This is a genomic window from Acinetobacter sp. 2JN-4 (genome assembly GCF_003687745.1).
GTDB lineage: Bacteria > Pseudomonadota > Gammaproteobacteria > Pseudomonadales > Moraxellaceae > Acinetobacter > Acinetobacter halotolerans.
The window spans coordinates 1-115,343 of sequence record NZ_RDNY01000003.1 but is presented as its reverse complement, the minus strand read 5'-3'; the positions used below and the strand labels follow the sequence as shown (position 1 = coordinate 115,343).

At 38.9% G+C, this 115,343-nt stretch carries 104 protein-coding genes, 3 tRNA genes and 1 CRISPR repeat array (1 of these 108 running past the window's edge); of the genes, 46 read left to right on the top strand and 61 right to left on the bottom strand.

The annotated features are described in order from the left end of the window. The 5 genes from EAH57_RS05760 to EAH57_RS05740 form a co-directional block, all read right to left on the bottom strand. Positions 1 to 301, bottom strand: partial view of a hypothetical protein gene (locus tag EAH57_RS05760; protein ID WP_121929220.1) — the 5' portion only. Its footprint begins 278 nt before the window's first position; the window shows 301 of its 579 coding nt (coding positions 1–301); its start codon is at positions 299 to 301; its stop codon lies off the left edge, out of view. A gap of 76 nt (positions 302 to 377) precedes the next feature. Continuing rightward, the gene (locus tag EAH57_RS05755; RefSeq protein WP_004670777.1) at positions 378 to 590 is read right to left on the bottom strand and encodes a cold-shock protein; all 213 of its coding nucleotides are present in this window, start codon (positions 588 to 590) and stop codon (positions 378 to 380) included. A gap of 524 nt (positions 591 to 1,114) precedes the next feature. Further along, the gene (locus tag EAH57_RS05750; RefSeq protein ID WP_004670776.1) at positions 1,115 to 1,324 is read right to left on the bottom strand and encodes a cold-shock protein; all 210 of its coding nucleotides are present in this window, start codon (positions 1,322 to 1,324) and stop codon (positions 1,115 to 1,117) included. Between the two features lie 116 nt (positions 1,325 to 1,440). Then, a complete protein-coding gene (locus EAH57_RS05745; RefSeq protein ID WP_005196681.1) occupies positions 1,441 to 1,659 on the bottom strand; it encodes a hypothetical protein in 219 nt (72 codons plus the stop codon). A gap of 185 nt (positions 1,660 to 1,844) precedes the next feature. After that, positions 1,845 to 1,921, bottom strand: a tRNA-Met gene (locus EAH57_RS05740). 298 nt (positions 1,922 to 2,219) lie between these two features. Between EAH57_RS05740 and ruvC the strand changes: the two genes are divergently transcribed. Then, positions 2,220 to 2,765: a crossover junction endodeoxyribonuclease RuvC gene (gene ruvC / locus EAH57_RS05735; protein WP_121929219.1), complete on the top strand. Its 546-nt coding sequence runs from the start codon at positions 2,220 to 2,222 to the stop codon at positions 2,763 to 2,765. On the opposite strand, the gene EAH57_RS05730 is transcribed toward ruvC, so the two are convergent. Then, positions 2,762 to 4,249: an NAD(P)H-hydrate dehydratase gene (locus tag EAH57_RS05730; protein WP_121929218.1), complete on the bottom strand. Its 1,488-nt coding sequence runs from the start codon at positions 4,247 to 4,249 to the stop codon at positions 2,762 to 2,764. The genes ruvC and EAH57_RS05730 overlap by 4 nt on opposite strands. A gap of 23 nt (positions 4,250 to 4,272) precedes the next feature. Between EAH57_RS05730 and queG the strand changes: the two genes are divergently transcribed. Together queG and bioB are read left to right on the top strand one after the other, a co-directional pair. Then, positions 4,273 to 5,397: a tRNA epoxyqueuosine(34) reductase QueG gene (queG, locus tag EAH57_RS05725; protein WP_121929217.1), complete on the top strand. Its 1,125-nt coding sequence runs from the start codon at positions 4,273 to 4,275 to the stop codon at positions 5,395 to 5,397. 79 nt (positions 5,398 to 5,476) lie between these two features. Further along, positions 5,477 to 6,466 carry a biotin synthase BioB gene (gene bioB / locus EAH57_RS05720; RefSeq protein WP_004670766.1) on the top strand — a complete coding sequence of 330 codons (990 nt, stop codon included), beginning with the start codon at positions 5,477 to 5,479 and terminating at the stop codon, positions 6,464 to 6,466. Positions 6,467 to 6,518: 52 nt separating this feature from the next. Here the strand turns inward: bioB and EAH57_RS05715 are convergent, their stop codons facing one another. Further along, positions 6,519 to 6,731: a hypothetical protein gene (locus EAH57_RS05715; RefSeq protein ID WP_121929425.1), complete on the bottom strand. Its 213-nt coding sequence runs from the start codon at positions 6,729 to 6,731 to the stop codon at positions 6,519 to 6,521. Between the two features lie 137 nt (positions 6,732 to 6,868). Continuing rightward, positions 6,869 to 7,219, bottom strand: a complete 351-nt coding sequence (locus tag EAH57_RS05710) for a hypothetical protein (RefSeq protein ID WP_121929216.1) — start codon at positions 7,217 to 7,219, stop codon at positions 6,869 to 6,871. A gap of 473 nt (positions 7,220 to 7,692) precedes the next feature. Here EAH57_RS05710 and EAH57_RS05705 point away from each other — a divergent pair, with 473 nt between their 5' ends. From EAH57_RS05705 to EAH57_RS05680, 6 genes are all read left to right on the top strand, one after another. Next, positions 7,693 to 8,226 carry a fimbrial protein gene (locus EAH57_RS05705; protein ID WP_005053481.1) on the top strand — a complete coding sequence of 178 codons (534 nt, stop codon included), beginning with the start codon at positions 7,693 to 7,695 and terminating at the stop codon, positions 8,224 to 8,226. Positions 8,227 to 8,311: 85 nt separating this feature from the next. Next, positions 8,312 to 9,046 carry a molecular chaperone gene (locus EAH57_RS05700; protein ID WP_121929215.1) on the top strand — a complete coding sequence of 245 codons (735 nt, stop codon included), beginning with the start codon at positions 8,312 to 8,314 and terminating at the stop codon, positions 9,044 to 9,046. A 62-nt stretch (positions 9,047 to 9,108) separates the two neighbouring features. After that, positions 9,109 to 11,679 carry a fimbria/pilus outer membrane usher protein gene (locus EAH57_RS05695; RefSeq protein WP_121929214.1) on the top strand — a complete coding sequence of 857 codons (2,571 nt, stop codon included), beginning with the start codon at positions 9,109 to 9,111 and terminating at the stop codon, positions 11,677 to 11,679. Then, positions 11,676 to 12,692 carry a fimbrial protein gene (locus EAH57_RS05690; RefSeq protein ID WP_121929213.1) on the top strand — a complete coding sequence of 339 codons (1,017 nt, stop codon included), beginning with the start codon at positions 11,676 to 11,678 and terminating at the stop codon, positions 12,690 to 12,692. The genes EAH57_RS05695 and EAH57_RS05690 overlap by 4 nt, the downstream gene beginning before the upstream one ends. 201 nt (positions 12,693 to 12,893) lie before the next feature. Beyond that, on the top strand, positions 12,894 to 13,838 hold the full coding sequence (locus tag EAH57_RS05685) for a DUF4882 family protein (protein ID WP_416240487.1): 945 nt from the start codon (positions 12,894 to 12,896) through the stop codon (positions 13,836 to 13,838). A gap of 300 nt (positions 13,839 to 14,138) precedes the next feature. Further along, positions 14,139 to 14,432, top strand: coding sequence for a type 1 fimbrial protein (locus EAH57_RS05680; RefSeq protein ID WP_121929212.1), 294 nt, complete (start codon positions 14,139 to 14,141; stop codon positions 14,430 to 14,432). Between the two features lie 204 nt (positions 14,433 to 14,636). Here the strand turns inward: EAH57_RS05680 and EAH57_RS05675 are convergent, their stop codons facing one another. After that, complete coding sequence (locus EAH57_RS05675) at positions 14,637 to 14,957, bottom strand: hypothetical protein (protein ID WP_121929211.1); 321 nt, start codon at positions 14,955 to 14,957, stop codon at positions 14,637 to 14,639. 322 nt (positions 14,958 to 15,279) lie between these two features. On the opposite strand from EAH57_RS05675, the gene EAH57_RS05670 reads away from it, so the two are divergent. From EAH57_RS05670 to EAH57_RS05660, 3 genes are all read left to right on the top strand, one after another. Further along, positions 15,280 to 15,356: transfer RNA gene (locus EAH57_RS05670), tRNA-Ile, on the top strand. A gap of 167 nt (positions 15,357 to 15,523) precedes the next feature. Continuing rightward, on the top strand, positions 15,524 to 16,069 hold the full coding sequence (locus EAH57_RS05665; protein ID WP_121929210.1) for a 1-acyl-sn-glycerol-3-phosphate acyltransferase: 546 nt from the start codon (positions 15,524 to 15,526) through the stop codon (positions 16,067 to 16,069). 141 nt (positions 16,070 to 16,210) lie between these two features. Further along, a complete protein-coding gene (locus EAH57_RS05660; RefSeq protein WP_121929209.1) occupies positions 16,211 to 16,960 on the top strand; it encodes a YebC/PmpR family DNA-binding transcriptional regulator in 750 nt (249 codons plus the stop codon). A gap of 40 nt (positions 16,961 to 17,000) precedes the next feature. On the opposite strand, the gene EAH57_RS05655 is transcribed toward EAH57_RS05660, so the two are convergent. From EAH57_RS05655 to EAH57_RS05635, 5 genes are all read right to left on the bottom strand, one after another. Continuing rightward, entirely contained in the window at positions 17,001 to 17,471 is a 471-nt protein-coding gene (locus tag EAH57_RS05655) for an Lrp/AsnC family transcriptional regulator (RefSeq protein WP_004670748.1), read from the bottom strand. A gap of 346 nt (positions 17,472 to 17,817) precedes the next feature. Continuing rightward, the gene (locus EAH57_RS05650) at positions 17,818 to 20,067 is read right to left on the bottom strand and encodes a bifunctional prephenate dehydrogenase/3-phosphoshikimate 1-carboxyvinyltransferase (RefSeq protein ID WP_121929208.1); all 2,250 of its coding nucleotides are present in this window, start codon (positions 20,065 to 20,067) and stop codon (positions 17,818 to 17,820) included. A 74-nt stretch (positions 20,068 to 20,141) separates the two neighbouring features. After that, positions 20,142 to 21,251 (bottom strand): prephenate dehydratase, encoded by a 1,110-nt coding sequence (gene pheA / locus EAH57_RS05645; RefSeq protein WP_004670744.1) that lies wholly within the window; start codon positions 21,249 to 21,251, stop codon positions 20,142 to 20,144. A 215-nt stretch (positions 21,252 to 21,466) separates the two neighbouring features. Then, positions 21,467 to 22,036, bottom strand: coding sequence for a GNAT family N-acetyltransferase (locus tag EAH57_RS05640; protein WP_228200037.1), 570 nt, complete (start codon positions 22,034 to 22,036; stop codon positions 21,467 to 21,469). A gap of 112 nt (positions 22,037 to 22,148) precedes the next feature. After that, entirely contained in the window at positions 22,149 to 23,294 is a 1,146-nt protein-coding gene (locus EAH57_RS05635) for an acyl-CoA dehydrogenase family protein (protein ID WP_121929206.1), read from the bottom strand. Positions 23,295 to 23,541: 247 nt separating this feature from the next. On the opposite strand from EAH57_RS05635, the gene EAH57_RS05630 reads away from it, so the two are divergent. After that, complete coding sequence (locus EAH57_RS05630) at positions 23,542 to 24,540, top strand: glycosyl transferase family protein (RefSeq protein WP_121929424.1); 999 nt, start codon at positions 23,542 to 23,544, stop codon at positions 24,538 to 24,540. Here the strand turns inward: EAH57_RS05630 and EAH57_RS05625 are convergent. The 6 genes from EAH57_RS05625 to EAH57_RS05600 all read right to left on the bottom strand — a co-directional run bounded on the left by EAH57_RS05625 (position 24,537) and on the right by EAH57_RS05600 (position 32,246). Then, positions 24,537 to 25,133: a hypothetical protein gene (locus EAH57_RS05625; protein WP_121929205.1), complete on the bottom strand. Its 597-nt coding sequence runs from the start codon at positions 25,131 to 25,133 to the stop codon at positions 24,537 to 24,539. The genes EAH57_RS05630 and EAH57_RS05625 overlap by 4 nt on opposite strands. A 121-nt stretch (positions 25,134 to 25,254) precedes the next feature. After that, entirely contained in the window at positions 25,255 to 26,400 is a 1,146-nt protein-coding gene (locus EAH57_RS05620) for an Imm72 family immunity protein (RefSeq protein WP_121929204.1), read from the bottom strand. 3 nt (positions 26,401 to 26,403) lie between these two features. Beyond that, positions 26,404 to 27,990, bottom strand: a complete 1,587-nt coding sequence (locus tag EAH57_RS05615; protein ID WP_121929203.1) for a hypothetical protein — start codon at positions 27,988 to 27,990, stop codon at positions 26,404 to 26,406. Next, a complete protein-coding gene (locus EAH57_RS05610) occupies positions 27,987 to 30,824 on the bottom strand; it encodes a type VI secretion system Vgr family protein (protein ID WP_121929202.1) in 2,838 nt (945 codons plus the stop codon). Before EAH57_RS05610 ends, EAH57_RS05615 begins: the two co-directional genes overlap by 4 nt. Before the next feature lie 244 nt (positions 30,825 to 31,068). After that, complete coding sequence (locus EAH57_RS05605; RefSeq protein WP_004911635.1) at positions 31,069 to 31,341, bottom strand: YeaC family protein; 273 nt, start codon at positions 31,339 to 31,341, stop codon at positions 31,069 to 31,071. Next, a complete protein-coding gene (locus EAH57_RS05600; protein WP_171407389.1) occupies positions 31,338 to 32,246 on the bottom strand; it encodes an NAD(+) kinase in 909 nt (302 codons plus the stop codon). Before EAH57_RS05600 ends, EAH57_RS05605 begins: the two co-directional genes overlap by 4 nt. A 232-nt stretch (positions 32,247 to 32,478) precedes the next feature. Between EAH57_RS05600 and mrcB the strand changes: the two genes are divergently transcribed. Beyond that, positions 32,479 to 34,878 carry a penicillin-binding protein 1B gene (mrcB, locus tag EAH57_RS05595; protein WP_121929200.1) on the top strand — a complete coding sequence of 800 codons (2,400 nt, stop codon included), beginning with the start codon at positions 32,479 to 32,481 and terminating at the stop codon, positions 34,876 to 34,878. Positions 34,879 to 34,897: 19 nt separating this feature from the next. Then, a complete protein-coding gene (locus EAH57_RS05590) occupies positions 34,898 to 35,458 on the top strand; it encodes a tetratricopeptide repeat protein (protein WP_121929199.1) in 561 nt (186 codons plus the stop codon). A gap of 8 nt (positions 35,459 to 35,466) precedes the next feature. On the opposite strand, the gene EAH57_RS05585 is transcribed toward EAH57_RS05590, so the two are convergent. After that, a complete protein-coding gene (locus EAH57_RS05585; protein WP_121929198.1) occupies positions 35,467 to 36,378 on the bottom strand; it encodes an NUDIX domain-containing protein in 912 nt (303 codons plus the stop codon). Between the two features lie 177 nt (positions 36,379 to 36,555). On the opposite strand from EAH57_RS05585, the gene hemP reads away from it, so the two are divergent. Next, a complete protein-coding gene (gene hemP, locus EAH57_RS05580) occupies positions 36,556 to 36,726 on the top strand; it encodes a hemin uptake protein HemP (RefSeq protein WP_004670732.1) in 171 nt (56 codons plus the stop codon). 84 nt (positions 36,727 to 36,810) lie between these two features. On the opposite strand, the gene EAH57_RS05575 is transcribed toward hemP, so the two are convergent. Together EAH57_RS05575 and tsaA are read right to left on the bottom strand one after the other, a co-directional pair. Next, positions 36,811 to 38,589 (bottom strand): GspE/PulE family protein, encoded by a 1,779-nt coding sequence (locus tag EAH57_RS05575; RefSeq protein ID WP_121929423.1) that lies wholly within the window; start codon positions 38,587 to 38,589, stop codon positions 36,811 to 36,813. A 43-nt stretch (positions 38,590 to 38,632) separates the two neighbouring features. Next, the gene (tsaA, locus tag EAH57_RS05570) at positions 38,633 to 39,373 is read right to left on the bottom strand and encodes a tRNA (N6-threonylcarbamoyladenosine(37)-N6)-methyltransferase TrmO (protein ID WP_213071142.1); all 741 of its coding nucleotides are present in this window, start codon (positions 39,371 to 39,373) and stop codon (positions 38,633 to 38,635) included. A gap of 100 nt (positions 39,374 to 39,473) precedes the next feature. Between tsaA and EAH57_RS05565 the strand changes: the two genes are divergently transcribed. After that, on the top strand, positions 39,474 to 40,253 hold the full coding sequence (locus EAH57_RS05565; protein WP_121929196.1) for a ferredoxin--NADP reductase: 780 nt from the start codon (positions 39,474 to 39,476) through the stop codon (positions 40,251 to 40,253). Between the two features lie 98 nt (positions 40,254 to 40,351). Here the strand turns inward: EAH57_RS05565 and EAH57_RS05560 are convergent, their stop codons facing one another. Continuing rightward, entirely contained in the window at positions 40,352 to 40,912 is a 561-nt protein-coding gene (locus EAH57_RS05560; protein ID WP_121929195.1) for a TetR/AcrR family transcriptional regulator, read from the bottom strand. Positions 40,913 to 41,363: 451 nt separating this feature from the next. Between EAH57_RS05560 and EAH57_RS05555 the strand changes: the two genes are divergently transcribed. Further along, positions 41,364 to 42,224 (top strand): hypothetical protein, encoded by an 861-nt coding sequence (locus EAH57_RS05555; RefSeq protein ID WP_121929194.1) that lies wholly within the window; start codon positions 41,364 to 41,366, stop codon positions 42,222 to 42,224. Between the two features lie 61 nt (positions 42,225 to 42,285). On the opposite strand, the gene EAH57_RS05550 is transcribed toward EAH57_RS05555, so the two are convergent. Then, on the bottom strand, positions 42,286 to 43,164 hold the full coding sequence (locus EAH57_RS05550) for an NAD(P)/FAD-dependent oxidoreductase (RefSeq protein WP_121929193.1): 879 nt from the start codon (positions 43,162 to 43,164) through the stop codon (positions 42,286 to 42,288). A gap of 106 nt (positions 43,165 to 43,270) precedes the next feature. On the opposite strand from EAH57_RS05550, the gene EAH57_RS05545 reads away from it, so the two are divergent. Further along, positions 43,271 to 43,726 (top strand): Rrf2 family transcriptional regulator, encoded by a 456-nt coding sequence (locus EAH57_RS05545; protein WP_121929192.1) that lies wholly within the window; start codon positions 43,271 to 43,273, stop codon positions 43,724 to 43,726. A 116-nt stretch (positions 43,727 to 43,842) separates the two neighbouring features. After that, on the top strand, positions 43,843 to 44,298 hold the full coding sequence (locus EAH57_RS05540) for a DUF441 domain-containing protein (protein WP_121929191.1): 456 nt from the start codon (positions 43,843 to 43,845) through the stop codon (positions 44,296 to 44,298). A gap of 97 nt (positions 44,299 to 44,395) precedes the next feature. Here the strand turns inward: EAH57_RS05540 and EAH57_RS05535 are convergent, their stop codons facing one another. Beyond that, entirely contained in the window at positions 44,396 to 45,316 is a 921-nt protein-coding gene (locus EAH57_RS05535; RefSeq protein ID WP_171407388.1) for a LysR family transcriptional regulator, read from the bottom strand. 286 nt (positions 45,317 to 45,602) lie between these two features. Here EAH57_RS05535 and EAH57_RS05530 point away from each other — a divergent pair, with 286 nt between their 5' ends. Next, positions 45,603 to 46,277: an epoxyqueuosine reductase QueH gene (locus EAH57_RS05530; protein WP_121929189.1), complete on the top strand. Its 675-nt coding sequence runs from the start codon at positions 45,603 to 45,605 to the stop codon at positions 46,275 to 46,277. Positions 46,278 to 46,349: 72 nt separating this feature from the next. On the opposite strand, the gene EAH57_RS05525 is transcribed toward EAH57_RS05530, so the two are convergent. After that, a complete protein-coding gene (locus tag EAH57_RS05525) occupies positions 46,350 to 47,141 on the bottom strand; it encodes a DUF4198 domain-containing protein (protein ID WP_213071145.1) in 792 nt (263 codons plus the stop codon). A 230-nt stretch (positions 47,142 to 47,371) separates the two neighbouring features. On the opposite strand from EAH57_RS05525, the gene EAH57_RS05520 reads away from it, so the two are divergent. Continuing rightward, complete coding sequence (locus tag EAH57_RS05520; RefSeq protein ID WP_121929187.1) at positions 47,372 to 48,592, top strand: MFS transporter; 1,221 nt, start codon at positions 47,372 to 47,374, stop codon at positions 48,590 to 48,592. A gap of 44 nt (positions 48,593 to 48,636) precedes the next feature. On the opposite strand, the gene EAH57_RS05515 is transcribed toward EAH57_RS05520, so the two are convergent. From EAH57_RS05515 to EAH57_RS05490, 6 genes are all read right to left on the bottom strand, one after another. Next, positions 48,637 to 49,587: a siderophore ABC transporter substrate-binding protein gene (locus tag EAH57_RS05515; RefSeq protein ID WP_121929186.1), complete on the bottom strand. Its 951-nt coding sequence runs from the start codon at positions 49,585 to 49,587 to the stop codon at positions 48,637 to 48,639. Positions 49,588 to 49,596: 9 nt separating this feature from the next. Beyond that, complete coding sequence (locus tag EAH57_RS05510) at positions 49,597 to 50,361, bottom strand: ABC transporter ATP-binding protein (protein ID WP_005197414.1); 765 nt, start codon at positions 50,359 to 50,361, stop codon at positions 49,597 to 49,599. Then, positions 50,352 to 51,308, bottom strand: a complete 957-nt coding sequence (locus tag EAH57_RS05505; protein WP_121929185.1) for an iron chelate uptake ABC transporter family permease subunit — start codon at positions 51,306 to 51,308, stop codon at positions 50,352 to 50,354. The genes EAH57_RS05510 and EAH57_RS05505 overlap by 10 nt, the downstream gene beginning before the upstream one ends. Next, complete coding sequence (locus EAH57_RS05500; protein WP_121929184.1) at positions 51,301 to 52,254, bottom strand: ABC transporter permease; 954 nt, start codon at positions 52,252 to 52,254, stop codon at positions 51,301 to 51,303. The genes EAH57_RS05505 and EAH57_RS05500 overlap by 8 nt, the downstream gene beginning before the upstream one ends. A 318-nt stretch (positions 52,255 to 52,572) precedes the next feature. Beyond that, a complete protein-coding gene (locus tag EAH57_RS05495) occupies positions 52,573 to 53,190 on the bottom strand; it encodes a LysE family translocator (RefSeq protein WP_121929183.1) in 618 nt (205 codons plus the stop codon). 90 nt (positions 53,191 to 53,280) lie between these two features. Next, positions 53,281 to 54,270 (bottom strand): ion transporter, encoded by a 990-nt coding sequence (locus EAH57_RS05490; protein WP_121929182.1) that lies wholly within the window; start codon positions 54,268 to 54,270, stop codon positions 53,281 to 53,283. Between the two features lie 315 nt (positions 54,271 to 54,585). Here EAH57_RS05490 and EAH57_RS05485 point away from each other — a divergent pair, with 315 nt between their 5' ends. Beyond that, positions 54,586 to 56,043: a DASS family sodium-coupled anion symporter gene (locus tag EAH57_RS05485; RefSeq protein WP_121929181.1), complete on the top strand. Its 1,458-nt coding sequence runs from the start codon at positions 54,586 to 54,588 to the stop codon at positions 56,041 to 56,043. A 91-nt stretch (positions 56,044 to 56,134) separates the two neighbouring features. On the opposite strand, the gene EAH57_RS05480 is transcribed toward EAH57_RS05485, so the two are convergent. The 5 genes from EAH57_RS05480 to EAH57_RS05460 all read right to left on the bottom strand — a co-directional run bounded on the left by EAH57_RS05480 (position 56,135) and on the right by EAH57_RS05460 (position 68,062). After that, positions 56,135 to 57,109 (bottom strand): DUF4062 domain-containing protein, encoded by a 975-nt coding sequence (locus EAH57_RS05480; RefSeq protein ID WP_121929180.1) that lies wholly within the window; start codon positions 57,107 to 57,109, stop codon positions 56,135 to 56,137. Between the two features lie 143 nt (positions 57,110 to 57,252). After that, a complete protein-coding gene (locus EAH57_RS05475; protein WP_121929179.1) occupies positions 57,253 to 59,892 on the bottom strand; it encodes a bifunctional aconitate hydratase 2/2-methylisocitrate dehydratase in 2,640 nt (879 codons plus the stop codon). A gap of 253 nt (positions 59,893 to 60,145) precedes the next feature. Further along, on the bottom strand, positions 60,146 to 60,505 hold the full coding sequence (locus EAH57_RS05470) for a hypothetical protein (RefSeq protein ID WP_121929422.1): 360 nt from the start codon (positions 60,503 to 60,505) through the stop codon (positions 60,146 to 60,148). A 300-nt stretch (positions 60,506 to 60,805) separates the two neighbouring features. Continuing rightward, positions 60,806 to 65,311 carry a translocation/assembly module TamB domain-containing protein gene (locus EAH57_RS05465; protein ID WP_121929178.1) on the bottom strand — a complete coding sequence of 1,502 codons (4,506 nt, stop codon included), beginning with the start codon at positions 65,309 to 65,311 and terminating at the stop codon, positions 60,806 to 60,808. Positions 65,312 to 65,356: 45 nt separating this feature from the next. Continuing rightward, the gene (locus tag EAH57_RS05460) at positions 65,357 to 68,062 is read right to left on the bottom strand and encodes an autotransporter assembly complex protein TamA (RefSeq protein ID WP_121929177.1); all 2,706 of its coding nucleotides are present in this window, start codon (positions 68,060 to 68,062) and stop codon (positions 65,357 to 65,359) included. Between the two features lie 163 nt (positions 68,063 to 68,225). Here EAH57_RS05460 and EAH57_RS05455 point away from each other — a divergent pair, with 163 nt between their 5' ends. After that, positions 68,226 to 69,548, top strand: a complete 1,323-nt coding sequence (locus EAH57_RS05455) for an MFS transporter (protein WP_121929176.1) — start codon at positions 68,226 to 68,228, stop codon at positions 69,546 to 69,548. A gap of 3 nt (positions 69,549 to 69,551) precedes the next feature. Then, on the top strand, positions 69,552 to 70,187 hold the full coding sequence (coq7, locus tag EAH57_RS05450; protein ID WP_121929175.1) for a 2-polyprenyl-3-methyl-6-methoxy-1,4-benzoquinone monooxygenase: 636 nt from the start codon (positions 69,552 to 69,554) through the stop codon (positions 70,185 to 70,187). Positions 70,188 to 70,244: 57 nt separating this feature from the next. Here coq7 and EAH57_RS05445 read toward each other — a convergent pair whose 3' ends face one another. From EAH57_RS05445 to EAH57_RS05410, 8 genes are all read right to left on the bottom strand, one after another. Continuing rightward, positions 70,245 to 70,700: a hypothetical protein gene (locus EAH57_RS05445; protein ID WP_121929174.1), complete on the bottom strand. Its 456-nt coding sequence runs from the start codon at positions 70,698 to 70,700 to the stop codon at positions 70,245 to 70,247. Positions 70,701 to 70,829: 129 nt separating this feature from the next. Then, on the bottom strand, positions 70,830 to 71,381 hold the full coding sequence (locus EAH57_RS05440; protein ID WP_121929173.1) for a DUF2799 domain-containing protein: 552 nt from the start codon (positions 71,379 to 71,381) through the stop codon (positions 70,830 to 70,832). 37 nt (positions 71,382 to 71,418) lie between these two features. After that, positions 71,419 to 71,853: a 2-amino-4-hydroxy-6-hydroxymethyldihydropteridine diphosphokinase gene (locus EAH57_RS05435; RefSeq protein ID WP_121929172.1), complete on the bottom strand. Its 435-nt coding sequence runs from the start codon at positions 71,851 to 71,853 to the stop codon at positions 71,419 to 71,421. Continuing rightward, entirely contained in the window at positions 71,810 to 72,190 is a 381-nt protein-coding gene (gene folB, locus EAH57_RS05430; RefSeq protein WP_121929171.1) for a dihydroneopterin aldolase, read from the bottom strand. Before folB ends, EAH57_RS05435 begins: the two co-directional genes overlap by 44 nt. 29 nt (positions 72,191 to 72,219) lie before the next feature. Next, entirely contained in the window at positions 72,220 to 73,518 is a 1,299-nt protein-coding gene (locus EAH57_RS05425; protein ID WP_004670699.1) for an ABC1 kinase family protein, read from the bottom strand. A 57-nt stretch (positions 73,519 to 73,575) separates the two neighbouring features. Continuing rightward, positions 73,576 to 74,304 carry a HesA/MoeB/ThiF family protein gene (locus tag EAH57_RS05420; protein WP_416240486.1) on the bottom strand — a complete coding sequence of 243 codons (729 nt, stop codon included), beginning with the start codon at positions 74,302 to 74,304 and terminating at the stop codon, positions 73,576 to 73,578. Positions 74,305 to 74,596: 292 nt separating this feature from the next. Then, a CRISPR array of direct repeats spans positions 74,597 to 75,224; the repeat unit is 28 nt; unit sequence GTTCACTGCCGCATAGGCAGCTTAGAAA. Position 75,225: 1 nt separating this feature from the next. Beyond that, positions 75,226 to 76,260: a lipase secretion chaperone gene (locus EAH57_RS05415; RefSeq protein WP_121929169.1), complete on the bottom strand. Its 1,035-nt coding sequence runs from the start codon at positions 76,258 to 76,260 to the stop codon at positions 75,226 to 75,228. A gap of 82 nt (positions 76,261 to 76,342) precedes the next feature. After that, positions 76,343 to 77,362, bottom strand: coding sequence for a lipase family alpha/beta hydrolase (locus EAH57_RS05410; protein ID WP_121929421.1), 1,020 nt, complete (start codon positions 77,360 to 77,362; stop codon positions 76,343 to 76,345). Between the two features lie 280 nt (positions 77,363 to 77,642). On the opposite strand from EAH57_RS05410, the gene EAH57_RS05405 reads away from it, so the two are divergent. Then, the gene (locus EAH57_RS05405; protein ID WP_121929168.1) at positions 77,643 to 78,659 is read left to right on the top strand and encodes a helix-turn-helix domain-containing protein; all 1,017 of its coding nucleotides are present in this window, start codon (positions 77,643 to 77,645) and stop codon (positions 78,657 to 78,659) included. Positions 78,660 to 78,836: 177 nt separating this feature from the next. Here EAH57_RS05405 and EAH57_RS05400 read toward each other — a convergent pair whose 3' ends face one another. Both EAH57_RS05400 and EAH57_RS05395 read right to left on the bottom strand, forming a co-directional pair. Further along, complete coding sequence (locus tag EAH57_RS05400) at positions 78,837 to 79,520, bottom strand: superoxide dismutase (protein ID WP_121929167.1); 684 nt, start codon at positions 79,518 to 79,520, stop codon at positions 78,837 to 78,839. Between the two features lie 153 nt (positions 79,521 to 79,673). Further along, entirely contained in the window at positions 79,674 to 80,444 is a 771-nt protein-coding gene (locus tag EAH57_RS05395; protein WP_121929166.1) for a 3-hydroxyacyl-CoA dehydrogenase, read from the bottom strand. A gap of 144 nt (positions 80,445 to 80,588) precedes the next feature. Here EAH57_RS05395 and EAH57_RS05390 point away from each other — a divergent pair, with 144 nt between their 5' ends. Further along, the gene (locus tag EAH57_RS05390) at positions 80,589 to 81,647 is read left to right on the top strand and encodes an AraC family transcriptional regulator (protein ID WP_121929165.1); all 1,059 of its coding nucleotides are present in this window, start codon (positions 80,589 to 80,591) and stop codon (positions 81,645 to 81,647) included. Between the two features lie 16 nt (positions 81,648 to 81,663). Next, a complete protein-coding gene (locus tag EAH57_RS05385) occupies positions 81,664 to 82,296 on the top strand; it encodes an FMN-binding negative transcriptional regulator (protein WP_121929164.1) in 633 nt (210 codons plus the stop codon). On the opposite strand, the gene prmC is transcribed toward EAH57_RS05385, so the two are convergent. Both prmC and prfA read right to left on the bottom strand, forming a co-directional pair. Then, on the bottom strand, positions 82,293 to 83,111 hold the full coding sequence (gene prmC / locus EAH57_RS05380) for a peptide chain release factor N(5)-glutamine methyltransferase (protein ID WP_121929163.1): 819 nt from the start codon (positions 83,109 to 83,111) through the stop codon (positions 82,293 to 82,295). The two genes, EAH57_RS05385 and prmC, sit on opposite strands and share 4 nt — an antisense overlap. Further along, positions 83,111 to 84,199, bottom strand: a complete 1,089-nt coding sequence (gene prfA, locus EAH57_RS05375) for a peptide chain release factor 1 (protein ID WP_004670689.1) — start codon at positions 84,197 to 84,199, stop codon at positions 83,111 to 83,113. The genes prmC and prfA overlap by 1 nt, the downstream gene beginning before the upstream one ends. 251 nt (positions 84,200 to 84,450) lie before the next feature. On the opposite strand from prfA, the gene yiaA reads away from it, so the two are divergent. Then, a complete protein-coding gene (yiaA, locus tag EAH57_RS05370) occupies positions 84,451 to 84,918 on the top strand; it encodes an inner membrane protein YiaA (protein WP_121929162.1) in 468 nt (155 codons plus the stop codon). 258 nt (positions 84,919 to 85,176) lie between these two features. Next, positions 85,177 to 85,608 carry a glycine zipper domain-containing protein gene (locus EAH57_RS05365; RefSeq protein ID WP_121929161.1) on the top strand — a complete coding sequence of 144 codons (432 nt, stop codon included), beginning with the start codon at positions 85,177 to 85,179 and terminating at the stop codon, positions 85,606 to 85,608. 154 nt (positions 85,609 to 85,762) lie between these two features. Here the strand turns inward: EAH57_RS05365 and glyA are convergent, their stop codons facing one another. Both glyA and EAH57_RS05355 read right to left on the bottom strand, forming a co-directional pair. After that, positions 85,763 to 87,019 (bottom strand): serine hydroxymethyltransferase, encoded by a 1,257-nt coding sequence (glyA, locus tag EAH57_RS05360; protein ID WP_004670686.1) that lies wholly within the window; start codon positions 87,017 to 87,019, stop codon positions 85,763 to 85,765. 293 nt (positions 87,020 to 87,312) lie between these two features. Further along, the gene (locus EAH57_RS05355; RefSeq protein WP_121929160.1) at positions 87,313 to 88,551 is read right to left on the bottom strand and encodes an alpha/beta hydrolase; all 1,239 of its coding nucleotides are present in this window, start codon (positions 88,549 to 88,551) and stop codon (positions 87,313 to 87,315) included. A 256-nt stretch (positions 88,552 to 88,807) separates the two neighbouring features. Between EAH57_RS05355 and EAH57_RS05350 the strand changes: the two genes are divergently transcribed. The 3 genes from EAH57_RS05350 (at position 88,808) to EAH57_RS05340 (ending at position 90,374) form a co-directional block, all read left to right on the top strand. Continuing rightward, positions 88,808 to 89,500 carry a 3'-5' exonuclease gene (locus EAH57_RS05350; protein WP_121929159.1) on the top strand — a complete coding sequence of 231 codons (693 nt, stop codon included), beginning with the start codon at positions 88,808 to 88,810 and terminating at the stop codon, positions 89,498 to 89,500. Between the two features lie 100 nt (positions 89,501 to 89,600). Beyond that, positions 89,601 to 90,176 carry a hypothetical protein gene (locus tag EAH57_RS05345; RefSeq protein WP_121929158.1) on the top strand — a complete coding sequence of 192 codons (576 nt, stop codon included), beginning with the start codon at positions 89,601 to 89,603 and terminating at the stop codon, positions 90,174 to 90,176. Positions 90,177 to 90,298: 122 nt separating this feature from the next. Next, a tRNA-Arg gene (locus tag EAH57_RS05340) sits at positions 90,299 to 90,374 on the top strand. Between the two features lie 213 nt (positions 90,375 to 90,587). Here the strand turns inward: EAH57_RS05340 and EAH57_RS05335 are convergent. Then, positions 90,588 to 91,004: a hypothetical protein gene (locus tag EAH57_RS05335; protein WP_121929157.1), complete on the bottom strand. Its 417-nt coding sequence runs from the start codon at positions 91,002 to 91,004 to the stop codon at positions 90,588 to 90,590. A gap of 401 nt (positions 91,005 to 91,405) precedes the next feature. On the opposite strand from EAH57_RS05335, the gene EAH57_RS05330 reads away from it, so the two are divergent. The 8 genes from EAH57_RS05330 (at position 91,406) to EAH57_RS05295 (ending at position 98,519) form a co-directional block, all read left to right on the top strand. Continuing rightward, entirely contained in the window at positions 91,406 to 92,341 is a 936-nt protein-coding gene (locus EAH57_RS05330) for an ABC transporter ATP-binding protein (RefSeq protein WP_004670680.1), read from the top strand. Next, the gene (locus EAH57_RS05325; protein ID WP_121929156.1) at positions 92,338 to 93,111 is read left to right on the top strand and encodes an ABC transporter permease; all 774 of its coding nucleotides are present in this window, start codon (positions 92,338 to 92,340) and stop codon (positions 93,109 to 93,111) included. The genes EAH57_RS05330 and EAH57_RS05325 overlap by 4 nt, the downstream gene beginning before the upstream one ends. Further along, positions 93,108 to 93,923: an NADPH-dependent 7-cyano-7-deazaguanine reductase QueF gene (queF, locus tag EAH57_RS05320; protein ID WP_121929155.1), complete on the top strand. Its 816-nt coding sequence runs from the start codon at positions 93,108 to 93,110 to the stop codon at positions 93,921 to 93,923. The genes EAH57_RS05325 and queF overlap by 4 nt, the downstream gene beginning before the upstream one ends. Positions 93,924 to 93,956: 33 nt before the next feature. Then, on the top strand, positions 93,957 to 94,616 hold the full coding sequence (locus EAH57_RS05315; RefSeq protein WP_004670677.1) for a hypothetical protein: 660 nt from the start codon (positions 93,957 to 93,959) through the stop codon (positions 94,614 to 94,616). A gap of 183 nt (positions 94,617 to 94,799) precedes the next feature. After that, positions 94,800 to 95,942 (top strand): rod shape-determining protein RodA, encoded by a 1,143-nt coding sequence (rodA, locus tag EAH57_RS05310; RefSeq protein ID WP_121929154.1) that lies wholly within the window; start codon positions 94,800 to 94,802, stop codon positions 95,940 to 95,942. A 19-nt stretch (positions 95,943 to 95,961) separates the two neighbouring features. Continuing rightward, positions 95,962 to 96,963 carry a lytic murein transglycosylase B gene (gene mltB / locus EAH57_RS05305; RefSeq protein ID WP_121929153.1) on the top strand — a complete coding sequence of 334 codons (1,002 nt, stop codon included), beginning with the start codon at positions 95,962 to 95,964 and terminating at the stop codon, positions 96,961 to 96,963. A 332-nt stretch (positions 96,964 to 97,295) separates the two neighbouring features. Next, a complete protein-coding gene (locus tag EAH57_RS05300) occupies positions 97,296 to 97,907 on the top strand; it encodes a septal ring lytic transglycosylase RlpA family protein (RefSeq protein WP_121929152.1) in 612 nt (203 codons plus the stop codon). Positions 97,908 to 98,066: 159 nt separating this feature from the next. Next, positions 98,067 to 98,519 (top strand): DUF962 domain-containing protein, encoded by a 453-nt coding sequence (locus EAH57_RS05295; protein WP_004670673.1) that lies wholly within the window; start codon positions 98,067 to 98,069, stop codon positions 98,517 to 98,519. A 40-nt stretch (positions 98,520 to 98,559) separates the two neighbouring features. Here EAH57_RS05295 and EAH57_RS05290 read toward each other — a convergent pair whose 3' ends face one another. Both EAH57_RS05290 and sthA read right to left on the bottom strand, forming a co-directional pair. Further along, on the bottom strand, positions 98,560 to 99,027 hold the full coding sequence (locus EAH57_RS05290) for a DUF3465 domain-containing protein (RefSeq protein ID WP_121929151.1): 468 nt from the start codon (positions 99,025 to 99,027) through the stop codon (positions 98,560 to 98,562). A gap of 80 nt (positions 99,028 to 99,107) precedes the next feature. After that, entirely contained in the window at positions 99,108 to 100,523 is a 1,416-nt protein-coding gene (gene sthA, locus EAH57_RS05285; RefSeq protein WP_121929150.1) for a Si-specific NAD(P)(+) transhydrogenase, read from the bottom strand. Positions 100,524 to 100,979: 456 nt separating this feature from the next. Between sthA and lipA the strand changes: the two genes are divergently transcribed. Both lipA and EAH57_RS05275 read left to right on the top strand, forming a co-directional pair. Continuing rightward, a complete protein-coding gene (lipA, locus tag EAH57_RS05280) occupies positions 100,980 to 101,993 on the top strand; it encodes a lipoyl synthase (protein ID WP_121929149.1) in 1,014 nt (337 codons plus the stop codon). A 364-nt stretch (positions 101,994 to 102,357) separates the two neighbouring features. Beyond that, a complete protein-coding gene (locus tag EAH57_RS05275) occupies positions 102,358 to 104,064 on the top strand; it encodes a DUF4394 domain-containing protein (protein WP_121929148.1) in 1,707 nt (568 codons plus the stop codon). A gap of 68 nt (positions 104,065 to 104,132) precedes the next feature. Here the strand turns inward: EAH57_RS05275 and EAH57_RS05270 are convergent, their stop codons facing one another. The 3 genes from EAH57_RS05270 to EAH57_RS05260 all read right to left on the bottom strand — a co-directional run bounded on the left by EAH57_RS05270 (position 104,133) and on the right by EAH57_RS05260 (position 110,434). Further along, positions 104,133 to 105,239, bottom strand: a complete 1,107-nt coding sequence (locus EAH57_RS05270; protein ID WP_121929147.1) for a beta-ketoacyl-ACP synthase III — start codon at positions 105,237 to 105,239, stop codon at positions 104,133 to 104,135. Positions 105,240 to 105,285: 46 nt separating this feature from the next. Next, positions 105,286 to 109,161, bottom strand: coding sequence for an ATP-dependent RNA helicase HrpA (gene hrpA, locus EAH57_RS05265; RefSeq protein WP_121929146.1), 3,876 nt, complete (start codon positions 109,159 to 109,161; stop codon positions 105,286 to 105,288). A gap of 112 nt (positions 109,162 to 109,273) precedes the next feature. Then, positions 109,274 to 110,434 (bottom strand): sterol desaturase family protein, encoded by a 1,161-nt coding sequence (locus EAH57_RS05260; RefSeq protein WP_121929145.1) that lies wholly within the window; start codon positions 110,432 to 110,434, stop codon positions 109,274 to 109,276. 346 nt (positions 110,435 to 110,780) lie between these two features. Here EAH57_RS05260 and ahpC point away from each other — a divergent pair, with 346 nt between their 5' ends. Both ahpC and EAH57_RS05250 read left to right on the top strand, forming a co-directional pair. Continuing rightward, complete coding sequence (gene ahpC / locus EAH57_RS05255) at positions 110,781 to 111,344, top strand: alkyl hydroperoxide reductase subunit C (protein ID WP_004670665.1); 564 nt, start codon at positions 110,781 to 110,783, stop codon at positions 111,342 to 111,344. 251 nt (positions 111,345 to 111,595) lie between these two features. Continuing rightward, positions 111,596 to 111,811, top strand: coding sequence for a KTSC domain-containing protein (locus EAH57_RS05250; RefSeq protein ID WP_004670664.1), 216 nt, complete (start codon positions 111,596 to 111,598; stop codon positions 111,809 to 111,811). A 60-nt stretch (positions 111,812 to 111,871) separates the two neighbouring features. Here the strand turns inward: EAH57_RS05250 and EAH57_RS05245 are convergent, their stop codons facing one another. Then, positions 111,872 to 113,065, bottom strand: a complete 1,194-nt coding sequence (locus EAH57_RS05245) for an alkane 1-monooxygenase (RefSeq protein WP_121929144.1) — start codon at positions 113,063 to 113,065, stop codon at positions 111,872 to 111,874. Between the two features lie 119 nt (positions 113,066 to 113,184). Here EAH57_RS05245 and EAH57_RS05240 point away from each other — a divergent pair, with 119 nt between their 5' ends. Further along, positions 113,185 to 114,234 (top strand): helix-turn-helix domain-containing protein, encoded by a 1,050-nt coding sequence (locus EAH57_RS05240; protein ID WP_121929143.1) that lies wholly within the window; start codon positions 113,185 to 113,187, stop codon positions 114,232 to 114,234. Here the strand turns inward: EAH57_RS05240 and EAH57_RS05235 are convergent. Next, a complete protein-coding gene (locus EAH57_RS05235; protein ID WP_121929142.1) occupies positions 114,211 to 114,798 on the bottom strand; it encodes an O-methyltransferase in 588 nt (195 codons plus the stop codon). The two genes, EAH57_RS05240 and EAH57_RS05235, sit on opposite strands and share 24 nt — an antisense overlap. Positions 114,799 to 114,838: 40 nt before the next feature. Next, entirely contained in the window at positions 114,839 to 115,054 is a 216-nt protein-coding gene (locus EAH57_RS05230) for a DUF1653 domain-containing protein (RefSeq protein WP_121929141.1), read from the bottom strand. Positions 115,055 to 115,343 lie beyond the last annotated feature (289 nt).

The window sequence follows — 115,343 nt, the reverse complement described above, 5'->3', positions numbered from 1 at the left end:
TAAACTCTACGCTAGATGGGTGCCCAATATCTTGCAAAGTCTTCGTAATCATTTGGTGTTGATAATGCCCATCAAGCAATAACAAGCGATTTAATACCTCAATCATAATCTCTTGGTTTTCTATCTGAAATGCCACATCTACTAGAAGCTCAACTGTGTCCTCGTCATTCTGCTGAACAGCTTCCTGAAATCTATTAAGCAAATATGCTACTTTATTTTCATCAGCAATACTCACACTCGCCCAAAAGGTTTCAACTTTTGCATAGTAACTTGAAAACCAATTATTGTCTTCCAAACTCATTAACCACCCCAATTCGAAAAAACAGATACAAAAAAGCTCACAAAAGTGAGCTTTTTTTCAAGTCATACGATTCGTTTTAAGAAACTACCGTAATACCTGTTGCTTGAGGGCCTTTTTTACCATCAGCAATGGTAAATGACACGCGTTGGCCTTCGTGTAGAACTTTAAAACCGTCGCTTTGGATTTCGCTAAAATGAGCAAAAACATCTTGTCCAGAGTCAGCATGAATAAATCCGAAACCTTTAGTTTCGTTGAACCACTTAACCGTACCAGTCACAGTATTAGACATATATTTAACCTATTTTTTCAAAAAAACTTAAGATGCTTAATCGCAATTAACTTGAAATAATAAACTATGAAACTAAATCTGATAAAACGAAAGGTTTGGTTAAACTACGAAATGAAAAGATTTGCTGAATCAACAGTATTATTCTTCTAGTTGTTTTTAACTATACACCACTTTACTTTTTCGATGCAATACGTATCTAGCAACATATCGAAATTTGACCGCGGCGATTAGTACTTTAAACCAAAAAAACTTTGCGTTATAAAAACAAATATTTTTTTATATTATTTTCAAATATTTAAATAAAAGCTCATTGTGGCTATTTTACTTTTTCTAATGACTATATCCACAAAAATCTTCACACATCTTTCTAAGATGATGCTAAATCGAGTTAATTGTGTGATAAACACCTGAAGCTCTATCAGCTAGCGTCATAATTTTAGTTTAGCGCCCCAACATGCCAAATCTATTCTTAAAAAATAAAAAAGCCCACTTGTGTGAGCTTCTTTTTTACCGAATGATTTCTGTTAGATAACGGTAATGTTTGTAGCTTGTGGTCCTTTTTTACCTTGACCAAGCTCAAACTTAACGCGTTGACCTTCGTGTAAAACTTTAAAACCGCTGCTTTGGATTTCGCTAAAATGAGCAAAAACGTCTTGCCCAGAGTCAGCTTGAATAAAACCAAAACCTTTAGTTTCGTTGAACCACTTTACAGTTCCGTTAACAGTTTCAGACATAAAACCTAAACCTTTAAAATCTTTTGTTTAAAAAAAAAGCCAAATTAGAAACAAAACCGCTTCTAATTTTAACTCTATCTATTTTACTTAAATAGATACTACAAGCATACCAAATTTTAAGTCAAACGATATAGCTGATTGACCGAAGTATAGAAACTTTTTCCATCTTGGTTGAATTCAATTTCTTGACCAGACTGCAAAAGTATCTTTTTACCTACTTCTACCCATTTAAAACCATCCATCGTACTTTGCTGGCGTTTAAGTGGGATAATTTGCACACTAATTTCATTGCCATTTATGGCAGTGGCTACATGCCATTCACTAATAATATTCAAAACTTAAATACTCATTACTGAGCTCAAGTGATCGATCTAATTTACTACAATGCTAGATGAGGGAAAAGACTACATAACTAGAATTTAATAATTTTTAGCTTTATTTAAGGTTATTTAAGCTAACTCAGCTACTGCTTAATCAATAATAAACAACAACTTTTACACATCACAGAGCAATATTAATTTGGAAGCGGGGGTCGGATTTGAACCAACGACCTTCGGGTTATGAGCCCGACGAGCTACCAGACTGCTCCACCCCGCATCAGCGAATTAGCTTTATACGCCCCTACACCTGACAATGCAAACTTTATTTATAAAAATCACTTAATTTTTAAATTAACGCTCATATTTAATACAAATACGAGATAAAACTTAATTTTAATCATCTCAGCAAGCAAATTTCCAATAAATACAAAACTCAACGTCTTGACTAAAAAAATAGATGCTTTGTTCAATAAAACAACTATATCCTTATAATTCAAAATACTACAAAATTATCATGCAGCTAAAAGCGCATTATGTAACAATATCAATCATCTTTTATTGTTTTATAGTGCTGCATGTCACTCATTATTGGTATTGATCCTGGTTCTCGTTTAACAGGTTACGGAATTATCGAAAAAGATGGTAACAAATTACGTTTTGTCGATGCGGGAACCATTCGTACTGAAACGCAGGAAATGCCTGAGCGTTTAAAACGTATTTTTGCAGGTGTAGAGCGTATTGTTAAATTTCACGGACCGACAGAAGCTGCTGTAGAACAAGTATTTATGGCACAAAACCCTGATTCAGCTTTAAAGCTTGGTCAAGCACGTGGCGCAGCGATTGCAGCATTGGTCAATTTAGATTTACAAGTTGCCGAATATACTGCACGCCAAATCAAGCAATCGGTTGTCGGCTATGGGGCTGCGGAAAAAGAGCAAGTGCAAATGATGGTGATGCGCCTACTTAATTTAAGCATTCAGCCTCAATCTGACGCAGCTGATGCACTTGCTGCTGCGATTTGTCATGCACATGCCTCAGGTAGTATGACTAAACTGGCAGTGCTGAATGCTTTAGGTGGTATGGCACGTGGACGAAGTCGTTCAAGTAGTAGACGTCGTTAATCATTCACAACTTTATAAATCATTTTTCCCATTTCATGTGCTTGTAAACCACGGATACCGCTTTCAGCTAAAAGATCACCTGCTTGTGCATGTAAGCTAACGATTTCATGCAACTTAACATGCTGATGAAATTGTGCTTTTAAACTGGCAATCATCCCTGCCAAGACATCACCCATCCCTCCTGTGCCCATACCTGCATTACCTTGGGTACAGATAAATAGATCATCTTCTAAAATCAAGCTACCTGCGCCTTTCAACACCCATTGTCCTGCATATTTTTGTTGTAATTGATGAATGGCTGCAATGCGATCTTGTTCAATTTCAGCGGCAGTACAGCCCAATAATGTCGCCGCTTCGCCTGAATGCGGTGTTGCGTAAATATGTTCTTTTAAATGTTGTGGATGCTTGGCTAGAAACCAAAGTCCATCAGCGTCAAGCACAACTTCTAATTGCATATTTTGATTGAGCGAATCCAACCATTGTTTATAGATATTTTCAGCCCAATCATCTCGTCCCAACCCCATACCAAAACAGACTGCATCCACGTGATGACATAATTGTTGAATATCATTTTGATTTAAAGCATTTATGTCTCGAACCATAATATTTGGTGAACGCGATAAGATCGCTTGATGATGTTTGGCATCACACACCACACTGACTTTTCCTGCACCTGCATAAAAAGCAGCTTCAGCAGACATGATGACTGCTCCCCCCATATCTGCATGCCCTCCCACCACCAAGACATGTCCATAACTGCCTTTATGGCCGAAGGCTTTGCGTTTAGGTAAAGTGATTTTTTCTGATGATAAATAAGCCACTGGCTTTAATTCTTCGTCAGTTGGAATTAGGCTAACTAAATGAAGCTTCCCTACAAACTCCTTGCCTTGACCCGTGAACAGTCCAGCTTTATAACCAAGAATCGTAAAAGTCTGGTCAGCTTGAATGGCACACGGTAACGCCTGTCCAGTATTAGCATGTAGTCCGCTTGGGATATCAATTGAAATTTTTAAGCCTGTTTGTGCATTAAACAGTTGAATAATATTTTGCCACCTTGAATCTAGTGCTCGGTTTAGGCCAATACCAAATAAAGCATCTATATGACAATCAAAGACTGGTAGATTTGAATGAACGTTTTCTTCAGCTAATAAGTAATCAATGGTTTCAATTTCCACCTGTTGGGATTGTGCATATATATAAGCTTGCTTTAGATCAACAGAATGACCAAACTCAGAAGAAAATACAGTAACGCTGAAACCTTGTTGCTTCAGAAAAGCAGCAATATAATAACCATCACCCGCGTTATTGCCTTGACCACACCAAATCGCAACCTTTTGGATATTATTTTTTAGAAATTGATTATGAAGTTGCTGTGTAATTGCCCAAGCAGCTTGTTGCATAAGACCAAGTGAAGAATTTTGCTGAGCAAACCAACGTCGCTCCCATGCTTGAATACTTTGGCTATGGTAAACTGGGCGTTGCATGTTTATTCCCCTATTATTGGTTTATGGCTTCCACCGCATCGTCTCAAAAACTGTCTCAAAAGATTGAGCTACAACAGTTTGATCCTCAAAAACTTAAAGCATGGATAAAAGCACAGGCTTTAGACTTGGGCTTTTCTGATTGTGTCATTGCCAAACCTGATGCTCAAGATCAAATGCCACGTTTCAAAGAATATTTAAAGCGTGGCTATCATGCTGACATGCACTATTTAGAAGAAAACTTAGAAAAACGTGCAGACCCAACCTTACTCGTCCCAGGAACAAAAAGCATTATTTGTGTGCGAATGAACTATCTTGTGGCATCGCCTAAGCCTCGTTATGTACCACTTGAACCAAATTCAGCCATTATTGCACGCTATGCCCGTGGACGTGACTATCACAAGGTTATGCGTGGGCGACTTAAAACCTTAGCCACTCGCATTAAAGAAAAAGTGGGAGATTTTGAATCACGTCCTTTTGCAGACTCAGCCCCAATTTTTGAAAAGTCTTTAGCTGAGAGTGCCGGCATGGGGTGGACTGGAAAACATACATTATTAATCCACAAAAAATCAGGTTCTTTTTTTGTCTTAGGCGAACTCTTTACATCTTTAGAATTGCCCTTTGATGAACCTGCAACAGCACATTGTGGCTCATGTACTGCCTGTATTGACATCTGCCCAACGCAAGCAATTGTTGAGCCTTATATGCTGGATGCTAGAAAATGTATTGCGTATTTGACCATTGAGTATAAAGGTATTATCCCCGAAGACTTGCGGCAAGGCATTGGCAACCGTATTTTTGGCTGTGATGACTGTCAGCTTATTTGCCCATGGAATGGTTTTGCTCAAACAGCATCAATCCCTGACTTCGATCCAAGACATAGTTTAGACGACATTAGTATGCTCGAAATATGGCAATGGGATGAGGCAACATTTTTAGCCAATACAGAAGGTAGCCCAATCCGTCGTACGGGCTATCAATCCTTTAAGCGCAATATTGCAATCGGTCTAGGAAATGCGCCATACTCATCTGAAATCATAGCCAAATTGCAAGAAGCAAAAACATGGCACGATGAGATTGTAAATGTACATATTGATTGGGCAATTCAACAGCAATTGCACCAAGCAAATGTGCGTCAAATAGAAAAATGATGTTTTTTGCCCTTTGGCTTTGGCATGATTTCTGTATGATTAATCTCAACAAACGTAATCTATCATCATGGATATAACAATGACTGTACGTAATGACTGGACTCGTGATGAAATCCAAGCCCTATATGATCAACCATTTTTAGACTTAGTATTTGAAGCGCAAGGTGTTCATCGTCAACATTTCCAAGCCAATACGATTCAGGTAAGTACGCTTCTTTCTATTAAAACAGGTAAATGCCCTGAAGACTGCAAGTATTGCTCACAATCTGCTCGCTACGATTCTAAATTGGAAGCTGAAAAACGTATCGCAGTAGATAAAGTCATTCGTGAAGCATTATCAGCAAAAGAATCGGGTTCTTCTCGTTTCTGTATGGGTGCAGCTTGGCGTAATCCGCATGAACGTGACATGCCGTATGTACTGGAAATGGTACGTGAAGTGAAAGCACTTGGTTTAGAAACGTGTATGACCTTAGGAATGCTCAATCAATCTCAAGCAGAACGCCTAAAAGATGCTGGTTTAGATTATTACAACCATAACCTAGATACATCCCGCGAATATTATTCACATATTATTAGTACCCGCACCTTTGATGATCGTCTGGACACCCTTGATCATGTGCGTCAGGCAGGTATGAAAGTATGTAGCGGTGGTATTGTGGGCTTAGGCGAAAGCCGTAATGATCGTATTGGTTTATTACATGAACTTGCGACTATGCCTGTTCATCCTGAGTCCGTGCCGATCAACATGCTTGTGCCAATCGAAGGTACACCACTTGCTGATGTTGAAAAACTTGAAGTAACTGAATGGATACGCACGATCGCTGTTGCACGTATCATCATGCCGCATAGTTATATTCGTTTATCCGCTGGCCGTGAGTCTTTAAGTGATTCTGATCAAGCACTGGCATTTATGGCTGGGGCTAATTCGTTATTCTCTGGTGAAAAGCTCTTAACCACACCAAATGCAGGTGAAGGTAAAGACCAACTCTTGTTTGCTAAACTCGGTCTCACTGCTGAAAAACCGAAACCAAGTATTGCTGAACTCACAGTAGATGCCATGAGCGCATAAATTCAAAAGCCTTGTCAGTCGACAAGGCTTTTTTCTAAATAAATCACTAGTGTTAAATTGATGTAACCAATATGCCGTATTTGGCATTCAAAAACATGCCAATCCGGATGATATCCACCCCTGCTGCATGTGTCACAGACAACTCTTGCGTATGCACATCAAAATGAAATGAATCAAAGATCTCTTGATGATGCATCAACCACAAAATGGTATCGCTAATACTTTCATCTACAGTATACGTTTCAGAGTTAAAGTTTTTATCCATCACAATATTCTGATCACTTGATTTGATATAGATATCATAACCAATCGATGACTTGAAATCAGCTCGATAAAAAAACACTGAGCTAAAAGATCATTGACTCAGTGTATCAACGAGGAATTTTGTCTACTTCGCTCAGCTTAAGCCGCTTGTGGGCTGACGATGGTTTGCCCGCCTTGTAAGCATGCAACCGCTTTGGGATTAAACTCCAAAGTCAGTACATGATTATCTAAATGCACATGGTAAGCACGAATCAATGCTTGCTGCCCTTCATCAGTGTCGAATACATATTCATCTGCAATATTTAAAATGCCTTCTAGATTTGTTGTACTTGAAGCTCGATCATGACCAAACAAATCATAAATCGTTTGTAAATTAAAACTAGTACGCTGTTGTTCTGTAGAGTGACTTTTTAGATAGCCCTCTAAAAACAGGACAAATTTATGAGCAAAGAAATAGTAGTTTGGTTTATGGGTATAAAGCATGTTCATCGAAATCTCCTTATTGGTGTTTTTACCATCAGACCATGCTTAAAAACTAAGCTCCCAATCTTAAGAAATTCTTAAAACCAATTAAGCATTTTTGTTAATGCCGAACTTTTTTGACTCAAAATTCAAAAAACTGTCTCAACACTTAATGTTTGTCATAAAAAATTCATATAAAAAAAGCTAAATTTTGAACAAAAAATAAACATTTACTCAATTTTTACTTAAAAAAATTAATGGTTTTTTGCATGATTTTTCATAAAACTAACAAATAAGATTAATTTTTCTAATGAAAAGATAAAAATAAACAGGGACTTACTTAGGAATTGTATAATATATGATTAATAAAATTATTTTTGTGACGGAGTTTGCATTTTTTTTAATAACTGGTATATTTCGCTCATTACTTGTTCGGCGCAAAAATAACCTGAAAAAGTAATCTAATTCAATTTTTTAGCTGATGTATTCGAGATATTATTATGAAAAAACTTGCTTTGATCGCTACACTTTCAGTTGTAGGTATTGCTAATGTACAAGCTGCTGATGGTACTATTACAATCAATGGTTTAGTAACTGACAAAACTTGCGACATCGTGACTCCAGCAGGTAAAGATTTTACTGTAACTCTTCCAACTGTATCTAAGCAAACTCTTGCAAATGCAGGTGATGTTGCTGGTCGTACACCATTCCAAATCAACTTAGGTAACTGTTCAGAAGGTAAGGTTGCTACTTACTTCGAACCAGGTGCTACTGTTGATTTCAATACTGGTCGTTTACTTAACCAAAACGCTGCTGGTGCTAAAAACGTTGATGTTCAATTATTGGGTGACAACAACCAAGCTATTCCAGTTCTTGCTGCTGGCGCTTCTGGTGCTCAATCTAACTCTCAATGGGTTGACGTTGTAGAAGGTGGAACTGCTGACCTTAACTACTATGCTGAATACTATGCAACTGGCGCTTCTACTGCTGGTCAAGTAAATACTTCAGTTCAATACACAATTATTTATCAATAATCTTTGATAAATTTCTGCGGGTTTTTATGCACTTAAAAACTCGCAGTTTTCAATAAAAAAACATGCAACAGTAGAGTAAATATAAATGGCACTGAACGGTTACAATTTTTTGCTAGGCCTAGCGATGTCTTCTATTTTTGTCGCAAATACCACACATGCAGAAATTATCTTACATGGTACTCGAGTAATCTATCCATCCGATGCTCGTGAAGTAACCTTGCAAGTAAGTAACAATGGTTCTAAGCCATCTCTTGTTCAGGCTTGGATTGATGAGGGTGATGCTAAAAGCACACCAGACCAATCAAAAGTTCCTTTTATGATTACTCCACCGATTTCTCGTGTTGATCCAACTAAGAGTCAATCGCTTCGTATTTCAGCTCTGCCAAATGCAGCTCAAATCGATCAGAAAAAAGAAACGGTTTATTGGTTAAACGTACTTGATATTCCACCTAGACCTAAAGCTGGTGCAAAAGAGGAAGTTCCAGATAACTTCCTACAACTAGCGATTCGTTCACGTATTAAGTTTTTCTATCGCCCTGCAAGTATTAAAGAAGATGCAAATCTAGCAGGAGAAAAACTACAGTGGTCTAGAAGCGGACAGACTTTGATTGTTAAAAATCCAACACCGTTCCATGTCACAATGACATCGATATATCAGAAAAATGCAGGAAAAACTGTTGACCTACTTCCTAAAGGTTTAATGCTATCTCCATTTTCTGAAGACAAAGTTCAATTGAAAACATCAAGTGTTGAAAAACTTAGTTTTATTAATATCAATGATTACGGTGGTCGTATTGAACATCAGATCAAACTTCAATAACAAGTAAATCACTCCCACTCTATAGATGATTTTGTACCTATCGTTGAATAGGCGAACGTATTATGTCAAAGAAAAATGCAACAGCTAAATTCTTAAAGCGTCGAGTTTGTTTTTACCTCACATCAGGGGTAATCACTATTACGATGCCTGTGGCTGTATATGCGGTAGAAGAGACAGCAAAACAAGCGCCGATGGAAGCAGAGTTTGATTCTGTTTTCCTTATAGGTGATGCACAAAAAGTAGATGTCTCACGCTTCAAATATGGCAACCCAGTTTTACCAGGTGAATATAGTCTTGACGTTTATATCAACGGCAACTGGTTTGGTAAAAAAAGAATGGTTTTCCGTTCAACTGAACAAAATCAAAATGCATTTACCTGTTTTACTTCAAGTTCATTACTTGAATACGGTGTAAAACAAGAAGTACTTGTCAATCGTACAGAGTCTGCTGCTCCAAATGCTTGCTACAAGATCGAAGAATGGATTGAAAATGCGTATTATGATTTTGATACTTCTCGCCTACGTGTAGACATTTCTATTCCACAAATTGCACTACAGAAAAATGCTCAAGGCTATGTTGATCCAAGTATTTGGGATCGAGGCATTAATGCAGGATTTTTATCTTATAGTGGTAGTGCGTATAAAACTTTTAATCGTGCAAATGACAATAAAGAAACCACAAATGCTTTCATGGCTCTTTCTGCTGGAGCAAATATTGCAGGTTGGCAACTTCGTCACAATGGTCAGTGGCAATGGCAAGATGGCAAACAAAGTGAACTCGATTCAAAAACCAAGAAAAAATCTAATTACGAAGCAACTAGCACTTATTTACAGCGCGCTTTCCCACAGTATCGTGGTGTATTGACGCTTGGTGATAGTTTTACCAACGGTGAATTGTTTGATTCATTTGGTTATCGTGGTGTAGATTTTTCAAGCGATGATCGCATGCTACCAAATAGTATGCTTGGTTACGCACCGCGTATTCGTGGTAATGCAAAAACCAATGCAAAAATTGAAGTGCGCCAACAAGGTCAGTTGATCTATCAAACGACTGTAGCACCGGGTAGCTTTGAAATTAATGATCTCTACCCTACTGGTTTTGGTGGTGAGCTTGAAGTTTCTATTATTGAGTCAAATGGAGAAGTCCAAAAATTCGCTGTTCCATATGCTTCAGTTGTACAAATGCTACGTCCTGGACTCAGCCGCTACTCATTAACGGCTGGTGAATTCCGTGATCGCGATATTGATTTAACCCCTTGGACAACTCAAGGTAAGTACCAACGCGGTATTAATAACTATTTGACAGGTTATACTGGTTTCCAGTTGGCTGAAGACTATAGCGCTATTTTATTGGGTGCAGCCTTTGCTACCCCGATTGGTGCAGTATCACTTGATGCAACACATTCAAATGCAGATTTTGACAAACAAGGCTCACAATCTGGTCAAAGTTTCCGTTTAAGTTACAGTAAACTTATTTCTCCAACCAACACCAATTTAACCTTGGCGGCGTATCGTTATTCTACTGAAAACTATTATAAATTACGTGATGCGCTATTAATTCGTGACCTTGAAAATAAAGGTGTCAATACTTTTGCAGTTGGTAAACAACGTAGCGAGTTCCAAATTACCTTGAACCAAGGTTTACCTGATGGTTGGGGTAACGTCTATATGGTTGGTTCTTGGAATGACTATTGGAATCGAAATGAAACGAGTCGCCAATATCAGATCGGTTATAGTAATAACTATCATGGCTTAACTTATGGTCTTTCAGCGACCAATCGTGAAATTGAATATGGTTCGCGTAGTCAAACACGTGACACTGAATATTTAATGACTCTTTCTTTCCCGATTAATTTCAGAAAGAGCTCAGTCAATGTCAATGCCAACGTTTCTGAAGACAGCCGTACCGTAGGTTTTAGTGGTATGGTTGGTGATCGTTTCAGTTACGGCTCATCTGTATCGCATCAAGATAGACAGAATCCAAGCTTTAACGCCAATGCTCGTTATCGTACTAACTTTGCTACAGTGGGCGGTTCTTATAGCGTTGCGGATACATATCAACAAGCAATGGTGAGTGTTAGCGGTAATATTGTTGCGCACTCTGAAGGAATCCTATTTGGTCCAGAACAAGGTCAAACCATGGTACTGGTTTATGCACCTGATGCTGCTGGGGCAAAAGTAAATAATACAACTGGTTTGAGTATTAATAAATCAGGTTATGCAGTTATCCCATATGTAACACCTTATCGCTTAAATGACATCACCCTTGACCCACAAGAAATGTCAACCAATGTTGAATTGGAAGAAACGAGCCAACGTATTGCTCCTTTTGCAGGTGCAATTGCTAAAGTTGATTTCTCTACCAAGAAAGGTTATGCCATTTACATCAATACCAAAACTGCAACTGGTGAAAGCTTACCATTTGCTGCTCAAGTCTTTAACGATAAGGACGAAGCGATTGGAATCGTTGCTCAAGGTAGTATGGTGTATTTACGTACTCAAGAACCAAAAGGTGATTTGTACGTAAAATGGGGCGATGATGCCAATGAACAGTGCAATTTTGATTATGACGTTACAGCGCAAATTTCTAACGATCAGCAAAGCATGATCATGACCGAGGCAGTATGCAAATGAAAAAATTACTCTTAAATAGTGTTTTGCTTACCGCAGGTCTTGGTATCTATAGTGAAGCACATGCAAGATGCTCTATTTACAACTATCAACCTAATGATGTGAAAATGTCTGTAGGACGAGTGGTTGTTCGTCCAAGTGATGAGGTTGGAAAAATCCTACGAAAAGCTACTTTTTCCATAGGTCCAACAAACACTAGAGCTCGTTACTGCAATTCTAGCGACTACCTTATTGCCGAATTAAATCAAGGTTATCCGCTTAGTTCTCAGGGGAATAATATCTATAATACCAATATCCCTGGAATTGGAATTCGTCTTTACCGAGAAGCTGAAAATGCCAGTAATTTCTCTGGTTACTACCCTTATACACGTGGCGGACTGAACTATAACACCACTTATAACTTAGCCAATGGTTATTTTGTCGTTGAAATTGTTAAAATAGCAGAACAAACAGGTTCGGGTGCATTGGTTCCTGGGCAATATAGTAGTTATTATACTAATGGTAATGCTCAACAACCCTTCTTGACGAGTACAGTACTTGCTAATGCTATTACGATTGCATCTTCATCTTGTGAGCTACAAGGTAATATTAACAAAGTCGTTCAGCTTCCCACTGTGATGAAATCAGGTTTTAGCGGTGTTGGTTCAACTCAAGGTGAGCAATCTTTTGATTTAAATCTTCTTTGTAATGGCGGTCAAAACCCAACTGGATATGAAGAAAAAAATCAAATTAGCTTAGACTTTGATTTTCCACAAGATGGTACTAATAATCAAGTCATGGCAAATACAGCACCAAACTCTACCAAAGCAAATGGTGTGGGTGTTCAGTTAATGTGGAAGTATCAAAATAAAAATCAAGTGATTCGTAAAGGTGATAAATTACAAGTTGGTACTGTTAACTCTAACCAAACTGTTCAATATAACATTCCATTATCAGCTCGCTATTATCAGACTGCAACCAATGTAACTGCTGGTACTGTTCGTGCAATGGCAACAGTAACCGTCCAATACGATTAATCTTTTATAAGACCTCCATTAAAAAAGGGGGTCTTTTTTTATAAAAATTAGACTAAAGATCTTGAAATTTTCATTTTAAAAAATTCAAACTCATTAAAAAGTATGAACTTTTAGTTTTATTTTAAAAATTTTTAAACCACTTAACTTATAGGAACCATCAATGAAAAAAATTGGCATATTGGCGATTAGCTTAGCTTAGCCCTGCTTGGCTGCGGTGAAAATCAAAATAACTCACAAAGCGACACGACTCCCCAATCTAGAGCAGCAACATCGACAAGCTTAAGTTTACGTAGTCTAAACCAGAGCCAAACATGTCAATATAACTTTGATGCCACACAAGAAGATTATGATGATTTATGGAACAATCAAAATTCAGATTATCTGATGGGTATATTTCCAAACATCAATGGGCAGAAGTTTAGCTTAACTGTTGCTCCTCCATATTTTTCAAATAATGACCCTGAGTATAGTACTTTTAATTATTTACAATACTTAGCAACCAGTAAAGCAAGGTTTTATTCGGCAATAAATTCTCCATATTTTCCATACTTACAAGATGGTTTAGGTGATTTCAACTTACCAGCAACAGGGATTCTTGCACTGGAAATGCAGCTCGATATTCCTGGTGCTCCACTGAACGGTGGCTACTATGGTGAACCTGGTTCATCTTATATAGCTGATATTAATTTTAGTGGCGTCACAGAAAATAGTTATATCGTAAAATCTAGTTATAATTTCATAGCAGGTGGCGCTGATCCTGAGTTTGGTGAAAATCCACCTTCTTTGTCATACTCTTTCAACTACCAAAATAGCGATGGTACAGAATATAACTCAATTGCTGGCTATCACAGTAAGATGACTGACTATCAGAGTAAATACCATCGTATAGAGATATATATCAACCAAAACACCAAACAGGTCGGATTTATTGTCAATGGCGTTGATCAAGGGTATCAAGGAACACTCCCTGCCCCATTGAAAAATATAGGTTTTGACATTCGTAGCTTGGTTGGTTCTGATAGGGATGGTACATTCTCTGATAAACTCGCAAGATTGGATTTTTTATCAGAGCTAATCACTGACCGCAATGCTTTGCAGTTTAATTATCCGCAAGGTACAACAGACATTTGTGGTAATACTATTTAAACAATAAAAATTCAAACCCAATCTTAAGATTGGGTTTTTTACATTAATATTAAGCGTTATATTTCATCATTTTTATAACTATCAATTAAAATCCCTTATAAAACCAAAAATTCACATTAAAAACAAAATTCGTGATGTAGTTATCACAACCAGGAAGTAGACAAAACTATCAATAAAAAGATAAAACCAAAACCACATCACATTTAAAAAATTAATTTAATCAATATTTTATTACGATATTGCCTTCATAATAATTTCCATGTTAATTAATAATATATACATAGATAAAAGGAAATAATCATGTATAAAAAATCATATAAACTATTATTAGCATTCTCATTGATATCAATTTCGACAATCAGCTTTGCAACGGGAACCATTCACATTAACGGCAATATTGTTGAAGATACATGTACAACCCATCACCACAACCCCGATTGTGAGAGAATTAACGATTTATTTAAGAAAATAAATAACCAATCAACATCTTTAGAAGATTTAAATAATCAATCACAGAAAAACAGTATAACTGAAATCAAAGTAGAGCCCCTACCCGATGAAAGGAGTGCAGTGATTATCGCGAGTTATTACTAAAGCAGAGGTTCAAATCATTATTTAAAATTGACATGTGCTATTAAAAATAACATCTTAGCTTGATTTAATAGCACATCAATCAAATCATAAATATTTTCTGTTATTCATATAATCTTCAAAAGGCTAAAATTTAATAAAGAGCTTATGTGAATACTATAAGTCAAATGCTCAAACTCAAAAATTTTTTAAAAAAATAAAATTTGATCAATCAAAATCGAAACCGATCAATTGAGATTTTTTCCAATGTTCATTCAGCCGCTCTAAAATTTTTACTTTTGATAAGCCCTCTTCTACATAAAACAGACGAGTCTCTTTATCTTTCTTTAACAGCATTAAATTGTAATTGATCAGGCTCTTCTTCATGGTCAAAGTGAAATCCCTGTTTGAGTGGTCAACCAAGTCCTGCTCTGCCTTTCTCACATCATCATGCTGAATCACCCAATTTAACTGCACAGGATCATTTAACTCGGCTGGCAGTACAAGAACCTCACCATCTTTAAACCCACCTAGATATGCTATTTTCATATTTTTCTCATTTTATTTGTTGTTCATATATTTATTAAACCATAAAACCATTCAACCGCAAATCAAAGTTGGATAAGCATTGAACTATCCTGACCTGATCGCACCAATATCACAAAACAAAATGAAGTTTGGATGGCTTGAAAATGATCAAAACTGCACAATATTGTCTTTACTCAACACATAAACATCAGATAGAATCAGCTCAGTTTTGATTTTACACACTATTTTTAGTGATTTGATAAAATCATCTGCTTGTAATTTAAGTTAAATTTGACTAAGATCAGGCAACTATAAATCATATCAAATATGATTTAATTTTATAGGGCCTATAGCTCAGTTGGTTAGAGCAGCGGACTCATAATCCGTTGGTCCCGTGTTCGAGTCACGGTGGGCCCACCAAATATTAAACCTTCTAAACCATGCGTTTAGAGGGTTTTTCTATTTTATCTCTACACTGTTATTGGATTTCGTTAACCAATTACATCAACAAATCCTAAATATTCGGATATATATTTTCCTCAAAACTCATATTACACTGCTGACACGAAACTGTAATGATGATAACCATGAGAAAAATTTTAGGAAAATCCATCTTTAAAGCGACAGGTTGGACATACAACGTTGATCCAACAATTTTAGAGAAGAAGCAAGTTATCATTGGGTTTGAACACTCGTCCAATCTAGATACCATCCTATCTCTTGCTTTATTTGAAATTTTAGAACTAAAAATCCACACCTTAATCAAAAAAGAACTATTCAAAGGTCCTTTAAAACCTGTTTTGAAACGTCTCGGTGGTATTGCCGTCGATCGTAAAGCAAGTAAAGATATCGTGACGCAAATGGTTGAGCTTTTTAACCAGAACGATAGCTTTAACCTTGTGATCGCACCAGAAGCAACGCGTGCAAAAAGCACCGAGGAACGCAAACCCATTCGCACAGGCTTTTGGCATATCGCAAAAGCGGCTAATGTTCCAATCATATTGATGTACGCCAACCCTCGAACAAAGCAAGGTGGCATTTTAGGTAAAATCTATCCAGACGATCTACAACAAGACTTAGAAAAAATTAAAGCGCTTTATGCCGAATATGGAATAGATGTAAAAATTAGCTAAGTAATCGCCCTTAATTGATCAATCTTTGAAGGTTGAGCAAGATTTTAGATTTGAATATAGGGTGCCGATAGTTTTCAACGAAACCATCGCTATGCTAATATTCAGTCACTTTTTGAGTTTAAATTTTTTGGAGTTACTTCCATGGCGGGTCATTCAAAATGGGCCAATATTAAGCATCGTAAAGCCAAACAAGATGCAAGTCGCGGCAAGGTTTTTACTAAATATATCCGTGAAATCGTAACTGCCGCGAGATTAGGCGGTCCAGATGCGGCAAGCAACCCCCGTCTGCGTGCTGTAGTCGAGAAAGCACTTTCAGTCAATATGACACGCGACACCATCAACCGTGCAATTCAACGCGGTGCTGGTGGCGATGATAATGATAATTTAAAAGAAGTCACCTACGAAGGCTATGGTGTTGGTGGTGTTGCAGTGATCGTTGAGACGATGACAGATAACTTAAACCGTACAGTACCAGATGTTCGTCATTGCTTCTCTAAAACAAACGGTAACTTAGGAACTTCTGGTTCTGTTGCTTATATGTTTACCAAACGCGGTGAAATTACTTTTGAAGATATATCTTTAGAAGATCAAATTATGGATGTCGCATTAGAAGCAGGTGCTGAAGATATTGAGGTTTCAGAAAATGAGATCTTAGTGATCACAACACCAGAAAGTTTCGGTGACGTGCAAGATGCGTTAAGTGCTGCTGGCTTAAAGTCAGATAATGCAGAAGTTGTGATGAGTCCATCAACCAAAGCAGAAATCACAGATATCGATCAAGCTAAGCTCATCATGAAAATGATTGATATGTTTGAAGATCTAGATGATGTTCAAAACGTTTATACCAACGTTGAATTCTCTGAAGAAGTCTTAGAACAGCTAGATGCTTAATCATTAAAAAGTCAGAAAAATGCATCTTAGGATGCATTTTTTATAGCTTATTTAAAAGTTTATAACAGTTAAATACGTTGTATTCTTTGATCACAAAACTTGAATGTAAAGCAACAACACTATCAATTTTACCGATACGACGTAACAAGATTTCACTGTAGTCATCCATGTTACGTGCAACAAGCTCTAAGATAAAATCTGCACTTTGCCCTGTAACTAAAAATGCATTCGTTACTTCTGGTATGTCTTCAATTTCGGCTAAGAACTTATCAAAAGTTTCGCTGTCATGTTTACTCAATGAGACCTGCAAAAGAATATGCAAGCTAAAGCCTAATTTATTGAAGTTAATTTCTCGTTTAAGCTGCCCCATTACTTTTGATTCAATCAAGTTTTTTATACGTCGATGGACAGAACTTACCGATAGATTAATGCGTTCTGACAATTCATTCAGATTTACATCTTCGTGCGTCAAAACTTCAAGAATTTGTTTATCAAAACGATCTAATTCCATTTCACCATCCCTTTTTAAATCTCGAAACATAAGAAAATACAGCTCTTCCGCCATTATTCCTGTCTTTTTATTTTTTGCAAAGAACATTTGGTAAAATTTTCTAGTCATTTCTAGATTTACTATTGTTTCTTATTATAAAATTTTCATATTGACCTATAATTTCTCACTCTTTGGTTATTTTTATCGAGATTTTTCCAATTAAGATCTTGTCGTTAAATACTTATTTTCAAGCGGAGTTTTATGCAGTGTGATTTACAAACTAAACGATAGAAAAAGAAAAACCGAGCTAATTGCTTAACTCGGTTTTATTTCAAACATGATCACTGTTAGCGTTAAGCAAAATGTATTATGGATTCACAACTTGTAAATCTAAGCCCGCTGTATTTGCTAGTTCAGTAAAGGTTGGGAAACTTGTTGCGACCGTTTCTGTACCCAAAATGGTAATCTCGCCTGAAGTACGTAAACCAGCAATACTAAAGCTCATGGCGATACGATGGTCATGATGTGATTCAATCTCACCACCAGAGAAGATTGCTGACCAATCACCTGACTTACCTTTACCTTCGATAATGATGCCATCTTCAGTTGGTGTGCAATCAATTCCCATGATTTTCAAACCATCTGCCATCACTTGGATACGATCTGATTCTTTAACACGAAGTTCTGCTGCACCAGTAAGAACGGTTTGACCTTCTGCACAAGCAGCGGCAATAAATAATGCAGGGAATTCATCAATTGCTAAAGGCACTTGATCTTCAGGCATGTGAATACCTTTTAATGTTCTCGACCCTTTGATATGAATATCAGCAATCGGCTCACCACCAGCGATACGTTCATTTTCAACGCTGATATCTGCACCCATTTGCTTAAGAATTTCAATTACACCCGTACGTGTTGGATTGATCCCCACGGCTTCTAGGACAACATCTGCATTTTCAGTAATTGCAGCGCCGACCATAAAGAATGCAGCCGAGGAAATATCTGAAGGTACTTGAATATCCGTACCCACTAATTTACCGCCACCAACAAGGGAAATTTTATTGCCCTCAGTTTTCACATCATAGCCAAAAGCCCGTAGCATACGCTCGGTATGATCACGTGTAGGTTCAGGTTCAGTCACAGAAGTTTCACCTTCTGCCCATAAGCCAGCCAATAAAATGCCAGATTTCACTTGAGCAGAAGCCATTGGTAAGTGGTATTGAATCCCTTTTAACGCTTGGCTGCCCGTAATACTGACTGGCGGTGTACCTTTCTCACCTGTGGTTTGGATTTGCGCACCCATTTCACGAAGAGGCTTGGCAATACGTTCCATCGGACGTTTAGATAACGATGCATCGCCCGTCATCACCGAATCAAATTTTTGCGCTGAAAGCATACCTGACAATAAACGCATACTGGTACCTGAATTACCCATATACAGTGCGCTTGCAGGTGCTTTTAGACCGTGCATACCAACCCCATGAATGGTGACTTCACCATTCTTTGGACCTTCAATGCTTACACCCATATCACGGAACGCTTGTAGGGTTGCTAATGCATCCTCACCTTCCAAGAAACCAGTAACGTGCGTTGTACCTTCGGCAATAGCACCAAACATAATAGAGCGATGTGACACAGATTTGTCACCCGGTACAGTGAATTTACCTGAGAATGTTTTCTTTCCCGGTAAAATACTAAATTGCTGTGTCACCTTATTTTTCTCCATCAAAGGTTTATTGGCTAACATATGGTTGAAGTGTTGACGAGCGGCTTGGGCATGACCAAGTAAACCCATCAACGCTTGAGAATCTTCCTGTTCAATTAATTTTTTTAAAACTGACAACTGCTGTTCGAAACCATCAACAGCTTTCAAAATTGCAGTCTTATTGGCAAAGAAAATGTCATGCCACATCTGCGGATCACTGGCTGCGATACGTGAAAAGTCTCTAAAACCACCCGCAGCATAACGGAAAATATCTAAATTATCTTCACGATTCGCCAGTTGTTCCACTAAATTGAATGCCATCAAATGTGGTAAATGACTGGTATGAGCCAACACTTCATCATGCTTGGTCACATCCATGCAGATCACTTCTGCTTTCGCCGCTGACCAAAGCTGAATCAACTTCTCAACTGCCCAATCCGCACTACTAGGAAGAGGCGTCAAAATCACTTTGTGATTTGCAAATAAATCAACTTTACCAGCATGCACACCTGTATGTTCCGCGCCTGCAATCGGATGCCCTGGTACAAATCCAGCTGGTAGATTTTCACCAAAGACGGCTTTAGCGGCATCTACAACATTGCCTTTGGTACTACCGACATCCGTTATAATGACATTATCCGCAAGAAAAGGCTTGATCTGCTCAAGGACTTTCTGTGTTGCCCGCACAGGGAGTGCTAAAACGATTAAATCTGCCCCCTGTACCGCTTCCTCAGGATTTGCATAACCGTGTTGAATTAAACCTAATGCTTGTGCGTCTGCTAATGTTTTTTTTGAACGTGTTGAAGCCACAATTTGAGCTGCAAGTTGTTCTGCCACAATCACACGTGCAAGACTAGATCCGATCAGCCCAAGCCCAATAAAAGCGACTTTGTTAAATAATGGTTGAGACATAAAAGATGTTTGCCCAATGAGACGACTTGGATATGGATAGATGTCTCATTCACCTACCCATACGAAAAAACAGATTATAAAACTGCGATTGGATAAGAACCAAGAACACGCAACTCTTTCACCATCGGACGAATTTCATCAAGTGCAGCAGCGACATTTTCCTGATCGATGTGCCCTTCTAAATCGATAAAGAATACGTATGCCCATTTTTCAGGTAACGCTGGTCGCGTTTCAATGCTGGTTAAGCTAATTTGATGTTTTGCAAAAGGTGCAAGAATTTCCAATAAAGCACCTGCACGGTCATGTGCTGAAATTAACAACGAGGTCTTATCATTGCCACTTTGAGGAATTTTCTCACGACCGATCACTAGGAAACGCGTTGTATTTTCCGGATTATCTTCAATATTGCTGTGCAAAATCTCAAGATTGTACATGCTTGCTGCGATATCAGACGCAATGGCAGCCGAGTGCCATTCATTACGGATACGACGCGCAGCTTCTGCATTGGAATTTAGGGCAACACGTTCAACACCTGGATAATGTGCATCTAACCATTTACGGCATTGCGCCAATGTTTGCTGATGCGCATAAATCTGTTTAATACTGTCTTTTCGAGTATTTTCAGAAACAAGAAATTGATGATGAATACGTAATTCAACTTCCCCGATCACATTTAGGGTCGATGCTTTAAAACAGTCAAGTGTGTGATTCACAATCCCTTCAGATGAGTTTTCGACAGGTACCACACCATAATGTGCGCTTCCCGCTTCTACTTCACGAAACACCTCATCAATTGTTGGTAATGGGCGCACAATCGCATCTTGGCCAAAGTGTTTAAGTACGGCTGACTGAGTAAATGTACCTTCAGGCCCTAAGAATGCAATACTTTGTGGAGCTTCGAGCGCTAAGCAAGCAGACATGATTTCACGAAACAACCGTGCCATGGTTGCATCAGATAAAGGACCTTGATTGCGTTCCATCACTTTACGTAAGACTTGAGCTTCACGTTCTGGACGATAAAACAAAGGATTATCTTCGGCTGCAAACTTCGCTTTAGCGACAGTTTCTGCCAGCGTAGCGCGACGATTGAGTAACTCTTGGATTTGTTGATCAACACTATCAATATCGTTACGAATTTGTTCTAAATTAAGTGAAGTCGATGTATTTTGTCCATCGTTTACCATTGAATGCAGCCTCAGCAAAATCATCTATAAGAATGGATTACAATTCATCAATGAATTGTTCAATTGAGCTAGTATAACAAGACTTTCATACATTAAACACGCTGAGTTTTAACTCTTTTACTATGGGGTCAATATTCAAAAAAGCAGTCAAGACAATCAAAACCCACCAAAAACTACAAAACAATCCTGTGCTTTATATGTAAGAAAAATGAGAATTATTCAGTTAGGATTGTATAGACACATAAATGGCGCAGAGACCTATCAACTGGGTTTCTAAGCGCGTTTGGCATGATGCTTTCTAATTGGAAACCAAGTCGTTCACATAACGTTCTCGCATCTTGATTTTCTTGATCAACAAGAGCCTCTATACGTTTAAAATTATAATGCACCTGTAAAACCTCAAGTAAGCGTTGTATCGCCTGCTTCATCAAACCTTGTTTATTGAATACGATGTTTCCCCAAAAACCAATTTCTAGTCGGGGTATTTCCCAACAGAGATTATGCAACCCAACCAGACCAATTAACCGTTCTGTTTTCTTATGTCGAATAACAAACACGACATCCTTATTTTTTGATAGGTTATCTTGCACGTTCTGGCAATATAATTTCGTATTCTCTAAACTTTGTTTATTTAATACCCAAGGAATTGATGCGGGATACTTCTGCAAATGAGCTAAAGAATCCATGATCGCATCATATATGTCTTCAGCATCTTCTTCACACACTATATGTAAATCAATCTCATCATTTGCGAGTGCCGAAATAAACTCCTGATTTTGAAACAAGTTTATCCCCATAAAATGATATTTTTTAAATATAAAAAAAGTTGAATCAGATTAACTGATTCAACTCAACTTACACGTTAAAATCGCTATTTAAAAGTTATCCATTCTTAAATTAAGCTTTACCAATCAACCCGCGCGCCACGATTTCTTTCATGATCTCGTTGGTACCACCATAGATACGCTGGATACGAGCATCTGTGAAGAAACGTGAAATTGGATATTCGCTCATATAACCATAACCACCGAAGAGTTGAAGTAGATTATCAGCAACTTTCATTTGCATGTCTGTACTAAAACTCTTGAGTGCAGCCGCAGTTTCCACATCCAACTTACCTTCGTTATATAAAGCCACATTCTGATTGTAGAATGCTGCTGTCGCTAACTCATCAATTTTCGCTTGAGCCAACACAAAACGGGTGTTTTGGAACTGAGCAATGGCCTGACCGAACGCTTGACGTTCTTTCACATAAGCAGTCGCCAAATCAATTGCACCACGAATCGCCCCCAATGCCGTAGAAGCAATCGCTGTGCGCTCACGTGGTAATTCCTGCATCAAGTATGCGAAACCTGAACCTGCATTACCCAATAATTGATCTTTAGGTACTTTGACATTGTCAAAGAATAACTCTGAAGTATCTTGAGAGTGCAGACCAATTTTGTCTAGGTTCGTACCTTTCTTAAAACCATCCAAATGCGTATCAACCAACATTAAAGAGACACCTTTGGCACGTGCTTGAGGATCTGTTTTTACTGCAAGCACAACTACATTGGCATGCTGACCATTTGAGATAAAGGTTTTAGAACCATTTAATAGATAATGATCATCTTGTAAAATAGCACTGGTACGCATTGCTTGTAAGTCTGAGCCAGCACCCGGTTCAGTCATACCAATCGCCCCAACAACTTCTCCAGATACCATTTTTGGTAGCCAATACTGCTTTTGTTCCTCAGTGCCAATATGTTGAATATAAGGTGCGGCGATTTCAGAATGACATGAAATACCTGTCGATAATGCACAATATCCCGCACGGGCAGACTCTTCAACCAACATCAGTGAATAATGTGTTGGAACACCATATCCCCCATATTCTTCTGGCACGTCTACACACAAGAAACCATTTTCACCTAATAATGTCCAAACAGAGCGTGGCATGAGGCCTTCACGTTCCCATTGCTCATAATGAGGCGCAATATGTTCACTCATAAAACGTTTAAAATTATCGCGGAAGAGTTCCAAATCTGCATCGTAAGCTAACATCATTATTTCCTTTCGATTTCATTTTTCTTAAAAAAATACTCCGCAGCCATGCTAATGATTTTTAAGCGCACTGTCATGTTCCTTTTACATCAAATCACTAGACTCATTCGGTCAATAATATTATTTACACCAGTAAAAATTTGCGCACAATTGCTTAATGATTAAACAGCTCAACTTATTTTTTACGCTAAACACTCCACTTTTATGTCATATTAATTTTACTCCTAGCGATGGCTTCAATCTGACCATGAATACAAAACGAAATATCTATAAAACTTCAGAACATCCTTTCGCTCAGTATGTTCGTATCTTGGGTAAAGGAAAAACAGGGTCTCGCTCACTCAGCTATGAAGAAGCCTATCAAGCATTTAGCATGATCTTGAAAGGTGAAGTTCTAGATGTTCAGCTTGGTGCATTTTTGATGCTATTACGCGTCAAAGAAGAATCAGTCGATGAACTTGCTGGTTTTGTACAAGCAACCCGTGATCAACTCAATTTTCAGCCACTTGAAGCGGATTTGGATTGGTCATCCTATGCAGGTAAGCGTAAACATTATCCGTGGTTTTTATTAGCGGCTCTGACCTTGGCTCATCATGGTTATAAAATCGTGATGCATGGTGCATCGGGCCATACGATTAATCGTGTTTATACCGAACAAGTTTTACAATACTTAGGCTATTCTATTTGCCAAAATGAACAAGATGTTAAAGAACAATTAGAAACTCATAATTTTGCTTACCTCCCCCTTGAAACAATTTCACCTATTTTAAGCGAACTGATTTCACTGAGAAATGTGATGGGTTTGCGCTCTCCAATTCATACGCTTGCACGTTTAATTAATCCATTTAATGCTAAGGCAACTTTACAAGCCATCTTCCATCCTGCTTATCGTACTTCGCACCAGCAAACCGCTTTTCGTTTAGGTTATCAAAATAGTGCTGTAATTAAAGGTGAAGGCGGTGAGTTTGAACGTAACCCTGATGCCAAGACACTTATTTGTGGAATAAATAATGGCGAACTTTATGAGCATGAATTACCAAAACTTACGCCCGATCGCAGCCCAATAGAAGAAGAGCTAGATCTGGCAGTATTCAAAGCTGTTTGGCTCGGTGAGCAAACCCATGAGTATGGGGAAATGGCAATCATAGAAACCATGGGAATCGCACTTTATACCATGGGCGCTGTCAACAGCTACGATAAAGCCATGGTGAAAGCAAAAGTGCTTTGGGATAGTCGTTTAAATTAGAATGAGTGAAGCGATTTCTCAGTGAAATCGCTTTCAATAACTGAAATTTCAGTACAGATCTCATTTTTGGTTATCACTTCTATCTTATGCTTCTCTGTATACCACTCATGATAAGCTATGCCAAAGTCATAACTCCCAAACTGATTGCAAAGTCCTGCATTATGAGGTTTTTCTATTTCGTTGATAGAGGTACCAATAAGCCGCTCTGGATTACTAAAAAACTCTTCAATCTGTTGTTTATTTTTGACTATTTCAAAGTTTTTATCCTCAGAAAAAAAACTAGGATTCAGTGAATAATTCTTTTTAAATAACTCTTCATAAACAATAATTAGAATAACTGCAATAATTGGCAGTAATATAAACAAATGATAATTTTTACTTAGCCAAAAATAGATAGTTAACCTTAAAAGCAACCCTATTACTAGGCCTCCATAAATATAAGACAAGCAAATCTGGATTTTTCTCAATTTTAAATAATAACAAAACCAATATAAACTGAGTGTAATGACACTAAAAACTAACAATATGAATGAGTTAAAATGAGAGAAACAGAGTACACCTAATAAGAAACACATAAAATTAATTATAGGCATGACTTAACCTCCATCACATCACCTTAAAAAGGTGGCAACATTCCAGTAAATAGATTTTTTGAAGGCAGATTTTAGATTGACGTATTATTTTCACCCTCCAAATTACATCAATATTTAACATCTACCCGCCATCAAACTGCCAATATACTTCGCCCCAATCTTGATTTTTAATCTCAGGTAAGACCTCACCTTGTTTAAAGTATTGACGTGAATTTTCTTGTGCGACCGTAAACCAATAGCCAGTTTTTGGGCATACTTGACCTGCTCGAATACTCAACTTTTCAATAGACTCAGCATTGGTCTGGGTACCTTTGATACCAATGTTCTCAATGTCAAAAACATATGCTTTTTCTTCTTCTGGAATCGTTCCATCTAAATAACGTTTATCTTCCCAGATTAAACGCCATTTGACATCTACCCACTCATCAGTGCCTTCTAGTTGATAATCTGTTGCTCTCGAGCCATCTAAGAAATAGTTAGGACAACCCACTTTTCCATTAATTGGCAACCATGGCTCATAAATACCCGTAACTGTTACTTCTTCACCTGTAGCTATTTGCCCAATTGGATTTAGGTTAAAAGGTGGACACATTGGAATCGGTTCAGGGTAAATTCTTAACGGTGGCCATTCTTTAGAGAAAAAAATAGTTTCATAAGACCATTTTTGAGATTTTCGTATTGTATTTTTATCAATATATGCAAATGGCTCACTTACCTTACCTGCTAAATAACTCTGCATACAAATATTACGATAGGCTAATGCAATTAATAGTAAGCGTATAGAACCTGTATGTTCTACTTTTCGCCCAAGTGGATCAGTCTTATAATTTACTGGTTCAAAAATATCAGTTGATCTGGAAATACCTAGACCCAATATGATATAAAATGGATCTTCATATATTATATTTTCATCAGCATATCGATCAAATAACCAATCTGTAAAATCGACATTACAAAAACTATTATATGCTTCTCTTTTATGTTTAGTCGTTCTAAGTAGTGTCAAACCATTCTCTAACTCAACTATTTTATTTAGGTAATGAACATACTCACCCTCATGCCTTTTTTGTAAATGCTCTGCATATTGGTGTTGCAACACTTCTTTCGGTGGATTTCGTAACTGCCTTTCAAAAGCATCTAAAAATTGCTGGTATAAGACACGTGCCTGATCTAAAAAAGTATAACTTGTGTACTTTTTAATTAAATAAAATGCTTTATTTCGTGCTTCTTGCTCTTGCATTGGTGACATCGTTTTAGGGTTTAACATAGATTAACGTTTCTCAGATTGTGATTGTTTCTGCTGTTGATATTCAACACCCGAACGTGTAGTTGATGAAATTCCCCGTAATATTTGTCCTTGCTGGACAATTTTTGCTGATCGTTCACGCTTTTCCAGATATTCAACCATTGTTTCCACATCACTAGGAATTTTAGCATCCGTCCAACCTGTCGCCTTTTCTTTAATCATTTTATCAATATATTCTTTTACAGGTGTATGATGAGGATCTCTAAAATTAATAAAAATTTGAATATCACCACCTGGCAGTAATAAATTAGTGGCCTGATGTCCTCTTTCTAAACTATTCTCATTATCAAGCTGTTCTGCAATCTTTCCACGCCAGACACGTAAACCATCCCAATTATCAGGTACAGTTATACCTAGCTTTCTCATTTCAGCAACAGTAGGCACATGGTCTAATACCACATATGCACCATTAGTACTCCATGCACCTTTTACAGCACAATCCAACCGCCATGCCTTACCATTTTCAGACATTTTTTCTGCCCAATACCCCCCAGATTTCCCAGGATTTACTTGCTCCACTACCCGAAATAAAGGAACTTTTGATCCTGCTTTCAATAATTTAGGTTGAATCGGAGCTTTACTACTAAAAGAGTGGATATCTGGATAAATAGTAACTTTCTCATCATTAATAATAACTTGTTTTTTATAACCTTTTAAATCAGGCCAACCTTCTTTATGTTTATAATGACTCAAAGGTGCAGGCGTATGCCCTTTACTTGCAATCGCTTTAGAGGCAGTTGAACTTAGACGAGCTTCAGTGGTCATCACTTTGGTCTGAGTACCGCCAATCTTCGCACCTGCCTCATTCATTTGACGAATGATCTCAGTACGAACTTTATTTAATGCTTGATCCAATTCTTTGATAGCTGAAGGAATCATCTTATCTGCAAGACGTCCCAACTCATCTAATTTTGGCCCCATTGAATTCACATAAACACTGACACTCTCTGGTAATGCTCCACCCATTTTCTGGCTAATAAAAGCAAAGCCATCTTTCATCCGAGTAATACCATTCTTAAATTCAGACAAAATTTTACCTTGGTATTGAGCAAAATTAAGTTTTTGAATGAATTGAACCGAATTGCCATAACCCATTTTTCTTAAAAAGGCGAGTATCGCAGCAGCCACTTCCGCAACCTTCGTTGCATCTTTCATCACTGTGATTAAGAGACGACCAATTCCTTTTAAAATACCTCCAAAAATCGGAATAATTGGCAATAAACATAAAATGATTTTGACCCAATTAATCACTTCAGAGGCTTCTTTTTTGTCATCCGCCATCTTCATTAAAATTGCAACCAAGTCCCGTGCGGCAGTTACTTCACCAGCTATAGGAAACATACTTATTGCAGCATCAGTAAAAATCTGACCTACAGTTGCTTTATCGTTAAACTCTCCCTGTAAAGCACCGCCAATCCATTTTCCTCCAGCAACTACGCCATCTTTAACCTGTTTCGCACCACCTACAATTTGGTTTCCAGCTTGCGTCGCTCTACTCCAAATGTCTGAGCCGATTTCAATGATTGCTATCTTCTTCTCTGCACTACTCATTTATTCTTTTCCTTAAGTGCTTGCTGATAAGAGGCTTCAAAATCATCCATTGCCCAGTCTGCTTTATGTTCAGGGTTTTCATCTGCTATAGCTACGACCTGATATGGTCTTTGATCTTCACCAAAAGTAATAACCGCTTCACCTTCTGGTGCATCTTGAATATCTGCAATTCCTTTATTATTCGTTATTCCAGAATAACGCTGCCCATTTGCATATTTAATTATAAAATTTGCGCCCTGAACTGGTTCTTGATCATGGTATTGTAATAACAACTGTTTTCTAATTTCATTTGGAATCAAAGGAATATCTATGGCTACTTTCTGTCCCCCCATAAACAAATGCTGCCCAGCCTTGACCTCAAACTTGCCACCTGTTGTTGGAAATATCCCCGACCCATTCAGCTTAAGTTCCGATGTTCCTGCTTTAAATACAATTTCTTTGGTACTGCTTATCTCGATTTTCTCTTCCGTTGAGATGATTTGTATTTGTTTTCGCGCAATGAAGTCAGCAGCATCACCTTGTGCCTGTATCTCAAACTTACCTTTTGCTGCGACCTGTTTAATCCCAGCTTGTGCTGCAAATAAACTGATCTTTTGACTGGCTTGGGCGATCAAATTCTTTTGCGTGGTTAGGTTAATGCTATCCCCTGCAAATTGGTTCAGTTGTCCGTCTGCAGATAGATGAATATCTTCTGAGGTACTGAGTCCAATGCCATTCGGAGAACTTAATAAAAGTACAGCCTTATTAAAACGTGCAATATCTTGCTGTATCTGTTCAAAGAATTCTTTTAAATTCCCCACCGATTCCAACTCATCGGTTTGTTGGTTCTTCGCCACTTCACTCAAGGCTTTGGCATTGTTTTGGTTGCCTTCCAGTTGTTGTTTGGCTGTTTGCGCTTCGAGGTGTTCACCTTGTGCTTGTTGTTGTGCATGGGTGGTGATAAGTAAACCTTCGCCTGCTCGGATCGCGCCCCATTGGTCAGTGCGTAGTTCAAAGCCTTCGCCTCGGTCTTCGCTTTCTGCTTCTGATTTGGGATGGCTGAGTTTACCGAGATTGAGTTGGCTGGCTGCATGGCTGCTTTGTAGTTGTGCGCTGATCTGTCCTGTGGTGTCGTCAAAGCGGAGTTGGTTGTAACCTGTGCCTTGGTATTCTTTGGATTTGATCCCTGCCAGTTTTTTGGTATCTGGCAGTTGTCCTTGGTCATCGAATTTTGTTGGACTGCGTTGTGCTTCGTGCAATCGTCCTGTGACATAAGGGCGATCGATGTTGCCGTCAAAGAAGTCGATGACGACGATTTCACCGATACGTGGCAGGAAGCGTGCCCCATAGCCTTCGCCTGCCCATGGAGTGAGTACATCAACCCATGCTGAATCGGTATCGTTGTCGTTACTGCCTGCACCACCATCGTGTTGGTGGTCGTCATTTCGAGTGAACAGAAAGCGGACTTTGATTCTGCCCCATTCATCGACATGAATTTCTTCACCTGATGGTCCAACCACTTTGGCGCGTTGTGGATGGGCTGCTGGACGGTGTTGTAGTGAATGGTATTCAGGTACGGTTTTGATGCTGCGACGTTGTAGCGTCAGTTGGTTGGCTTGGCGTTCTGCTGAGTTGGTACTGTTATTTTGCCACTGACTTTGGTCAATTAAGCTTTGGATTTGTTGGTTTAAGTCTTTGGGTAGGTTGTTTTGGTTGTAGTAGTTTTTAGCAATGATCAGAAATTCTTGGTCTGATCCGCTGTGTTGATCGATCTCTGGGTGTTCGTTCAGTTTAAACCAGTAGCCCACTTGGCTATCGCGTACGGTGCTATGGGCAATAAATTGTTTGGCTTGGGCATCGTGGTAGTGGCCGAGGTTTTGGTTGAGTTTTTCAATTTGGTTGTTGCCTGATGCAGTTGCGCCATCGTCGCCTTTGAGGTCTTGCATCCATGCTGGGGTGAAGTGCCATGCATCTTCGAGTCCCAAGCTGGTATTGTCGTGTTGTTCGCTATGCCGATGTTTGCTTTGGACGCTGCCTGCACCGTCTTCTTGTTCTAAGGCATCAGCTTGCCAGCGTTGGATATGCACTGCGGTCGGTTGTAGAGAGCGTTCCGCAATGAGGCTGGTCATGCTGTCGTATTGTTCGGTGGCACTGCTACGGTGGTAGCGAATCGTTCTTCGATTTAAGGCTTGGTATTGGTTGTTGTCATCGATCAAGCGGAGTTTTTGGGCTTGGATCGGGCTGTTGCTATTGGCAACGTTGAGTTGGGCTTCATCGATAAGCCAGTTGATACCTTCGCTTCTGAGTAAGCGGCTAATAAAGTCGTAGTCGCTTTCATTGGCTTGCATCACAAAGGGTCGGATATCGTAGTCTTGTGTCACGCCGCTGATATCAAGCGTAAGACTGGATGCGAATAAGGGACTGCGTTGTTGCCATTCTTTGAAAAGGGTTTGAACAATATCCAATACGGTTTTATTCATAAACACGCGGCTGTTACGGCGTTTATGCCACAGTGCAGTAGGGTCTTGCAGTTTGAGTTTATATAGGGTCAGTGAACCGTCACTTTGCCCTTGTACAGCTTCGGTGATGATGCCTGTGGTTCTAAATAATGTGCCTGTGTCGGTGACTTGATCGACGGCGACCTGAGAGCCAATGAATTGTTTTAATGGGATGGTGGCATTGGTTGATAGGCAGATCAGTTCTGCTGTCATACCTGTATTGAGTTGATGTTGCCCTTGTATTTTTTGGAGGAAGACTTGTTGATTTAAGCTCGGATTGGCAAATTGAATATGTATCGCGCGTTTCTGTGCGGTTAAGCCAAGTTGTTCTAATGCAGCATAAATAGTCTTGAACATTGCTTCTTATTGAGTTTTTTTAAACGTGAAGGCATTTTACAGGAAAAATTAACCATATGCTCAGACGGTTTTGTCTATTTGTGACAAATTTTGTCTCATTTTATTGCAGCTTTATGTTTTAGCGACTATTCAATGATACAGATGATAAAAAACATTGTTCACAACTTCTAAATATTATCAATCAGTTTAAAGAACAATAAAAAATGCTCCTTAATATTTAGGAGCATTTGTTTAGACAAGCAGTTTACACAAATCGAATCGGTTTAAACTCAGGTTCATTTTTGTGATGATCATCATCACACTCCTCGCCTTCTTCTTTCGTACCACGATCGATATAACCACTACGCTGTTCTTCTGGAAGGTTTTCCATTTCCCATGCATACACAGCTTGCATACAAATTTCGCGCTGCTCTTTGGTTAAAGCGATACCATTTGGCCATTTACCAATTTCAACGGCAGTTTTTAGACGCTCAACAATCTCAGGATTTAAAATAGCGAGCATTTGTTCAATATTCATGAGTCGTCCTGCTGAAAAGATTCAAAGTCTTGGTTCCACCCCAATTTGGTACGACATGCCATATAAAAGTCATAGCCAGGCGGATGTAATAAGCTAAGTTTAAACGGATGTTTACGAATATGCACACTATCCCCGACATTTAGTGCAACACTATGTTGGCCATCCGCACTCACCATTGGTAAAACACGATTTTCTCGAATAACAATTTTGATCTCACTTTGACCACCGACAACAATGGGGCGAGATGATAATGTATGCGGGTGCATCGGTACTAAAGCAATTGCATCCATACTTGGATGCACAATTGGTCCACCACCTGAAAGCGAATATGCAGTTGAACCTGTTGGTGTCGAAACAATTAAACCGTCACTATGCTGACGATATACATACTGCCCATCAATATTCAGCTCAAAATCAATCATATGAACAGATTTACCTGAATGCAGAACGACATCATTGAGCGCAATAGCATCATAAATCGTTTCACCATTGGTACGAACTTCCATTTCTAGTAAGAAACGGCGATCCAATTGGAAATGACCTTGTAGAACTTGATCGAGTTTAAAAATCGCTTCAGCAGGTTTGATATCAGTTAAGAAGCCTAATCGACCACGGTTAATCCCGATTACAGGTGTATTATGCCGCACTAACGCACGAGCAGCATGGAGTAGCGAACCATCCCCCCCCACTACAATCACTAAATCGACGACCTCACCAAGCAGGTTACGGCTTACGGTCTGCCCATGGCTATAAGGTACAAGTTTAGATGTTTCCTGATCAAAAACAGGATTTAAACCCAAAGTGATCAAATGATCATGGATTAAACATAACGTTTCTACAACAGAATATTTATCTGGTCGCCCAATTAGACCAATATTTCGAAAGGATTTATGTGAAATTTGCACGAAAAATTTGGCTCCGCTGCGATTCCTGCCTATCATATCACTAACAATCAATGTTGCGTTGATGATTGATTAAAAAGTATAAAAATGTCTATTGCTTATTTTTATACGATGAATATCAATAGTTTCTGAATTTTTTTATTGCATGTTGCTATTTATTCACAGTTTTATGATTGCAAATTACTGATAAGCTATCGCATCATTACTCCCATTGTTTTGGTTTTAACGCAAATCTATGAAGTGTGAACGTGGTATTGGTTTTATAACACTAATTTTTTCAATTTTAGTGATTGGTATTTTTGTTGCCTTTAGCATCTATCTGATTCGCTTGGATAGTATTATTCGCAATAAGTTTGAAGGCCAGCGCTGGGACATCCCCGCTAAGGTTTTTGCTCGCCCATTAGAAATTTATGCGAATGCGCCTATTACTCAAGAAAATTTCATCCAAGAATTGAAATTACTGGGTTATAAAAACACGTCAAACTATGAAAAATCAGGTAGCTATGTTACACAAGGCAACCAGATGTATGTGCATACCCGTGGTTTTGACTATGGTGACAGTACTGAACCTGAACAGGTACTAGAAATTGGTTTCTCAAGTGATCGTGTTGGAGATATTCGTTCGACTAAACCCTCAAGTACAGGGATCGCTCGTTTAGAACCACTATTGATCGGCGGTATTTATCCGCAACACAATGAAGATCGCGTACTGATTAAATTAGATAAAGTACCCAAAACATTGATCGAAGCATTGATTTCGACGGAAGATCGTAACTTTTACAATCATCATGGTGTTTCTGTCAGAGGAACAGCACGTGCTCTGGTCAGTAATGCGACAGGAGGTCGACGCCAAGGTGGTTCGACTTTAACGCAACAATTGGTGAAGAACTTTTATCTTTCCCCTGAAAAAACCCTTAAACGTAAAGTAAATGAAGCCCTGATGGCTTTATTAATTGAGTTTCACTACAGCAAAGATGAAATTCTTGAAACCTATCTGAATGAAGTAAATTTAGGTCAAAATGGCAATTATTCAATTAATGGCTATGGTCTCGCTTCACAATTTTATTTTGGCTTGCCATTACGTGAGCTTAATATTTCACAACAAGCGTTCTTGGTTGGTCTAGTACAAGGTCCATCGTTATATAACCCTTGGCGCAACCCTAAAAATGCAAAAAAACGTCGTGATGTCGTGTTAAATAACATGTTGGTCATGGGTTATCTAACAGAATCTGAATATCAAGACGAAATTGCCCGTCCTTTAAATGTAATTAGTAAACCTACGATTGGACCTGCAAAATTCCCTGATTTCCTTGATATTGTACGTCGCCAATTGCGAACAGAATATCAAGAAAGTGATATCACCAATCAAGGTTTAAGAATTTTCACGACCTTAGACCCGATTGCACAAACCAAAGTTCAAAATGTGTTTAAAAATTCGGTCGAGCGTTTAGCACAAAGAAACCCAGCACGTTTGAAGAATTTGCAAGGTGCTGTTTTAGTGGCACACCCTGAAAATGGTGAACTGATTGCAGCAGTGGGTTCAACACAGGATTTTACAGGTTTTAACCGAACACTTGATGCGAAACGTCAAGTCGGTTCACTCTTGAAACCCGTCATTTATCTCAATGCAATTGAATCTGGTCGCTATACTTGGGCGAGTCCGATTGAAGATACTGCGGTAAATATTCCGATTGATGGTGGTAAAGGTTGGTCACCAAAGAACTATAGTGGTAACGAAAATGGGGTTGTGCCAATGCAACAAGCTTTGGCGAATTCCTATAACCTTTCTACTGTGCGCTTAGCGAATGAATTTGGTCTATCAACATTTAGCAATAAGTTAAAGCAATTTGGTGTCAGCTCAGATATCCCAGCATATCCATCAATTTATTTAGGGGCAGTCAATATGTCACCGATGGAAGTGCTTGGCATTTATGGTAACTTTGCAACGGGTGGTTTCAAATATCCACCGCGTTCGATTCGTACTGTGGTTGATGCACAAGGACGTTTGCTCGATCGATATGGTTTAAATGTTCAGCAAACTATCGATCCAGCTGCCGCTTATATTTTAAACTATGGTTTACAACAAGTAATGCGCACAGGGACTGGTCGCTCTGTGTACAACAGTTTACCTGAATCATTAAATCTTGCTGGAAAATCAGGTACAACCAATGATACCCGAGACTCTTGGTTTGCTGGTTATTCTGGCAATCATGTTGCTGTCGTTTGGTTAGGTCTAGATGATAACAAAGTGACAGGGTTAACAGGTTCTTCTGGAGCGCTCCCAGTTTGGACCAATGTGATGAAACAACTTCGCCAAGAACCTGTCAATCTACGCCAAACAGACAATGTACAATGGCAATGGATTGACCGTAACAGCGGCGATCTTTCTGCTCAAGGTTGTGAGGGAGCGATGTATATTCCACTGCTCCGTCAAACTGTGCCGCGCCGTGCAACGCTTTGTGGGCAATCGCATTACGAAGTTGAGCCAACCTATATACCTCAAAATGATGGAACAGCTGATGATGACAGCATCAGTAATTACATTCGTGAAACTGAAAACCAAATGGATACTGACTTATCCAATCACACCTCTACACGCGTTATTTCTAGCGGTAGTTATAACGGTGAGAACTAATCTAAAAGGATGATTGGACATGATTAAGAAAGCAACGTTCGCTGTTGGGATACTAGTACTAACTGGCTGTACGATAACACCTGAGCGTCCAGCACCTCAAACACCACAGCCGAAGGCAACTGATAGCCAGAAGAAAATTACGCCACCTTCTTCTGGTGTCAAAATCACGCCTTATGAGCAAAAAGAGATTAAACGACAAACTGTTCCAGTTATCGTTGTGCCTGAACAGAAAGTCCAACAAAGATTTAGTAATGACGGCTCTCAGCTACCAGCTTTTAAAACGCTAATGCAAAAAACCCAAACAGCGTATAAGCAAAAGCAATTTGCGGATGCAGAACGTTTTGCGCTTCAAGCTCAACGCATCGCGCCCCAAGCGGCGGAGACCTATTTATATTTGGGATTAATCGCGGATCAGCGTAAACAGTATGCCAATGCAGAGGCACTGGCTCGCCGTGGTTTAAGTTATGCTCAGAGCAATAGTATGAAGAAGCAACTCTGGTTAATCGTGCTGCGTGCGAGTGAAGCACGTAACCACCCCGTTAAAGCCCAAGAAGCGAGAAGAGCAATTCAGGCGCTTTAAGCAGCGATTCAATTTATTGACTCAAAATGGCGAATCCCAGCAAGCCCATAAGCATTATGTTTTTGGGCTTTTTCTAAATCTTCGGGCGCAACGCCACCTAAGGCAAACACTGGAATATCACTATTTTTGGCTAACTGCTCAAAACCACTCCACCCTAATACTTTCGCATCGGGGTGTGTATCCGTTGAATTTACAGTGCTTAAGAACACTGCATCACAACCAATTTGCTGCGCATGTTGTAAAGACACCGCATCGTGACAAGCAGCAATCAAACGCTTTCCGACAGGTAATTCAGCTTTTTTTAAACTCAATAATTGTGATTGTTTTAGATGAATCGTTTGTATTTTCGTTTGAATTACGGCATTCAACTGCTGCCAAATATCAAAGTTAAGGATTAATTTTGCAAGTTGCTCATCCGATAAAGCAAATAATTGTGCTTCGATTTGATCAACATCTTGCGACTGTATACGCCAATAGAACAAACAATCACTTTCAGGCAGCGCCATGAGTTCCGAACTGACTTTAATCAAGTGCGGCCACATTAACCTTTGAAGAATCTGCGTATTCGCTTTAGGAAAGTTAAGCTCTGCTAACTGATCTCGACTATACCAAGTCCATGGTTGGTGTATCAGATCAAGTAGCTCATCAGGAACATAAGCATGAAATAAATGTAAATGAACGATCACATCATCATATTCATGTCGTATCACATCAAAAACATGCCAGTTTTTTATGCCTATACCGACTTCTTCGTATATTTCACGACGACACGCTTGTTCAGGCGTTTCACCCTGCTCAACCTTCCCACCAGGAAACTCATGTTTATTGCCTTGATGTTGACTCGCCTGTCGCCATCCCACCAATATTTTTGATTTATGTAATAAAATTGCGATCGCAACATTGACTGTATTCTTTGACATCAAAGTCTTATATTCCTCATCTATATGTAGCAATTTTAAGTAATTTGTTAAGCCATTCACACTTGCAAAATAAAAATAATAAATGATTTTGTAAATAGACAAAAATTTACGTTGACAGGCTTATTCGATAATGATTATCATTTAAAACATTAAAAGACATACCACGGAGTATAACAAATGAACGCACCATTCAGCCTTTTTACACGCAGCACAGATTCAGCACAATCATTGCCAATGCTGCACTCGAACAACCTTTTTGCCTTAGGACGTGAAATACGTATCATGCATGCTGGAGAAGAATATCGCTTACGCTTGACTCGAAACAATCGCCTGATTTTAACGAAGTAATATAATAAAAATCAGAGAATAAAAAAACGTGGGAATAGCAGTATGTCAGCGCGTACTGCTTTTTTTTTGCTTGAAATAATTGTATTAATTTAAAGGAACAACTCTCAGCACTTCTTCTAAAGTCGTTACACCCTCTATGACTTTACGTGCCCCCGCGATTCTTAAAGGTTCAACCCCTTCTTTTTTCGCTTGAGCTTTCAAATCATTCAATGTGCCATTTGCACTGATCTGTGTTTTCAACTCCAAACTTACAGGCATAAATTCATAAATACCCACTCGCCCTTTATAGCCAGTCTGGCGACATACATCACAACCGACAGCTTTATACATGGTACTTGGCATATCCATAATGTAGTCGAATGTTAAGTGTTCCCATTCCTGCTCATTGATTGCGGTTTCTTGCTTGCAGTGTGGACACAGTTGACGCACTAAACGCTGTGCAAGCACGCCAAGAATCGTGGCTGCAGTTAGGAATGGCTGTACACCCAAATCATGCAAGCGGGTTAAGCTTGATGGTGCATCATTGGTATGTAGTGTTGATAATACCAAATGCCCTGTTAATGCAGCTTGAATTGCCATATTGGCGGTATCATGGTCACGAATTTCACCGACCATAATAATATCGGGGTCTTGACGCATTAGGGCGCGAACCCCATCGGCAAAGCCCAGTTCAATATTGGGATTTACCTGCATTTGGTTAAAGCTCGGCTCAAGCATTTCAATCGGGTCTTCAATGGTACAGACATTAACTTGTTCGGTTGCAAGCTGTTTGAGAGAAGAATACAGTGTCGTGGTTTTACCTGAGCCTGTAGGCCCCGTCACCAAGATAATACCGTGACTGTGCTGTGTAAGTTGCTGCCAACTTTGTAATAAATGCCCCTCAAAACCCAATTGTTGAAAACTGCGAACCAAGACTTCTGGATCAAAAATCCGCATCACCAACTTTTCGCCAAATGCAGTAGGCAAAGTTGAAAGACGGAGTTCAGTTTCTTGCCCTTTTGGTGTTCGTGTTTTTAAACGGCCATCTTGAGGTTTTCGTTTTTCAGCGACATTCATTCGCCCTAAGATTTTGATACGCGAAATCACGGCGGTCAGTGTATTTGCAGGCATATTATAAATGGTGTGTAAAACCCCATCGATACGAAAACGCACCTTGCCTTTGTCTTTTCTTGGTTCTAAGTGAATATCGCTCGCGCCCTGTTCAAAGGCAAATTGCAGCACCCAATCCACTAGCTTGACAATATGTTGATCATTCGCATCAGGGGTTTGCGTATCCCCTAACTGTAATAGAGCCTCAACACCTTTATTATCACGATCAAAAGCACTGGTATTTTGTGACGAGTTTACAGCACGACTGACTTGATAATATTCATGCAGATAACGTTGTAATTGTTCAGGATTTAATAAAACTCGCTCAATCTTTTTAGGCGCCAAACTACGCTGTAAGTTATTTTCCCATTCCGAAGTAAAAGGTTGATCCGTACCAATCAGAATACGATCAGCATGTACTTCAACAGCCAAAATATGATTTCTAACAGCGAACTCTTGCGACATCACACTGGTTAAAGCAGCAACATCCGCTTTTAAAGGATCAATCACAAACATGGGCAAAGCCGCTTTTTCCGCCAACCACTGACACAAACGATGCAGAGTTAGCGTTGCAGCAGGATTTAGCTGATCTTTTAAATTAAAATTGGCAATCCATTGTAAGGGATGCCATTTCAATTGTTCTTTTTGACGGTGTGTGGTTTGGATTAACAACTTATCTCGTTCAGTAATACGACCATCTTTTTGTAGTTGCTCTAAGCACCACGTCACATCAATCGTAAAAGAAAAGTTCGTAAATTTTGCCTCAGCTTGCATGACCGTAATTTCCCCAAATTTATGAATCATTTATATTTTTAAATTAAATTATAGTGGACTGCTCTACACTCACCACTGTGACATTCTTTTCATCGACTGTAAAACGAATATTCAAGTGAGCGAAACACATCCCATACACCCGCTCAGCATCTTCTTGATACGCCGGACGAGGATCTAAAGATAACACTTGTTCAAGTTCATCTAATATCTTTTTATCTAGAATAGCCTGATTTAACAGTTGTTTTTGCTGTAGCGAAGCAGTTTCTGCCCATATGACGTCCTTACGGATCGGCTCATCTTGAGCATAACCACTGATCGATCCCTCAATTGCATCTGAATATTGAATATAAGGCTTAATATCAAGAATTGGTGTGCCATGTAATAAATCACTACCTGTGACGTATAAACGAATCACTTTTCCGTGCTTCTCGACACGAAGAAAACGAACCACAGACAAACCAATCGGTGATGGACGATACATACTTCTCGTCGCAAAAACACCTATTTTTTGGTTACCCCCGAGACGCGGTGGACGGACTTGTGCACGAAATTTAGGCGTTTGATTCGGAGCACTATCATTTTGTTTATTCTCATGAAACTGCCACAACAACCACAAATGACTAAAATCGTCTATTCCCTCAAATGCCAAAATCTCATTATAAGGTTCAACCATCTCTATGTACGACTCGATTTGCACCAAGTTTGGCTGCCTTGGAATGCCGAATTTCTCACGATAAGGAGAATGCATATAACCGATTATCGGCATCATTACAGAGTTACTCATCACTTTTTCTGATAAACACAATTAAATATATTCAGTTTATCGAGAATGATTTTAGATTAGAATAGCAATCTGTTTCTTTTATATGTGATCGAGACCTTTAATGGCTGCTTTTAACGTTGAACGCATTACTCATGTTCACCACTGGAATGACACTCTTTTCAGCTTTAAAACAACACGCGATACGAGCCTACGTTTTAAAAATGGTCAGTTCGTGATGATCGGACTTGAAGTGAATGGCAAGCCTTTAATGCGTGCTTATTCGATCGCAAGTGCGAATTATGAAGAAGAGTTAGAGTTCTTCTCAATTAAAGTACAAGATGGTCCACTCACCTCGATCTTACAAAAAGTAGAAATAGGTGATGAAATCCTGATTTCTAAAAAACCGACAGGTACTTTAGTACACGACGATTTGTTACCAGGTAAAAATTTATATCTTTTATCTTCTGGTACAGGACTTGCGCCATTCCTTTCTCTACTTCGTGATCCAGAAACTTACGAAAAGTTTGAGAAAGTCATCATGGTGCATGGTACGCGTTATATTTCAGAACTTGCTTACCAAGACCTGATTCTCAATGAGCTTCCAAACCATGAGTTTTTTGAAGAATTAGGCATCAAAGATAAATTGATTTACTACCCAACTGTAACGCGCGAACCGTTCCACACTCAAGGTCGTGTAACGACAGCGATTGAGACTGGTGAACTGTTTGAGAAAATTGGTTTACCTCGTTTTAATCGTGAAACTGACCGCGCAATGCTTTGTGGCAGCCCAGCTTTCCTAAAAGATGTAGCTGCGCTACTTGATCAGCATGGCTTAGTCGAATCACCACGTATGGGTGTTATGGGCGATTATGTGATTGAGCGCGCATTTGTTGAGAAGTAATTTTCAGATGATATCTAAAAGAAACCGAGTCAATTGACTCGGTTTCTTTTATTTAGCTTAAATTCATGATAAATAAAAATTAAGTTAAAAATGATGACTTAGGCTGCATCCAAAGTAATTAATCGTTCAATATAAGACCAACATTCTGCAATTTCAGTATGATCTTTGCTTACTTTTGCATACGCTGTCATACCATCTAAAATATTTATATACATAGATGTCATTACATGCGGTTGGTCAACCTTTGCCTTTTCGAACAAATCCTCAAGCAATCCCATTAACCACTCTCTATACGCTACAATTGGACCAATAATGGATGGGTATTGTTGTAAGATTTCCAATGATGCTTTTTGAAACATACATCCATGAAAATCATCAGAATTGAACCAACCTAAGTGCCAAAAATAGACCGCTTTAATTTTACCCAAGTAATCATCTTCTTTGAGTAAGTTAATTTCTTGCTCAATCGCTTCTTGAATACTTTTATTTCTTCGAGATAAACACTCCTCGATCAAAATTTCTTTGGAAGGAAAGTATTTATAGAACGTCATTTTTGCAACGTTGGACTCAGCAATAATTCGATCTACGCCGACTGAACTGAAACTATGACGATTAAAAAGGTTTAGAGCCGTTGCAATAATATCTTCTTTTTTTGACATTTTATTATCCTTTTTAGAATTCTTTAAAAAAAATTAATGTATTATTTAGGCATGGTTTATAAGCTGGACAATTCTGGCAACCATGCTTTTTCATATTATGTTAAGATCATTACAGAAAATACAAGTTTTTCCTTATTATCTCTCTTATAAATTAAGCAAAAATGAGGTTATAAACAAGCAGATTTGTAAAAAAAGTTTTCTATTTCAAAAAAAATTAAAATATATTGTGCATTAATTCACCTTTTAGTGCAATTTTGATTAATTATCAATCTAAATTGAGATTATTTAGCTTATTGAAAAAATTGATTTCACAAAAAATTCATCTTATATTTAATTTATCCAATAAAAATATCTTTGGTTGGGCCAATAGTTATATTCATAAGCAACCAAAAAAATCGAACTATACCATTGGAAAAGCAATAATATTTATTAATTCATTGAGTAAAAAACTATGCCAAAAAAATTTGAAAACTTTGACAACCCTAGACAGAAAGCTATAGACGGAATGAAAAATAGTATTTCTGCCGATGCATGGAACAACAATGTGAATTTTCTGAAGACATTAAGAGCAGAAATTTCAAATCATCCAGTATCTAAACATCCCGCGATCCAACTTCTAAATGACGGTTTAATTGATAAGGAGACCTTAAAACACATTCATTTAGAATATCGCCATGCAATCGTACAAGTATTTACCGATGCTTTGCTGATGGCGCAATTCCAAACAAAACAATTAGAACCTCGACTATTATCTGGCTCCAAAATGTATCCTCGTTTTTTATTAAATCTTAATATATTAGATGAGTTTGGTTTCCGCCCTGCACTCGATAAAGATGAATATTATTCTGGAAATCCAGAATATGCACATTATCCATTATTTGAAGACGTCCTTGATGATTTTGAATTAACTCAAGCGGAACGCAATAACTATTTACCTTCAATCATCGCGCAAAAAGTTCGTGCATATCTAGAAAACTCTTTTCATTGCTATCGTGCAGTCACGGCATTATTAGCTGTAGCAGAAGAAGAAGTGATTTTATTTAGTCCGGCGCTTCGTCAAGCAACCCATTGTGTTGGCTTTGATGTAAGTAGCGGATATTATCACGTGCATGGCGTCTCGCATGATGCAACATCTGAAGCCGCAGACGATGATCATGAGGATGATTTATGGTTTGTCCTTGCTCAAGCATGTACTGAAGCCGATTATGCATCTATTCGTAAAATTTGCTTTGAGTACTGTGATTTATGGCAACAATTTTGGGATGAACAAATTGTGAGCTATCAATATGAAGCGAACAGAAAGTTAGCTTAGAATTAAAATCAATCAAAGGTCATCTCCATTTTTCTCATGGAAAATGACCTTTAAGTTTTAGTTAAAATATAAGCGATCTATGTGCTGCCACACCCGCCATTGTTCCATCCCCAACAGCGAGTGATACCGAACCACCCAATCGTGCTACATCCCCGCAGGCAAAAATGCCAGCCACAGATGTTTCTTTTAGCGCATTGGTTTTAATCACCTCACCCATTACATTTTTCTCTATTTCACAGCCTAAATGTGCTATCCAATCTTGTGAAATTAAACATTGAGTTGTCACAAAAATACCATCCATTAAAAGATGTTCTTCATTTTCAAGAATAATCTCACTTTGCCCCACGATTTCCTTAATGATTCGTTGTTCAATAATGACACCGCGCTCAATAAGTTGTGCCTGTATTTCTGCCTCGATTTTTTGTCCATTTAAAAAGAAAGTCACACTACCCCATTCAGGCAACATCATCGCCATATGCGCAGCGTTTTCTGAGCTGGCAATAAGACCAATAGATCCTTGGTTGAGTTCATAGCCATGACAATAAGGACAATGAAAAATACTTTTGCCCCAACGCTCCGCAAGTCCTTTGATTTCAGGTAGTTGATCTTTCACGCCTGTTGCTATAATGATTTTTTTCGCGCTGACTGCATGTGTTCCATCAATACAAAGATGAAAGTTATCGTCTTTGTGTTCAATCCGTTTGACGAGTCCATCCATCCAATCTACAGTTTTATACTGAAGTAATTGTTGCTTTCCAATTTGGGCTATCTCACTCGCTGCAGTACCATCTTGTGTCAGAAAGCCATGTGAATAATTTGCAAAACGATTTCTACGCTGCCCTGCATCGATGACCACAACACCTCTTCTCGCTCGTCCTAGAGGTAACGCTGCAGCTAAGCCCGCATAACTCCCTCCAATGATTGCAACATCGTAATTCATTTCAACACCATTAAGTAACTTTTAAAGTTACAGTAATACTTTTTATTTTTGTTTGCAACTTTTAATGTTACATTAGATATCCTTCTCTAAGTTCGATCTTTTTCATATGCGTCTCGATAGCAAACTTTCTCGTATGCTGCATGTACTGCTTCACATGGCTAGGGAGAATAAAATTTTTACTTCAGAAGAGATCGCCCACATGCTTTCAACCAATGCTGTAGTGGTTAGGCGCACGATGGCTGGATTAAAGACCGCTGGTTTTATCCGATCAGAAAAAGGACCTAAAGGTGGTTGGCATCTTATTGCCGATTTAGAAAAAGTAACTTTACTAGATATTTATAATGCAGTGGGTGAACCAACAATTTTTGCTATGGGTAATGAAAGACAAAATCCAGAGTGTGGTGTCGAACGTGTTGTAAATGCAGCCTTAGAAGATGCAATTCAACAGGCACAAGATATTCTTTTAGCAAAATTAAAAGCAACGACACTTGCTGACCTTGCATACGAGTTTGATCAACTTTATCAAGCAAAAACGCATGACCACCATGCAGTAAAATCTTAATGTCGTCGTATTCAAGATTATTCACAGAATTCGCTTACTTTGCGATCATGTAAATTATTAAAGAGCAGCCTGATAAATTGCGATACAATTCAACTTTATTTATAAATGACAGCGATATGTTTTCACAACTCGATATCAATCTATTGGTTTTGCTCATCTTACTCGCTGTTGGTGTTTTTAGTCATAATACTGCGGTGACGATTGCAACTGGGGTACTGATACTCGTAAAACTCACACCGTTAGAACAATTTTTCCCTTATATCCAACAACATGGCCTAAACATTGGAATTATTATTCTTACTATCGGCGTGCTTGCGCCTATTGCCAGCGGGAAAATAAGTGGCGAAGATATTTTAAAATCCTTTATCAGTGTGAAGTCTTTAATCGCGATTGCTATCGGACTATTGGTCGCTTGGCTGGGAGGTCGTGGTATGAAACTCATGACCAGCCAACCCGATGTCATCGCAGGCTTATTGATCGGAACTGTCGCTGGTGTTGCGTTACTGAGAGGCGTTCCTGTTGGTCCACTTATCGCCGCTGGGATTTTATCTGTTTTTATTGGGAAATCTTAATCTTCATAGTAAATCCGTTTTTGATAGAAAACCGTCTAACAGGCAGCTCAGAAAAATTAATTTCTCTCACCACCCATTCAACAGACGCTTGTTTTAACTATTTTTCATAATAAAAAGCTCGCTTCTGCGAAAATTTTTCTAACTGTTTTAAAAAGCCTTCAAAATAACTCTTATCTTTGTCTTCAGAACGATAGCCAGCATATAAAGTACGTCTTAGCCCTTGAGGTGAAACGCAATCCAAACGACGACTGACCACCCAACCTTTTTGCTCATATTCATTGACCACCCAATCAGGCAACGCAGCAATCCCTCGCCCACTTGCAACGAGCTGAATCAACATCTGCGTCAAATCGGTAGTTCGAATATGCTTAGGTTGAATATTTGCAGGAATGAACAAATGCGCCATGATGTCCAAACGATGTTTATCGACGGGATAAGTGATTAAGGTTTCTTCTGCCAAATCTTGTACAGAAACATGTTCCGCACGGACAAAAGGATGTGTGTTAGATAAGACCAAGCGTGACTCATATTCAAAGATTGGAAAATACGCGATCCCCTTGAGTGCAATCGGATCTGCCGTAATCAATAAATCAAATTCCGCATTTTGGAGTAATTCATGTGGGTTTGATTCAAAGCCTGCGGCAAAATCCAAATCGACATCGGGATATTGATGACGATATTGGTTTAATAAAGGCATCAACCAATCAAAACAACTATGACACTCAGATGAAAAGATGATCCGCCCTGTTTGCCCATGTACGATACGTGCAATATCAGTTTGGGTAATTTGTACCTGTGGCAATACATCATCTGCAAGTTTGAGCAAACGTTCTCCAACATTAGAAAAGGTCACTGGACGGCTACGGCGATTGACCACTTCGATACCATACCAATGATCAAGCTCTTTGAGTTGGTGAGAAATTGCCGAAGGGGTAAGACACAAATCAGCTGCGGCGGCAACCAAAGAACCATGCTCTCGTAATGCTGTTAATGTTTTTAAATGACGAAGTTCTAGCACGACATGAACCAAAAATGAATATATTTCATTTTAACACTAAATTAGTGAGATTGTCTCAACATGAGCTGTTTTTGATTAGTTTAATCGCAGTTGAATTTTACTCATTTTAAAAGTGATAATCTAGGATGTTGGCTTTAACACCTATTCTTGGGTAACCAAAATTTTTAGGACATGCTTTTATTAGAATAATTCAGTTCAACCTGAGAATATTTCATTTAATTCAAATTCAAGAAATGTATAAAGCCTTTACAATAGATGATTATTCACTTATTTATCTTTGTTTGCCATGTCTCTTGAACGTCAAAAGCTTACACTGCCTGAAGGTCACGATAAATTATTATTACATTCATGCTGCGCTCCCTGCTCAGGTGAGGTCATGGAAACATTAATCGACTCTGGTATCGACTTTTCGATCTTTTTTTATAATCCCAACATCCATCCAGTCAAAGAATATTTGATTCGTAAAGAAGAAAATATTCGTTTTGCAGAAAAGCATAATATTCCGTTTATTGACTGTGACTACGATACCGACAATTGGTTTGCACGTGCCAAAGGTATGGAAGACGAACCTGAGAAAGGCATTCGCTGCACCATGTGTTTTGATATGCGTTTCGAGAGAACTGCACTGTATGCCCATGAACATGGCTTTGGCTTAATCAGTAGTTCGTTGGGTATTTCGCGTTGGAAGAATATGCAGCAAATCAACGACTGTGGTCTTCGAGCCGCATCTCATTATCCAGAAATGCAATATTGGGATTATAACTGGCGTAAAAATGGTGGTGCTGTCAGGATGCTGGAAGTCAGTAAACGTGAGGAGTTCTATCAGCAAGAGTATTGTGGCTGTGTTTATTCACTCAGAGATACCAATCGCTGGCGTATGGGCAATGGACGCGATCGCATTAAACTCGGCGTAAAATTCTATAGCAATGCGATGGATGATGAACACAATGAATCAACTTGATGAATAGAATGAAAAGCAGGCAAATGTGATTAAAAGAGGCTAATCCATTCTAGAGATTAGCCTTTCCATTTCTTAATTTACAGACAAACTAATAATGCTATAGAACTGATTACTTGGTTTTTTCTTGCTATCAACCGACTCTGTAACTTCGACTAAATATTCCCCTGCACTTGGGAAAACTAAATCCACTGTCCCATCTGTATTCGCTTTTAGGGTTTTCGCTTGTTCGTCCGTTGCACCTTTAGCGCGAAGCACAACTTCTGCATTTGCCAAAGGCTGATTCGCTTTTGCTACCTTCACTTTCGTGGTCTGATTCGCTTTTAACTCATTTGGATGAGTTAAAAATTCAACTTGAATCGGCGCTGCAGTTGACTGTACAGGTGAGCTTTTCTCTTTTGTAATATAGGTAAATAATGACCATTCCCGCGTCACTTCAACTGGGGCAATTTTCTTACCTTTGAGATCAGCAGGAATCAGATAATCCCGTTCAGCTTTTGCTGGTGCTTTGTCTTCCGCTAAATCAAAAAATAATTTCCATTCTTTTTGGTCTTGTACATACTTCAATGGATAGCTTGCTTTGGTTTGTACGCTATAAGTACCCGCTTCAGGTAATTTCAAATCAAATACTGTGCTAGAACCAAGCTTCGAATCTGGCTCTATCGTACTTTTAACTTGTTTCGGATTTGTGATTTCAAACTTAGGACTTTTTAGCGCATATTCACTGTTCAAGGCTTCTTCAGCATAACCTGCTAAAATTGCAACTTGCGTATTTGTCGTTTGATATGCAACAGGTGCAACATAAGGCTCGTGTGCGGCACTATAACCTGAGATTAAAGCCAATGAAGCAATCAATAATTTTTTCACAGTTGTTTCCCATCCATTCATCCACTTACTCATTGATTAAGTGTAGTGGTTCAGCCAATTATTCTATGCAATGCATTATACATAAATGAAAATAATTATCATAAAGATTTAGTATTACTATTTTGATCGACTCTTTCAATCTTCGGTTGCATATATAAAATTTGTGTTCTTTTTCACATTTCTGTGATCTGCTCGATATAATATCGTCGCTTTATATGTTTCGAGATCGTATGTCTTCCCCAAGCTCTCCCTCTCTTTCTTCCCCGTCAAAAAACTATTCTTTATTTCTGGTGATTTTTTCACTTGCGATTGGTAGTTTTTGTATTGGCACAACTGAATTTGTTGCAATGGGACTGATCCAAGAAATAGCCACAGATTTAAATGTCAGTGTTCCCCATGCAGGTTATTTCATTAGTGCTTATGCGCTCGGCGTGATGGTTGGTGCACCAATTATTGCGATCTTAGGTGCTAAAGTCCCGCGCAAAACCTTATTGCTGGGTTTAATGCTGTTTTACGGTTTGGCAAATGCAGCTACAGCGTTCGCAACCACATCAGAAACCATGCTCGTTTCACGTTTTATTGCTGGTTTTCCACATGGTGCTTACTTTGGTGTTGCTGCTCTAGTCGCAGCCGAGTTAGCAGGTAAGCAACGTCGTGCGATTGCAATTGCGCAAGTGATGATGGGTTTAACCATTGCCAATGTGATTGGTGTACCCATCGCAACATGGCTCGGTCAACAATTCGGCTGGAAAACTGGTTTTGAATTTTCTGCTGTCATTGCCTTTATTACCTTGATCGGCATCGGTCTTTTTGTGCCCAATATTCGCCCACAAAAAACAGCAAGTATTAGAGCAGAATTGAAAGGCTTAAAAAATATCAATATGTGGCTCACCCTAGCAGTCGGTGCGATTGGTTTTGGTGGTATGTTTTCCGTTTACAGTTACGTCTCTCCAATCCTAACTGAATATACACATGCCGATATTTCCGTTGTTCCAATTGCATTGGCGATCTGGGGCGTGGGTATGGTGATTGGTGGCTTGGTTGCTGGTTGGCTTGCAGATCGGCATTTGTTTAAAACCATGATTGGGATTTTAATCAGTTCTGCACTCACCTTCGTGCTCGCCAGTTTTATGATGGCAAATCTATATACGGCTATCACTGCTTTATTTTTGATTGGTTTTACGGTGATTGGTTTAGGTAGTGCCTTACAAACGCATTTAATGGATATTGCAGGTGATGCACAAACATTAGCTGCATCACTGAATCACTCAGCCTTCAACCTAGCCAATGCATTAGGCGCTTTTTTAGGTGGATGGGTACTGAGCCATAATATGGGTTGGTTAGCACCGATTTGGGTAGGTTTCGTACTCAGTTTAGGTGGTTTGGTTATTTTATTAATCGCGTTAGCATATGCAAAATACGCTGATGCAAAAGAATCTGTCGTTGCTTAACGACAGATTCTGCTCAATAGAATACAAGGCGTCATCACTAAATGTTATTTCACAACATCAGCTACTTCTTTCAACATCGCCTGCATACCACCCAAACCATTATTCATTAAATACCAGTTGCTCGAATCCAAATAAACAATATTGCCATTCTTCGCCGCTTTGGATTGATTGACAATATTGTTATTTAACACACGTTTTGCACCCTCTTGATTGCCCGTGATTGCAGCACCACGATCAATTACGAATAAATAGTCTGGGTTTTTCTGGGCAATGAACTCGTGTGAAATGGCCATCCCATGCAAGCCCACTTTAATCGAAGCATCTGCAGGGGTAAAACCGTATAAATCATGGATATTACCAAACCGTGAACCTGAACCGTAAGCAGCAATCTTGCTATTATTCACCAAGATCACCAATGCAGTTTTACCTTTGGTTTTTGCTTTTAATGCTGCAATGTCTTGCTCCAAGGTTTTTAATTGTTGTTCTGCCTCAGGTTTCTTGCCGACCATTTCTGCAATATTCAAGGTTTGTTGTTTAAACGAATTAAACTGATCGTTGTAATCCACATCTACAAAATAGGTTGGTGCAATTTGTTTAATCTGATCCACCAAATTTTCCATACGCCCACTCATCAAGATCAACTCAGGCTGACTACCTGCAATTTTTTCCAGATTTGGCTCTTTTACTGTGCCAACATCCAGATATTGACCATCACTAAAATTTTGTAGCACCGCAGGTAACGGCGTACCTTTGGGTAAAGCAACCACTTTGTCATCTGCCCCAAGTGTATGAATGGTATTCAGGGCGTTGGTATCTAATACCGCAATACGTGACAAAGTGGATGGAATCGAAATCTGACCCGCTTTACTGCTAAAACTCATCATCTCATGTGAATTAGTTGTTCCTTCCTGTGCTGCAGAAGGTTCATTTGAATGACCACATGCAGCCAATACTGCACTCAACATCATGATCGGCAACGTCTTTTTGAACAGCATAACGAACTCCTAACTAATAAAATACAAACCTAATTTGTGTTGCTGAATTTGTTGAATCGGGATATGAAAATCAAAGATCGCTTCTAAAGTTGTTTCATTCATGATCTGCTGTGGATGCCCTTGATAGACCAACTCGCCATTTTTCATTGCAATAATGTGATCTGCATACACAGAAGCAAAGTTAATGTCATGGATCACCACAATGATGGATTTACCATGATTTTCAGCAAGATCTTTCAGCACACGCATAATTTGCGCGGAATGCTTCATATCTAAGTTGTTCAACGGCTCATCCAATAAGATATATTCTGTGTCCTGTGCCAAAATCATCGCTATATATGCGCGTTGGCGTTGTCCACCTGACAACTCACTTAACTGACGATGACGCATCGATTGCAGATCCATATAAGCAATGGAGCGATCAATAATTTCATGGTCTTGCTTGGTCAAACGCCCCTGTGAATATGGAAAACGACCAAATGCCACCAAATCCTCGATACTCAGACGCAACTCGGTATGATTGGACTGCTTTAAAATCGCCATTTTTTTGGCGATATCCGCACTTTTCATGTCATGTAAATCTTGACCATCCAACAATACCTGCCCCTGATCTGCATCAATCAGACGACTCATGATGGAAAGCAGCGTACTTTTACCTGCGCCATTGGGTCCGATAAATGCGGTAAATTGACCTTTGGCAATCGTGAGTGAGACTTGATTGACGACGCACTGTTGATGATAGCTTTTTCGTAAATTCTTCAGCTCTATTGCCATTTTTTATTTTCCTTCAATAAAATCCAGAAGAAATAAATTCCACCGACAAAGTTAATAATCACGCTCAATGTGGTTTTGAAATTCAGTACATGTAATACGATAAATTGACCGAGCATGAGACAAAGCACGCTCACTAAAATAATGCCGAGCAGTAAAATGTGATGTTGATGGGTTTTAAATAGTTCCAACGTAATATTGAGTACCAATAAACCAAGGAACATCATTGGACCTGCGAGTGCTGTTGCAGATGCAAGTGCAAACACCACTAAAACCAGTAACAACCGACTCGTTTTGTCATAGTCCAGCCCAAGATTTAATGCATGATCTCGTCCCAACGCCATCACATTCAGCTTGTGATAATGTCTAAAACTGTAAAAAAGAATGGGGAGAATCGTCAGTAAAGATAGTGCAACCGTTTCCATTTTCACGACATTAAAACTGGCGAACCCAGCATACGCGGCAACCTGAAACTCATCAGGATCGAGCAACACCTGAAAAAAGGTAGTCATGTTGTCAAATAGAGTTGAACAAATCAGGCCAACCAACAGCAAAAAATAAATATTTTGTTGTGCAACTTTCTGAAAAATGAAGCGATACAGTAATAAAGCAAAAGTCACCATTAACAATAAACTGATCAAATAATCAGTCACAAAGTTAAGCGACAATAACGTACTCGCACCAAAGAAATAAATAATTGCAGTTTTAGATAATTCGTATAATTTATCCAAACCTAAGGCTTGTGGTGTGACCACGCGATTATTCACAATCGTATGAAAAACCAAAGTTGAAACACCAACAGCAACACCTGCAACGACAATTGCAGCGACCGTTCTTAAACGCAGTCCCAGTGCATACTGCCATGCAATCCCGAGATTCCAACCGAGATATAATCCAATGCTAACCAATACAGCAATCGCAAGCACAACCAGCTTCGTCGTATTATGCATAACGATATCTCCTGAGTAATAACCACAGGAAGATCACGCTACCAACCACACCCATTATGAGGCTGACAGAGACCTCATACGGATAAATCACCACCCGACCAAAAACATCACAAAGCAAGACCAGCAATGCACCAAGCAATGCCGTATGTGAAAGTGTCTTACGAATATGATCACCTAAATAAAGGCTCACTAGATTTGGTACGATTAAACCGAGAAATGGAATCGCCCCCACCGTAACAATCACCACACCGGTAATCACCGAGATCAGCAGCAAACCTAAAAAAAGTGTCTGTTTATAATTTAAGCCAAGATTCGTTGCAAAATCCTCACCTAAGCCCGCCAACACAAAACGATTGGCAAATATATAAATCAGTACCAGTACAGGAATACTTAAATAGATCAATTCATATTGACCATTCAAAATGGTCGAGAAATCCCCTTGTAGCCACCCTGCTAAGCTCTGCAACAAATCAAGTTGCAAAGCAATAAAAGTCGTAAATGCAGAAATAATACTGCCAAAAATCATCCCGACTAATGGAACAAATACCGTATCTCGATGCTTTAATGTGGCGAGGATGCTCATAAACGTCATCGCACCAACCAGCGTGACAATGATGGCAAATCCAGTTTTGGCAAAAATGGAAGCACTTGGAAGTAAAATAATCGAAATCAAAACACCTAGCCGCGCACAGTCATATAAACCTGCTGTGGTTGGTGAAACAAAACGGTTGCGACTCAGTGACTGCATAATTAAGCCACAGACACTTAGACCAGCACCTGCAACAACAATCGCCATCAAACGTGGTAAGCGACTCGTCCAAAAAAGCTGCCAGTCTTGCGGATTGCCTGCAATCAGACCAGCAATGCTCATATCCCCAACACCAACGAACAAGGAAATCAATGCAAAAGGAATGAGTAACACAAGTAAATAGCGCCGTTTAATCATGGCGGGAGAATTTCATTTAATAAACAACCTTAAAAAATGCTTAAAAATTACGATAAACATCAAATAAGAAAGTATCATAAATGATAATTATTATTGTTATCTTTTTTTAATTTTTACTAAACCACCAACACCCACATTAAGTTTTATTAAATATTATTCAGTAATAGAGCTGATTTAAGATCATAATATTAAAATAAGATAAATCACCATACTTTTCCACTAGACTAATGCAACCTATTAAAAATTATTAATAAAATAATGTGATCCACAGATCAGACTCTCAAAAAATTGGCTAGTCTAGTTAAAGCCTTTAAAAGCTTAGTGGATAATAAACTGAACTGAATCTTTAATCGGAACAATAACTGAGGCAACCAATAACAATGCCATCGCGGTATTAAACCATTGTACTTTATGGGGATGATTTACGATCGTTTTCAACCTTTCCCCCATATAGGCCCACACCCCAACACTTGGTATACTCACCAAGCCAAAGATCACACCGATAAAAATAAATTCCACCAATCGACTATTTGCAGAACTATAAGTGGTAATTGCACCCATTGCCATAATCCATGCTTTGGGATTGACCCATTGAAACAACGCTGCGCCAATGAAACTTAATGGTTTATCAACTTTGGTATCGGTTTTAATGCTACCTGCTCGATAAATTTTATAGGCTAAATACAATAGATAGCTAATACCTACGATTTTTAAGACTTCATAAAGCAAAGGTGAAGAACCAAGTGCAGCACCAATCCCGTAACTGACCAGAATCACCATCACACCAAAGCCAAAACCAATCCCTAAAATATGTGGAATGCTTCGCTTTAGGCCAAAATTCAAACCCGAAGCGGCCAACATAATGTTATTTGGACCAGGGGTAATTGAAGTTACGGTTGAATAAACAATAAAAGAGAAAAAAGTCAGTAAACTCATAGAGAAAAATAATTCATTTGTTTAAATTTTCATTTAATATAACATCAAATTCATCTCATTTTTCATTGATTATTACAATAAAATTGACATCTACTCGGATAACTTTTCACCACAATGTGGGCAATAGGTTTTTTGTTTCTGTTGGTTTGCTTGCTCTTGTTCTTCTAGCAGCTTTTCCTTGACCAATTGCATAATAATTTCATGGGTTTGCTCTTTTGGTAAGCCAACACCAATACGAATCTTTTCAATTTCACGTTGATCATGCAATAAATCAAGCCCCCGAATTTGTAATGCTTCGCGAAACTCTTGTTCTAATCGCTGATTCCTTTGGTTTAATTCGTTGGCTAGTCCTGATGCCAAAATACCCGCGGGCAATGCCGCAATACCAACACCCAAAATCGTGATCAAAGCGCCTAAGAATCGCCCCATATTGGTCACAGGCGTAACATCACCATAACCCACCGTCGTTAATGTGACGACTGCCCACCACATGGATTGAGGTATTGAACTAAATGCTTCTGGCTGTACTTTATTCTCAACAACATACATTGCTGAAGCCGTCATGATGATCATAATGACTAAAATAAAAATAACAGCCTGAAAAGAACCTTTTTCGCGTTGAATGACTCTCAGCAAAATTTGTAAAGAAACAAAATAGCGCGTCAATTTTAATAAACGTAAAAGTCGTAAAATTCGCAGTACACGTAAATCGAAGTTGACAAAGAAATTCAGGTAAGCAGGTAAGATTGCAAGCAGGTCTATGATTGCCCCACCACTTTTCATCCATGCAAAGCGTTGTTTCCATGCGGATGATTCTGGATCTTTTTCTGCAATACTCCATACTCTGAGTAAGTATTCAATTGAAAAAATAGCAATCGATACATTTTCAAATATTTCAAATAAAATTTTATATGGATAAAAAATTGAATCTATCGACTCAAGGATGACTGCAGAGGCATTCGCCACGATCAAAATAATTAAAAAGTAGTTAACACAGCGGCTAAAGCGGGTTTGATAGTCATCATCATGTAGTGTTTTATAAACAAATTGACGTAATTGTTGCCATGAAAATAGAGTCATACCGCACTTATAGTGATGTTAACCAAGTTAAAAATGTAACACAGCATCAAACAATTTGATAAATGATTTTGATCTAGATAAATAACTTTCCTAAATCAAACAAAAAAGTGATTAGATCTTTCATCATTATTTAGCCGTTTTGTATTTCTGCCATCGGCAAAATAAAAAGGATTTATATAACGTTGAATCTACAAAACTCCCTTTGAATTCTAGTCTCTCACTTTCGATAATCACGTCTTAACGATTGTTTCTTTAACGATTCATTCATAAAGAACTATAAATTTTATTAAACCCATGATCACAAGGGGAATCCACATGGGATTTAAGCTCCTCCCTACGCTTATTTCTTTATTTATTACATTGATTATTTGGTTCGTTATACCTGTGCCGATAGGTGTCGATCCGAATGCTTGGCATTTATTGGCGATGTTTGTTGGCGTAATCGCTGCAATTATTGGTAAAGCCATGCCAATTGGTGCAATCGCGATTATTGCGATCATGCTCGTTGCAATTACTGGTGTAACCAATGATAGTCCTAGCGGCGCTATCCAAGATGCATTGAGCAGTTTCTCCAATCCTTTGATTTGGTTGATTGGTATCGCAATCATGATCTCCAAAGGTTTACAGAAAACAGGACTTGGCGCTCGCTTAGGCTATTTATTTATCGCAGTATGGGGCAAGAAAACCATTGGTATCGGTTATAGCATGGTACTTTCTGAGTTAATTCTTGCACCTGTTACACCGAGTAATACCGCACGTGGCGGTGGGATCATCCACCCTATTGTTCGTGCGATTTCGACTAGCTATGATTCAGATCCCACCAAAGGAACTGAGGGGCGCATGGGAAAGTATTTAGCTCTTGTCAGCTATCAGGCCAATCCGATTACCTCTGCGATGTTCATCACAGCAACAGCCCCAAATCCTTTAGTTGTTGATCTTGTCGCAAAAGCAACAAACAGCGAAATTTATTTAAGTTGGAGCACTTGGGCACTGGCGATGCTACTCCCCGGTCTAATTGCATTGATCGTGATGCCATTGATTATGTACTGGATGTATCCACCTGAAGTGAAAGAAACACCCAATGCAGCTCAATTTGCTAAAGATAAGTTAAAAGAAATGGGATCAGTCAGTCGAAATGAAACCATCATGCTCGGTGTATTTGGTATTTTACTGTTGTTATGGGCGGGTATCCCTGCCATGATTTTTGGTACAGCTTGGGCTGTTGATCCAACCACAACTGCATTTATTGGTTTGACATTACTTCTGCTCACTGGTGTGCTGACTTGGGAAGATATTCTGACGCAAAAAAGCGCTTGGGATACCATTACTTGGTTCGCCGCTTTGGTGATGATGGCGACTTATTTGAATAAGCTCGGCTTAATTGCATGGTTCTCAGGTGTATTAGAAAGTGGTATTGGTTCACTTGGTTTAAGCTGGGCACCTGCATGTCTATTGCTGATGCTCGCTTATTTGTACGCACATTATATGTTTGCCAGTACCACGGCTCATATCACAGCCATGTTTGCTGCATTTTATACGGCTGGACTCGCATTGGGTGCCCCACCAATGTTATTTGCTTTAATGATGGCAGCGGCTTCTAGCATCATGATGACCTTGACGCATTATGCAACAGGCACATCACCTGTGGTATTTGGTTCAGGATATACCACGCTCGGTGAATGGTGGAAAGCTGGCTTTGTCATGAGTGTTGTTAATATCATCATCTTTGTGGTGATTGGCGGACTTTGGTGGAAAGTGTTGGGTTATTGGTGATTTCTAGATAGCAATATGGCATTACATTTGTAATGCCATATAAGATAAATTAAAAGAATAGACTATAATATTTATATCCTATGAACCTAGATTAGAAGGGCAAGTCATCATCAAGTTCATGTTGTTGAGCCTTTAAGCTTGTAATCAATACCAATTCATTATCCCAGTCATTAACATTCATTGGTTTTAACTTCATATCATCAAGAAAAATTTTCTTACTTACTTTTATAATTTTATTATTATAACGCCATTCAAAATAAGTATCAGAATCAAATAAACTATCAAGATATTGATAACCAAAAGCATCCATAAGATTTTTTAATTCTTCTAAATTAGTAAAATAAACCCTAATATTAGTACCTATTGAATTTTGTATTATACTAAAAACAGGATGATTAGAAAATAGAATCTCTCTAATAGCTTCATTGCCTTTTTCTTTTTCACTTGTCAAGTAACTAACTAGTTGTTTTAAAGTTTTTGCAGTATCTTTGAGCTCCTCTATAATTTTCACGTCTTTTTGCTTTGCAGCATCACTTAATAAACTATGAAACAAACTAGCCCACTGTTCTTGTAGGTATTGCACTATATCATTAGATGTTTCAAAACCTGTATATTGATTATTAATTGGCAAAGCGAAAACTTCATCTAAAAACTGATAAACTTTCAAGTCATCAACTGCTGAAAACTTCATCATAGAAATAATGTCAGAATTCTCTTTATTATGCTCATAAGTTCTATATTCATGTAATACTGCTTTTTCAATGAAAATATAAACTTGTTTCCCTTTTTCTAATGCTGTTCTTAATTCTTTTTGTGATATCGAATAACCACCACTTTCGAAGGCAGTTGAACCGAATCTTCCACCAATAATTGATATTAAAATATCACAGTTCTCTATTTCTTTATAACAATATTCTTCTAATCTTGCTTGGCTTGAATAAGCAATATGTCCCTTTTCATTGAGGATCGGCTCATAATTTCTTTCTTTAATATATCGATCTAAATCACTTCTAATATTACGCAAATCAAAATAAGTTGAACTAATAAAAATTCTAGGTTTTGCCATTTTATATAAATCGAAATTTTAGTTATAAAAATTCTAAAGAATTTACTTAGGAAGTACAACATAAAATAAGGGCTGATTCATCAGCCCTTATTTTTGCTCTTGCACTAGGGAAAGCCTTTCGGCTTTTCTTAAATCCTAGCTCATTAAGTCAATTGAGCAGCTTGGATTTTCTTGGTATCAACTTGATCAGCTTCTTTTGTATATTCGCTCATCTTATCGAAGTTTAAGTATTTGTAGATGTCAGCAGAAGCGCTGTCGATTTGCGACGCGTACTGTTGATATTCTTCTGGGCTTGGTAATTTGCCAAGAACAGCAGCTACAGATGCAAGCTCAGCAGAAGCTAAGTAAACGTTTGCACCTTGACCTAAACGGTTCGGGAAGTTACGAGTAGAAGTCGATACACATGTCGTGTTCGGTGCTACACGTGCTTGGTTACCCATACACAATGAACAGCCCGGCATCTCAGTACGCGCACCAGCACGACCATAGATGTTATACATGCCTTCTTCCATCAACTGATGTTCATCCATACGTGTTGGTGGAGCCAACCATAGACGAGTCGTTAATGAACCACTTGGTACTTTATCAAGTAACTGACCAGCCGCACGGAAGTGACCGATGTTAGTCATACAAGAACCGATGAATACTTCATCAATTTTGTCACCTTGAACGTCAGAAAGAAGCTTCGCATCATCTGGGTCATTCGGGCAGCAAAGGATTGGTTCTTTGATGTCAGCAAGATCGATTTCATACACTTTAGTGTATTCAGCATCCGCATCCGCTTTTAACAAGCTTGGGTTGTCTAACCACTTCTGCATGTTTTCTACACGACGTGCCATAGTACGCGCATCGCCATAACCTTCAGCGATCATCCACTTCAACATAGTCATGTTTGAACGTAAGTATTCAGCAACTTTTTCTTCAGAAAGCGTGATCGAACAGCCAGCAGCAGAACGTTCAGCAGACGCATCAGAAAGTTCGAATGCTTGCTCAACCGTCAAGTCATTTTCCATTTCTGTTAAGTCAATCTCAAGGATACGACCAGAGAAGATGTTTTTCTTACCTTTCTTCTCTACAGTCAAGTCACCTGCTTGAATCGCATAGTAAGGAATCGCATGTACAAGGTCACGTAAAGTAATACCAGGCTGCATTTTACCTTTGAACTTAACAAGGATAGATTCAGGCATATCCAGTGGCATAACACCAGTCGCAGCTGCGAAAGCAACAAGACCAGAACCCGCTGGGAATGAAATACCGATTGGGAAACGCGTATGTGAGTCACCACCTGTACCAACGGTATCTGGAAGTAACATACGGTTTAACCAAGAATGGATAATACCGTCGCCCGGACGTAAAGATACACCACCACGGTTCATGATGAAGTCAGGTAATGTATGGTGAGTTGTTACGTCAACTGGTTTTGGATATGCAGCAGTGTGACAGAAAGACTGCATCACTAAGTCGGCAGAGAAGCCCAAGCAAGCTAAGTCTTTTAACTCATCACGCGTCATAGGACCCGTTGTATCTTGCGAACCAACAGTGGTCATCTTAGGTTCACAGTAAGTACCCGGACGGATACCTTCACCTTCAGCTAAGCCACATGCGCGACCAACCATCTTCTGCGCTTGAGTAAAGCCTTTGCCTGTATCAGCAGGTTGTACTGGCGTACGGAACAACGTAGAAGGTTCTAAACCTAATTCGTCACGTGCTTTTGAAGTCAAACCACGACCGATGATCAAGTTAATACGACCACCAGCACGTACTTCATCTAGAAGTACAGGAGTTTTAAGTTCTGCTTCTGAGATTTGTACGCCATCTTTGAATGCAGTTACTTTTGCAGCAGCATGATCGATTTTCAATACAACTTCGTCACCCATATTCATGTTGGCAACATCGATTTCTACAGGTAACGCACCTGCATCTTCCATTGTATTGAAGAAAATTGGCGCAATTTTAGAACCTAAGCACACACCACCATCTTTTTTGTTTGGAATGTGTGGAAGTTCATCACCAAAGAACCAAAGAACAGAGTTAGTTGCAGATTTACGAGATGAACCCGTACCAACAACGTCACCTACGTAAGCAACTTGGTTGCCTTTCGCGATCAATTCTTTGATTTGGTTTAATGGACCAACTTCACCTGGTTTTTCAGGGTTGATACCATCACGTTCATTTTTCAACATTGCATTCGCATGCAATGGAATGTCTGGACGACTCCAAGCATCTTGTGCAGGAGACAAGTCATCTGTATTGGTTTCACCAGTTACTTTGAACACAGTGATTTTAATTTCTTCTGGAACGTCAGGACGGCTTGTGAACCATTCCGCATCAGCCCAAGACTGTAAAACAGCTTTTGCATTTACGTTGCCAGCTTTCGCTTTTTCAGCAACATCATGGAATGCATCAAATACTAGAAGTGTCTTTTTCAATGCTTCAGCAGCTAAGCCTGCAAGTTCAGCATTGTCAAGAAGTTCAACAAGTGGCGCTACGTTATAACCACCAAGCATCGTACCAAGTAAGTAAACAGCACGTTCTTTAGTAATAAGTGGAGAAGTCGCTTCGCCTTTTGCAACCGCCGCTAAGAAAGCAGCTTTTACATAAGCAGCTTGGTCAACACCTGCTGGAACACGATTTTCAAGCAAATCTACTAAATATGCCTCTTCACCTGCCGGTGGGGTTTTTAATAATGCTACGAGTTCAGCAGTTTGAGCATCATCAAGTGGCTTCGGTGGGACTCCGAGTGCGGCACGTTCTGCAACGTGTTGGCGGTAAGCTTCTAGCACAGTGTTATTCCTCTTCTTTAATAAATTACTTGTAGGTTCCAGCTTTGTACAAGCTCTACAAGCAATATGGACAGCAAAATTTTACTAGACTTCGCGTTAAAAGTTAATGCAACTGCCGTATATCTACGTGATGACCATTATTTTATAGCGAAATGTTCATACCTTTTAAATACCGCTTTGGTCTTACTTGAAAGTCTAATAAAACATTACAAACATAAAAAAAGACAACGTTGTTGTCTTTTCGATTAACACATTAAAATGACTTATAACTCGGTAGCTTATCGTGTGGAGTAGCTAAACACTGATCCGTATATTGCTGCTTCAATTTGTCGCGTATAGCCTCTGGATCTGCTTTTACTTGATCTACAGGCATCGCATATACATTTTCAATAATTTCAAAGATAAATTTACGTGTTGTTTCATCTTCAATTTTGCCAGCATGTTCTGTTGCTTGCTTTTGCTCAATTCCATTTTGACGATCCAACGTAATAGAACGCGCTGCATTGCCGACACTAACACAATAGCCATGCCATTGTTCTTCGGGTGTTAATGGTTTTTTTTCAGCACAACCGACCAAAACTAAACCTATTGCAATCAACAAAACTTTTTTCATGATCATACTACGGCTAATTTGATGCGCACATCATACTAAAACTGAATTATTTTGCAAAAGGACGCATTTGAAACTGACCTTTTAGCAATAAAAACATACAAATCCGCCACTACTATACATGGTATTGCCCGTCTTTTGGCATTTAACGCCACATACAGTGATAAATCGTTCTCTACCTACAAACGATCATATTCCTATTCATATTCAAACATTCGCTTTTAAGAATATGCCAAGGCTCGGTTAAAATGACTATAAATAAAAAACCTGCTTTATTTACATAAAACAGGTCTGATATAAAATTTAGAATCGCCAGTTATAGAATATATCTATCGCTCGTTCCAAAGATTGGCTGGCTTCAAGATATAAGCGGCGATTCATTTGATAGCGCAAGGTCAATTTATTTACAGGGGTAAATACACCGATACCATAGCGGATAAATAGATCAGGAGTGATATATCCTGTCAAACTGACTTGGGTGTCATCGCCCGTTCCTTGTGCATCAAGTGCTAAGCCACTTAAACCAAAAGTTCGTCCAATTTGGTTGGTGAGTGCCCGTGTGCCACCCAAGCCCATACTAATACCCGCCGCGGCAATAGTATTATTGACATCCGACTTAAATCCTTCAGTATTACTTAGACCACTGTTCCCTTCATTGATACGCCCTGTCAATAACGCATTCAATGCTTCTTGCTCAGATAGTCCAGCATCGTTATAGACTTGAATATTCGGAACAGTCGCGGTGCCTGTCACACGTATCCCAACCATACTGCCTTGAACGGGCTTATTGGCATCAATATCAAGGGTTGGATTGGCAAGTGGGCCATTAAAACGTGCAATCGCTCGATTTAGGTCTAAGCTTTGACCGTATGCTTCAATTTTTACTTTTTGACTGACACCAATTGCACCATTGGCTCGCATGGCTGTTTCCAAACCACGTTGTGATAAATGTAAACGCCCAACCAATGGAATATTACTTTCAAAACCTTGGAAAATAACTTGATTGCCCAAAGTGAGGGTCATATCCGCACGAATATCCCACGGTTTCGATGCCTTTAATGTTGCAAGCAAATCTTGTCCTTGATGAACAACGCGAACATCTGGTGAAAGCGTCACGACGTTTGCTGTTGATTCTGGCATAGAGATTCGAGCACGAGGCACATCAATTGTACCTTTCAAACTTAATCGCTGGTCAAAAGGATATACATCTAGACTCAGATCTGGTTTAACAATTGCTGTAATCATTGGGGCTTGGCGAACCAAGAGGTTGTCACCTTTTAAAGTCAGTGCCAAATGTGGTTTATCTTTCCAATCAAAGCTTCCTTTCAACCGCCCAACACCTTGACCACTATTAAATGCGCCATCAATACTTGCCGAATCTTGGCGAATAGATGAGTAAAGCTGCATATTGGTTAAATTTACAGGCAGCGAAATCATACTGATTGCACCATTTTTCAAACGCATTTCACCGGTAAATTGCGGCTGCGTAAGTGTTCCGTTAATTTTACCGGCAAGCGCAAGTGTGCCTGCCATAGAACGGACATCTTTAATAAACGGTTTAAAGATTTTCAGTTGCACATCATTAAATGCAACCTCACCACGCATAGGCATACCCGTTTGAAATGGATCGACTACAACGTTTGCATACCCAGTTCCAATATCAGGTGTTTTCATATCGACACGGAACAAAAGTCCATCATTGACACTTTTTGCAATTAAGCTTAACTCGTCATAGGTCACTGTCGTTGCAATATCTTGTGGATCTTCTGCGGCTAAACCAATCTCACCTTTGCGTGTCACTAAACGTGAATCTAATTTAGGGCGAGTGCCTTTTACCCAAGATGCTTTTGCATAACCATTTAACTGTCCAGTTACAGCCAAGCCTTCAGGCATAAATGCGGCAAAGTCTTTTAGATCTAAATCTTTGGTAATAAATGAAAAACTGCCTTTTTCCTTACTAATACGAGCAGGTTGATCTAAACACAATTGGCTTGCTGCACTTTGCCAACAATGCTGACCGACATATAACTCAGATCGTGCCGTCGTATATATAACAGGAGTATTTTGATTTTGGGCAAGGTCAATGCGGCGCGAGTTGAACCTTCCTTTCTGGATTTCACCTAGCCAATCATTGTTTTGATTAAAACCACCAGCAAGCTGCACATAAAAATTGGTGTGCGCATTTTTACTTTCTAGTTTTAACAAATGCGCTTTCCGTGTGCCCGCTAAATTGATCGTTGCCTTTTCAATCTCACGTTTTCCGCTGCGTAAATGATCCAATGTTGCAGTCAATTGCGTTGCTGTTGTTTCTGAAGTTGGTAACTCACCTTGGACACGCAATGATTTGATACTTGCTAAGTCACTGAAAGCAAAATTATCGACAGCAATATTTGCAGTCGCCTTGAGTCGTGGTTGAGACTGTACATTTAAACTGCCGTAAGCACGCCCACGTAAGCCAGGATATAACTCATATAATGCAGGTGCGTTTATCTTAAATTGTAAACTTTGTGCATTTCCAGTGGCTTGAAGCTGGTTCTGCCCATAAGCAAAAAATAAATTATTTGCTTCAAACTGCTGTGGTAAGAAACCAGTCTGATTGGAATCCAGTAACAAAGACAGATTACCACGACCGCGTACAGGCTTATTGTTGAGAAAACCCGCTGCATTGAGTTCTCGAATATCAATGCGTTTCACTTGATCTGACCAAACGCCTTGCGTTTTTACATGACCTGAGACTTCACCTTTAAGACTAGAAACAAAGTAATGAGGCTTAAATCGGACTAAGGATACTTCCATGTTCCAACCAAGCTTATCTTTAAGATCGACTTTACCTGTTGCAAACATTTTGCCTGCAACACCATCATGCTTTAACTCATTAATTTGAATCTCGGTCGGTGTTCCTGCAATATTAATCTTTAACAGCCCGTTGCCTTGATTTAAAGCATTTAACGAACCATCATAATCCACCGAAAAACGTTTAAATCCACCGCCTGCTTGAACATCATCAAACATCAATGTCGTTGTACTTTTTCCTTGCAGCACAATCGTTTCATTTTGATTGGCTTGAGCAAGTTGTCCTTTCAGATCAATATGTTCAAGTTGAATAATCTGTTGGTTCGGTTTTGCAAAACCAGACGCTTTGATTTCACCATTCAGTAGATTTACAGGTGCTGCAGTCGCGACTGTTTGAGGATTAAAGTCTTGTGCTTTAAGTTGGGCTTGCCATGACAGTTGCTGCTTTTCATGTGGTAATTTAACTGTCGCTTTCCCAGTTAAACTGCCTTTATCCGCTTGATAAAGGAAATTTTCAACATTTAGAACATTCGATTTCAAATCAACTTTTGCATCATATTTCCCTGCTGGCAATAAACCTTGTTCATTGGGACGTACAGTCGTTGTAAGATAAATGTCTTGTTGATCGTCTCTTAAGGTCACATTGGTTTGACCTTCCGCGCTACTTAACCAGCCGATATAAGGCATCGCTCGATCAATACCTTGCCAAGCAATATCTAACACCATCGGTTGAGTTTTATTATTTTTTACTTCTGCCTGATTTAATTTCACCTGCCAAGTTTCATATTTATCAAAGGCAAGCTGCGCATTGAGTGCTAGCCCATTTGCCAATGAACCCGCAGCACTAATATTTGCATCCAAGCTTGGCGGCAAAAAGTCCTGAGCAATTTGCGGTAGCGTTTTGTCTTTTGGGTTTAAGCCATCTAATCGCCCTTTTATATCCCATGACACTTGTTCATTCCAATTTACAAAGCCATTTAATCCAACCGATCCACCCATTAACTGACCATTAAAGTCTTGGATGTTGAGTTGATTTTTTAGGTCCGTTTCCATGAGGGCATTATACTTGCCTTCGGGAAGTTGCTCACCTTTCAGGTCCGTATCTAAGCTTAAAATCAGCTTTTCAATATCACCACTAAATCTTGCAATACCATCTTTTGCAAAAAGCTTTTGATCTTTCAGTATAGGAAGATGGTAGTTTTTAAATAACAATGCGCCCTTCATTGGTACCTGATCACGCACAGGATGAACAACTGCCCAACCCGTTAGCAAATCAGGTGTGTGTGTTGCCACGCCTGCTCTTATGGTATCCAATGTACCAGTCGCCACAACCTTAATGGTCTCTACGTCGATACTTTTAAGCGATGGAATAATCAGATCTGCTTTTAGATCTAAAGGATACTTACCATTAAAATCCATTTGACCCTTGGCATTTTTAACTGCCAAATAACCCATATCCATACGCGAGTCTTCAAACTCTAATTTCGTATCTGACCAAAGTGCATCTTTTAAATAAATATCATTAAAATCAATTTTTGCAGTTGTGGTCTTTATTTCCAAATGATCTAAAGTGGCTTTATCAATACGAAGTACAAATGGAAGTTTGATTGGCGCAAAATCGAATGGTTTTCCTGATGGCGGTTTTTTACTAATAATAATGAGATTGGAAATATCCGCATGACTCAAATGTACCTCTTTATTTAAAATCGCTCTCCAACCCAAAGAAACGTCTGCACGATCCAAAGAAACATCAACTGCCTCTAATTTCACCAAAACGTTTTTTAGAATGATGCCTCGTAGTAAATTGCCACCTTCATATTCATATTGAATTATTTTTTGGTTTTGTAGCACACGATCGAGTAAAAAACGACTTCCCTTATCTGTTGACATCATCACAAACAATGAGCTGACCAAGAATAAAAGAATGAACAGCACCACCAGCACGATACTCCGAAGAATACGCCGTTCTCGTCTTGGTGCAGTTGGAGGTGTGAGTTGCTGTTCTGCTTCCGTCATAATTAACCTAAATTTTTTTCGCTTTTAAAGGGTTATAAAAAGTCTTTAAAGTTGTGATCCAATAAAGAAGTGCAGTCGAATTGGGCGGTTCTCATTAGAAATACCCGATGCAACATCCAAACGAATCGGACCAATTGGAGATCTCCAACGAATACCAACACCTACACTATATTCAGTTGGATTACTAAAATCTTTATCAAAAGCATTACCAAAGTCAGAAAAAATTGCAGCGCGCCAACCATCTTTAAATTGATAGTTATATTCTAAAGATCCAACACCTAACGCCTGCCCACCAATCTTATATCCATCTATTTCTGGGGATAGACTTTTATAATCGAATCCACGTAAAGATTGATCACCCCCCGTAAAGAAACGCAAATTATAAGGGACTTTGTCAAAATCATCGGTAAAAATATAACTTGCATCGCCACGCCCGACAAATTGATGATTGTCATTTTCTCCTAGCGAGTAAATAAATCTCCAACCTGCTCCCAAAATCGCCATATTGGCATCTGAAAGGAGTGATTCTGATCCCAGTTCAAGCTTATATGTTTGTTTAAACCCTTTAGTTGGATTCAAGCGTGTATTCGTGTTTGTCTTAGAAATTTCATAACCTAGGAGTAATGATTTCTGCTCAGAATTAGTACCTGCCGCTTTAAAAGCATCAGGCAACTCAGAAACATCAACATCCCCTCTTTCAGTTAAACGGTCTAAACGATAACGTAAACCAAAAGTATGCTGCCAATTACCGAGTGGTTTTTTAATGACACGCTCACCACCGAGGACAGCCGACTCAACCAGTAAGCCAATATTCGGGCCAATATCATCTCGATCTTCGCGTTCATAACCACCAACAAGATTAAAATAGTCATTGAGTGGGTGCTTATAAGGAATACTATAACGCCCATCTATTGATTGGCGAATTTCTGAAACCTCGACGTTGGCATCAAAGGCATGACCATGTTTATTGACGATCGCACGACGATACTGAGTACGAATACGTGCTCCAGTATCCGTACCATAACCAATACCTGTCTCGATACTATTTAACCGATCGGCATTTAAAGTGACCACAACAGGAATTTTCCTTTCTATACGTGCTTGTTCTTCAAGTGCTTTACGATCATCTTCATCATCCTGTATGTCTGGCATCGCGCGTGCCAAAGAATAAGCTTGTGCGGGTTCACTTCCCGAGAACTGGGACTCATCTACAACATCTTGGGTGACTTCTTCGGCAGAGGTCACTTTCTGTCGCGCTAAGTCAGCTTTTTGCTGCGTATTTAAGAGCTGAGATTGCTCGATACGTTGTTGATCGACCAATGCTTGCAAGTCAGGTGGTAACTCTAACGGCGGTTGGTTCAGATCCGGTTTAATGGTATCGACCAACGTGTAATTAAAATAACGCGTATTGGTTAGGTTATTTGCTAAAAGATTGACCCGCCAAAAAGCATAATCATCACCCTCTTTCCAAGGAGCTAAGCTATCCAAAACTTTCTGTGTTAGTGGTAAAGGCTTGCTCGAATCACTCATCTTATATTGAACTTCTTTGAGTTCGTATCGCTCGCCAGTTTCATATTTTAAATTAATTTCAGCTGTTTTCTCAGGCTGGCTAATTTTAACGTCGTGTAATCGCCAAAATGCATCGAAGAAACCATTGTCTGAAGCCGTTGTAGCAATTCTATTTTTTGTTGCTTCATATTTTCCGTGATTGAAAATATCGCCCTCATCCTGTTCAGGAATTAAACCAATCACTTGGAATTGAGGGACATTTTCACCCGCGCCAGTAAATTCAATATTTTGTTCTTTTATTTTGACGGGTTCATTTGGAACAACATTCACTTTGACTTTGCTATCACTCAACTTCTCAAAGGTATAGGTCGAATCATAATATCCGACTGCTTGTGCCGCCTGATTGGTCAAAACTCTTAATTGAGGCAAAGCGACATTGAACTCTTCGAAAGCCTCCTGTGTAAAACTGGATAGTTTTGCTTTAATATTTGCAGCAAGCACAGGCGGAGCACCTGTCACATCCGTACTAATACGCGGGATTTTTTCTGCGCCAAGCAAATTTTCTGGGCGTAATCTATTCAAAATTCTTTTAAAGAACCCAACTTTTTCTTGCTCTTGATCTGTTTGAACCTGAAATTCAGACAATGTCTTACCTGATTCATTTGCTTCAACAATGATCTGGCTATCAGTCTGGATCTCAGTCATTAACTGATCAATATTAATAGGCGCTTGACTGATTTCGGTAAGTTCAGTTTGTGTTACTTCATTGACTAAAATATCGGTGTTCTTCGCAGTGTCTGCTTGATGTGCCTGTGCTTGATTTTTTGCGTCTTCGGCAACCTGAAAAATTTCATTTGCCATATTTTGATCAACGGTGATCACTGGCAAATTGTCTAAATTTTCATCCAAATCGATCGGCTGCAACACATCAATTTGATGTGCTGATTGTTCTTGTTGTTTCAGCGCAGCCACACTATCCTGTGCTGAATTGAAATTTTGTTGATCTATTTGAAAAGCTTGAATTGGGATTTCTGGAGCAGGAATGCTTTTCACCTGATCTTTCATTCGTTCAATTGTTTGATTTTCAATCGCTTCGGCAACTTGATCTTCCGCATAAGCATTTGATATAAAACAACTAATCAAAAAACCACTACAAATAAGTTTAGGAAAGCTCTGCATTTTAAAAATTAAATGCATAGAATGAACCAATGTTGACTGTTTAAACTTAGATTTAGATAGCATGTAGTACTCTAATCTTACTTTTTAGATTTATCGTTTTTGATGGCTGAAAACCGCTTCAAATCTTTGATTTTTCATCCAATCAAACATAAAAGTATCATACATGTATTTTATAGTATGTTTACAGTACGTCACATTTTTTTATAAATCACAATGAAGTGAACACATGATGAAACAAGATGAGCGCTTAATGACATCACGTCGGTTTGCCCCGATGTTTTTCACTCAATTTTTCGGCGCGCTGAATGATAATGTCTATAAGCAAGCCCTTCTTTTAGTCATTACTTATGGTTGGATTCAACAACAAACTGCAGCCGTAAGTACACTCAATAATTTAGCTGCATTACTGTTTATTTTGCCTTACTTTTTCTTTTCTGCAACTGCTGGTCAAGTTGCTGATAAATATGAAAGATCACAGCTCGTCCGCTTGCTTAAGCTGCTTGAAATCGTGATCATGCTGATCGGTACTGCGGGTTTCTTGCTCGGTAACTTGTGGCTACTGTTATTGGCTCTTTTTCTAATGGGAACACATTCAACCTGTTTTGGCCCAATCAAATACGCCATTCTCCCTGAAATATTAAAGCCAAATGAACTCATGTCAGGAAATGCGCTATTCCAGTCAGGTACATCTATCGCCATTTTATTCGGGATGATCTTGGGTGGCGCTGTGATTGCAACCTCTGCAGGCAATTTATTGTGGATTAGTATTACGGTTGTTACGATTGCTTGCTTAGGCTATTTGTGTAGTCGATTTATTCTCCCGCAAAAAGTTGCAGCACCAGACTTAAAAATAGACTGGAACTTTTTCCGTACAAGCCTGCAAACAGTAAAATACGCGAAAAGTATTCCTGTTATTTTTATGATTCTGCTCGGTAACTCTTGGTATTGGTTTTATGGGGCGACTTATTTAACTCAGATTCCACAACTCACTCAACAGAATCTTCATGCTTCAGAGAATGTCGTCAGCTTACTACTCACCTTTTTCTCTGTAGGTATTGGTGTCGGTTCTTTACTGTGTAGACGAATTGGTGGAACTGACATTAATATCAAAATGGTTCCTTATGGCGCGATTGGTTTAACCGTTTTCGCGCTTTATTTGGCTGCTAGCTTAGCGTTTGTACCAGAACGCACAGGTGAACTGCTGAGCTTAAAAGATGTCTTTACCGAAGGTGCTGTGTATTATCATGTTATGCTTGCAGTCACTTTGCTTGGCATTAGTGGTGGATTCTATATCGTCCCCTTATATGCAATGATGCAAGCCTATTCACCACGCTCTCATCGTGCTCGAGTTGTTGCTGCAAATAACATTCTGAATGCTATATTTATGGTCTCTTCAGCAATTTTCTCAATTTTAATCTTAAGCATCTTAAAAATTGATATTAAAATATTATTTACGATTACTGCTGTTTTAAGCGCAATTTATACTTTTTGGTTATTAAAACGCCTAAAACCTTTATTGGAAAATGCTCCCAATACTTTAGAGGATTAATCTATGCGTCAGTACACAGGTCTCGACCAACTCATTAACTCCTTTGACCAAGCATTACGCAGTTTAGTTCCGGGTGCGACGGCCTCTCAGCGCGCCAATCCTGCACATGACGAAGCTGCACAATTATGCGTCAGCGACGCACGCCATGTCGCGGGTTTAATGCGGGTAAACCATAGTGGTGAAGTATGTGCGCAAGCGCTTTATCACGGTCAGGCATTGACAGCAAAACTTCCACATGTCCGTAAAGAAATGCAACACGCTGCGATTGAAGAACAAGACCATCTAGCTTGGTGCGAGGATCGCTTAAAAGAGTTGGATAGCCACACCAGTGTCTTAAACCCAATATGGTATGGGTTATCTTATGGCATGGGCGCAATCGCAGGAATTGCAGGTGATAAATACAGTTTAGGTTTTGTAGCAGAAACTGAACGCCAAGTAAGTCAGCATTTGCAAGAACATCTTCAACAACTACCAGAACACGATGACCGTTCTCGTAAGATACTAGAGCAAATGAATGAAGATGAGTTGCAACATCGTGACACCGCATTACAAGCAGGTGGTGTTGAACTACCAGCACCTGTGCGCATCACCATGACCGCCATTTCAAAGTTGATGACTAAAACCAGTTATTATTTATAAATTTTAGGGAATTATTGCAAAATAATTCCCCTTTCCTTTTGAAGTATTCAATCGAATTTAACGAAAAATAATCTTGCCTTTGTCATTGGAATCACGGTCATACCAAAAACTTTGTGCTTGCTTTTCTAGATTCGTGAAAATTGTATAGTTAATTTTTCCTTGTTTGAAATTTAATTGATCTTTCTTCTTTAATGCAATGGTTCTATTATCATTGACCCAGACACGTTGCTGCTGATCAATTCTAATAAGGGCTAATACCGTTCCATCCTGTCTTTCTGCGATCCACTGCGGTTGCTGCATTGATGCGCTCGGAGTTGGTATTTCTACTTTTTGTTCAATAAATTCAGCTTTAAAATTTTCTTCTTTCGATTTATGAATATCACAACCCTGCATTTCACTAACTTGTGTACAGCCTGAATGTTCTAATTGTTGTCTATATTTGGCATCAATTGCATGAGCGGAGTTCATGATTGCACATGTCATCAGCCCTACAATAATAAAATTCACTTTCATGCTGCATCCTAGTTTCATGAATCAATTGAATATTTAATCATTCATAAATTTATTAGTATGTAATTCAAATGTTTTTCCCAAAAAAATCCATAGTCGAAATTATGGATTTTTCAGAAGCAATTTTAAAGCTTAATCTAAATCGTGTTCAGCTTTAAAACGCTCTAAGTTTCGAACTGCATCGTGATAACGTGATTGCACATTGCGACTATTTAAACGTACATCATGTAAACGTTTTTTATAGTCATCTCTCTGTTTAGACGTTAAATCTTTACGCTCTAACTCGTTTAGATAATGACTTAAATCATTTTGTGAACGATCAAATTCAGCATTTGCCTGATAATAATTATTTGCAACCTGATAATAGCTACGCAAAGACTCTCGTTTCTCTAAAGGACAGACCCGAAAATCACCACGACCATCTAATGCTTCGTTAAAAATCGTCTCAGGTCGACAATAATAACCCAAGCCTTTTTGATAGCCTTTTTCATATAAGCTTTGATTTGGAACAACATTGGCTTTTTGGCAAGATGAATAATATTTATCTAAACGAGATGCATGCCCAGCCGAACCATCTTTCTCACCGACATTAAACCAATTTGCTGTTTCACATTGCTCAACACTCATTGACGCACAGCCAGAAAGTAAAACTGCCAAAGTGAAACCGAGTAAAATAGTTTTCATAAAGCGCTTCCTAATTATTCGCTATTATTTATAAAAATTATATTGTAATAACAGGATACTGCATATTTTGGTCATAACTTAATGCAGTTTGCTGCCATAAATCGCTCAAAGGAATTTTTACGTCTAATGCTAATGGTAACTTTTTTGGATTAAATTGCATATTGTCTAAAGTATTGCCCCAAGCAATCACATCGATATCTAAACTAATATGGTGTGATGGACGAATACGTCCCGATTGCTCTTCAAGTTTTTTGAGTATCTCTATTATTTCATCAACAGGTAGATGGCTTTGCAATAAACATGCTGAGTTCCAATAATCAGCACCAATACCATCACGACACGGAATTTGATAAATAGGAGAAAACTTCACCGTACCTAAATCTGCAAGTTGAGTATAAGCAAAAGTAAAATTTTGCTGCTGCTGAACATTACTCGCCAGTGCGAGCGCAAAAATCGTTTCTGTTGCGTTCAAGACGAATTCCTACTGCTTGAGCTTGTGCAATGATTGCAGGTTTGCGAATCGTGATAATAATAGATTCGACTGAAGGGAAAGTAGAAAATAAACAATCAAGCACTAACTGAGCCGCATGCTCAATTAGTTTGGGTTGAGCTTGTTGAATCACTTCGGCTGCAAGTTCACAAATTTGAGCATAGTTAAGAGTATCATCTAACTCATCAGAGTTTGCAGCCTGACTGAGATCATTATGAATGGTGAGATCTAACATCAAAGGTTGAATAATTTGGCGTTCCCAATTGAAACAACCAATGATCGTATCAACCTTTAATCCTTCAATAATAATGGCATCCATAATGACCTAATAATGAACCGAAAAATAAATTAATGCTTTAAAAACGAAGCAGGTTCAATATTGTGAACCATTTTCAAACGTTGGTCAGCATAAATATCGGTATATGGTGCAAGAATACGCATGAAACGATCAAAATATAACATTTGCTTGAATAGTAAAGCGAAATCGCGCGGGAATTTGATCCCATGACGCTCGCCAACACCGATCATATCCATCATGATGTCATTCAAATCAGCAGGATTTGAACTCAAAATTTCTTGAGGGTCAGCCAATAATACGCCGCTAAATAAACGCTCTAAATCATCAGCCAAGACTTGTGTATCGATCTTTTTATTGGTCATTCCCATCTTGAGCATGTTTTCAGCCATAGCGGTATAATTGGTATGCTGCAAAGCATCCATAAATGCCATACACGCTGTCCACACCGCAGGATTGAGTTGCCCAACAATACCAAAATCAATAAAACCAACACGCCCATCTTCAAGTAGCATTAAGTTCCCAGCATGCAAATCTGCATGGAAACTTTTACATAGCATTAAGCTACCGAACCAAGTGTTCATTGCTGTGATTAAAACTTGTGTAGGATCTTTTGCATATTGTTTAACAACATCAAAATCCGTTAATGACACACCGTACAAACGCTGCATCGTTAAAACACGGCGTGTCGAAAACTGATGATAAACCTTTGGTGCAGTTGCAGCAGTATTGCCTGAAACATTGAGATATTGAACAAAATCATCGAGGTTTTGTGCTTCTTCAATAAAGTCGACTTCACGTACCATACGTGTTTTGATCTCATCTACGATTTCGGACAAAGATGCAAATTTAATCTTTGGAACCGCTTTTTCTAGTAATTTTGCAGCCCAATGTACAACATTTAAGTCCGTATATAAGATGGTTTCAACCCCAGGCTTTTGTACTTTCAATACAACGTCTTCACCTGTGACTAATTTAGCAGCATGCACTTGAGCGATCGATGCTGAAGCAAGCGGCTTTTCATCAATAAAACTAAAAATCTCATTGAGATTTTTACCCTCAAACTCTTCAGCCAAAACGCCTTGAATATAACTAAATGGCAAGGTTGGGGTTTGATCTAGACAACCTTGGAACTCTTGAACATATTCACGAGGAAATAAAGATGGTGTACTGGCAATAAACTGCCCGAGCTTAATATAAGTTGAACCTAATGATTCAAAGGTTTCACGCATAAGTTTCGCGTTACTCGGTTTTTCGGTTGCATATTTCACACCTGCTTGTGCTGCAACCATAACTGTCTCACCAATACGTGCAACAGAGCGTAGTCCATCAAATAAAATATTTCTTTTCATAATCTTTCATTGCCTCGAAGATGGCATTAGTTTAGCAAAGTTTGCTGATATTACCGATCAAGTTGCCTGGCAAACTGGACAATTTGTATCTTTTTCAAATTGTAGAATGCGCTGTGAAAGGTTGAAACCATTCCAAAGTAACAGTTTTTGCTTGAGCGGTGTTAAACCCAAGCCTAAATAAAGCAAAGTGTGATGCGCTTGTAATGACGCTATCATTACAGGCGTGGTCGCTAGCACCCCAGACTCGGCACAACGTAAGCCTTCATCTACTTGCTGCTCTTCAGGAAATAGACATTCATAACAAGCTGAATCGGTATCTACCATAAATAATTGCGCTTCAAAACCAATCGCAGACGCACTGATCAGTGGGACTTGCTGCTTTCTACAGGTTAAATTCACTAGATATCGGGTAGTAAAGTTATCACAACCATCTAAAACTACATCTTGATGCTGTACTAAATCATCAGCATTCGTTTCATCAAATCGTATATTTTGATAGTTGACTTGTATATGTGGGTTAATATCTTGTAGATGTTTAGCCAGAACTTCTGCTTTGTAGTGCCCCAAATCATTTGAGGTAAACGCAATCTGTCGTTGTAGATTGCTCATTTCAATAGTATCGGCATCAACAATCGTTATTTTTCCTACACCAGCACGAGCAAGCAGTTCGGCACTGGTACAACCGATCCCCCCTGCACCGACAATCAAAACATTAGCAAGTTTCAGTCTTTCTTGTGCTTCAATATCCCAACCATCCAATAGAATCTGACGACTATATAGATGCATTTCATCGTCACTCAGTTCAAATGCATTTTCTTGATGGTCAGACACGTTCTCTCTTCTCTAATGAATCACTCGTTCTCGATTTTAAGTGTGCAAAATGATTTAGCAAAGTAATAAGTGTTATATCTTCAATGATTTTACTTTGACAAACTCATACTTTTACCCCAATATTTCCATTACTCTTTAACAGCCTAATAAAATCAATAAGTTACGACACTCTGTAAAATCTTTGGGTATTTACATAAATTAGCGCTCAACTTTATGTTTTTGCTTAATTTATTTATGCTATTTTATAGTTCACTGCCGCATAGGCAGCTTAGAAAATGTCCGACTTTGAATCAGATCGAATCAGGCACGTTCACTGCCGCATAGGCAGCTTAGAAAATGGCTGCATAAGTTAAGTAGGCTTTATTGCCGTTCACTGCCGCATAGGCAGCTTAGAAAAATTGAACCGCGTGATTTGCCGAAATTAAAAGGTTCACTGCCGCATAGGCAGCTTAGAAACTTATTTATATTGCTTTTGATACCAGCTTTGGGTTCACTGCCGCATAGGCAGCTTAGAAATGTAGGGAGTACGGCGAGCACATTAGCTGCGCGTTCACTGCCGCATAGGCAGCTTAGAAATGATACTCGCCGTTATGCAGCCTTGGGTAATTGTTCACTGCCGCATAGGCAGCTTAGAAAATTCACTTTGATTTTGTAGTTATCCATCTCAAGTTCACTGCCGCATAGGCAGCTTAGAAAATAGCGGCAGGCTGCATGTTAAGAATCCCTTCGTTCACTGCCGCATAGGCAGCTTAGAAAAAGCATGTGATCAGAAGCAAATTCTATAGATGTTCACTGCCGCATAGGCGGCTTAGAAATACACCGAGTCTTAAGCCCGAACGTTCTGGCTGTTCACTGCCGCATAGGCAGCTTCACCCCCTACTTCTTCTGATCATGCATAATTTCATAAGACTGCGCTCTCAATAACTCCTCTTTAGTACCAAATGTACTATTCCGAAGTTGGTTAATTGATTTCTGTTTGTTTGCATCATCCATATCACTTTGCAAAATTCGCTGACGCTCTGACAGATAATGATTGACCTGTTTTTGCCATACAGCTTCTTCATGATCAACTTTTTCTAAACGATCAGCCGCTTCTGGTCCCAGCAAAGTTTCTCGCATATTACGTAATTCTTGAGCTGAGCCACCCTTTTCTTTAATTTCTTGAGTAAGTTGCTGCAATTCAGAAAATTGCATTGAAACTTTCACACCATCTGCCATCGTCTCAGGTAAATGATCAATCGTCTTCGCCAACTCCATTGCCTTTTGCTGAGTGGTTAAACTCTTATTGGCGTGAATGCGCATTTGATCAATACTAAACTGATTCAGACTTCTTTCATTCCCAAAAAAAGCTTGGATTTCAGCCTCATTAAAAAACTGTTGCTGTAACTTCGCCATTTGATCAATGATATTTTGAAATTTATCAATTTCATCGCTTTTAAAATGAGTACTGGTTCGAAGGTTCTTCAAGCTATGAGTATAGGCCACATATTGATCAAGTAAATAGCTTGCATAACTTGCAGCCGTTTCAGGTAAAGTTGCGGTTAAGTATTGTCGAATATCTAAAATAAGCTCGGGTTCAGTCTTTTCTCCCAAACTCGAAAAGAAATAATCAAAACAACTGCGAATACCAACAGTTAAAATCAACGTCCCCTTTGCATCAACTTGAATCGGACAATCAATTTGAGTGCCCTGTAAAGACGGAGCAAGCGTAGGCATTTTCCCGGTCTTACTTTCATTCTCACCATTTGGCAGAATATTATTTTTCATCAAGCTTTGAGTATGCAGATCATTTTGACTACTTTGATTTTGCACTGAGGGTTTAAAAGCCCAGTAAATTAGAGCCAATATAATAAATAAACACGCAACACTTACTAAAATTATTGTCTTATTATTTAAAAACTTGGCACTCATATTCCGTTACTCTATTTTCTAATTAATTATTGAATCCATGTTAAACCAAGGGAGTAAATCCATTACTCCCTTGATCATATTTTTAAAGGTTTTGGTTTTTCAAGCGGTTAGCATGGAGGCGAAATGGTGTCACAGGATTTTGTAAAAACCCCACCAGCCCTAAGACCTGATTAACTTCATCTAAATGATTAAATGCATAGTTATCACGTATTACTGTGCCCAAATGGCTTGAACAACGAGGAACGAGACCATCACTTTCACCCGGTATTATTAATGATGTCGCGGTTAATGCATAATCCATCGGATCTAAAGCATTAGTAAATGGACTTGTTCCACTCCATGAATAGTATCGTACCCCATTACTAGCAAGCTCTGTACCTGATCCACAGGCTGTTGTTGGTACACCTGCTGGAAAGCGTTGATTAAAGTCAGCAGATCCAGCCGTCGTTAGTGAATTAAGCCCTGCTAAAGAATTCTGATCATAATAATTACCAGAACCGATACCAATCAATGCACCAAATGCATTCACCGCCGCTGTAATCACAGGAGTTGCGGCAGGGCCAACTGGAGATTGAGTAAAGGCATATACTGCATCAGCAACATCTGAACCTTTAACTGGACCTCCTACTGCCGTAACAGATGCAACTCGATTCGGTAATAAACCTGCCACATATCGAATCGAATGTGTACCGTGGCTATGTCCGATCAAATTCACCTTTTCAGCACCTGTAATCGCTAAAACTTGTTTGGTTTGGAGTAATAACTGCTCACCACGAACTTCTGATGAGTTAAAGGATGCTTGTTGTGCCACAAAGACATTTGCACCATTTCCAACCAAGTCTTCTGTAATCCCATGCCAGTATTGCATTGGGCCAACAGCCGAAAAACCTGCCATCCCATGTGCTAACAAAATAGGATATTTGGTTTTTGCATAGTCAGATGTCACCCTTGCACTTCCACCAACAGAACAGGAGTTCACATTACAATTTTGCCATGATGCTTTTGGTGATAGAAAGTCGAACAAACCTGCATGAACAACAGATCCACTACTAACTAACAAGCCCGTCATTAAAGCCATCGCATTTAAATATTTTTTCTTCACGTTTTTTGCTCCAAGCATTTTTCATTTTTATTACAACAATATTGTCTTTAAACTTCGTATGAGGAATCATTCCAAACATACAAAAGACTTGCAAAAGTATACTCGCAAGAAATATTGTGTGATTTTTAGACTAAAACAAACCACGCCAAAATCATATCATTACACGCCAATTTTTTTATTGAGTTACAAAATTCCGATGAATGTACATTTTCAAAGTATAAGTGCTACATTATTTTCTAGATCAATCGCTTCAATTTAAAAAAGGATTTTTATTCGCGTTATGAGTATTCCGCGCCATCATAATCAACATTTTATTAGTAGCTCGTATGCCCACTTGATCAGTGAAGTCGTATCACGGTGGGATATTTCGATTGAAGAATTATTTTGGGGGACAGGAGTTGAAATAGAAAAATTAAATGATTTGAACTATAAAATTAGCCTTTCTTCTTTTAAGAAAGTGATTACCCGTACAATTGAGCTGACGCAAGAACAAGGAATTGGATTCTATGCGGGTAGTCAATTAAAAATCAGCTCTCATGGTCTGCTGGGGTTTACAGTCGCGATATCAAAAAATGCCCTTGAAGCAATTGAAACGATCAATCAGTTTGTGAGCTTGCAGTGTTCCTTTGTTGAATTAAATTTTACAATTGAGCAAGAACGGGCGTATTACCATATTATTTATGACGGTACTGCGATTGATTTTAATGATCGTACTGATTTGCAAGCCTATGAATTTAGCTGTGTTTTCTTTTTGACGGGTTTTGTACATTTAGTTAGGTTTTTCATTCCAGGCTTCAAACCAAGCATCAATTTACAGTGTAAATATCCAGAATATTTTTCTCGTTTTAATGAAATATTGACCGCTACTTTTGAAGAAATCTGTTATGAACAACCACGTACTTGTTTAATCACCTCGACCAAGCTTTTGGATATGCCGTTAAGCATGTCTGACCCACTCACCTCAGAAAAATTCAAACTTCTTTGCCAAAAAGAATTAGACGACCTTGCAGCAACACAAGATATTTTGTATCGGGTAAAACAACTGATTGATGATGAAGTTGAAGGTTTGTTAAGCATTGATCAAGTTGCAAAAAAGTTAAATCTCACCAAACGAACATTACAACGGATGTTGCAAGAAAAAGAAGTGAGTTTTCAACTACTGTATGATGATGTACGCAAAACCAAAGCTCAAAGATTACTCCTGAACCCTTTTATAACCAAAGATGACGTCGCAAAAAAACTGGGGTATTCATCTATATCCAGTTTTAATCGCGCCTATAAACGGTGGGCAATTTAATAGTCTTGTTGGAGAAGTCGCGTAATTATCTTTTTAAAAGTTATCCGCTATTTATATTCAAGAATCACGCAATTAAAAAACAAAAAGCGATGACCATAACCATCGCTTTTTTTAAACTAACCGATGAGAAAGTTCCAATCATCTATTCTCACTTGAACAAATGAATATATGTAGAACCTATTTTACAGCTTTCGCATAGCGTTCATTGACTTTATTCCAATTCACTACGCTCCAAAATGCATTGGTATAATCAGCTCTACGATTTTGATATTTTAAGTAATAGGCATGTTCCCAAACATCTAAGCCAAGCAAAGGTTGACCTTTCTTCTCCGCAATATCCATCAATGGATTATCTTGGTTTGGGGTTGAAGTAACTTCTAATTTGCCTTGTGGGTTTACAATTAACCATGCCCAACCTGAGCCAAAACGACTGGTCGCTGCTTGATTAAATTGTTCTTGAAAGGCTTTGAATGAACCAAAATCTTGATTAATTTGCTTTAATAACTTGGCATTTGCCTTCCCTGTTTTATTGGTTGGCGCTAGGCTCTCCCAAAAGAAAGCATGGTTAAAATGCCCACCACCATTATTACGAACTGCGGCGTTATATTTAGAAATCTGTTGTTGGATTTGCTCTACGCTTAATTTATCCAATTCAGGATACGTCTTGATCTGAGCATTTAAATTATCAACATAAGCTTTGTGATGTTTACCATAGTGAATTTCCATCGTTTGCTGATCAATGGCAGGCTCTAAAGCATCACTTTTGTAGGGTAACTGCGCTTGGGTGAAATCTGCAAAAGCAGACATACTTAAGCTCGAGCACACAACTAAAGCAAATAAACCTTTGTTCAGATATCGCATTATTTCAATCCAATTTGATAATAGTTTTCATTATCAATATATAAGCAAATTAATCATGCGTCAAAATAGGCTACAAACAGAATACATTCCATCTATCAATCAGAAACGAAAAAACGATGGGTTATGACCCATCGTTTTACATTGACTTCAAATTTACTTAGCAGCCATACGAATCGCACCATCCAAGCGAATCACCTCACCATTTAGATATGAGTTTTCTGCAATATGTGCAACTAGACGAGCAAACTCCTCAGGACGACCTAAACGAGATGGATAAGGAACCATTTGTCCTAAAGCATCCTGTACATTTTGTGGTAAACCTTTGAGCATTGGTGTTTCCATAATCCCCGGTGCAATCGTCATCACACGAATCGCATGCCGCGCTAACTCACGTGCAATGGGTAAGGTCATTGCTACTACAGCTCCTTTAGATGCTGAATAAGCCGCCTGACCAATTTGACCATCAAAAGCAGCAACTGAAGCTGTATTCACAATCACACCGCGATCTTCATCATCTTCATTTACAGTATTTTTACTCATGGCATCTGCCGCAAAACGCAGCATATTAAAGGTCCCTGTGACATTGATATGCAAGGTTTTTGAGAACATAGCAAGATCGTGCACCCCTTCTTTTCCGATTACTTTTGCCGATGGCCCAATCCCTGCACAGTTCACTAAACCATGCAAACTGCCATGTTTTTCCAGCACAGTTTTAAAGAATTGCTCTGCTGCCTGTTCATCAGTGACATCTAGCTTGAAAAACTCCGCCTTTTCACCCAAAGCCTGCGCTTGTTGTTCTCCAACTTCGACATTCATATCCACCAAGGTAACAGAAGCACCCTTTTCAACGAGATATTCAGCAGTTGCAGCACCAAGACCTGAACCACCACCTGTAATAACAAAGTGCTTTCCTTGAATTTTCATTTACTTTTCCTATCAAATTAAAGTGATATATTTTTATAACAGAGAGTAAAGACAACTTTTTTCCGATACAATTCCAAAAATTAACAAATGTGATGCAACTTTTGAGCATTCAACCGATTTACCCTCCTATTGTTTCTATCGCATATGAGCCTAAACCCAAGTCTTGATCTTCATTCCACTAAAGATACAATTTCGAATGCGCTGATTCGTGAAGCAGTGAGCGTAGCTGCAAGTCGTGGTTTGAATATTGTACAGATTGCCAATCGCGCTGGCATTTCAGCTGAGTTATTAACATCAACGAAAGCCCGCATTCCTGTCACACAGTGTGCACAATTATGGGTAGAACTTGCTGAAAGCATGAATGATGAATTCTTGGGTATGGATACGCATCCAATGCGCCGAGGAAGTTATAAGTTATTGGCCAAACTGGCATTTAATGCGGAAACATTAGAACAAGCGATTAAGGAAATTCTGAGATTTTTAGCGCTAGTGCTTGATGATATTGAAGCTGAACTTATTCAACAAGGCGATAAAGCGTATTTAATATTACATGATCGCGAGCAACCTAAACGCATGTTTACCTATGCGACCTTTTTAATGCTAGTGCATAGTTTAATGTGTTGGTTAAGTGATCAACGCATTAACTTTCACAAAATGACATTTAAATGTCATCAGCCTGTAGAAATACAGGACTATCGTGTCCGTTTTTGTGAAAATATTCAATTTAATGCTGAACAAAACAGAATTGAATTTGATGCACATTATCTCAAACATAAAATTAAGAAAGATAAAAATGCCTTAAAGGATTTTCTAAAACATACACCTTACAATCTGATTGTACGTTTTAAGAATGAAAATTCTTTAAGTTTGCAAATCCGTCGTCAACTGCTCGTACAAGCGCCTTCTCAGTGGGCTGAGCTGAAAGATTTTGCACAGCAATTGAATATGTCCACGGCAACGATTCAACGCCGCTTAAAACAAGAAGGTGTCAGTTATCAACAGCTTAAAAATGATATTCGTTGTGATATTGCGATTGAGAGATTAAGTAAAACTAATGATTCAATTCAAAGTATCAGCGATGATCTTAATTTCCATGACCCCAGTGCTTTTCACCGCGCATTTAAAAAATGGAGTGGCGTAAGTCCGGGTAGTTATAGAAAATCATCACCGAGTAAACAAAATTCTCTCGGTCATTTAGAGTAGTAAATGGAGGTTAATGATGTTCTTACCTGAAATTTTTGTGGAAAAAGATCTTGAGAAGTTATACGCATTTATTCAAGACTATCCTTTTGCAACCTTGATTAGTCATAGTGCTGCAGGTGTAGAAGCCAATCATTTGCCATTTAAGTTATTACTCGATAAAGAAAGTGATACTGCTGTTTTAATCGCGCATATCGCCAAGGGCAACCCTCTACATACACAAATTGAGAACAACACAGACGTCCTCGTTATTTTTCAGGGTGAACAAGGCTATATCTCACCTAACTGGTATCCAACCAAGCAGCAACATCATCAGCATGTACCGACATGGAATTATCAAGTTGTACATATCAAAGGAAAGATTAACTTTTTACATGATGAAAAGTCTTTGCGAGGAATTCTGGCAAAACTCACCCGTACGCATGAGGCCAAACAAGCTAAACCTTGGAAAATGTCAGATGCACCAAGCGAATATATTGCAGAAGAATTGAAAGGTATTGTTGGAATTGAGGTTCAAATTGAAAACATTACGGGTAAATTTAAGCTTAGTCAAAATCGTGAGAAAATTGATGCTTTAGGCGTTGTCGCTGGTTTAGAGCAACAAGGCGAGCAAGGTTTAGCCAAAGCTGTACAGCAATATATCGAGGATTAAAACAGCTTTTGTCCTAAGCTGACTCGATCATTACCACCATAATCTTTGATCGTTTCGATTTCGCTAAAACCGAACCGTTCAAAGATTTCACGTACTGCTTGTCCTTGATCATAGCCATGTTCAAGGACAATCCATCCTTTAGCCTTGAGCCAACTTTCCCCTTGAGAAATGATGGTTTCAATATCTGCAAGCCCATGCTGATCTGCAACTAATGCACGTTCAGGTTCTGACTTGAGATTTTGCATATGCACATCATCAGGATCAATATAAGGCGGATTTGATACAATTAAATCAAACTTTTGCGCGTCTAAAGCATCGAACCAAGCGCCACAAGCAAATTTAACTTGAGTTAAGCCATGTCGAACCGCATTTTCTTGAGCAACATCTAATGTCGGCTGGTAAACATCGGTTGCTGTCACTGACCATTGTGACCGTTCACTCGCAAGTGCTAAAGCAATTGCCCCTGTTCCTGTGCCCAAATCCACCATGTTGATATCCTGAGCAAGCGCTAAGTTCAACACAGTTTCGACGAGTATTTCAGTATCTGGACGAGGAACCAAGGTGTCATGAGTCACTTTTAGATCTAAAGTCCAAAATGGTTGTGAACCGATGACATACGCGAGTGGCTCACCTTGCGTAAGTCGAGCAAGCCCCGCGAGGTAAGCTTGCTGTTGTAGTTCAGTCAACTCTTGCTCAAGCCTTAGTTTTAATTCCAAAGCACTGACACCTAAAAGATGTTCAAGTAGCCATGCTGCTTCTTGACGTTCATAGCTATCAATCTCGCCATTCATCTCTAAAGCTTGAGCAATATTCATTAGCCGCCATTTTCCTGCGCCAGCATTGCTAACTGATCTGCTTGATATTCACGATGTAAACTATCAAGTAATTCAGTCAAGTCACCTTCCATAATCGCATCCAACTTATATAACGTCAGATTGATACGGTGATCTGTCATACGACCTTGTGAATAGTTATAGGTACGGATACGTTCTGAACGATCACCCGATCCTACTAAATCACGACGCATTTCAGAGGTTGCTGTTTCCTGTGCTTGGCGTTTTGCATTTTCCAATCGAGATACCAGTAGAGCCATCGCTTTGGCTTTGTTTTTATGTTGAGAGCGCTCTTCTTGGCACTCAACAACTACACCCGACGGAATATGGGTAATACGCACAGCGGAGTCAGTTTTGTTAATATGCTGACCACCTGCACCTGATGCGCGGTATGTATCAATACGTAAATCTGAGGCATTGATTTCAACTGTGGTATCGACATCGACTTCTGGCAGAATGGCAACTGTACACGCTGAAGTGTGTACACGACCTTGAGATTCGGTTGCAGGAACACGTTGTACACGATGTGCACCACTTTCAAACTTCAAACGACCATATACGCCATCACCATCAATACGGCAGATCACTTCTTTATAGCCGCCATGCTCACCTTCATTTTCTGAAAGCACTTCAATTCGCCAACCTTGTGTTTCAGCAAATTTACTATACATACGGAATAAATCACCCGAGAAGATCGCGGCTTCATCTCCACCTGTACCTGCACGAACCTCTAGGTATGCAGAATTGGCATCATTTGGATCTTTGGGAATCATCAAAACATTGAGTTGTTCTTCTAATTCAGCCAAAAGCGCCTTATTGGCTTTAATCTCTTCTTCTGCCATATCTTTGAAATCTGGGTCAGACTTCATCATTTCTGCGGTTTCAATATCTTCTTCAGCTTGACGATATTTACCCCAAACTTCGGTAATTTCTGATAAATCACTATGTTCACGAGACAATTTACGAAAACGTTTATTGTCCGAAATCACCTCTACATCAGCAAGTAATGCAGTCAGCTCTTCATGACGATCGCAAAGTTGATCTAGTCTTAAGCGGAGTGATGCTTTCATGGGCAGAATATCTCAAAATCTAAAGGGCTCAGTGCATATCAAATTGATAGACATAAGCAAAATCAAAAAATTGCGCATAGTTTACAGATTCTACAGATTAAAAGACATAGAGAAGCCCCGTAACTTACGATTCCATCATCATTTCATCACAAATTGTTCAGCTTTGGTTTTCATGACTTGTTCTAATTGCCGATCTCATATATAAAAAGTCTAAAAGAGTAAATACAAAGATAAAACAATAGGATAAAACGATGAATAATTTTATTAACCGCCCTACCTCTGCGTTTATTGCGGCAAGTTGGGTCGCATTACTCACAGGAGCCGTTGGTTTCATTATCGGATTATGGAATGCCGACATGCCACTGCATGAAAAAGGTTATTACTTTGTGATTTTACTTTATGGCTTATTTTCTGCCGCGTCATTACAAAAAACAGTTCGAGACCAATTAGAAGAGATTCCCGTGACAGCGATCTACTATGCTTTATGCTGGGCATCTATGGCTGTATGTATTGTGCTGTTACTGATTAGTTTATGGAATGCTGATATCACCATGAGTGAAAAAGGTTTTTACATCATGTCATTTCTACTCAGCTTGTTTGGTGTGGTCGCGACACAAAAGAATATTCGTGATTTGAACTATTTACGTCTACAAACAGGACTTGATAAGCGTCAACCACAGCGCGAAGAATCTTCATCACAACAAAATGATCAAGACTAGCATCTGTGAAATGTCAGCAGACCCTTAAATAAATATAAAGAAGTTTTAGATCATAAAACTTCTTTCATCAAAAAATCACAACCAATTGTTTTATCATGACTTTTTAGATAACAACTTTGGTTTCACAACAAAACGCTACAATCCAGACACTAAACTGCAATACTTCAGACTGACCTCTCCACAATTTCTCACTCAACTCTTGTTACATTTGCAACCATTAGAAATGATGTCCAATTTACTCAGGACATGGAGTCAAAAATGAAATTAAACGTTTGGTTATGTAGTGCGATTTTCGCAACATCTTCTTTGGTCACTGTTGCTCATGCTGACAATGCCACTCGTGTCGCTGCAACATCAGCGCTAGGTAGTGTGGTAGGTACGGCTATTGGTAAAGAAGTTGGCGGCCATAATGGTGCTTTGATTGGCTCTGCTGTAGGTGGTGCTGGTGGCGCTGCTGCTGCAAGTAACAAACGTACTCGTACAGAGGCTGCCATTGGTGGTGGTTTAGGTGGTGTTGGTGGTTATGCTGTCGGTAAAAATGTTGGCGGAACTACAGGTGGTTATATCGGCGCTGCTGCTGGTGCTGCTGGTGGTGCGGCTTTAGGTCGCCAAGTCGGTCAAGACCGTGATTATGACAAACGTCAGAGTCAAAAGAAAAAATGGAAAAAGAAAAAACATCACCGTCATTGATTCAAATAAAGCACCTCTGGGTGCTTTTTTATTCGCTACTAGAAATTAATCCTACATAAGCAGATAAAAAATATAATTACTTGTAAACTCCATCTCTAATCAAATTGATTAGACAATAAAAAAGCGCCTTACGGCGCTTTTTTAGATATACAAATTAGTTTGCATATACTGGGAATTTTGCACAAACAGTTTCAACTTTAGCTTTAACATCAGCGATGACTTTCTCATCACCTTTGCTATCAATAATGTCAGCGATCCAACCAGCAAGTTCACGTACTTCAGCTTCACCGAAGCCACGGGTCGTTACCGCAGGCGTACCAATACGGATACCTGAAGTAACGAATGGAGAACGCGGATCATTTGGAACGGCATTTTTGTTTACTGTGATATGAGCAGCACCTAACCAAGCATCTGCATCTTTACCAGTTACATCTTCTTGTTTAATCAATGACAACAAGAATAAATGGTTTTCTGTACCACCAGAAACAACATCGTAACCACGTGAAATGAAGACTTCAGCCATCGCTTGAGCATTCTTAACAACTTGCTGTTGATAAGTTTTAAACTCTTCTGACATCGCTTCTTTGAAACAGATTGCTTTAGCAGCAATCGCATGCATCAAAGGACCACCTTGGTTACCTGGGAAAACAGCAGATTGAAGTTTTTTCTCAATTTCTTCATTTGCTTTCGCAAGGATTAAACCAGAACGCGGCCCACGAAGGGTTTTATGCGTTGTTGTGGTTGTTACGTCAGCAATTTGCACAGGGTTTGGATAAACACCCGCAGCAACTAAACCAGCAACATGCGCCATATCAACAAATAGGTAAGCACCTACTTTGTCAGCGATGTCACGGAAACGTTGCCAATCAACGATTTGACTATAAGCAGAGAAACCCGCCACGATCATACGTGGTTTGTGCTCTAGTGCTAAACGCTCGACTTCTTCATAGTCGATTTCGCCAGTTTCAGTATTTAAACCATACTGAATCGCATTATAGGTTTTACCAGAAAAGCTAACTTTAGCACCATGCGTCAAGTGACCGCCATGCGCCAAGCTCATACCCAATACTGTATCGCCTGGATTAAGAAGCGCTAAGTAAACGGCAGAGTTCGCTTGAGAACCCGCATGTGGTTGAACGTTTGCATAATCAGCACCGAACAATTCTTTTGCACGATCAATTGCAAGTTGTTCGATCACGTCCACATATTCACAACCGCCATAATAGCGTTTGCCAGGATAGCCTTCTGCATATTTGTTAGTAAGTTTTGATCCCTGTGCTTCCATCACAGCTTGAGAGCAATAGTTTTCAGATGCAATTAACTCAATATGGGCTTCTTGGCGTACGCCTTCAGAAGCAATCGCTTGAGCAATTTCTGGATCAAATTCAGCAATAGAAATATTGGCAAACATTAGCGGAGGGTCCTATAAATTAGGGCTTTTAAGCCGTGCTAAAGATTGGTGCGAATTATAGCATGAAGTTTACTGTTTCACAGGTTGATATTTATTTAATTCTTCGTGAATTCCATTCTTGTTTAACTTGAAAAACTCAAAGTACAAATTTGGATGATCGTAACGGCGTTTTTATCCGATCAAGATGTTAAAGATTAGGGGGGAAAGGAAGAAAACGGAAATGATTAAAAATGAATGCAGTTTTAAAGCCCAACCACTCGAAGAATAAATGGCTGGGCTTATCTTCTAGTTATTTATTGAGCTGGCATTGCTGCTTTAACATCATTCACAATATTATTGATATTAAGAGCATAAGCTGTGCCGTGATCCCATTCAGCGTTAGTGAAATATTGAATGCTTGAACCCTTATTGTTTGCGGTTAATACCAACAAATCGGTGGCCGCTTTGGGAACGGTCGCATCCTTCCCGCCCTGATAAATAATCACAGGTTGATTTAGTTTTACTTGGGCTGGTTGAGAATCCTTTTCTAAGAACGATTTAACCAAAGGAATGGTCATAAAATTCATTTGAGTTCGTGGATAATTTGTTAAATTAACATTACTTTTTAAATGCTCCTGCATAGCAGCACCAAACTTATCTCCTAGTACATCTGCACAATCTTGTTCTGCTCGACTCGCAATTAGATCAGTTGGCGACTTAAAAATATTTGAATAACCAAAAGTAGGTTCTTGATTGCGCAAACCCGCGGTAATGAGTGCTGTAAAGGTGTCCAGTTGTGCATACGCTGGAATTTGTTGATTAACAGGTGCATTTTCCACAGATTGCTCCCCCAAAGCTAGGATCGCTGCGAGATTGGATGCAGGCGCAACCGCAATCGTTCCTTTATAATCAAGTTTGGCACGACTCGCGTATTGTGCAGCTCCTAAAGCGGCATGACCTCCCTGAGAATGCCCTACTGTCATCCATTGACGTGATGTAAGTTTACCTTGCCCTGATAAATAAGCACGAGCAGCAACGACTGCATCAGTGATTGAATATGCCTCGCTTTTCACATTTAAAAATGGATGTAGTTCGCGACCACTTGGCTCACCCAGCCCTTCATAGTCAGGTGCAACAACGACATAACCAGCGGCAAGTAATTGACTGATCATACCTTTTATATGGTCATTTGTTGCATTACGACTCGGCGCACATTGATCAGCAACCCCAGTCGTGCCGTGTGCCCAAGCAACAATCTTCCAACCTGTTGCTGGCATTGGGCCACCAGGTACAAACAACAAACTGGTTGCTAATGTTTCTTTACCATTCACGCCCAACATCTTATACGTCAGAATTAAACTTTCAGAAGCAACGGCACTAAAGTCTGACTTCGTATAAGATTCAGGGATACCTGCAACAGGATCTTTTATATTATTTTCAGGAATTTCAGGTTTTGGAACAAATATCGTCGTCCCATTATCGTCACCGCCGCCGCAAGCTGTAAGTAATAAGCTCGTACTCAGCATCGCAACCGTTAATAACTTCATGTGCATTTCGTTTTTCCTTAACTATTTTTTATGATTTTATCCTTAGAAATTACTCATCTAAGGCAATTACAGCAATAAGAATTACGCCTATTACAAAAATGTTTCAAGTACTTTTTTATCATTCATTCTATTTTTGACTTTTCTTTATGCAACGCACTCTCAATTTTTTAAAATATCAAGCAATACAATCGATCATTCGCCCCGCTTTTATAGAATTTCTTGTAAGATAATAAAATTCTAAATTCGTCTTAGGTTTAACATCATGCAGGCCATTATCTTAGATACTGAAACACATACACTAAATGGTTTGCCGATTGAAATCGCTTATGCACCCATCGAAATAGAAAATGGAAAATTAAGCTTAGATAAAAAGAAAATCTTTGATCAGCTCTATCAAGTCGGTCAACCCATTTCCTTTGCCGCAATGGCGGTGCATCATATTTTAGAATCAGATCTAATCGATCAACCGTTTTACAATACGTTCCAACTGCCAGAACAAACCACTTATATCATTGGTCATAATGTTGATTATGATGTGACAGCCATCGCCAAATGTGGCGTGGATACCTCAAAATTAAAACCGATTTGTACATTAGCGCTCGCACGTCGAGTATGGGAAGATGCTGAAGCGCACAATATTTCAGCTTTAATTTATTTAATCGCAAAAGGCAGCGATAAAGCGCGAGAAATGTTAAAAGGTGCACATCGTGCTGATGCTGATATCATCTTAACAGCCAATATTTTGATGCATATTATTCATCAGTTGGATATTCAAAATATTGAACAACTTTATCTTGCCTCAGAAGAAGCACGTATTCCTAAAACGATCACTTTTGGTAAACATAAAGGTACAGCCATCCAAGACTTACCATCTGACTATATTCAATGGTTACTACGCCAAGATGATTTAGATATTTATCTTCGTAAGGCTTTAGAGACCAAACTCATTAAATAAAATATCAACCCAATGATATTTAATAAATTATTAACATAAATGTCATTATTCAATCGTATCTTAGCCCCTATCAAATTTTTGACTGGGGCAAGACGAACAGATGTCACATTTTTTTAAAACTGAGCTAGGGCAAATAGCCTTACAACAACGTAATATTACTTTGAATGTACGCCAACGCCGTTTATTACTACTGATTGATCATGAAGATTTCCAAATGCTTGATCATGATTATAAGAAGAAAATTGCCCCAACTGAGCTTGTTCAACAATTAATCGACATGGGCTTATTGGCGGAACAAGTCACATTGACTACAAAAACTAGAGTCCAAGAAAATTTATACATAGAAAATCATAAGACGAACAATTTAACGCACTCTATGCCGACACAAAGCGTAGAGACAATAACAGCGACGAACAATGAAAATATTGCAACTGAAGTAATTGCGTTAGAAAAACTTTCTTTTGTTGAAGTTCAGCAAGTCATGATTCAAACTCTAACCACCTATTGCGGTTTAATGGCAAAACCATTGATTCAGCAGATACAAAAAAGCAAAACTATATCTCAACTCAAACTTTGTCAGATGCAATGGATTACGTCTCTACAGGAATCTCGCATTACACCAAGTCAGTTGAATCAAACATTGAAATTGATTAATTACGCGGTGCAGCATTTATAGAACATATCGGGATGAGTATTTCTAAATAAGACTGAAATCGTTGTTTTAATAATCAAGAAGCATCTTTGTTTAAAGGTATATATTTACCTATAAGTATTTTTTGCCTATGATGTGGCACACATGCGCTCATAGCTCAACTGGATAGAGTACAGGTCTCCGAAGCCTGTGGCGTGGGTTCGAGTCCCGCTGAGCGCACCACATTTGCTTTTCATAACGTCACAGTACTCACTCTTCATACAACGAATTCTTTAAAAGTTGTGCGTATTTGATATGTTCCATTTTTCCCCCATTAAAAAACCGCCACTTGGGCGGTTCGATGTATTTATTTCAAAACTTTAAAAATCTTATATTCAATCCAACTCTATTACAGATATTTGATTGGAATTAGTTAACTAACCTTTGTTTTTACGCCTACTTTTTTTTGGAATTTAACTCTACAAGTCTTTTTTGGTAATCCCTTTCAGTAATAATACCTTTATTTCTACCTTCTTGATTGGACTTAATTTGCTGATTAATTTCGAATTTATTCAGTGTATTTAGATCATTGTTCCTTAAAAGATATTGAGATTTATCATGAGGACTCATATTGGCAGTTATTGCTTTTTCATCATATATTTTGCCCACTTCTTTTTCTTGTTGCTTTATGCGGTCTTGCTCTCGTTGGATTGATGATCCAAAGAAATCATATTGTTGACTGCTTTCTCGCTCACCCAATTGCTCATTATCTTTTTTAATTAAAATAGACTCTGTTTTACTATACAAATCCTCAGCACTATATACATGCCCAGCAACCACAAAACTTACAACCAACAAAATCAGCTTATTCATTAGATTTACTCATTTCTCAATATAACTATGAAAAAGCTTACCATCATCTATAATTATTCATAAAATATGATTTACAAGAATATACCATTTAAACAAAAACTTTATTTCTCTAAAGTATATTTAAGATCATTAGGGCACTTCAACACCGAGCCCAGTTTTACCCGTGAAAACAAATTAACCTTATTGCAAAACTCTGATCATTTTTTAGCTGTGGTCGTCCGCGTCTTGAGATGACTAAAAGCTCATCATGTCAATTGTTGTTGCGCCAAAAATCAAGATTTAATCGCGGTGAAATCTTTAGTTTCCGTTCTATATATAGAACAAGATAAACCATTTTCCCACTTGGTTTATTTTTCCATATCGCTCAGAATACTCATTCTATTTAACAACGTGAGACGTTCATGACTGATGCTTTGGTGTTGAGCGATTTGTCCAAAACTTATCGTAATGGTTTTCAGGCGTTAAAAGGTATTAATTTGACCGTGCCTGAAGGTGAATTTTATGCATTATTAGGACCTAATGGTGCAGGTAAATCGACGACGATTAGTATCATTAGCTCTTTAACCAAAAAAACATCGGGTTCAGTTGAGATTTTTGGGCATAACTTAGATACCCACCCTTCACATGCCAAGCAATGTCTGGGTGTTGTTCCTCAAGAATTCAATTTTGGTCAGTTTGAAAAAACCTTTGATATTTTAGTGACCCAAGCAGGTTATTACGGTATTCCAAAAAAACTGGCGGAACAACGTGCCGAATTATATTTAGAAAAACTTGGCTTATGGGACAAACGAAACATTCAATCTCGTATGCTCTCTGGTGGTATGAAACGCCGCTTGATGATTGCACGTGCCATGATGCATGAACCTAAGTTGCTGATTCTGGATGAACCAACGGCGGGTGTCGATATTGAGTTACGTCGCTCAATGTGGGATTTTCTGACTGAAATGAATGAAAATGGAACGTCAATCATTCTAACGACCCACTATCTTGAAGAAGCTGAGATGCTATGCCGCCGTATAGCGATCATCGATCGTGGCGTAATAAAAGAAGATACCTCAATGAAAGGTTTCCTGAATCAAATGAATGAAGAGTCGTTCATTTGTGACCTAGTAGAACCGATCAATTCCATTGATTTTAATATTATCGGTTTCACCTTTAATTTAATTGATCCTGTGACTTTAGAAGTAACGATGGATAAAGCACATAACATGAATGATTTATTCTTATTGTTACAATCACAAAATATCCACGTCAGTAGTATGCGTAATAAATCGAACCGCTTAGAAGAATTATTCGTCAAAATGGTTGAGAAGAATCTTGCAGGAGCGGATCAATGAACTTTAGTCAGTTAAGAACCGCACTGTGGACTTTAGTCGTTAAAGAAATTCGCCGTTTTATGCGGATCTGGCCACAAACCTTATTACCCCCTGCGATCACTATGAGTTTGTACTTTGTGATTTTTGGCAACTTAGTCGGCTCACGTATCGGTGAAATGGGCGGCTTTAGCTATATGCAGTTCATTATCCCCGGTTTAATCATGATGGCAGTCATCACCAACAGCTATGCCAATGTATCCTCAAGTTTCTTTAGTGCGAAATTTCAAAAAAGCATTGAAGAACTGATTATGAGTCCTGTACCTCTGCATTTGATCCTGTGGGGTTATGTGATTGGCGGCGTCTCTCGTGGTGTATTGGTTGGCTTAATTGTGACGATCATGAGCTTGTTCTTTACGCATCTAGAAATTCATAATTTCTTTGTGACTATTTATACGGTCATCATTACTTCGTTATTGTTTTCACTTGGTGGTTTAATCAACGCTGTATATGCCAAGTCATTTGATGATATTTCAATTATCCCGACCTTTGTATTGACACCGCTGACCTACTTAGGCGGCGTGTTTTATGCCATTAGTGCATTAAGCCCATTTTGGCAAAACTTATCTTTAATTAACCCAATTGTATATATGGTCAATGCTTTCCGTTTTGGCATTTTAGGGCATAGTGACGTGAATGTTTCACTTTCATTAATCGTTGTGACCTTATGTTGTGTTGTCCTTTATGCAATTGCATATCATTTATTAGCTCGTGGTTCAGGAATGCGTGAATGAGTGTAGAACATTCTTTGTTGGGTAAAGATACCCAATACCCAACTCAATATCAGCCAGACGTTTTATTTCCAATCGCTCGCGCTGAATCCCGCCAACAATATGTACATATTGATGGGATTACTCAGGGCAAAGACTGGTGGCATATTTTTGAAATTTCTTGGTTAAATCCACATGGATTACCTCAAGTTGCGATTGGTCGTCTCACCTTGCCTGCAAGCTCGCCAAATCTGATCGAATCAAAATCACTCAAGCTTTATTTTAATAGTTTGAACTTCACTCAATTTACCTCTAGACAGGTATTTATTGAGACTGTTGAACAAGATTTATCAAAAGCTGCTGGCGCAACGATTAAACTTGAATTATTTCAAGTGGATGATCTAAAGATTACTCAACCTAGGGGGATTTGTATTGATGATCTTATCCCTGAGCGTTTGTCTGAGCACCCCGATGCAACTTTGTTGCAACTTGATACTGCGACGCCTGACGATGTAGAAGTTGAGCTTTATTCCCATCTACTCAGAAGTAATTGTCCTGTGACAGGACAACCAGATTGGGGTACTGTTTTTATCCGTTTTCAAGGCAAAAGACCTTGTTATCGCAGCATATTAGCTTATATTATCTCGTACCGTCAGCATAATGGTTTTCATGAGCAATGCGTTGAACAAATATTTGCGGATATTTGGCAATTGCTTAAACCAGAAAAATTGATGGTCTATGCAACTTATACTCGTCGTGGAGGATTGGATATTAATCCATGCCGAGTTTCAGATTTGTCATGGATGCCCGAGCCAATTCGCTTGGCACGACAATAAAACGAATAAATTTGATATAGAGGACGTTCTTCAATGACCAGTTATTTCGGTATTCTTCCTTCAGCAAGCTTGAGTCAGGATATTCAACTTGCACAAGCCAATCGTGACAGTAAAGAACCACAATACCCTTTACGTGACAAAATATCTCTACAGCTTACTGATGAGTTAATTGACACCATGTTGGTTCATTTGGTTCAACAGTTTCCACCAAGTGACAAACGAGATACAACTGAAGAACTTGCTCAAAAAATTCGTAGCATTGTTTCGTCTTTAATGAAACAACTACTCGGTAAAACATCAAATGACCAAGTATTAGAGTCATTGAACTTTATGGAAAAAAGTTTGTTTATCGACAACGAAGGTAAACAACGTATTGGTACTGTTTTGCCTGATAGTCTTGTTGCTGATATGAAAAAAAGTTTTGCGGAAGTTGAAGCTGGTAATGGCAAGGAACAACGTGATGCGCTCACCAAACAGTTTAAATCTTTTGCTGATGCGTTGATTCATCATTTTATGACTGAGTACAATAAGACACTAGGTTTAGGGATGCTTAAACGTGGTGCTGCAAGCGTTGCAACCAGCGGTGTAGAAACAGCAGTTCATATTGTAATTAAGAAATTAATTCCAAGTCTAAGCCAAGCTGAGCTTGCAGTATTCGCTAAACACTTTGATCAATTGTTAGTACAAAAATAAGCTTCTGCCGATAAAAAAACGGTCATTGCAAAATGGCCGTTTTTTTTATCGCAAGCTAAAATTTATAAATGTCACATTTCTAAATTTTCATTGTCTCTTACGCTTCAACCAAAGCGTTGCTTTGGTCTTGCTCACGTTTATGTTAGCATTCTCGAAGCTTAGCTTTACCTGATTTAGAATCACATGTCCCCAAGCTCACAATATAAATTTTTACGTCAAGCACCCCGCGATGGATTAAGTACAGCCACGCAGCTTTCTCGTTGGCAACAATTACACATTGATCCATGGCTTTGTCTGTTCTTGATCTTAAATGCCATACTTGGATTGACTATTTTATATAGTGCTTCCGCTCAGAATGTTGGCTTAGTCACGAGACAAGCAATAAGTTTTGGCATCGGTTTTGGCGTCATGTTGAGCTTGGCTCAAATCCCTCCCAAAGTCTATCAGGCATTTTCGCCCTACTTTTACATTTTTGGTGTGTTGTCACTGATTGCCGTCATGGTATTTGGTGAAGTGCGTATGGGCGCGCAGCGATGGATTGATATTCCGGGTTTTGGTAGTGTGCAACCCAGCGAATTTATGAAAGTCGGCATGCCGATGATGATTGCGTGGTTCTTGTCACGCAAAGCCCTGCCCCCAAGTTTTTCTCAAGTCATGCTGTCATTAGTCCTGATCATTATTCCTTTTTTACTGATCGCAGAGCAACCAGACTTAGGCACATCATTACTGGTTATTGCAAGTGGTATCTTTGTACTCTTTTTAAGTGGTTTATCTTGGAAGCTGATCGCTGCAGCAGCAGGTGCTGTCGCAATTATCATTCCGATTGCATGGACATTCTTATTGCATGGCTACCAACGTCAACGTGTACTGACGCTTTTAAATCCAGAAGCGGATGCCTTAGGTACAGGTTGGAATATTATCCAATCTAAAACAGCAATTGGTTCTGGTGGGTTCTCTGGAAAAGGCTTCTTAGAAGGCACGCAAGCTCATCTACATTTTCTTCCTGAAGGTCATACCGACTTTATTATTGCCGCATATTCAGAAGAATTTGGTTTGATTGGCGTGATACTGCTTATTCTTTTATATTTCGCGATTATTTTTAGAACATTCCAAATTGGGTTACAAAGCTTCCATAATTATGGCCGTTTGATCGCTGGCGCATTTGGTTTGTCATTTTTTGTTTATGTATTTGTAAATGCTGGCATGGTCAGTGGTATTTTACCCGTAGTAGGTGTGCCGTTACCGTTCATGAGTTATGGCGGAACTGCGATTATAACGCTGATGTCTACTTTTGGACTGGTTATGTCCATCCATACGCATCGATAACGAGGAATTTTATAAACATATGTTGCATAAAACTTTAAATAAAACAGTTAAATTTCTTAGCTTAAGTGCCAGTTTATTTTTAAGCTGTAATTGGGCATACGCGAACGAATTTTACACCCATCCAAATTATATGGCTTTTAAACAAAAAGCGATGACAACCTATAATTTGAGCGGTGAACAAATCGATACTGCCATGAGTGGTGCGCGTAATATTCCTAACATTCTAAACATTATGACGCGTCCCGGTGAAAGTAAACCTTGGTACGATTATCGTTCAATGTTTTTAGCTGAAGGAACGATTCAGCGTGGCATCCGTTTTAAAAATCAATACGAGGATGTACTGAATCGTGCAGAACAGCAATTTGGTGTACCTAAAGCCGTTATTCTAGGGGTTCTAGGGGTAGAAACAGGATACGGCGCAAATAAAGGCTCTTTTGTCACCCGTGATGCTTTAGCAACGCTTGCATTTGGTTATCCTCGTCGTGCTGATTACTTTAGTGATGAATTGGCTGCGCTGATCGCATGGACATATAAAGAAGGCTATCCAACCAATAGTATTGTTGGTTCTTATGCAGGTGCAATTGGCTATCCACAGTTCATGCCGAGTAATATTCAAAAACTCGGTGTAGATTACGATGGTAATGGTCATATTGATCTTAGAAATTCGGCTGTTGATGCAATTGGATCAATTGCGAACTATTTAGCTAAACATGGTTGGGAACGAGATCGACCAATTGGCTTCCCTGCTCGCTATTTAGGAAATGATCCAGAAAGCGTGATTGCGAAGGATTTGACCTTACCTAGACCTTACGGTGAACTCAAGCGATTGGGTATATCACCTGTTAACCCTTTGGTCAAAATTGATGATTTAGACCTTGTAAATGTCATTCAATTACAAGATCGTTCTGGTCCTATCTATTATATAACTTATCCAAATTTCCAAGTCATTACCACCTACAACAGAAGCCGCATGTATGCGACTGCTGTATGGTTATTAGGCACTGAAGTAGCTAGTCGATAGACTAGCTTTTTTAGCAACACTAAAAAGTCAATAATTTTATTATTAAAAAAGTATAGTTTTTAAGCTGTTTTAATATTTAGTTACAATATTGTTCATTTTTTAATCAAAAACTGTGTGTTTTTGTTCTTTTTTTTGCTATTTATCTTTAATGACTAGACACACTTCATAGCCGATGAATATTATCCATCCCAAGTGTTCGGGCTGTTCAAACTCTTTAAGTGGTTACAACTGCCCCCAAATTGCAAATTGCAAAAGTGAATAATTAGACATGTGCACTATATTTCAGACTGTTTGATTGAAGTAGAAAAGCATGTTCTCTAGGAGTTTATACAATGCAGTTTTCGCTAAAATATATTCTAGCGCTGACAGCCGGCTTAAGTTTAAGCCCGTTACATGCAGAAATGGTACAATCTTCATCATTGAATAGTGATGTGGACGGATCTAACTTAGCCGCTCGTGTTCTAAGTAAAGATTCTCAAAATTTTAATTCGCGTCTTTCTAACGTAAATAGTCTTTCAATCACTGAGCGTTCGGGTGACCAAGTACGTCGCCAAACGATTGCAGCAAAAATTGACATTCCTGAAGAAGAGCCTTCAGTGATTGAAAAGCTAAATGCAGTAGCTTCGAACACAGTTCGTAAGTTTAGCCAAACTGGCGTTGCATCTTGGTATGGTCGTCAATTTCATGGCCGTAAAACAGCAAGTGGTGAAACATTCGATATGAATGCAATGACCGCTGCTCACCGTAGCCTTCCACTAAATTGCTATATCCGTGTAACCAATCGTGATAACGGTAAAAGTGTTGTGGTAAAGGTAAATGACCGTGGTCCTTTCCATGGTAACCGTGTACTTGATTTATCTTATGGTGCAGCAAAGCAAATCGGACTTACAAATGCAGGTCTTGGTAAAGTGAGCATCGAACGTGTAGACGGACCTAACTCTTAAGTTACAGTCAGTCACACCATCCATAAAAGCCACCTCGTGTGGCTTTTATTTTTTTTGCACTGCAACAAAGCTAAATACCCTGCAGATATTTTGACCCATTCATCTTTCTTCGGTATATTGAGATAATTAAAAAATAACTAAGATCGCAAGGAGAGCGCTGTGAAATCAATCGACGAATGGTTCGACGAATACAGTGAAAGTCATCAAAACCAAACCAATAAAAAAATCCATTGGGTATGTGTTCCAGCAATTCTTTTTTCGATTATTGGTATTCTTGCGCACTTTAGTGCCTTATTAACCGCGCTATTACTGGTTTTAACTTTAGTTTTCTATGCTCGTCTAGATATTGTGCTTGCGGTTGCAATGGCTGCTTTACTCGCTGTTATGGCATGGCTGATTATTATCTTACCTGTGGGCATCGGTTTCTATATCGGCATATTTGTTATCGCTTGGATTGGTCAATTTTACGGACATAAAGTGGAAGGCAAAAAACCATCTTTCTTTAAAGACTTACAATTCCTCCTAATTGGCCCTGTATGGTGTATGGACGCTTATTTAGCTAAAGTCCTACCCAAATGGAAATCTCGTCAGAAATTGGCGCTTACAAGCTGATTTAGCGCATATCTTCACAACAACTTATAAAGGAAGATGGTTACTGATACATGCTTCCTTTATATTTCAACCATCCATCAATATGTTTTCTTCTTGGGTCGTGGTGTGTCCAATGGATTACCCCACCTTTATTGTTATATTCATACACCCCATAAAACTCAACTATTTCACCTTTTTGCAGCCCCTCGATTCGGGGTGCCAAATCAATATTATGAGCAATCAAAACCGTCAAACCATTGTCCAACTCTAAAATCATCCTTTGATGTCTTGAGCCATCATTATCATCAGACAAAATCGCTTTCACTGTTCCTTGTGAGCGCACCTGAAGCTTACTTCTTTGCTGTTGAAAGGCTTGCATGATCTTGGCTTGGTCATCAACGGTACGCTGTTCAAGAGATGAAGACTCGCCAAGTAGTGTAGCCTTTTGCTTCAGATCTAAACCGACATAAGCAAAGATCAGCAAAGCAATAATGATCAAGATGAACATATTATTTTTCTGAGTTTTCATAGCAACCTTTTTATCAAATACAAAATAGCAAAATGCCAATCAATTTGATTGGCATTTAGATCATACAATGTCTTGCACACTTAGAATAGACGATTCATCCCATTCAAGGCAGCAACACGATATGCTTCTGCCATTGTCGGATAGTTAAATGTCGTTTCTACAAAATACTTCAAGGTATTGTTTGGGCTATGCATCACCACCTGCCCAATGTGAATAATCTCAGCCGCATTATTACCAAAGCAGTGAATACCCAATACTTCCAAAGTATCACGATGGAATAAAATCTTTAATTCGCCGACCGTATCACCTGTGATTTGCGCACGTGCCAAATGACGGAAAGAAGCCTGTCCTACTTCGTATGGGATTTTTTCTTCAGTCAGCTCTTGCTCGGTTTTTCCAATCGAAGAAATCTCTGGAATGGTATAAATTCCAGTTGGCACATCTTTAATTGGTTTGACATTTTTTTCGCCAACCATATTTGCACCGGCACAACGCCCTTGGTCATAGGCAGCAGATGCTAATGATGGCCAACCAATGACATCGCCCGCAGCAAAAATATTATCCACTTCGGTTTGATATTGATCATTAACCATCAACTGACCGCGGCTATTGGGTACTAAACCAACATTTTCTAAACCTAAACCATCGGTATTGCCTGAACGACCGTTACACCACAAGATCGCATCAGCTTTGATTTTCTTACCACTAAGTAAATGTAATACCACGTGATCATCGAAAGTTTCTAAGCGATCAATTTGTTCATTATGACGAATCAAAACGCCTTGTTCACGCAAATGATAAGACAAGGCATCAGCAATCTCATCATCCAAATAACTCAATAGCTTTTGCTGGGTATTGATTAGGTCGACTTTATGATCTAATCCAATGAAAATAGACGCATATTCACATCCAATAACGCCTGCACCATAAATGATAATTTTTTGAATCGTATAATCTAAATCTAAAATTTTGTCTGAATCAAATACGCGAGGATGATTAAAATCTAATCCTTGGGGTTGATAAGGGCGACTGCCCGTAGCAATCACGATTTGTTTGCAAATAATCGTGTCTTTAATACCATCCTGACTAAAAATCAAGACTGTGTTTTTGTCATGGATATACGCACGACCATAAAAAGTTTCGATTTTATTGCGATCATAAAAACGTGTATGCGTATCGACTTGTTGTTGAATCACTTTATGCGCATTACGTAGCACTTGTTTCATGGTGAATTGTTTCCATTCACCTACTTTTTGAAACATTGGGTCACGTTGATAACGAATAATACTTGAAACTGTTTGACGTAATGCTTTACTTGGAATCGTACCGACATGCGCACAGTTACCGCCGAGTTGATCACGAACATCAACAATCGCAACACGCTTACCTGCTTTTGCCAGCTTCATTGCCGCGCCTTCACCAGCTGGGCCAGAACCGAGAATGACTGCATCATATTTTACAATATTCCCACCAACGACCTCTTTCTTACGTGGCATTCAAAGCTCCTTGACTGTTAAACGTTTACTATTAGGGTTTGTTGACCTTTTAGCCATGCGTTGCGTTATAGGCTAAAACCACACAAACAAGGCGTGAAACGCAGACAATGGCAATCCCCTTGTCAAGTTTCACAACGAAGTTTGAGGCAGTTTTAGCCATAACCCTTCGGGACAGGGACATTTTTTGCCGTTACTACGTTATGCTTTGCTCATTTAGAATGACTAAATTTCACAAACCATGCCTTGTACCGTCTAAAAAATGTCTCCTGTCGCAAACATTTGTAAAAGATTAACAGACCCTATATACATGATAACCAATATGCGTTGAATTGATGTATTTCTCAACCATATATTTTATATATACACATTTTTAAAATGAATACCTATTTCGTCCTATACACTCGTAAATTTGACTATAATGTCTAGATATCTCAAGTTAAAGGTTGTAGAAAAGATATGTCTGAACACCGTAAAGCTGAACAGGGCTTAAAACTTCGTGGCGCCGAAAAAGTCGCAAGAATTCCTGTAAAAGTGATTCCTACGGTTGAAGTACCTCGTAAACCAGACTGGATTCGCGTCAAGATGGCTGCACCAGAAGAGGTTCAACGTATCAAAACAACCTTGCGCTCGCAAAAACTGCATACTGTATGTGAAGAAGCTGCTTGCCCCAACCTACCAGAGTGTTTTGGTGGTGGTACAGCAACCTTTATGATCATGGGCGATATTTGTACACGTCGCTGTCCTTTCTGTGACGTTGCGCATGGTCGTCCAAATGCACTTGATGCAGACGAACCACGCCACATGGCAGAAACAATCTCGAATCTCGGCTTAAAATATGCCGTGATTACTTCAGTGGACCGTGATGATTTACTTGATGGCGGTGCTCAACATTTTGTTGACTGTATCAAAGAAGCTCGCGTGCTTAGCCCAAACACCTTGTTGGAAATTTTAGTTCCAGACTTCCGTGGACGCCTCGATATTGCGCTTCGCATCATGACCGAATGCCCGCCTGATGTTTTCAACCACAACATTGAAACAGTGCCACGCTTATATAAAGCCATGCGTCCAGGCTCTGACTACCAACATTCTTTAAATCTGTTAAAAATGTTTAAAGAATATTGTCCAGATATTCCAACGAAATGTGGTTTGATGGTTGGTATTGGTGAAACTGAAGAAGAAGTGATTGCCCTTTTAGATGATCTTAGAGCACATGACGTAGATTACATCACGATTGGTCAGTATTTACAGCCATCTAAACAGCATGCGCCAATTGATCGTTTCGTCACACCTGAAGAATTCGAGCGTTATGCTGAGCATGGACGTAAATTAGGTTTTAGAAATATTTGGTCTGCACCAATGGTGCGTTCTAGTTATTTTGCTGATCGTCAATATCGTGGTGAACCCGTTCCTGCTGTTCGACGTAAAGCCGATCCTGCTAAAAAAATTGCAGTTCAAACAGTAGAAGCATAATCGCTCCCAAGTAATAGAGAGAATCCCATGATTCTCTCTATTTTTTATATCTAAAAATCCTAACACACATAAATCACCACATCCTAAAAATTAAAATTTCTGATCAGCCGTGAAGTCCGCGTGAATAATTACAACTCAAAACCCAACTACAAAAAAATCACTTAAAAACATTGATTTACTTTCAATATCAGCACTTATATGCTGATTCTAGTTAATAAATTTTTTTAAATTAACAGCCAAAAATAAAGCGCTATATCTTTATTTAAAACAAGTCACTCAATCACAAAAGCCCCAAGTTTTATAAGTAATAAGGAATATTTCTTAAGGCTTTTTATGAACAAAAATATTAATCAGGATTTAAAAAATGAATACAAGAATACTATCATTGACCACTGCTGTCTTAGGCAGCCTATTCCTTTTGGGTTGTAATAATGACTCAAACAATAATTCCAATCCCTCTCCCACGAATACAGGCGATGTGCTGATTTTGACGGGCAATGGGATGATAAGTTCAATCAATCGTGATCAACCTGAAATGTTGGTTTCTAATTTAAAAATCACAAATCTACAATCTAGTGAACAACTGATTGGCATAGACCACCGTCCAAAAGATGGAAAATTATATGCCGTCGGTACTATGGGCAATATCTATACGCTGAACCCTCAAACTGGACGTGCGACTTGGGTAAGTAAGTTAGTTGCTGATCCAGCGGACACTACAGATGGCAATGCACCATTTGACAAAATCACAGGTAATCCTGACCTGATGACTGTAAATTTTAATCCCGCAGCGGATCGCTTGCGAGTCATCGGCAATGATGGACAAAATCTGCGAATTAATGTTGATACGGGGGCGACGATCACAGATGGCAATATTAGTTTAGGTGCTGAATCAGTGGCTGTTATTGCTGCTGCATATACCAACGCAATCGCGGGAACTGGATCAACACGATTATTCAGTATTGACCAAAACACTGATCGTATCTATCTACAAAATGCAAATGCTGGCACATTGGGTAATTCAGCGATGCTTGCATCAGGTGTTGATGTTGAAGGCGGCGGTGGTTTTGATATTGACCCGATTAATAACGTTGGCTATGCCGCCCTTAAAGTAGCAGGCACATATCAACTCCACCACCTCAATGTTGCTGCCGTCGGCTCAGAAAATGCTGCCGTTGTTGAAAGCAAAAACTTGCCAAATGTATTTCAGACTTCTGGTATTCGAGGTTTAGCACTCGCAAGTGCTGCCGATAGCGGCGCACATACATATGGTTTGAGTGCCAACAACCAGTTGATTCATTTTATGGCAAATACACCAAATTCAGTTAAACAAACCAATATTACCGGTTTAAAAGTGGCAGAAAAGATTATTGGAATCGATTTTAGATTTAAAACCACAACTGACAAATCTGGCATGTTATATGGTCTCAGTGACCAATCAAATCTATATACCATCAATACTCAAACAGGTATGGCAACACTTCAATCCTCACTGAAAGCAGCGATGGGCGATGACAATCCTTTCACAACTCTACTTGGTACAAGCTTTGCTGTTGACTTTAACCCTGCTGCTGATCGTTTACGTGTCATTAGTAATACAGGACAAAGTTTACGCATCAATGTTGATACAGGTGACACCATTACTGATGGTGACTTAAACGGTATCGATGATGCAGTTGTCAGTGCAGCAGCCTATACCAACAGTTTCCAAACACCTATCACAATGATTGGCACAGAGCTATTTAACTTAGATCAAGGCAACCAACTTTTAGTTAAACAAAGTCCACCAAATGATGGTGTACTGAATTCAATTGGCGCATTAGGAATTAATCTAGGTATGGATAATGGCTTTGACATTGCGGGTGGAGACAATGGTTTTGCTTTAGCGACCGTGTCTGGAATGACGGGGCCATCCGTTTTATATCGCATCGATTTAAACAGCGATACAACGATTATGGCACCAAGAGCTAGACTCGCCATTAGTGTAGACGGTACACCAAATCTGGCGGCTTCAACAATTGGTAGCACCACCACCCCACAACTGATAGACCTCGCTATTATGTTGAAGTAAATACTATTTATTCTCTTAATAAAAAACACCGCATATTCAGATGCGGTGTTTTTTTAACTTATAAAAATTTATGCAATATGCTTTTGCACAATGATCGAACCCACTGAATAACCTGCACCGAATGAAGAGATCACGGCGTATTCACCATCATTGACCTGTTCACCTGTACGATGCATTGCAATGATTACACCAGCAGATGAGGTATTTGCAAACTCATCTAAAATAATTGGCGCACGTGCTAAATCAGCCTCTTTACCCACAACTAATTTTAAAATCAGTTCATTCATATTGGCATTGGCTTGGTGTAACCAGAAACGCTTAACCTGCTCAGCTGTCAATTCGAGTTTTTCTAATTGTGCAGTAATGATTTTTGCAACAAGTGGGCAAACTTCTTTAAAGACCTTACGCCCATCTTGACGGAATAATTTATCATCCACCACCGCATCTTCACTACGGTTCAAGAAACCAAAGTTATTACGAATATTGTTTGAGAATTGCGTGAACAAATGAATATCTAAAATTTCATAACCTGATTTTGTTTCAGTTTCTTCGATAATCGATGCTGTCGCAACATCACCAAAAATAAAATGTGCATCACGGGTACGATAGTCTAAATGACCTGATGTAATCTCAACATTGAGCAGTAAAACACGGCGGGCACCACACTTCACCGCATCATAGGCTTGCTTTAAACCAAACGTGGCGGCAGAACAAGCCACATTCATATCGTACGCATAACCTTGAATGCCAAGTGCGGATTGGATCTCAATCGCCACTGCTGGATAAGCACGTTGCATATTTGAACAAGCTAAAATCACAACATCGATGTCTTCTGCGGTAACACCTGCATTTTCCATCGCTTGTTTTGCTGCAATCACACCCCATTCTGCTTGAAGTGAAAGCTCATCATTGCTACGTTCTTGTAAACGAGGACGTAAACGCTTTGGATCAAGAATACCAGACTTCTCAACCACATAACGGCGCTGAATACCTGATGCTTTTTCAATAAACTCAGGGCTTGAACCGCGTAATGGCTCTAATTCACCTGCTGCAATTTTGTCAGCATGTTCTTGGTTATATTGTTCTACATAAGCATTTAAACTTTCCACCAATTCTGCATTGGAAATAGATTCGGTCGGGTGAAATAACCCTGTACCTGTTATACGAATGCCCATGTAAAACTCCTGTAAAGAATGGTTCTAGCTTTCATTATTGCTCAGTTTAACCGATTGATAATCGATCCCATAGTTTTTGTAATCTATTTGGTGAAATTGGCATCTTTGTTTTCATCGGTTGAGAAAACAAGGAAATTCGCAACTCCTCCATCATCAAATACAATTCTTTGATTTTAGGATCATTTTTAAATTTAAATAGCTTGTCCATCCAAGGATCGACTTCATCAATTGCCGCAAGATCTCTTTGTAGATTATTGGGCAATCTATCTAAACGCAATAGCAAAGCTTTTAAATAACGCGGGTATTCCTGCCAAAGATCAGCGGGACGACTATAAACAAAGTTTGCGAGGGACATAAGATCCAGTTGATCTTCGATATCATCTACACTTCGAGTGAAAATAGTTTGATCGAGGACGAGCAATTCACGGCGAACTTGCTGCCATTGCGTAAATATTTCAGTCAAATCAGTCAATGTCTGTTGACCCAAAGATAAAAAATGCTTTTTGGTATTTGCCAATAAGCTTTCAAACTCAGCAGCATCAATAGGAAGCGTTTGAATCGAAACTTGCAAAGTCGCGTAAACCAACATTTGTTCCAACTTTGCTTTATCACCTAATGGTGAATAAGCCAGTGCTAATTGTTTAGAAATTTGCTTCTTCAACTGACGAATCAAATCACCAAGTTGCATGTGAACGAGGCGAATTACCCCTTCTCTATGCTGTTTAATTGCTTCTTCTTGATCGTTAAAAGTCTGAATCACAACACCTGATTCATCTTTTGCATCTAAATCAGCAAATGCTTTACTTGGAACGAGTGCTTGATATTGTTTCACCAATACACCCGTCACTTTTTGTGAAGCTTCAAAAACAAAATGCTCAGGAAAAGTTTTAAACTCACCCTCATGTTGCTTTACAGCGCGATGCGTTTCTACACGACAACGCGCTTTTAACTCATCCAAATCACGACCTTGGGCAATTAATTTACCTTTTTCATCGAGAACTTTAATAAAAGGAATAAGGTATTGATCAATTCGTTCAAAAGAAAAATCTTTTTCAGTGATTTGCTCACCGCGTAAAGCAAATGCCAAGTAACTAAATAGATGCGATCGTAAATGAACTGCATCTATGCCTTGTATCAACTTTCTCGTTGTATCAGGAATAGGCACAAGGTTACGACGTTTATCTTTTGGCAATGCTTTTAACAGCGCCTCAATTAAATTTTGTCGCCAACCTGGAATGCCCCATGACCATTGATTTTCATCAACCTGCGCTAAAGCTTGCACTGGAATCTTCACGGTCGCGCCATCTTCATCATGACTTGGGTCAAAACGATAGCTGGCCGCTAAGCGTAATTGTCCATTATGTAAATAGTCAGGAAACTGTTGTGTAGTTGGGCGATCATTCATCCACAAAGCGTCATCATCAACGAATAAATAACGCGGATGTTCAGGCTCTACCGTTGCTCGCCAATCTTCAAAACTACGACGGCTGGCGATTTCGGTCGGAACTTTATTGGCATAAAACTGATAAATCGTTTCTTCATCAACCACCAAATCACGACGACGTAATTTGTCTTCAACGCGCTCAACTTCCTCAAGTTTTAATAAGTTGTGCTTTAGGAATGGTGGAGTAATCCCCAAATGCCCTGTCGTTAGCGCATCTCGCAAAAAGATTTCATGTGCAGCAGCTTGGTCCACTTTTTCAAAATTGATCAACCGCTTAGGTTCAATAATCAACCCAAATAATGAAATCTGATCATAGGCATTTACAATACCCGCTTTTTTCGACCAATGTGGTTCAAAATAATGATGTTTCAATAAATCGCCAGCAGCCAATAAAATCCATTCAGGATCAATTTTCGCCAACGTCCTCAAATAGACTTGAGACGTTTCCACCATCTCAAACGCCATCACCCAAGCGGTATTGCTCTTATGTAAAGTGCTGGCTGGAAACACCTTCGCTTTTTGTTGGCGCACCGCCATAAAGGTATTTCGTTCATCCGTTTTGTTGGCGATAAAGGAAAGTAAACCTGTTAACAAAGCACGATGTAAATTCTCATAATTGGCTGGTTTTTCATTAAAGCTAAGTTTCAAACCTTCAGCCAATTCAACCAACTGCTGATAAGTTTGTTTCCATTCACGTAAACGCAACCAACTTAAAAAATGGTTCCGGGCAAACTGACGACGCTTACTTTCTGATTGTGTCTCTGGGCTGGTTTGTAAAGTATCCCATAGCTTTAAATAGAATAAAAAGTCAGAATCAGTTTCTTTAAATAAGGCATGCTTTTGATCCGCCTGCATTTGTTTATCGGCAGGACGTTCACGCGGATCTTGAACAGCCAAAGCACTTACAATCACCAAAATTTCTTTCAGCACACCAAAATGCGCACCACCAATAATCATACGAGCTAAACGAGGATCAATCGGCATACGCGCCATCATTTGGCCGATTTTGGTTAACCCACCTTTCTTCTTATGAGCGGATTGAGTGTGCTCGTTATAAGCGCCCAACTCAACCAACAACTTACGCCCATCATTGACTAAACGAAAATCAGGTGGCTCGATAAAATCGAAATCTTCCAAATCGCCCAATCCCAAACTTTGCATTTGTAAAATCACAGACGCAAGATTGGTTCGCTTAATTTCTGGTTCGGTAAACTCTGGGCGGCTCAGAAAATCATCTTCACTATAAAGACGAATACAGACACCTGCTGCAATACGTCCACAACGCCCTTTACGCTGATTGGCCGCAGCTTGTGAAATCGCCTCAATCGGTAACCGTTGTACCCGCGAACGATAGTTATAACGTGAAAGACGCGCAAAACCGCTATCAATTACATAACGTATATTCGGTACGGTAAGTGCCGTTTCCGCAACGTTAGTGGCAATAATAATTCGTCGCCCTTTTCCGCTTGGACTAAAAATCTTTTGTTGTTCTGCAATCGCTAGACGTGCGTATAAAGGAAGCACTTCAGTATGACGAGGACCAAATTTTTGCAGGGTTTCCTGTAATTCTCGAATCTCTTGCTCAGTGCTGGCAAAAATTAAAATATCAGCATGTTCAGGATGACCTTTGCTATCCGCATCAGCAAAACACTCTTCTACCGCTTGTACGACTGCACGCGGTAAATTTTCCTCAAAATCATCAAACTCGTCATCATCACTGCCGACAATATTCAGTTCAGAAATTGGGCGGTAACGAAGTTCAACGGGGAAACTACGCCCTTCAACTTCAAAAACAGGTGCATTGTAAAAATATTGACTAAAACGATTTACATCGAGCGTTGCTGAGGTCACGATCACTTTTAAATCTGGGCGTTTCGGCAACAGTTGCTTTAAATAGCCCATGATAAAATCAATATTGAGCGAACGCTCATGTGCTTCATCTATAATAATCGTGTCATATTTCGACAAAAAACGATCGTGCGTCAGTTCAGCAAGCAAAATACCATCCGTCATTAAACGAACAATTGAATCTTGTGACCCTTGCTCATTAAAACGGATTTTAAAGCCGATGGATTCGCCTAACTTTTCGCCCACTTCTTCTGCGATACGCTGCGATACACTGCGTGCCGCCAACCGACGCGGTTGAGTATGCCCGATCATGCCTGTCAAACCACGACCAGCCAGCATTGCGATCTGAGGAAGCTGTGTGGTTTTTCCTGAGCCAGTTTCCCCAGCCACAATGATTACTTGATGTTTTTGAATTGCTTCAATCAAACGATCAGCGTACTGGGTAACAGGTAGGTCTTGATTGAGTTTGATCTTTGGGAGACGCGCTAAACGTTGTTTAACTTTTTGATTTGATTGTGCAAATAGCTTTTCAATTTCTGCTGTTTCGGTATTTTTATCTTTGCGCAGTCGATTTAAACGGTGACGGTCACGTGCCATAACCCATTGATCTACATTTAAATGACTCTGCACTGAACAGCTTTCCTGAAAATAAAATAATCGGCTATTTTACGCTTTAAAGTGTTGCTATGCAAAGTAACTGCATCAATCCTGTTGGGAAATTGATGCAGATTGATCAATATCTTCAGGATTTAGATGACGAATCAAAACGCTGAAGAAAACGTTTTACGTATTTTTTAAAAGGCCAAGTAAACTGCTTCACAAAACTATTTGGAATTTTATAGCCTACCGTACCATACACACTCGCCAAATGATTTGGCATATACACGCTTTTAAAAATGACATCATACGCAGGGATAAATGCAGCATAATTTTTATCAATTGCAGGCTTTTCAGAAGAATGATGCCAATGATGAAACTCAGGAGTGGCAATAATCCAACGTAAATAAGGAAAGCGAAAACGTACATTTGAATGAATAAATATGGCGTGAAAGGAAATAAAGATCAGATATGCAAACACCGCTGAAGTATGAAAACCCAAAAGAAAAATAGGTAAAGTTGCTAAAAAACGTGTCATTAACACTTCAACAGCATGCAAACGCGAAGATGCCAGCCAATCCATATATTCAGTAGAATGATGAATGGCATGAAAACGCCAAAGGAAATTCACTTCATGCATCGCTCGATGCAGCCAATACACCACAAAATCCACAACAATAAGCAACTCGATGAACTGTAACCAAATCGGTTGCGCCTGCACATAGGGCACAATTGGATTATTTGGTAAATGAGTGATCCAATATTGGATTGGCATGACTGTTAAAAAGGTGAATAACTGAATACCAATATGACTAAACATGAAATATTTCATATCTGTCACCCAGCCAACCCTAAGAATTTTTTGCTCAGGATTTTTGGCAAAAAACCCCTCAAGTGGAATAAAAATAACAGCCAAAATCACAAGCGTCAGAACGAAATAATCAATCCCAGCATAGAAAGGAAGACTTGGAAGTATCGGTGCTTTGATCAAGCCACAGCCGAGAACTGCAGCAACTAAAGCAAAACATAATCCGTAAAACCCATATCGATTTTGACGAATGATTGAGCTATATGCGCCAAAACCGACACTCAGAACAACCGCCAATATTAAACTAAAATAAAAGACATCATAATATTGCACATAAAATGGGCGAAGTTCTGGTGTCGTTAATACTGTGGGAAATAAAAAACACAAAGCGCCGAATATACTTAACAAACCTAAGGACATTGCAATAAAAGCGCTAATTTTTCCCAAACCCATATTCAGTTCTAAGTTTTCGAATCTTGTTCTTAAATGATCAGTCATTGTTCGTATTAATTCGCTATCTACTCGAGCAAAAAGCTCACAAATTAAATTATAATCCAGAAATTAAACATTTTTTATAAATTTTTCCATTCTACCCTTGAATTTTAATGATATAGACTGCATGTTGTCTAACGCATTAATTTTAAAATCTCCTGTCATCTTGACGTCATCAACATGAAGTCAAATCAGGATAGATTGGGTGAAAATGTGGATTTAAATCGATCAATTCATTTTTCCGATTCTAATCATGTAAAAATACTATTTCCCCAATAATGAAAAATTAACTATTCTATATCTCGTAAACACTTTCCTAGTTTAAAGATATACCGCAATCATGGAGACAATGATGAGCTTGATTAATACTGAAGTTAAACCATTTAAAGCTGATGCATTCCGTAACGGTGAATTCATTCAAGTAACTGAAGCAGATCTTAAAGGTAAATGGTCTGTTCTTATTTTTATGCCAGCTGCATTTACATTCAACTGTCCAACAGAAGTTGAAGATGCTGCTGACAATTATGAAGAATTCAAAAAAGCTGGTGCGGAAGTTTATATCGTAACGACTGATACTCATTTCTCTCACAAAGTATGGCATGAAACTTCTCCAGCTGTTGGTAAAGCTCAATTCCCATTAATTGGCGATCCTACTCATCAATTAACACGCGCTTTTGATGTTCATATTGAAGAAGCTGGTCTAGCACTTCGTGGTACGTTCATCATTAACCCTGAAGGCGTAATCAAAACTGCTGAAATTCATGACAACTCAATTGCTCGTGATGTATCAGAAACTTTACGTAAACTTAAAGCTGCTCAATTCGTAGCAAGCCACCCAGGTGAAGTTTGCCCAGCGAAATGGAAAGAAGGTGAAGCAACACTAGCACCATCTATCGACTTAGTTGGTAAAATCTAATTCATTAGATTCATCAGAAAAGTCCGAAACCACCCATTCTTGGGTGGTTTCTTTTTGACTAAAAGATCAATAAATTCCCACTTGTCTGTGCTTCGATTTAATTGCAAATTTTTTACAATTCTTATACTTATATCTTCATAGCAAAGTTCATTTATCAATTGTCAGCTTCTGAGACTTAGAGTACTGTCAAATAATGGAATAAAGCGTTTTTTATATGGACATGGGTCTACTGTAAATATGGGGGCAAATGTATGGAAAAAACTGTTATTGTAACTTCTTGGAAATATGACGTTTCTTCACGTTATTTAAAAATATTTTATAACAATGGTTCAGGTGAACTTTACCATCCTGTACCAAAATTTATTTACGATAATTTACTCCGCTCTACTGACAAAGCTGCATTTGTACATAAGTATCTTGAGTTTGACCTACATTTTAAACGACTCTCTATTTCAGCTTCCTCATAAGAAATCAGCCCGATTTGGGCTGATTTCTGTTGCTAAAATGAGGATATCTATAGTCCCTAATCACGCAACATCCGTTTGCTCTGCATATTTCTCAAACATTTTTTCTTTGGCACTCGGATGCATGTTGATTTTAGCTAAATCACCGTTGTAGTGCTGCACGACTCGATCATCCATAATTTTTGACCACCATGCAGGAACAAATGCAGGGAGAATCATTGCACCATAGCCCGCGGGTAATTGAGGTGCATCTTCAAAATGACGTAAGGTTTGAAAACTTCTCGCTGGATTGGCGTGATGATCCGAATGTCGTTGTAATTGGTACAAAAACAAATTGGTCACCACATTATTATTGTTCCAACTATGCTCAGGCAATGTTCTTTCATATTTTCCATTGGCTTGCTTTTCCCGTTTCAAACCATAATGTTCGATATAATTCACTGATTCAAATAGCGTTACTGCATACGCCGCCTGAGTCACTTGAAACGGTATTGAACGTACGCCAAATTTGCTAAACATCGCTGCATGATAAATGGCTGACATTGCCCAACCATGTAAAAGCTCATTTTCTTTACATAGAAATGGTAATTTTTTACGAGCTAAACGGCTCTTTTCGATTTCAATCGCAGACTTAAAACTACCAATGACAGTACGTGGTAAAAATTTCCAAAAAGTTTCGCCAAATTGTGATGAAGCGGGATCTTCTGGGGTAGCAACACGACGATGGTGACCATAAGGATGTTCTATACGGAAATGGTTATATCCTGAGGGTGCCAATGCCAAATGCGATAAATAATGTTCTAGCTTGCCACTTTTATGACTCAGCTCATGTGCAGTATTAATCGCGACACCATTCACCATGCCGATTAATGTTCCCAATAAAACTTGATCAGCGACAGGCGTATTATTTCGACTTGCGAGATATGTGCCGTAGATATTTACAGCATATTGCAAGGGAATATACAGTTTAACAATACGTGCATAATATGGATCAGCTTCCAGATCTGCGATAGCATCAATCGGTGGATTTTCAGTGTCTTCACCAATCAGTTTATCCAAACTTGGAATGACACCATGCAAAAACAAAGGACCAAATGAAGCAAAAAACTTTTTCGTTTTTTTAGGGGCAAATTGATAACCAGCTAAGCCACTCATGGCAATTGCAGGTACAGCCAAACCTAATAACCACCAATGACGTTTTTTATCTTTGAACCGTGTTGTTGCATGCGCTACATCTAGTTGAGTATGCATATTCATTAGAAACTCCTCAATCAATTACTCTTCTTGCTTCCATCAATTGTGTTCTTTTAAAGTGAGTCTTTATTATCATTTTAAGACTTGGTATTATCATTTTAAGACTACATGGACTGTTAATTGTGCAAAACCAACAAATTCCAGTTATTCCTTCGCGTTACTATCTACGATTGATTGATATTTTAATCCAAACAAATCAATATGATAACAACTCATTAACATTACTACGTGATCAACTTTCTACGACTGAACTCCTTACGATTCAACAGATTGAACAATTTATTGAAATGGGTTTGAACCTCCCCAATACCGCAGATCTAGCATTCCAATTAGGCAAAAATATCAAGCTAAGCTCACATAGTCTAGTGGGTTACGCCCTGATGACCAGCCCCGATCTTGAACATGCTTTACGCCTGATCGCTCAATACTTCCGGCTGATTATGCCAAGCTTTAAGCTTACGATTCAGTTTCAACACGATCAGCAAAAAGTTGAGTTATTATTTGAACCGATATTACAAATGAATAAACAGTGTCTCGCCTTTCACATCGAAGCGATTGCAGTGGCTTTTTATTACAGTTTATTAGAATTAGCTGGAAATCAGTTACAGCGATATCAGGTTTATCTCAGTGTACCCGAACCAAAATATAAAGAACAGTATATCCATTTAATCAAAGCTAATTTTCATTTTAACGATCATTGGATTACAGGCGTTCGTGTGATGATGGATCAACAGCAGCTCTCACTTCCCTTGCCTTTAGCCGATGCCCATAGTTTAAAAGTGGTCGAACAGCGTTGTCAGGAGCAAATTCAAAGAATTTATCATCAGGGAGAAATTGTCGAATGGGTTAGTATGATGCTTCGTCAAGCGAATCAAATCCCGACATTAAATGAATGTGCCAAAGTCTTAAATATTTCGACCAAAACATTGCAACGTTATCTGCAAAAGTACGGTGTCGAATTCCACCAACTAAAGCAAAAGATTAGTACCGAACGAGCCATTGATCTATTAGAAAATTCTAAGTTTACCATTACGCATATTGCCTATGAATTAGGGTACTCAAACCCCGCCAACTTCACCCGCGCTTTTAATAAAATACAAGGGTGTAGTCCACAAGCCTACCGTTTAGAGCATCAGAGCAAAGATTCGCTATTTAACAACCACCATACATAGACCTGCTCCCACAGGTAAAATACTACTCATATAGTGTTCATCTTGTTTAATGAGATCTAGCATTGGTTTAACTTCTGCCGGATGTGAAATAACATTATCGATAATCAATGTACTACCAGAGGATTGTAATAATCGTTTCAAGTCCTCCCAATAACTCACGTAGCTGCCACGTTCAGCATCTAATAGGATAAGATCGAAGGGTTCAATTGCTTGTTTCAAATAGTCGGCAGCATCGCCCACCCAAAAATCAATAAGCCCATCTAACTCAAAATCTTCTGCATATTTTTTGGCTTGCGCACTCCGAAATGCATTGATTTCTAAAGTGAGCACCCTCCCTTGAACCGTTTTGGCTGCTTCTGCCAACCATAAGGTGGAGTATCCTGTGGAAGTTCCAATTTCAAGAATGCGTTTTGATTGCTGAGTACGTACTAGCATTGCCAGTAATTTAGCTGACTCTGCTTCAATATTGCGATAACGCCTTAGACGATCAGACTGTCGAGCATCATGTTGTTTAAATTCATCGTATAAATCAGCAATACGTTGCAAAAAAACAGTGTTGGTCATATCTGACTCTCCATGATGCTCAAACTAAAAAATATCGGGTTTAGGTCGCTTGTACCAACTTAAATCGTGGAATAACTTGCCCTTCAAGCTGAACAGTTTCAGTAAACATGGTGAGTGGACGTACCCACATCGAGTAATCACCATATAAGCATTGATAAACCACCAATTCTTCCTCTGTTTCACTATGTCGAGCCACGTTAAACACCTGATAAAGCTGTCCTTTATAATGTTGATAGATACCACGTTGTAACGCCATCTCGCTTACCTTTTTAGTTATGCCATGAAATGATTGCATTTATATAACAAGATCTATCCTAATCAAACTTTTAAAGATATCAATGATCAAAAATACAACAGCCACAACATCAATCCAAAAAACCGATCAAACCCATAAAAACATACTGTTTTACCTATTTAATGCTTTTGCGTACTATAGCCTCATTGAATGAATTTAGCCGACTTGAATTGTTGAGAATTTGGAGACATCGATGTTAGATCAAAATATTAAAACTCAATTAAAAGCTTACTTAGAACGTTTAGAAAGT

Bases quoted from the DNA above. Each gene is read 5' to 3' on its own strand.
- EAH57_RS05755 (WP_004670777.1), bottom strand. From the start codon at position 590: ATGTCTAATACTGTGACTGGTACGGTTAAGTGGTTCAACGAAACTAAA.
- EAH57_RS05750 (WP_004670776.1), bottom strand. From the start codon at position 1,324: ATGTCTGAAACTGTTAACGGAACTGTAAAGTGGTTCAACGAAACTAAA.
- ruvC (WP_121929219.1), top strand. From the start codon at position 2,220: ATGTCACTCATTATTGGTATTGATCCTGGTTCTCGTTTAACAGGTTAC.
- EAH57_RS05730 (WP_121929218.1), bottom strand. From the start codon at position 4,249: ATGCAACGCCCAGTTTACCATAGCCAAAGTATTCAAGCATGGGAGCGA.
- queG (WP_121929217.1), top strand. From the start codon at position 4,273: ATGGCTTCCACCGCATCGTCTCAAAAACTGTCTCAAAAGATTGAGCTA.
- bioB (WP_004670766.1), top strand. From the start codon at position 5,477: ATGACTGTACGTAATGACTGGACTCGTGATGAAATCCAAGCCCTATAT.
- EAH57_RS05715 (WP_121929425.1), bottom strand. From the start codon at position 6,731: ATGGATAAAAACTTTAACTCTGAAACGTATACTGTAGATGAAAGTATT.
- EAH57_RS05710 (WP_121929216.1), bottom strand. From the start codon at position 7,219: ATGAACATGCTTTATACCCATAAACCAAACTACTATTTCTTTGCTCAT.
- EAH57_RS05705 (WP_005053481.1), top strand. From the start codon at position 7,693: ATGAAAAAACTTGCTTTGATCGCTACACTTTCAGTTGTAGGTATTGCT.
- EAH57_RS05700 (WP_121929215.1), top strand. From the start codon at position 8,312: ATGGCACTGAACGGTTACAATTTTTTGCTAGGCCTAGCGATGTCTTCT.
- EAH57_RS05695 (WP_121929214.1), top strand. From the start codon at position 9,109: ATGTCAAAGAAAAATGCAACAGCTAAATTCTTAAAGCGTCGAGTTTGT.
- EAH57_RS05690 (WP_121929213.1), top strand. From the start codon at position 11,676: ATGAAAAAATTACTCTTAAATAGTGTTTTGCTTACCGCAGGTCTTGGT.
- EAH57_RS05680 (WP_121929212.1), top strand. From the start codon at position 14,139: ATGTATAAAAAATCATATAAACTATTATTAGCATTCTCATTGATATCA.
- EAH57_RS05675 (WP_121929211.1), bottom strand. From the start codon at position 14,957: ATGAAAATAGCATATCTAGGTGGGTTTAAAGATGGTGAGGTTCTTGTA.
- EAH57_RS05665 (WP_121929210.1), top strand. From the start codon at position 15,524: ATGAGAAAAATTTTAGGAAAATCCATCTTTAAAGCGACAGGTTGGACA.
- EAH57_RS05660 (WP_121929209.1), top strand. From the start codon at position 16,211: ATGGCGGGTCATTCAAAATGGGCCAATATTAAGCATCGTAAAGCCAAA.
- EAH57_RS05655 (WP_004670748.1), bottom strand. From the start codon at position 17,471: ATGGAATTAGATCGTTTTGATAAACAAATTCTTGAAGTTTTGACGCAC.
- EAH57_RS05650 (WP_121929208.1), bottom strand. From the start codon at position 20,067: ATGTCTCAACCATTATTTAACAAAGTCGCTTTTATTGGGCTTGGGCTG.
- pheA (WP_004670744.1), bottom strand. From the start codon at position 21,251: ATGGTAAACGATGGACAAAATACATCGACTTCACTTAATTTAGAACAA.
- EAH57_RS05635 (WP_121929206.1), bottom strand. From the start codon at position 23,294: ATGTTAGCTTACGATGCAGATTTGGAACTCTTCCGCGATAATTTTAAA.
- EAH57_RS05630 (WP_121929424.1), top strand. From the start codon at position 23,542: ATGAATACAAAACGAAATATCTATAAAACTTCAGAACATCCTTTCGCT.
- EAH57_RS05625 (WP_121929205.1), bottom strand. From the start codon at position 25,133: ATGCCTATAATTAATTTTATGTGTTTCTTATTAGGTGTACTCTGTTTC.
- EAH57_RS05620 (WP_121929204.1), bottom strand. From the start codon at position 26,400: ATGTTAAACCCTAAAACGATGTCACCAATGCAAGAGCAAGAAGCACGA.
- EAH57_RS05615 (WP_121929203.1), bottom strand. From the start codon at position 27,990: ATGAGTAGTGCAGAGAAGAAGATAGCAATCATTGAAATCGGCTCAGAC.
- EAH57_RS05610 (WP_121929202.1), bottom strand. From the start codon at position 30,824: ATGTTCAAGACTATTTATGCTGCATTAGAACAACTTGGCTTAACCGCA.
- EAH57_RS05605 (WP_004911635.1), bottom strand. From the start codon at position 31,341: ATGAATATTGAACAAATGCTCGCTATTTTAAATCCTGAGATTGTTGAG.
- mrcB (WP_121929200.1), top strand. From the start codon at position 32,479: ATGAAGTGTGAACGTGGTATTGGTTTTATAACACTAATTTTTTCAATT.
- EAH57_RS05590 (WP_121929199.1), top strand. From the start codon at position 34,898: ATGATTAAGAAAGCAACGTTCGCTGTTGGGATACTAGTACTAACTGGC.
- EAH57_RS05585 (WP_121929198.1), bottom strand. From the start codon at position 36,378: ATGTCAAAGAATACAGTCAATGTTGCGATCGCAATTTTATTACATAAA.
- hemP (WP_004670732.1), top strand. From the start codon at position 36,556: ATGAACGCACCATTCAGCCTTTTTACACGCAGCACAGATTCAGCACAA.
- EAH57_RS05575 (WP_121929423.1), bottom strand. From the start codon at position 38,589: ATGCAAGCTGAGGCAAAATTTACGAACTTTTCTTTTACGATTGATGTG.
- tsaA (WP_213071142.1), bottom strand. From the start codon at position 39,373: ATGAGTAACTCTGTAATGATGCCGATAATCGGTTATATGCATTCTCCT.
- EAH57_RS05565 (WP_121929196.1), top strand. From the start codon at position 39,474: ATGGCTGCTTTTAACGTTGAACGCATTACTCATGTTCACCACTGGAAT.
- EAH57_RS05560 (WP_121929195.1), bottom strand. From the start codon at position 40,912: ATGTCAAAAAAAGAAGATATTATTGCAACGGCTCTAAACCTTTTTAAT.
- EAH57_RS05555 (WP_121929194.1), top strand. From the start codon at position 41,364: ATGCCAAAAAAATTTGAAAACTTTGACAACCCTAGACAGAAAGCTATA.
- EAH57_RS05550 (WP_121929193.1), bottom strand. From the start codon at position 43,164: ATGAATTACGATGTTGCAATCATTGGAGGGAGTTATGCGGGCTTAGCT.
- EAH57_RS05545 (WP_121929192.1), top strand. From the start codon at position 43,271: ATGCGTCTCGATAGCAAACTTTCTCGTATGCTGCATGTACTGCTTCAC.
- EAH57_RS05540 (WP_121929191.1), top strand. From the start codon at position 43,843: ATGTTTTCACAACTCGATATCAATCTATTGGTTTTGCTCATCTTACTC.
- EAH57_RS05530 (WP_121929189.1), top strand. From the start codon at position 45,603: ATGTCTCTTGAACGTCAAAAGCTTACACTGCCTGAAGGTCACGATAAA.
- EAH57_RS05520 (WP_121929187.1), top strand. From the start codon at position 47,372: ATGTCTTCCCCAAGCTCTCCCTCTCTTTCTTCCCCGTCAAAAAACTAT.
- EAH57_RS05515 (WP_121929186.1), bottom strand. From the start codon at position 49,587: ATGCTGTTCAAAAAGACGTTGCCGATCATGATGTTGAGTGCAGTATTG.
- EAH57_RS05510 (WP_005197414.1), bottom strand. From the start codon at position 50,361: ATGGCAATAGAGCTGAAGAATTTACGAAAAAGCTATCATCAACAGTGC.
- EAH57_RS05505 (WP_121929185.1), bottom strand. From the start codon at position 51,308: ATGCATAATACGACGAAGCTGGTTGTGCTTGCGATTGCTGTATTGGTT.
- EAH57_RS05500 (WP_121929184.1), bottom strand. From the start codon at position 52,254: ATGATTAAACGGCGCTATTTACTTGTGTTACTCATTCCTTTTGCATTG.
- EAH57_RS05495 (WP_121929183.1), bottom strand. From the start codon at position 53,190: ATGAGTTTACTGACTTTTTTCTCTTTTATTGTTTATTCAACCGTAACT.
- EAH57_RS05490 (WP_121929182.1), bottom strand. From the start codon at position 54,270: ATGACTCTATTTTCATGGCAACAATTACGTCAATTTGTTTATAAAACA.
- EAH57_RS05485 (WP_121929181.1), top strand. From the start codon at position 54,586: ATGGGATTTAAGCTCCTCCCTACGCTTATTTCTTTATTTATTACATTG.
- EAH57_RS05480 (WP_121929180.1), bottom strand. From the start codon at position 57,109: ATGGCAAAACCTAGAATTTTTATTAGTTCAACTTATTTTGATTTGCGT.
- EAH57_RS05470 (WP_121929422.1), bottom strand. From the start codon at position 60,505: ATGAAAAAAGTTTTGTTGATTGCAATAGGTTTAGTTTTGGTCGGTTGT.
- EAH57_RS05465 (WP_121929178.1), bottom strand. From the start codon at position 65,311: ATGACGGAAGCAGAACAGCAACTCACACCTCCAACTGCACCAAGACGA.
- EAH57_RS05460 (WP_121929177.1), bottom strand. From the start codon at position 68,062: ATGCTATCTAAATCTAAGTTTAAACAGTCAACATTGGTTCATTCTATG.
- EAH57_RS05455 (WP_121929176.1), top strand. From the start codon at position 68,226: ATGATGAAACAAGATGAGCGCTTAATGACATCACGTCGGTTTGCCCCG.
- coq7 (WP_121929175.1), top strand. From the start codon at position 69,552: ATGCGTCAGTACACAGGTCTCGACCAACTCATTAACTCCTTTGACCAA.
- EAH57_RS05445 (WP_121929174.1), bottom strand. From the start codon at position 70,700: ATGAAAGTGAATTTTATTATTGTAGGGCTGATGACATGTGCAATCATG.
- EAH57_RS05440 (WP_121929173.1), bottom strand. From the start codon at position 71,381: ATGAAAACTATTTTACTCGGTTTCACTTTGGCAGTTTTACTTTCTGGC.
- folB (WP_121929171.1), bottom strand. From the start codon at position 72,190: ATGGATGCCATTATTATTGAAGGATTAAAGGTTGATACGATCATTGGT.
- EAH57_RS05425 (WP_004670699.1), bottom strand. From the start codon at position 73,518: ATGAAAAGAAATATTTTATTTGATGGACTACGCTCTGTTGCACGTATT.
- EAH57_RS05420 (WP_416240486.1), bottom strand. From the start codon at position 74,304: ATGCATCTATATAGTCGTCAGATTCTATTGGATGGTTGGGATATTGAA.
- EAH57_RS05415 (WP_121929169.1), bottom strand. From the start codon at position 76,260: ATGAGTGCCAAGTTTTTAAATAATAAGACAATAATTTTAGTAAGTGTT.
- EAH57_RS05405 (WP_121929168.1), top strand. From the start codon at position 77,643: ATGAGTATTCCGCGCCATCATAATCAACATTTTATTAGTAGCTCGTAT.
- EAH57_RS05400 (WP_121929167.1), bottom strand. From the start codon at position 79,520: ATGCGATATCTGAACAAAGGTTTATTTGCTTTAGTTGTGTGCTCGAGC.
- EAH57_RS05395 (WP_121929166.1), bottom strand. From the start codon at position 80,444: ATGAAAATTCAAGGAAAGCACTTTGTTATTACAGGTGGTGGTTCAGGT.
- EAH57_RS05390 (WP_121929165.1), top strand. From the start codon at position 80,589: ATGAGCCTAAACCCAAGTCTTGATCTTCATTCCACTAAAGATACAATT.
- EAH57_RS05385 (WP_121929164.1), top strand. From the start codon at position 81,664: ATGTTCTTACCTGAAATTTTTGTGGAAAAAGATCTTGAGAAGTTATAC.
- prmC (WP_121929163.1), bottom strand. From the start codon at position 83,111: ATGAATATTGCTCAAGCTTTAGAGATGAATGGCGAGATTGATAGCTAT.
- prfA (WP_004670689.1), bottom strand. From the start codon at position 84,199: ATGAAAGCATCACTCCGCTTAAGACTAGATCAACTTTGCGATCGTCAT.
- yiaA (WP_121929162.1), top strand. From the start codon at position 84,451: ATGAATAATTTTATTAACCGCCCTACCTCTGCGTTTATTGCGGCAAGT.
- EAH57_RS05365 (WP_121929161.1), top strand. From the start codon at position 85,177: ATGAAATTAAACGTTTGGTTATGTAGTGCGATTTTCGCAACATCTTCT.
- glyA (WP_004670686.1), bottom strand. From the start codon at position 87,019: ATGTTTGCCAATATTTCTATTGCTGAATTTGATCCAGAAATTGCTCAA.
- EAH57_RS05355 (WP_121929160.1), bottom strand. From the start codon at position 88,551: ATGCACATGAAGTTATTAACGGTTGCGATGCTGAGTACGAGCTTATTA.
- EAH57_RS05350 (WP_121929159.1), top strand. From the start codon at position 88,808: ATGCAGGCCATTATCTTAGATACTGAAACACATACACTAAATGGTTTG.
- EAH57_RS05345 (WP_121929158.1), top strand. From the start codon at position 89,601: ATGTCACATTTTTTTAAAACTGAGCTAGGGCAAATAGCCTTACAACAA.
- EAH57_RS05335 (WP_121929157.1), bottom strand. From the start codon at position 91,004: ATGAATAAGCTGATTTTGTTGGTTGTAAGTTTTGTGGTTGCTGGGCAT.
- EAH57_RS05330 (WP_004670680.1), top strand. From the start codon at position 91,406: ATGACTGATGCTTTGGTGTTGAGCGATTTGTCCAAAACTTATCGTAAT.
- EAH57_RS05325 (WP_121929156.1), top strand. From the start codon at position 92,338: ATGAACTTTAGTCAGTTAAGAACCGCACTGTGGACTTTAGTCGTTAAA.
- queF (WP_121929155.1), top strand. From the start codon at position 93,108: ATGAGTGTAGAACATTCTTTGTTGGGTAAAGATACCCAATACCCAACT.
- EAH57_RS05315 (WP_004670677.1), top strand. From the start codon at position 93,957: ATGACCAGTTATTTCGGTATTCTTCCTTCAGCAAGCTTGAGTCAGGAT.
- rodA (WP_121929154.1), top strand. From the start codon at position 94,800: ATGTCCCCAAGCTCACAATATAAATTTTTACGTCAAGCACCCCGCGAT.
- mltB (WP_121929153.1), top strand. From the start codon at position 95,962: ATGTTGCATAAAACTTTAAATAAAACAGTTAAATTTCTTAGCTTAAGT.
- EAH57_RS05300 (WP_121929152.1), top strand. From the start codon at position 97,296: ATGCAGTTTTCGCTAAAATATATTCTAGCGCTGACAGCCGGCTTAAGT.
- EAH57_RS05290 (WP_121929151.1), bottom strand. From the start codon at position 99,027: ATGAAAACTCAGAAAAATAATATGTTCATCTTGATCATTATTGCTTTG.
- sthA (WP_121929150.1), bottom strand. From the start codon at position 100,523: ATGCCACGTAAGAAAGAGGTCGTTGGTGGGAATATTGTAAAATATGAT.
- lipA (WP_121929149.1), top strand. From the start codon at position 100,980: ATGTCTGAACACCGTAAAGCTGAACAGGGCTTAAAACTTCGTGGCGCC.
- EAH57_RS05275 (WP_121929148.1), top strand. From the start codon at position 102,358: ATGAATACAAGAATACTATCATTGACCACTGCTGTCTTAGGCAGCCTA.
- EAH57_RS05270 (WP_121929147.1), bottom strand. From the start codon at position 105,239: ATGGGCATTCGTATAACAGGTACAGGGTTATTTCACCCGACCGAATCT.
- EAH57_RS05260 (WP_121929145.1), bottom strand. From the start codon at position 110,434: ATGACTGATCATTTAAGAACAAGATTCGAAAACTTAGAACTGAATATG.
- ahpC (WP_004670665.1), top strand. From the start codon at position 110,781: ATGAGCTTGATTAATACTGAAGTTAAACCATTTAAAGCTGATGCATTC.
- EAH57_RS05250 (WP_004670664.1), top strand. From the start codon at position 111,596: ATGGAAAAAACTGTTATTGTAACTTCTTGGAAATATGACGTTTCTTCA.
- EAH57_RS05245 (WP_121929144.1), bottom strand. From the start codon at position 113,065: ATGAATATGCATACTCAACTAGATGTAGCGCATGCAACAACACGGTTC.
- EAH57_RS05235 (WP_121929142.1), bottom strand. From the start codon at position 114,798: ATGACCAACACTGTTTTTTTGCAACGTATTGCTGATTTATACGATGAA.
- EAH57_RS05230 (WP_121929141.1), bottom strand. From the start codon at position 115,054: ATGGCGTTACAACGTGGTATCTATCAACATTATAAAGGACAGCTTTAT.